We start from the raw sequence: 115,343 nt of genomic DNA on the forward strand, positions 1-115,343 counted from the left end.
CCGGTATGTTCTCGAATTGCTCTGGATTGTTCAGTTCCAGGCCTTTACCTCGAATTCCTTCCACAATCGCTTCAGCCAAAGGATGCTCCGAACTTTGTTCTGCTGCTCCCACCCGCTGAAGCAGATCTGCTTCCGTCCAATGTGGAGCTGTCACTACATCCGTAAGCACGGGCTTCCCTTGGGTAACTGTACCTGTTTTGTCCAGTACAACCGTCTGGATCTGCTGGGCCGATTCCAGATGTTCGCCGCCTTTGAATAACACACCATATTCAGCCGCACGTCCTGATCCAGCCATAATGGACGTTGGCGTTGCAAGGCCAAGCGCACAAGGACAAGCGATCACCAGTACAGCAATCGCCTTCTCCAGCGAACCGGCAAAGTCGCCAGGACTCGCGAACAGATACCAGATCAAGAACGTCACTGCCGCGATTCCTACAACAATCGGAACAAAGATACCGGAGATCACATCGGCAATCCGCTGAATGGGCGCTTTGGAGCCCTGCGCTTGCTCAACCACTTTAATAATCTGCGATAACGCCGTGTCAGAGCCTACTCGGGTCGCACGCAGTCTTAATACTCCATTTTTGTTCAGCGTAGCACCTGTAACGGTATCTCCCGGTTTTTTATCAACGGGCAGGCTCTCTCCGCTTAACATGGATTCATCGACAGAAGACTGTCCTTCCTCCACGACGCCGTCCACCGGAATACTATCTCCGGGTTTCACGAGAACCAGATCACCTACCGCGACATACGCCGACGGTACAACAACCTCCTGACCATCACGAATCACTCTGGCTTCACGTGGAGCAAGTTCGATGAGGCTCTTAATCGCCTGAGAGGAGCGCCCCTTGGCTACGGCCTCAAACCATTTTCCCAATAGGATCAGCGTAATCAGAATCGCACTCGTCTCATAATAAAGCTCTACTGTTGGCATGACTGCTGTAGTCATTCCCGCCCCGCCATGATCCATCATGGTCGAAGCTGTACTGCCACTGGTCAGGGTCAGATACAGACTGTAAAAGAAAGCTGCACTTGTACCCAAAGCAACCAGTACATCCATGTTGGCACTGCCATTACGCAGCGCTTTATAGGCGCCCACATAGAACTGCCAGCCAATTACAAACTGTACCGGAGTTGCCATTACCAGCTGGAACCATGGATTCATGAACAAGTCGGGTACCCATATCCAGGATGTGAACGAGAAATGGCCTACCATCGCCCACAACAGGGGCAAAGATAACAAGGCAGAGATCATCCACTTCCATTTTTTGCGCTGCAACTCACGTTCACGCACCGATTTCGTCTCTTCTTGCGTCTGTTGCAGCTCAGCTCCATAACCAAGTTGCTTGATCTTCGCCGTAATATCGGATGCCTTCAATACTCCGGCAACGTATTCCACATGCCCTTTCTCAAGCGCCAGATTCACATTCGCACGGGTTACACCCGGTAAACGTGAGAGGCCCTTTTCGATTCGAGCAGAACAAGCAGCACAGGTCATCCCTGTAATGTCCAGATCCACCGATTCCGTTACTGTACCGTAGCCAAGCGCCTCCACCTTATCCCGCAATGCATTGATGTTCGTTGTCTTCGGATCATAGGAAACCGTTGCTTGCTCTATGGCGAGGTTAACATTCGCCTGATTGACCCCTTCCATTCGGGACAACCCCTTCTCAATTCGTGTAGAGCAGGCAGCACAGGTCATACCTGTGATTTGCAGTGTTGTCTGTAATCCCGCTGCTTCCGGTGATGGTTCTGAGGCTGATGTGTTTTCCATTGCCGATGACTTATCCATGTTGTTAGCTCCTTTCTTAATAAAATATTTTTACGTGTTCAATACCCCCAAGGGGTATATAAAAGACAAAAAATCAGGCTTAAACAATGAACTCATTTATTGGAAAAGATCTGTTGAGTTCCTTTCCATACAAGGGGAAGTTCAGTTTAAGCCTGCAATGATTAGACTACGTCATACCCTTGATCTTCAATGGCTGCCTTGATCTGATCCACATTGACTTTTTGCTCGTCATATTCAACTGCGACAGTTCCTGCTGCCAGATCAACCTTACCATTCGCTCCCGCATTCTTCACGGCTTCTTCAACCGATTTCACACAGTGATTGCAAGACATTCCTGTAACGTTCAACGTAATATTAGACATGGATAGTTCCTCCTTGGATATATAAATGATGAGTTCATTCAAAAATAATTACTTCATTAACTTCCTTACCGTTACCAACAATTCATCCACGACCTCATGCTCTCCGGCCTGAATGCGCTCAACAATACAGCTCTTCATGTGACCTTCCAGCAACAGCTTGCCTACCGAATTGAGAGCAGACTGAGCCGCAGCGATCTGCGTCAGCACATCATCACAATAGGTATCCTTCTCGATTAATCCCTTGATCCCGCGAATCTGTCCTTCAACGCGGTTCAAACGGGAAATCAGGTTGCCCTTCATCTCCTGGGAGTGATGGCTCTTACGCACATGTTTCCCGTCACTGCCTGCCGTATGACATGAATTGGCTTGCTGATCATCTGTCTGTGAAACTTCGTTCACCTCTGTTACGGATGACTCCAAAGGTTCCTTGGGATGGCTCTGATGTTCCATCACGAACACCCCTTTTCTTTCGTTCTGTTATAAGAGTAACATACCCCATGGGGGTATGCAAGATTATTTCATTATTTTATTCAAAACGGATGCTTACCATGCTTCCTACGATTGAAGTATTGCACCAGACATCCCCATTAGTCTTCGTACAGGCGGACTATAGTATGTATTCCATTCTGCTGCTGCGTACAGCCAGACCCAATTGCTCATAGAAAGCCTGAGCTCCAGTATTGAATGTAGACACCGTCAGTTCAACGCTGTCGACCTGAATTTCTTTGCCAAGTTCGATTAACTCCTGCATCAACCGCTTGCCTGTCCCATGTCCGCGATGTTTGCTGCCAACGATGATTTCATTGATGTACAGCATCTTTCGATCCTTTAACAAATCCACATTCTGAATAACATTCAGCTGTGCACTTGCATATCCAACAATCTCACCTTGATTCAACAATTCCGCAACATAGAGATAACGATGATCCGTCCCCATGAGTTGTTCATATTCCTTTTCGCTCATTCTCGTCTGCAGCTCTCTGTAAACGTCTGGCCTAGCTTCTACATGCAACTGATGAAGCTCATCCATTAATGCAGATACTCCCGTATAATCTCCGATGACAGCCCGTCTAATGTTAATCTCACTCATCTTCGTATTCTCCTCTCACAAACGTTTCCCATAATTATACAATAAAAAGCAGATACCTTAACGGTACCCGCTCTGTTTCAAGCTATATTTGATTCTACTATTCTTTAGATGATTTACCTTCATCAAATGCTACAGGTGACGGTTTGGCAGCCCATTCGTCCGCTTGCGGCTCAATATCTACACCATTCAAAATTTTCTTTTTCTCCATCAAGGAATCCCCGTCTTCATCCAGCTTGTTACGAATTGCCGCCTCATCCTGAGGTTGATTGTTCTGTTGTGTCATGTTGGAGTCCTCCTTCTATTATTTCATCGTTATTATGATGTTCCTATATATAACTTACCCAATTTTTTCATTGTCATTCTGACAAGCAAGTATATCATCTGATTTTTGTATTTTACTTTGATGAAAAGTGAAATTCGCGATGCAAATTGAGTATCTGATTGAGCAGCATATTGAAACCTATGAAAAGGAGAAAGGCGTTATTAATCGAAGTCCACCTGTTTATCCAAAGTGACTTCCTCCAATTTGTGTTCCAACTCTGGTATAGAAGGAATTAAAGAGAATTGAACGTTTTCCAGAGAAAAAGGCAGGGCAGGAACTACTCGGAAACTCAATTGTGTCTCCCCACCTCCTCCACGACTGCCTTGTCTCATAGTCATATGTCTCTGTCCGCTCAACACCTCAAGAGCCAAGTGTGGCACCAACTGTATACGTTCAGACTCATTTCCCTTATATTGAATTTCCACATATACGAGACTTTCGCCTTCATACTGCATCGAATGTGTAATGATGTACTCACACGAATCTTTAATCGTTTTCTTCATGATCGGCACAACACCCGTTAATTGAAGGGGCTCACGTGGAAAGTAATGCCGTTGTGGCATCGGCTGCACACTACGGAGAACATATCGAATATCTTCCTCCTTCATATCCAATAATTTTACCCATTGATCGATGGTATCTTGAGGGGGCTGATATTGGACAGCTCCGGTTATATTCTTTCTTGCCGCAACCAACTTTAGTAGTTGCCCATCAATCTGCTGTACTTCTTCATTGTATTCATTAGGGATTTCACGAAATTCACTCCAGCTCATATTTAATCACCCTCCTAATTTAATGAAATACCATGCAAATACAATTCGCTATGGTACCTGCATCCCCTCTTCTTTTTCTAGGTTTAACCAAAAAACGGTGAACCTTCCCTTTCAGCCACAACAGCCGATTCGAGAAAGTTCACCGCATAGCTTTAGATTTTCGCCACCTTGCTGCCCTTTACTTTAACATTTACAAGCAGGATGCTGGCTATGATCATAACGAGACCTGCGATCAGATTGACCGTCACCGACTCTCCCAGGAACAGTACACTGCAAAACAGGGCAATCAGCGGAATCAGAAATGTGAATGATCCTACTTTGCTGGCTTCGCCAGAGCTGACCAGTTTGAAGAACGCGAGCCAGCCCAACGCAATGACAAACACCGAGATAAACAGCATATCCAGTATAAAAGGAAGCACCCACTGTACATCAGCCCAGCTCTCTGTGACCGTACCCGTTAAGGTCAGTACAACTCCACCAATTAGAATCGGAATGGCTGTCATCCAGATTCCATCGACCTTCATTGAAGTTCGCTTCATATATACGGTCCCGATCGCCCAGCTAATTGCACTAAACAGCCCCAGCATAACCCCTTCAGGTGAGACTTTGCCTGTCATGCCGCCTATACTGATCGTAGCCACCCCCGCAAAACCGAGCACCAATCCGGCGATTTTCATTCCATACATGGACTCTCCCAGCCACAACCAGGCCCCGATTCCAAGCAGCACAGGCTGTAGGAACACGATGGATGAAAATAATCCTGCCGGCACTTCCGTCAGCCCCACGGTCTGAAAGCCGTAGAAGAAGATAATATTAAGCACCGCAGATATGGCATAGATATGCCAAGTTTGTTTCAGTCTCAGCGTTTTGTAGCGGGGAAAAGCATACAGCCCCAGCACCACCCCCCCAATTAACAGGCGCATGCCTGCGAATATAAGCGGCGGTGTAAAATTTAATGCGTATTTGGTCAGGGCCAGTTTACTCCCCACATGAGTACCAGAAAAGCCAGAACCCAGCCTGCTTTTGCACGTGATAAAGCCATATGTCTATTCTCCTATCCGGCACACTTCTACAGGCACAGTTTAATCAATCACACTTTATCCCGCGCTCTCTAGGTGCCTGCAAATCATTTGGAATCCGATCCAGACCCGTTATACATCTGTTCTTTGATCGTTCCGTTTCTCCATGATACAATAATGATTATAATAATTGAAATGCATGTTAATCATAAGGAGCATACCAATTCTGATATGAACAATTCACAGTTGCAGTTATTCGTGAAAATTGCAGAAACGGGAAGTTTCACCCGTGCAGGCCAGGAACTAAATATGACGCAGCCCGCAGTCAGTCGGGCCATTTCTTCGCTGGAGAATGAGCTAGATGTCACTCTAATCATACGGGATCGCAGGAATGGCATCGTGCTTACGGATGTGGGACAGCGGATTTTGGTCATTTTCCGCCGGATTTTACAGCAATTTGATAAGGTGCAGCAGGTCGTTGCCGCTGAAAAAGGTTTGGAGATTGGCACGATTCGCATTGGCTCTTTCCCCATGTCATCAGCCCATCTGCTGCCGAAAATTATCCGCTCCATTCGGGACCGCTATCCTCAGATACAATTTGAGCTGCATGAGGGAAACATCCTTGAAATTCAGGAATGGCTAAGCTCACGGGCTATTGATGTAGCTCTCATTATTGCAACCGACAAAGAGCCCATAGATACGGCTTATGAGACACTCCCGCTGTATAGCGAAGAGATGCTGGCTGTGTTTCGGAACGATGAGCCCTTTGCAAATCAGGAAACCCTGCCCGTACAAATGCTGGACAAGCACCCCATGATCATCTGCAAAGGCGGTTACGAAGTGCCGATTGTGGATCTATTCAATCGAGCAGATGCCGAATTACATTTCGGATTTGTGGTGTATAACGTAAACACTTGTCTGAGCATGATTGAGCAGGGTCTCGGAGCCGCCATGCTGCCTGCCATTTCTCTATCCTGGCTGCCTCCGGGTGTCAAAGCACTCCCGACGGAGCCGAAAGCCTACCGTAATATCGAGATTGCCGTTCCTTCACTTGTCGATGCTTCCCCTGCATCCCGGTTATTTATTGAGACGGCGCAGCAATTGTTTGGACAAGGTTAACGGATCGATTGGCCTTCCAATGTTGAGCCAGTCGCTCCTTGTTCCCAATCAAAAAGGGCGTCCCATCGGTCATGAACATGACCTTATGGGACGCCCTTTTGATATTGTCCACCTTAGATGGACATCATTGAAGTGTTTTTCTTTTACCAGCAGCAGCAGCAGCACAAAATGCCCCGATGATCTCAGCTTTACGCCTGATCCTGGCGAGCGAGTGCAGCCAGCGCACGCAGCGCCGCTTCGATCTCACGCTCAACCGCATCAGCTACCGCATTTGTATGCGGATCATACTCTGCCGCCAAGTCGCTATCTGCAAAACCGTCGATAGCGACAATCGCCCCGGCACGAGCACCGCGCAGTGTGCTTACGATGTAGAGCGCTGCAATCTCCATCTCAGCGGCAAGAGCACCCGCCTGCTTGTACTTGCGGTGAGGAATCTCTTCCACCCCAGTGAAGAAAGCATCCAGCGTAACGGTAATGCCCACGCCAACTTTACCCGCACTCGAAGCATCCGTTCCACTTGCATGCTTACGAGTCGCCTCAATTAACGCTTGTGTAACGCCAAGGTCTGCTACCGCAGGAAAACCATCCGGTACGAGCTGACGTGTCAGCCCGTCCGTACGCACAGCGGCCGTGCTGACGATAACACTGCCCGCTGGATAATCAGCGGTATACGAGCCCGCTGTACCTACACGAATCAGGGTCGTTACCCCTGCACGGATTAGTTCCTCGAAGCAAACAGCCGCTCCGGGTGAACCTACGCCATGACTGACCACGGCCATGGGTACACCTTCGTACAATCCAACAAATGTGCGATACTCCCGGCTGAACGCCAGTTCTTTCGCCTGCTCCAGCTTACGGGAAATCTTCTCCGCACGTGCCGGATCACCACAGACAATGGCGTATGCAGGCATATCTTCGGAATGAATTTGCAAAATAGGCATCAACATCTTAATCAAACTCCTTCTTCGTCCATTCGTCTTCCGGAATCGGAATATCTTCACCCGAGAAGCGCTGCTCCTTGAACGGATCGGCAAAATGATGGAAACCATTAACTTCCCAGAAGCCATTGCGGTCTTCTTTCATGAATTCCAGCCCCCGTATCCACTTCGCGCTCTTCCAGAAGTAGAGTTGCGGAACCACCAAGCGCAATGGATAACCATGCTTTGGTGTAAGCGGCTCACCGTTAAATTTAAAGGCAAGCAGTACATCGTCATGCATCAGTTCTTCGAGCGGAACGTTCGTCTCGTAATCATGATCCGCATGGATCATGACGTATTTCGCTTCGGGTTTAACGCCAAGAAGCTTGATGAAATCCGAGAATCGGATGCCTTCCCACGGTGTATCAAACTTCGACCAGCGAGTTACACAATGAATGTCGCTCACCGTGTTCACTTGAGGCATCGCCTGAAGCTCGGCGAAGGAGAACACCTTCTCCTCTTCAACCTCGCCGAATACTTTCAAATCCCAGGTCGCGAGGTCATATTCAGGCACTTCACCTTCATGCAGAATCGGGAACTTCTCGGTCAGTACCTGCCCCGGCGGCAGCCGGTCTCCGTGCTCAGCACCCGCTTTGGGTGCCGGGCTTTTCGTTTTTTTCAGACGTTCAGCCTTATTATGCAAGTGTGATTCCTCCTTCTTTATATGCTTCCAGCATAACATTCAGGAATTAACGCGAGCTTCCGCCCGCTTTCAGTGCATCCTGTGTGTAGGTACGATCTTTGAAAAAGAACATCGCTACCAGTGTCACAATATACGGCAGCATCATGGTAAAGTGAGTTGGCAGCGCGAAGCCCTGTAGTCGGATACTGAGTGCTTCCATGAACCCGAACAGCACACTGGACCCCATAACGCCAAGCGGATTCGCTTGCCCAGCATAGTCGCTACCAATGCGATGAAACCGCGACCTGCGGTCATGCCTTCGGTAAACATCGTAACCTGACCAAGTGATAGCTGTGCACCCGCCAAGGCGCACAGTACACCACACATCAGGACTGCACCATATTGAATGCCGCGCACCTTGATGCCGATGCTCTGTGCTGCTACCGGATTCTCGCCAACCGAGCGGAGACGGAACCCGGAGACACTTTTGAACAGATAAAATTGCAAGGCAATTACGATAATAATTCCGAGATACACGAGTGGGCTATGCCCTGAGATGACATCACCTACCCATGGAATGTCCTTAATAAGAGGGATATCCCATTTGGGGAGTCCCACCATATCTTTGTCGTAGTACGCACCCTTCACGTCAAAAATCGCCCGTAGCGCAAAAGTCGTCAGTCCTGTCGCCAGAAAATTAAGCGAGATCCCGACTACTATCGCGTTGGCCTTAAGATTAATACTGATAAAGGCAAATAGCGCAGAGAACAACATAACGATCACAATCGAGAATATGACGGCCAGCAGTACATTACCGAACAGATAGTTACCAACAATAGCGGAGAAAGCGCCGATCAGTACGAGTCCTTCCAGACCCACGTTGAACAGACCGACACGAGAGCATAAAGCCCCACCGAGCGCTGCAAGCAGAATCGGCGTCATAATCCGCAGAGTAGAGCCAAACATGGCTGCATCAAACAGTTGTTGCATTGGACTTTTTCTCCTTTCTCCGCTTCAGGAATGAATAACCGATCTGAGCCGATACAAATAACGTCAACACCGCTTGGATGACACTGCCGACTTCCAGCGGCACATCCGTATTCCGTTCCATCCCCATGGCACCTGTCTGCAACGCTGCAAGCAGAATTGCCGCCACAGCTGTTCCTAGCGGATGCGAGCGGGCAAGCAAGGTTGCCATGATGCCGCTCCATGCATAACTTGCAGATGACAACGAGCCATCAAGGAAACGGTACTGTGTACCCAACACTTCGCCTGCACCCGCAAGACCTGCAAGTCCGCCACTAATGATCATGGACAGCATCATCATACGAATGCGGCGCACGCCGCCATAGGTTGCAAAGGAAGGATTACTCCCCAGCATGCGGATCTCATAACCCGTTACCGTCTTGTGTGTGAACCAGTAGATGAGAATAGCCGCTACGATAGCAATGATGAATCCAGCATGCAGTCCCATGCCCTGGAACAGCTTCGGCAGCCAGACACTCTGATCAATCATTGGCGTCTGGGCCATCGCCGCCGATCCGGTGCGGTCTTTGAACGGATAGGATACCATGTATCCTCCAAAATAAATCGCAATATAGTTGAGCAGCAGCGTTGTGATCAACAGATTCATACCGAAGCGAGCATCCAGCCAACCGGCAAACAGCGACCACACTCCACCGGCAATGATCCCCGCCACAATGGCTGCAATACAGACAAACCAGCCTGGACCCGGCAGGTAGAGCGCCGTCAGCGCTGCACTAAGTCCGCCGAGAACCATCTGTCCTTCGGCACCCATGTTGAAAAATCCGGCGCGGAACGCCAGTGCTACGCCCAGTCCCGCGAGAATAATTGGCGTCGAACGCGCTAATGTGTTGGTGAAGAAGTAGAAGTTGCCGAAGGCCCCTTTCCACATCTCCGCATACGTATCCACCACGGACCCGCCTACGACCAGAATGGCTACAGCACCTGCCAGCAAACCGATGAATACGGCAAGCAGCGGCTGTACGAGTCCGCGAAGTGTTTCTTTTACCCGATTCATATCCGCTCTTTCCCTCCTGCCATCAACAAGCTGATCTGTTCTTCTGTTGCTTCATCTGCCTTCAGTTCCCCAGCGATTCCGCCTTCATACATGACAATGATTCGATCGGATAATTGCAAAATCTCGGACAATTCGGATGAAACGAGCAGAATTCCTGCACCTTCATTCCGTTTGCGCAGCAATTCGGCATGAATCGTTTCCATCGCTCCAATATCTACACCCCGTGTAGGTTCAGCCGCAATGAGAAACGGTGTATCCTGGGCAAATTCACGTGCGGCAATCAGCTTCTGCAAGTTACCACCGGAAAGGAACTGTGCCTTCGTTTCCGCAGAACCCGTCTTGATGCTGAACTGCTTGATCCAGTTCTCCACCATGGTCCGTGCTGCCTTTGCTTTAATGATACCGCGTGATTGAAGCCGATGATGATGGCCCATCAAGCCATTCTCACGAACGCTTGCATCCTTCGCCGCTCCCCACATATAACGGTCTTCCGGGATATGGGCAAGTCCAAGTTCCCGAATGCGACGCACCGGCCAGTTTGTCGTATCCTGCCCTGACAGCAGGACGCGGCCGCTATCCGACTTGCGCAGTCCGGCAATGATCTGGATTAGTTCAGACTGACCGTTCCCGGAAATACCCGCGATTCCAACGACCTCACCTTTCCGAACTTCCAAATGAATATCCTTGAGTGCGGAACGGTCCTCAGCCCCTGACAGACTCACTGCTTCCACCTGAAGCACCGCTTCTCCCGGAACGGATGGCTGCTTGTCCATACGTACCAACTCACGTCCAACCATTAAGCGGGATAACTCCTCCACATTCGTATCTTTCGCTTCCAGCGTACCTGTCACCTGACCATCACGAAGAACCGTGATCCGGTCTGCCACATCCATGACTTCCTGCAGCTTGTGCGTAATCAATACAAAGGTTTTGCCCAGCTTGGCGAGAGATTTCATATTCGCGAGCAATTCTTTCACTTCCAGCGGTGTCAGTACCGCTGAAGGTTCATCCAATATAATGATATCTGCGCCCTGATGCAGCACCTTGAGAATTTCAACTCGCTGCTGCATGCCCAGAGGGCATTCATATACTTTTTCCACGGATCAACTGGCATGCCATACGTTCTACCCAGCTCATTCACCTGGGCCGCTGCCTGTTTACGGTCAAATACACCTGCAGCAGACGGTTCACGGCCGATCACGATGTTCTCAGCAACCGTAAAGGAAGGAAACAGCATGAAATGCTGGTGCACCATGCCGATACCGCTTGCCATGGCCTGAGACGGGGTAGCGAAGCTTACCTCACGTCCACGAACTTTGATTGTGCCTGATGTCGGTTGCTCCATTCCATACAACATACGCATCAGGGTTGTTTTACCGGCTCCGTTCTCACCCACGAGGGCATGAATCTCTCCTTCTCGCAAATTAAAACGGATGTCCCGATTAGCGGTGAAGCCGCCGTATTTCTTCGTAATCTGCTCCATCTCCAACAGCATATCTCGCGTTCTCTCCTCTCGGTCTATATACGTTCAACTAAAGCATATTTACACTAGCCACTATGATGACAGAACAACCTTCCGATCGCTTATCCCCAGATTTTTTTATTTTTTTTCCAAAGGGGAAAATCCGGGGATAAAGGCGAACGCTTCGCTTCTCCAGGTTTTTTCTGTCCTCTCCGTTATCGGGTAAATGTTCAGTTGAACATATATAGTTCATTGTAATAGCAGCAAAACCGGCTGCCTGATCGGGCAGCCGGCTGATCAACTCAATTAATCCATCCTATGGAACAAAGATTACTACTGTTGCAATGGATCTTTTACAACGATTTTGCCGGATACGATATCATCCTTGATCGCTTTAACCTTGTCGATTACTTCTTGTCCAACAAAAGCATTCAATGGAGATTCGCTATCACGTGTTACATAAGTCAGGCCTACGCCATCTTCTTTCAAGCCATAATTTACAGCACCCGCTTTGAAGTTTCCTTCTACGAAATCCTTCACGGTCTGATAAGCAACCGTATCGGTCGACTTCAATTGAGACAATACGATATGTTCTGGATCTTCAACAGTACGGTCCGTATCCTGACCGGAAGTATAGAAGCCTTTTTCCTTCGCGGCTTCGAACACACCCAGATCGCCTACAGCAGATGCTCCAGCAATGAAGTCAGCGCCTTTGCCGAATTGTACCAACGCCAGCTCTTTTGCTTTGGCCGGGTCATTGAATCCACCAACATAGTTCACGAGGAATTCCGCATCCGGGTTAACCGATTCCAGACCGGCTCTGAAACCTTCTGTATATTTCTTGATTAATGGAACGTCCATCGCAGCAATCATGCCGACTTTGTCTGTTTTCGTAGACAGTCCAGCAGCTGCACCAAGCAGGTACGCTCCTTCATATTCATGGAAACCAACGCTACGAACGTTAGGCAGGTCAACGGTTGTGTCTACAATGGCAAAGGACTTGTCCGGATTCTCGGCAGCAACCTTTTTCAATGCATCTTCTGCCTGGAAAGTTGCTGTAATAATCAGATCATAGTTCTCAGCTACTGCAGCACGCAGATTTTGCTCAAATGCAGCCGGGTCAGTCGATTCGATCGTTTTGGTATCTACCTTGAATTCCTCGCCAGCTTTTTTGAAACCTTCATCCATCTGTACGAAGAACGGGTTGACCCCAATTTTTTCAGGAAGGACAAGTGCCATGCGTAGTGATTTTTCACTATCGCCACCTTGAGCCGATTGTTCGTCTTTGGAACCAGAATTTCCACAAGCCGCCAGCAAAATAGCCACCATCATGATCGATAAGACGAACGATAAACCTCTTTTCATTTTGAACTTTCCCCTTTTCACAATTCTTTTTTATAATCCTAGCGGATACTGTCGATCCTTGTCAATAAATCTTTGAGCGTATACACTAAACGGAATAAAATAGCTGATTTACATTCTACAAAGCGTCGGAAGGCGCTCTAAACCAAGTTTTTTTCCGTTGACATCCGAAGCTGCCCCATGCTAAAGTCAATCCAATTATTATATTCAGATAGGTTTTGTCAGAATTATAACGCAAGCTTGTTTATTTTCCTATCCTATTTTGAGGAGGCTATTCATTTGAAAAAAATCACCCAGATCACACTGGCCGCTCTGCTCGCCGCTCCGGTTACACTCAGCAGTCTCAGCTTGCCCGCTTCGGCATCCGCAGCATCGGCTACTCCCGCCGGACAAACTACCTCACAGGCGGTTAAAGGACCGGTAGCTCAAGCTCCTTCAGTCTATACCGAGAGTGCAGCCGATTACGCCCAATTCCTGCAGGCCAAATACAATATCCAATTGCCGCAGAAGTTAGCCAAGGGTGACTTCATCAAAGCAATTGCTGCCATTCTTGGAACAGGTCAAGCTGCACCTGCTACAGATGAAGCAAGTGACAGTGAAGTCAAGGCTCCGGCCTTCACTGATCTGAACTCCAATGATTCTGCGTATAAAGCTGCCGTTTCCTTATATAACAACGGTATCCTGTCCGGTACGGAAGTGCGTGCCAATGACAAACTGAGCACTTATGCTGCTGTCTTCATCGCAGTCAAAGCAGCCGGATTCAAAGAGCTGGCCTATACATATCCTGAAGACAAAACAACAAAGGCACTTGCTAAACTGGGCATTAGCCCAGGTCGCATTGAGGGACAAGCGGCGCAGGAGCTGGCCGCTGCCATTGATACCGGTTTGATCCCGGAAAGCCTGTACCCCGCTCTCCGTAAGGGCGGCGAAGCAAGTTCTGATTTTGCCAACATCTTGCTTGGACGGGTATTGACCAGTCAGGGCAAATACAAAAATGAAATTGGTCGTTCTGGCGATACTGACATTTACTCCAAATTGTACGCTGCCTATCGCACCGCTGATCTAATCGAAGCACCGGAACTTCGGACCATTGTGGATCAAGCACTGCGGGATGATCTCGTTACAGGTTACAATCTTAAAGACAGTCGCTTCGATTCCAACTTCATCGATGAACTGACCTTAACTTACGGGCATGATGATATTAAACACGCGGTACAGTTAATTGGATTGTTGCGTAGTGAAGGCATCGATGCGGACGTACAATTCCAGCCGAAGACTTCTGCCTTCATTTATTTGAAGGAATGGGGAGAGCCCAAAGAAACACCGGATTACAAGGTTACCCAGATCGAGAATGGCAATTACATTGCCTATGCCAAAGAATATGACATTCAGTTTGAATTCAATAACACAGCGGACAAAGCCCGCTTCAACGACATTATATTGAAGTATGCCAAAAAGAACAGCGATGACACCTCTGCCTTAATTCATGCTTCTTGGTGGCAGCCGCTGTATTACTCACCAACCACTCAGGCGGAATATCCAGTCATCGCCAACAATAAAATTTCGCTTGGCAACTATTATGCACAATCTTTCTCCCTTAAGGAGAATTCCAAGGCAATTCAAGAAGGATTCCGTAAGCTGGCCCCTGATGCGGACATTTCCAGTTACACCTTCTGGGTGGACCAACCGTTCTTCAATTATCTGAACGGGGAATCAGAATAAACTGAACGTATACCAAGTGAATTAAAACTCGCAATTTGACATAATATAAAGCCGTCTTTACCGAACTTTCCCATGGATTCGACCCATTGGTTCGTAAAGGCGGTTTTTGTTTTATTTTTTTGCAAAATTCTTCTCAAAAAAAATAATTTCATTGCAGGATTTACCAGTAAAAGGTCGAATAACATAGGTACACAAACACGCAATTACATTTACACATATCTGTAAGACAGGAGTTAATCATGGTATACGATGGCATTCTGCTCGGCTTGATCGTTGGACTGTTCCGGGAGGATTTCGGTATGGTCTCCACCAGTTTGCAGCTCTCAAGCTGCGAGGCGGCTGGATATTCCCGGTGCTGCTGCTGGCTCAGTTCTTCATCTTTTACTTGCAGGAAAGACTTGATTGGGTTGCATCCATCAACGGATACCTGTTTGCTGCCGTTTATGTCACAGGCTTAGCATTTTTGTGGCTTAATCGACATTACAAGGGTTTCACGCTGATCTGGATCGGTGTTTTCCTCAATTTCATCGTCATGGCGGTAAATGGGGGGCGTATGCCGGTTTCCGTGGATGCCTCTGCTGTTCTTGGGCCCTATTATGTGGACATGCTGCGCGAAGGCGGAGCGGTATCCAAGCACTATATGATGGATGCTTCCACACATCTTTCGTTTCTGGGCGATATCATCCCGCTGTCCAGTCCTTATCCGAGGACACAGGTGATCAGCATCGGCGATGTGGTCATGAACATTGGCATATTCCTGTTTATCCAGTACATGATGGTGAATCGAACCGGAGAAGCTTTGAAGCCAGTGAATTCCATCAGGCCTGAAGAGATTCGGACAGACTCCAAGGAAGGGAGGTCTTTTCCATGAAAAAATTCGAAGGCATTAAATATTCTCGTCTCGTTATCAACGCAATCATCGTAGCTTCTGTCGTTGTTGCATTGACTTCGGGATACAAGCTGGGCGGCTAGTACATATACTCGCCAACCATGACAAACAGGCTGCCAGCGGCCTGTTTTTTCTTTCTGGATTTTTGGGAGGTAACTTGTTATGTTATACATCAATATAGTACAAGCCGATATATTCACATCAAGAGCAGACTAAACCAAGCAGGAGAATTTTTATGAACTTTATTCGTAACCTTATCCATAAAGCAGATCGGAGCACCATGTATGTTGTGTTGCTTAGCTGCACAGGCATCGGTATTTTTCTGTATATGAACAAGTTGTCTTATCTCCATCTATCCTCTGACGAATGGGTAATGGTATACACGATGCTCGGTGCGGCGCTGATTTTGGATTACTTCACGTTTCAGATTCCGCCCAAAGGCAATCAGCAATCCATGGACTCTTCCGTGTACCTCGCCTGTATCTTCATGTTTGGTGGTGCATTCAGTCTGTCTGTACTGCTACCCGTTTCCCTCATACTGTTAATCAAGGATCGCAAACTCGCCTGGTGGAAGCATATCGTTAATTTCAGCATCTACAGCCTCATGATTGCTGGAGCCGCTTACGTATTCACTTGGACTGGAGGAATTCCGGGAGCACTGGATGGATATAACCTGCTGCCCTATTTTGCGGCACTTGCAGCCTACTTCATCATTAATACGATCACGCTAGGGCTGTTCTTTCATTTCTCGACAAAGGATGCATTACAGCAGATGAAGCGTGTGTTCGTCACCGAATCACTGCTCGTTTATTTATGTACATTGATTTTGGCGCTCGTGTTGACCATTCTCGTTGTGCACAACGGTGTTCTCGGCCTGCTGCTCTACCTCAGTCTTAGCATTCTGCTATCGCATGCGTTCAAACAGCTGTTCGTGATGTATCAGAGTATTGAGGAAAAGGCGAATACGGATCAACGCACAGGTTTGTTCAACCACAGTCATTTTGAAAGTATGCTGGAGAGCGAGCTTGGTAACGCCCGTTCCCAAGGAACCCCGCTTTCGCTGGGACTCATCGATATTGATGATTTCAAAAAGTATAACGACCGCTTCGGTCATCTCCAGGGCGACAGTCTGCTGGCCCTGCTCGGAGATTTCCTCATCCGGAAGACGGAGGGCACTCAGGTCACCGCCTTTCGTTATGGCGGCGAAGAGTTCACCCTGCTTATGCCAGGCATGGATCTGGACGAGGCCTATGCGTTCATGAACAAGTTGCGCAAGCAGCTGAACGACACCCCTTTTGAAGGAGTTGAAGTGTTTCCGCACGGTTGCCTCTCCTTTTCGGCAGGTGTTGCGCGTTATGAGGTTGATATGTACAACAAGTCACAACTCGTGGATCAGGCGGATAAAGCGCTATATTATGCCAAGAAACAAGGCAAAAACAATGTGCATCGCCACGGCAGCAATGACGGCATGGAGCATGAGATTGATCTGGTCCAGGATGTGCGCGATATTGAGCAGCAGCTCAACTTGTTCAGATATAAGGATATGGATACATTCAAACATTCCAAACGCGTATATAAATATGCCCTCGATTTAAGTGAGTTGCTGGAGCTCGATAATGTGGAAAAGCGAAATTTCGTGCTGGGTGCACTGATTCATGATATCGGAAAGCTCGAAATTCCGTGGTCCATCCTGAATAAGAAAGAAAAGCTTACCGCTGAGGAATGGGAAACGATCAAGGGCCATGTCACCTGGGGCAAAAAGATGGCTATGACCAACGAGCGTTTTGCCGATCTCATTCCCTATATCGAATTGCATCATGAACGGTATGACGGGGCAGGCTACCCTTATGGCCTGAAAGGCTCTGAGATTCCACGGTTGTGCCGGATGCTCACAGTAATTGATTCCTTCGATGCAATGACAACGGAGCGACCATATCAGGAAACGAAAAATGTGGATGAAGCAATCAAGGAACTGCAGATGTGCTCCGGTTCACAGTTCGATCCTGAGCTAGCCGAGCTGTTCATCCGATATATTCAGAAACGAACCGTGCAACAGCAACTTTTGTAACGCTCACCGAATATCCCCTTATTAAAGCCAAAAGCGCTACCCCCGGTCTGATCGGGGATAGCGCCATTTTCATGTTCATCATGGAATGAATCATGCACGAGACTACTTTATTCTTGTGCAGATTCTGCGTTATCGAGTGGTATTCATTTCGTGTGAAGTCTGATGCAGCTCTTTAATCATCTGCTGCAAAAACATGTTATCCTGACGACTGATTCCGTGCTGATTGTCTTGAAGAAGCATTTGATGAATGTTCTTCTTGAGCAACTCGCTGCGACGTTCCAATACCTCTTGATTCATGTTGTTGCGTTCACTCCTTAACATCTTTTGTAATGAATTTGTGTTCTATATAAGTATAGAGGACCTCCTCCAATAGGGAAAATGGATACAGCCCCGCTCATCTGTACTCATCAAGGCTCACCCTGCGTGACATAATTTCACCCTATGTTGTTCTTAGATATCCTTCTAAATGCTCCCTTATCCACCGAGGTTCCTTCAAAGAAAGCCAGACTAGGGTCTGAAGCAAGCATGCGTTATAATGGTGCCAACCCTCGAAACGGATACATATAAAAGTGGACCTTATATCAAAGGAGTTCTGTATTCATGTCATACAAACAAATTAAATGGATGATTCTGCTGGTCCCCACATTCACGGTTGGCCTCTGGGAATACATCCGTCATCAATTCCTGATGCCCTACCTTTCCATGGATGCGGGTAACTGGCTTACCCCCTTATCCTTTACCTCATAAGCGTCACCTTGCTAAGTCGCTTATTCAACATGCTGGAAAGTGCCAGGGCTGCTCTGGAACAGGAGCGTGCCTCCAAAGCGGCACTCGAAGCTCGGGATCAACTGGCTCGGGAGCTTCACGACGGCATCTCGCAGTCTCTTTCTCCTGTCGGTAAAAACAGACAAGGCCGAGCGCAGTTTAGCTGGAAGTGGTTACGAGAATGAAATCCAAGACATCCGCAAAACCGTACACGAGGTTAACGCCTATGTACGGCAGGCCATTGCCCAGCTTCGCTATGTCCCTGGACAAGCGGCAGTACCAGAGGGAACTTCCCTGCTGTCACAGGTGGAATTGCTTGTACAAGAGACGGTGCCTTCGGCGCGTCTGGAGTGGGATCTGGACAGCACCTTCTTCTCCCCAAAGGAGCAGGTGGAGCTGCTCGCCTGCATTCGTGAAGCACTGCTCAATGTTCGCAAACATGCCCGGGCTACAGATACTCGGGTGATTGCAGAAGGAACTCCTTTTGTCTGGTCGATCTTCATTCAGGATAACGGTGTTGGTGTGAGCGGAGATCCGCTTCACTTGAAGGATCGGTACGGCCTGCGAATTACGAAGGAACGTGCAGCTCAGATGGGCTGGTCTTTCGCCCTCGATTCAAGGCCAGGCTACACACGAATAACGATTGGAAAGGGGCATGATTAATATGGAACTTGTACGGGTATTGGTCGTCGATGATCACGCGCATGCGCGTGAAGCGATCTGCAGTATTTTATCCGAGGATAGCCTGTTTGAAGTGATTGGGACCGCTTCGAATGGAAAGGAAGCGCTGGAGCTTACCGGGCAATGGATGCCCGATCTTATCCTGATGGATGTACAGATGCCAGATATGGATGGACTCGAAGCCACCCGGCAGATCAAACTGCGCTTTCCGTATGTCATTATCGTCATGGTCACGGTATCGGATGATGTCACGTACCTGTTTGAAGCGTTGAAGCAGGGGGCTCAAGGATATTTGCTCAAAAATCTGGCTCCCTCCACCTGGCTCGAATACCTTCGCGCCATCGTCAGCGATGATGCACCCCTGAGCAAGGAGCTTGCCTATCGAATTCTCCAAGAGTTCCCTGCGCCTCGCACTGAAGATGTACCCGATAATCCGCTGACTACGCGGGAGCTTGAGATTTTGCAATGGGTATCTGCGGGATATACCAATCGTGAGATTGCCGACCAACTTGGCATTTCGGACCAAACGGTGAAGAACCATCTGAAGAATATTTTACAAAAATTGCAGCTCGAAAATCGTGTACAGCTAACCCGCTATGCATTGGAAAGCGGACTGGCGGGTCGTAAGCTTCGGAAATAGAGGAGCATTCATGTTTTTGTCACAATTCTATGGATCATTTCGTTTTTTTATAGCCCAATGTAGTCATACGGTGTTATTTTGGACAAAGTTATAATGGTATAGATTGTGCTTGGTTGACAAAGAATGACTTACAATTCTAGACCTAAGGGTGATGATTTTTTGATTTTGAGTAGATTCACCATGAAATTGGGCAAACGGCACTGGGCACTGATGGTCGCCCTGATGTTATTGTGCTGCCTTGTTATGCCGCAATGGGCATCTGCCCATGCTTATATCGTGCAGGCCTCACCGGGTGAAAATGAACTGGTGGCGACTGCACCAGAACGCCTGACTCTGGAGTTTAACGAGTCTTTGCAAACGGCCTTTTTTGATATTAAAATCACCGCACCGGACGGAACACAGGCAGATGACGGGAATGTGCATGTCGATGAGGATCGTCCTCATATTCTGGAGACCGGTCTGCGGACCGGACTTGGAAACGGAACCTACGCTGTGAATTGGAAGGCCGTATCTGCCGATGGTCACCCAATTCAGGGAGCCTATGTGTTTCACATCGGGGAACCATCCGGCGCTCCTGCCGGTTTCGCGGATTTAGCCTCAGGTTCAGGCCAGGCTGGCGGACCGTTAAAATGGATTTTGTCGCTGACCGACTGGATTCAATATCTTGCGTTGTCTGTGATCCTGGGCACACTTGCTTTCCTGCTGTTCCGAATTGCCCCTCAGTCCATGGCGAGGGAGCCGCTGGAAGTCCCAGGAAGCTACAGGCTGTTATGGATCAGTTATGGCGCCGCTTCTGCTGCCGCTCTGATCAGCCTGCCCCTGAACACATTGTATGAATCAGGCGTTGCCATCGGGGAGTTCAGCTGGGCATTGATGGGCAGTGCACTCAAATTGACGTCATTTGGCCAGATCTGGATGGTACAAATGCTCATTGTGATGCTGCTGGCGGTTACCATCCTTTCCGGCTATGACCGGGATCGCTCACTGCGTACCCGCATCTGGTCCTCCTACGGATCACTCGTCCTCGTTCTTGGCTGGTTGTTCACCCATGCCATGACCGGACATCCGGCTGCGGCAGAACAACGCGCGCTCGCCATCGCAATGGACTTCGTTCATCTGATCGGAGCCGCTTTCTGGATCGGGGCATTAACCGCCATGGCCGTGTGCCTGCCTCCGCTCGCAGATAAACTGCCTTCCACTGTGCGAGGAGAGGTCTATTGGACAGCTATCCGGCGCTTTACAGCCTGGGGCATTGGTGCTGTTGCTGCTCTCGTCGCTACGGGAATATATAGCAGCCTGATTATTTTGCCAGCACCTATACTTACGTCCCTGTTTACAACGGCGTATGGTCTTGTGCTTATCGCCAAAGTTGTCTTGCTTGTTGTGATGCTTGTATTAGCCTGGCGTCATGCCAGAATGGCACGTGCAGGCAGCGGCAACCGACTCGCTGGAAGTCTGAAGGCCGAACTGATTGCCGGAGCCGTCGTCCTTGCGCTTGCTGCCGTGCTGACACATCTGTCACCCGGACAACCGGCAGCCGTAGGGCCTTATAAAGAAGTGCAGACTATGGATGACGGAACTACGATTACGCTTCAGGTAAGTCCCAATCGTACCGGTGAGAACCAGTTCAAGGTTGACGTGAAGAAACCGGACGGCAGTACAGTCAACGATCTGGAACAGATCACACTGTCACTGACCCACCTGGATATGGATATGGGCATTTACGAGATTACGATTCCAAAAAATGATACTGGCGTATATGAGGCAGAAGAATATATCTCCATGCGAGGACGCTGGAACATCAAGGTGCATCTGCTAACTCGAACCCTGGATTCGCTGGATAGCGAATTTGAGATCGACACCGCTAATCCGTAGGTATAAGCCATTCAGATTTGAAACGCGACTCAATCTAAAATCAGTGTCTCAACAAGCTGCAATTGTAGTGAAGGGGACGAAATCGATTCTGGAAAAGTGCAACGTTCGCCTTTATTCCCGGATTTTCACTTATAAAGTGAATCCAAAAAATCTGGGAATAACAGCGATTGAAAGAACGATTCGTAACCGGAACGGTGACTTTGCTGCACATCAGGCACTTATTTTAGAAAATGGGCCGAAACATAAATGATAAGAAATTGAGAGGGGTAAATTATTTTGAAAAAAACATCATGGACTTCCAAACTGACATCCAGCCTTACTGCTGGAGCCGCTGCGCTGATGCTGTTCGCCGGATTCGCCAGTGCACACGTTACCGTTAACCCAACCGTGGCACAGACAGGTGCATGGCAGACGTATAGCATCAAGATTCCATCCGAAAAAGAGCTGCCTACCACCAAAGTTACGCTGAAAGTACCGCAAGGCGTTGCATTCAAGCAATACCAACCACTAGCAGGCTGGAAAATCTCTACCGAAAAAAATGATGCGAATGAAGTAACGTCAATCACTTGGGAAGTGGACGGAGATAACGAAGGAATTCTGGCTGGTCAATTCCAGCAATTCAACTTCGTAGCACAGAATCCGGATACCGAAACAGAAGTAGCTTGGGATGCATTCCAGTATTATAGCGATGGTAGCATCGTGGAGTGGACAGGCGAACCAAGTGACAGCAACCCGCACAGCATCACAGCCATCAGCCAAGATCCTGCGGCTACAGGTAATGCTGCTGCAGGCGGAGGTCATGATAGTGCAGGCACTGCTGGTAATGCGGGTCATGATGATAAAGCAGCAACAGGTGATGATACAAAAGCAAACGACGATACCACTTTGGGTGACGCGTTGAACGACACCGTTACGGGTGAGCCAAACAACACGGATTCAGACCCAGGCACATTGAAGCTGCAACAGGCAACACTGATCGTATCGATCCTGGCGTTGATCATGTCCTTCCTGGGAATCGCTCTGGCAACCCGCCGCAAAAAACGTTAAGAGTTAATTGAGAGTTAACCTGCAGTCTACTATGTAGATAGAAAAGAAAGGAGCCTTTGGCATACGGGTCTATTCCCGATGTGCCAAGGCTCCTTTTTGTTATCTGTATGCTCGCGCAGACTTCAATTCCAAACTCATACTTACCACCACTGGCTAGAATTGCTTCATTTACGCACTTACGGCACCCTTACGACTCTTTCCTTTACCGTTCCTGATCCGTCTGGATCATGATTTCAATATATTGCAGCAAGTTCTTCTTCTGTTGTTCAATGGACTGTATCCGTCCAGACAGACCTGCGAAGAACGCTTCGATCTGCTGCCTTGTATAATCAGCCGATTGGCCCTTCCAGTCGTCGAGACGGTTGTATAGGCTTCTTGCCTCCTGCTCATCAGCCTGGAGACGGGCAAGCAGCTGGGTTAATTCCTTTTCAGCAATTCGGAGATCATTCAACTCAACCAGCAATTGACCGCTCACTCGCGTTCCTCCCTCCCTTATGTAATTTCTACTCGCCATACCCTTTGCGCAAAACTCTATTTAAAACTGACCTGACTCTCATCCGCCTGACGAAATGCTTTGGCCTTCTCTTCAATAAAGTTCAAGAACTGGCTCGTATGCTTCATATGCCATGTGCTCAATTCGTTAATAGATGCATCCAGCTGGGTGACGATAGGTTCGAGCCTGCGGCTTCGGCTGGAATGCAGGTATTGGGCCATCCGACTTCGCACCTTATTCAACTCTGCATTGCACTGCTGTGCATTCTGCTTCCATCGGCCTGCAACACTTTTGAGTTCTTCTGGCGTTACCTGAATCAGGCCAGATCCCCCTGCTGCTGCGCCCATGCTTCTTGCAAGGCTGCCTGCTTGCCCACCCAGATTCCACATGAATGCCGCCAGATCGGACAGGACATTGGACGGCTGACGTGGTGAATAACTGATTTGCTCGCCTGTAACCGGATCATATAGATCGTTGGAAATATAGCCGTTCTCGAACTTGTACTGTTTCAGGCCGTGATACTCTTCGCCACCAAAGGTGTTACTGATTTTATCCCACATGCCCATGTCATCATTCATATCCTTGTAGTTGGAATTAATGTAATACATGGAGCCTACATGACGATCGTATCCACCAAAAAATCCGCTGGTTACAAAATCTCCGGGATGCCCATAGTTGATGATTTGACTATCAAAACCACCCTCTTCAGCCTTTCGTTTCGCCTCTGGCGTGAGACTGGATATCACGGATGGCGCGCTGAACGTCACCGCGGATAGTCCTGTGTAAGCAGCTGCATACTGGGCATTCCCTCCGCCAAGCGAATGTCCTGTCAGCGAAAAATCCAAGTCCTTGTATTTTTTCTGCATATCTCTGGCGTAGTCTTCCGCTTCATACATTTGATTGGGGCCCAGTCCGATGGTCTTATCCAGCTTTTTATCCAGTTCCCCCACAGCATTCTCTACCGTAGTGATCCCGGTAACATCTCTTACCTTCTGGATTCCATGAGCCAGCCAATCTGGCGTCAGGTTTGTACTTTGTTCGATTTTTCGGCCAAGCTCAGGCAAACCAATTTGAGCATCCGCATAATAATCAGGGGTACTGCGATCCAACGACGCACTTCCCTCTGTACCCCGATAAGCGATAACCGCCTGTTTGGTCTCCGGATTATAGAATGTCACCGCATCGAAACCGGATTTTTTGTTTCCGTGTGTATCCTCTAGAACTTGCCATCCGGGAAGATTCTCGAACTCAATACCTGATTTCAGATTCTCGTAAGCTAATTCAGACATCTTGTTGTATGTTTCATCATCAATCTTCGGTGATTTACTCACAACCGCTGCACCTCCAAGAAAATCCATCCTGAATTATGATTTTATTTGTTAAACGGCTCATAGCCCTTAGCGATGATGGCTTCCTTTATTGCTGGACTCATGCCAAAGTTTTTGATTTTTTTGTCCTCATAGTCATACGAGATCGTAAATTCTTGCTCTTCATGAGCAACCACATGTCCTTCCATAGCAATCGAATCAAGCGCCATCTCAGGTAACAACTCTTTGTTCGTGATGACTACATCCAGTTCATATTTATTTTTCAGATATGTTACAGCTTCGGCTTCCGCTTCTTTAAAATAAGCCTGTTTTTCACTTTCCTTCATATTCTGACACCCTCCCAAAATGAAAGTGGATAGTATGGTCAACAAAAATACACATGCGAGTTGTCGCTTCAACCTCATATCAATCACCTTTTCTTTTCTATTCATGAATGTCCATATTGAACTTCTGGTCACATTTCTCGCAGAAGCTTCATCATGATGTAGCCTATGCAATAAGGAGCCAGCGTATATCCACCCTTTTCTTCTGTTATCTGCATCATAGTACAAAATCAACAGGATCACATCGGCTGTTAGCATCGTTTTTGTGTAACTTTGTTCCTAAATGATTCCAATAGGGCATTTCGGTGTACATTACCCATTTCCCTGGATTTTGTATCAGTTCCATGATTTTTTATTTTGCTTATACAAAAAAAGAGCCTGCTCCAGAGAGCGGCCCTAAACTTGCCATTATCCATGCTTTACTCCAATACCATCCGCAGCGCGGTCAGTGCAATCCCGATCACAAAGCCGGTAACGGCCCCGTTAATTCGAATCCATTGCAGGTCCTGTCCTACCTTATCCTCAATTAACGAGATCAATGAGGCATTATCCATTTTGTCGACATTTTCACGCACGAGGTTGCCGATCTTGGAATGGTTTTTCTCCAGCAGCGTCGTTACGCCTTCCACAATCTTCGCATTCAACCCTGCCAACAATGCTTCATCGGAGCGCAGATCAGACAATACTCGCTCAATCGCAGGCAGCGCGTACGTATCCACATACTGACCATCTTCCATCGCAGTAAGCGCCTTATCCCTCAATTCGACCAGTTTGTTCAGCACGGTTTCCTCTGCGTTCCATCCGTCCAGCATGTTGTTTTTCCAGCCGTTGACTCCATCCTGCACATGCTCACTCATCGCTAGCCGGACCACCTGGGTTCGCATTAGATCAAGCACTTTATAACGAAGGGCGCTGCCTTCCCGCTTCATGTCCTCTACCCGATCAAATAGATACCCTTGCAAAATGCTGCCCATACGCTCCTCGTTCAGATAGCCCATGAACGCATTCATCGCAAATTGCATTAATCCATTCATCTGGATTCCGCTGATCGCCTTTAAGCCGCTTTCGCCTAAAAACATGATGGTCTCCGGTTTCACCAGCCACTCCTCTGCCTGTTTCAGACCGTAGTCCAGCGCTTTGGCATCATATCCACGCTCACTCATCTGGATCGAAGCCCGTTCCAGAATCGGACCCAGGTCGAAGGCACCCGCCTGTGATTTGATCTCACCCGCAACCAGTGGAGCGATCTGCTCCAACGGCAGGCCTGCAAGGATACGTTTGCAGAGTGTATCGATCATACTTTTGACTCCATCGTTGTGAAGTTCCCGTTTCATGGTGTCCAGAACGATTTCTGCCGCCTTGAAACCCGCAATTTTCTCGGTGATACTATCCTTGTTCAACAAGTTATTTTCCACTGCGGAAACGAGGCCTTCCGTCAATTTGTCCCGATTTTTGGGCAGCAATGCCGTATGGGGAATCGGAATACCCAGTGGATGACGGAACAACGCTGTTACAGCGAACCAGTCCGCAAGTCCACCTACCAACCCCGCTTCAAATGAGCCTACCAGCAGTTTGCCTACAACACCGCCCTGAAAAGGCAACGACGCGGCAAACCCCGCCCCCATAACGACGAGAGACCAGGCTGCTGCTTTTTTGGTTTGTTTAGGTTTAGCCATTGTATTCTTACTCCTTTATCGTTAATCACACGGGTTCAATGACAGCCTACGCTCCCGTGCTCCTCTGTTCTTTAGGTGATCTCTTCAATAGGAAAGCTTCTGTTTCCATATTTCGTATACTTCATCTTATCACCCGTACGCGTCAAATCCAAACCTCTGGCTGGTGAAAAAGGATAAATGAGGGGTTTTTCCTATCGAAATGGTCGTATTCTTTTCCATTACCAAAAAGGTTTTAGTATAATCAATACAGACGGCCTTCCATTTAAGATTGGCTGGCGATCAGCAGGGTAATTACATAAGGAAATAATGAATGAATCAGAGGAGGAATTTCGGACCATGAAACACGTGCAGGATACAACGACACTTTACAACGGAGTCAAAATGCCTTGGCTGGGTTTTGGCGTATTCAAAGTTAAAGACGGAGAAGAAGTGGTTGAAGCCGTTAAAACGGCCATTCAGGCAGGTTATCGCAGTATCGATACAGCGAAAGCGTATAACAACGAAACGGGTGTAGCTCAAGGTATTCGTGAATCCGGAATCGCCCGTGAGGATCTGTTCATTACCACCAAAGTGTGGAACGGGGACCAAGGTTACGAATCCACACTGGCTGCTTTTGAAGCAAGCATGGAACGTCTCGAACTGGAATATCTGGATCTCTATTTGATCCACTGGCCTGTCAAAGGCAAGTACAAGGATACATGGAGAGCGCTGGAGAAGCTCCATAAGGAAGGACGCATCCGCGCCATTGGGGTGAGTAACTTCCAGATTCACCATCTGGAGGACCTGATGACCGATGCCACCATTAAACCTGCTGTGAATCAGGTGGAACTGCATCCGCTGTTGATCCAAACAGAGCTTCGGGAGTATTGCAGCAAACATCAGATCCAGATTGAAGCCTGGTCTCCACTGGGTCAGGGACATCTGCTGGAGCATCCGCTTTTTCAGGATATTGCTGCCAAGTACAGCAAGTCACCCGCACAAGTCATTCTGCGTTGGGATCTGCAAAATGGCATCGTGACCATACCTAAATCCATCACACCACAGCGCATTCGCGATAATGCGGACTTGTATGATTTCGAGTTGACCACGGAAGAAATGGAACGTATTAGTCAACTGAACGAGAACAAGCGCTTTGGTTCCGATCCGGACAACTTTAACTTTTAACCTATAATCAGGATATCAACCATCTAAAAATCCCGATTCGGATGCACACGCACCTGATCGGGATTTTGCTTGTTCATTCATGGTTATATTAACCCTTGGAAACCAATTTGAAATCATCAAAATGGAAACCTGGCGCTACAACGCACGTTACCAGTACAGGCTCATCACCGAGGGGACGTGCTGTTTGCCATACTCCGGCTGGAACGAGCACCTGCGGTGATTGCCCAGCAGCAATATCCATACCCAGCACGTGTACTTCTTCATTTCCTGGGTTTTCCCCGTTGCCGCCCAATTTCAATTCAATTGGACTGCCGCTATGCCACAACCAGAGTTCGTCGGACAAAACGGTATGCCATTCCGAAACTTCATGTGAGTGCAGCAGGAAGTACGTCGAACTTGCCGAGAAGCGAGGGCCTGAGTATGTATCCGGCAATACGGATTGCGGAATCTGATACGATGCCTTCCATTCTTCCTTATACCAACCACCTTCAACATGTGGCTGCATATTCAGTGCAGCAACGAGTGGCGATAATTCATGTGTCGTCATATTCTGTTTCCTTCCTTCCAAATCAAATTGGAGACACTCCTATCCAGAGTTTAGCCCCACTCCCCCTACTGTAAAACATGAATAGACTTTTGTCACCTTTACAGCATATATAGGCTTGCCCAAAATCATTCCAATAACAATCACAACCAGCTCTATTCATTTAGCCCGGGTGGCCCCTCATCCAAATGATAGCGTTTACAACAAACTGGATTTTCCGTTATGATATGGATATTAACCGTAGATCAGCTGGCGCAGAGGGGAGACGGGTTATGAGTGTTATAGAAGATCGGATTGGACCCAAATATCGGATTGGCGAGAATTCATTCACCATTGAACACATGAGCAGACACGATGGAAACGCTATGCCACAGCCTCACGCGCATCCTTTTTACGAACTGTACTATCTGCTTGAAGGAGAACGGGTTTATTCCATGAATGGTCAGCTTCTTACCGCCCGCAAAGGTGATTTGATCCTGATCAATCCCCATGATGAACATACAACATCCAAAGGAAACATTCCCGGCTTTGAACGAATTCTGATCGGATTCTCGCCTTCATTTGCCACCGGGATGGAGCTCGGAATATGTGGTCTGCTTCCTTTTGATCGTTCAAGGATGCTGCATTTTCCTGATGCGGAACAAGCCGAGATCGAACGAATGCTGTGGCAGATGCTGCAAGAATGCAAGGAGCGCCGACCTCATTACGAAATCGTGGTGAGAAGCCTGCTCACCCAGGTCCTGATCCTCATCCACCGGGTCGAAGAGCATACTCGGCAGTCCTCTCCGGTTTCGCCTCATCCCATGCAGGATAAAATCAGTGAAATCGTTACTTACGTGAACAATCATTATACCGAGCCCCTTACATTGGAAGAGGCCGCAGCACGATTTTACATCAGTCCATCCTATTTGAGCCGGATGTTCAGCCGTTTTACCGGATTTCGCTTCAGCGAATATTTGCGTGTTACACGGGTTCGGGAGGCACAGAGACGTTTACTGTCCACTCAGGAGCGGGTGCAAATGATAGCGGAGAAGGTTGGATTTGAGCATACAGCCCATTTTAATAAAACGTTTAAACAGGTGACCGGGACTACGCCGCTTCGCTATCGTAAAGAACATCGATAGGTCGTTCCAGCGACTGGCGAATCCGGACGTCTGACATATGACAACCTATCATGACACCGCGCGCCAGAAAATGCCCGCGGTGATAGGCTAATCCGAACCCTTTCTACCTGCGAATCAATACACCACTTCTGACTTCAGGACCCACGGAGATCTGGCGCCCCTCTGTATCTGCATCACTTTCCCGGCATACGATTCCTGCCGATTCATGCCCCGTCACCATCAGAAGTCGACTATCTGCGCCCACACCCTCAATCGCCTCCAGCTCCGCACCCTTACACTGATGCAAATGAATCAACGGTCCTTCAGTAATTTGAGCAGTCATTTCGGCGATTCGCAGATGCTTCGCATGAGCGCACTGCACCCGTTACGGGCCGCCACCGTATATCCCTGGATGACCAGACCGTCCAAAGGCATCTCCGGCAGGCCACTCACCAACAACGCCGTCTCCGCCCCTGCACAGACCACATCCGAAATTCGAATATCCCGGAACACCGGGGTCTCTTCGCTGACTTCCTGGGACAGATCGCTACCGCGAGCCGAACCCTCCTGATTGGCATAGAAAAGGAAAACGAGATAGCTTCCATGATGATATTCTTCATATAGATGCGCTCCACCTGAATATCTTCAACGACCCCGCCACGCCCACGTGCGCTTTTGAAGCGAAGCCCAATATCCGTTCCAATAAATGTACAATCCGAGACCCGCACGTGCCGCACGCCACCGGACATCTCACTTCCGATTACAAAGCCGCCATGACCGTGATACACGGTGCAATCCCGAATCGTAATATACTCCGAGGGCAGACTGAGCTCACGGCCTTCAGCATCCTTGCCGGATTTCAGGCAGATCGCATCATCCCCCACATCGAATACACTCTGCTCCACAATGACATGACGGCAGGATTCGATGTCCAGCCCATCCCCATTCTGGGAAAACCATGGATTCCGCACACTCACGTTACGAATTGTAATATGCTCGGATGCCCAAGGATGCAGATTCCATGCCGGCGAATTCTGGAACGTCGGGCCGTCCAATAACACCCGTTTACACTGGCGCAAGCTAACCATGTTGGGACGCAAAAAATCTCTGACTTCTTCATAAGCAGCCAAATCATTCACTTGTTCCAGATGCAGACGATTGGCAATCACATCGCCTTCAAGGGCAGAAGACGAGGGCCACCAAATGGCTTCATCTCCATCAGCATGCTCCACTACACCGCCCGAAGAAACCAGTCGACTCCACTGCGATGCGGTCATCTTGGATCGCTTCACCGGACGCCATGCCTCTCCACCGCCATCCCAAATCCCCTCACCCGTGATCGCAATATCCTCCAGATGCTCACCATCAATGGGCGACTGACACCGCACCGCCTGCCAACCTTCGAAGCTGGACGCAATCAAGGGATATTGGTCGAAATTGCGGCTGAACGTAACCAGAGCACCTGCCTGAACATGAAGCTCAATCCGACTGCGGAGCACAATGGGACCTGTGAGCCAGACGCCCGCCGGGATGACAATCCGACCACCACCCGCTTCTGAACATGCTGCTATAGCCAACCGAAATACCTCCGTATTATCCGTCAAGCCATCCCCTACTGCTCCATAATCCGTAATCTGAAAATCTCGTGTAGGGATGACAGGTAAACTCACTTCATAAGCCTTCATATCGGAACCAATACCTTCTCCTGTACCAAGTGGGGAATAATATGTATTCATCGTTCAGAACATCCTCTCTACCTATAATTGGACCGGACTGTCTTTACTATTGCACGACTTCCTGGTAAGCGCATTCTCGCTCCATCATATCAATGGTGCAGAGCGTAAGGTTGAGCTTTTTTGCCATGTAGGATGAAAAATTTGATGTTATTTGTTTTATAAACAGAGTCATAAAGTAAACATCCCTTTCAGTATACTATATACATCTATTCCAATGGTTGTAAAAGAACTAGGAGAATCGATTCATTTTTCTGTCAGGATTCGTCACAACGACACCAATAATATGACAAATATATAACACAGTTACTGGCTATAGCCCTATAAAACCCATTACTTATGTCATGTTTTATCACAAACCAATTGCCTTTAGCAGGATGAGTATGTATGATTAAATAACTAGTTTCAATTTATTCCTTAATATCCCTTTTCAAACAGACGTTGCAGAAAGGATGGGGTACTCTTGATTGAATTTAGGGGTGTTCAGAAGCATTTCGGTCATTTTCATGTCCTCAAGGATATTCATCTTCACATTGAAGAAGGAGAGGTCGTTGTCATTATCGGCCCTTCCGGCTCAGGCAAAAGCACCTTGCTGCGCTGTATCAACCGTCTGGAAACGATTACCGAAGGTGAACTTGTCGTCAGTGGTGTCCCTTTACATCAGAAAAAGGTGGACATCAACCTCTTCCGCCGTGACATCGGCATGGTATTTCAACACTTCAATCTCTATCCTCACAAAAAAGTCATCGATAACATTACCCTTGCACCCATGAAGGTGCGTAAACAACCCAAAGCACAGGCAGCCTCTACGGCAATGAAGTATCTGACCCGGGTGGGCATTGCCGACAAAGCAGACAGTTATCCTTCCCAGTTGTCCGGTGGACAACAGCAGCGTGTAGCCATTGCAAGAGGTCTCGCCATGGAGCCCAAAATCATGCTTTTTGATGAACCCACCTCTGCGCTGGACCCGAAATGATCGGGGAAGTTCTGGATGTCATGCGATCGCTCGCCCATAACGGAATGACGATGGTTGTCGTTACACATGAGATGGGATTTGCCCGCGAGGTCGCAGACCGGGTCATCTTCATGGATGAAGGCCGGATTGTGGAAGAAGCCGCCGCCGCTGAATTTTTTGACAACCCGAGAGAAGAACGGGCCAAGCAATTCCTGAGCCGTCTGATTCACCACTGAGAATAATCCATTTTGAAAGGGGTCTTTACCAAATGAAAAATGTATTAAAGTGGCCGTCGTTTATGCTTGTTTTGATTCTATCCCTTGTATTGTCCGGTTGTAGTACCGGAGAGGAAAGCAGCAGCGGTGGTTCTGGTGGAAATACGGAAGCTAAAGGCACGATTGAACAGATTAAAGAGCGCGGCAAGCTCATTGCCGGCGTGAAATACGATACCAAATTGTTCGGTTTGAAAGACCCCGCAAGCGGCGAAGTTGAAGGCTTCGATATTGATATTGCCAAAGCCCTTGCCAAACAGATTCTTGGAGACGAAACGAAGGTAGAACTGAAGGAAGTAACGTCCAAAACGCGCATTCCGATGCTGCAAAACGGCGACATTGATATCATCATCGCTACGATGACGATTACGGATGAACGCAAGGAACAAGTGGATTTCAGCGATGTCTATTTTGAGGCCGGGCAATCCCTGCTTGTGAAAAATGACAGCGCAATTACCGGTCTGGAAAGTCTCGGCGGTGTGAAGGTACTTGCCGTCAAAGGCTCTACTTCTGCACAAAATATTCGCGAAAAGGCCCCGGATGCCGAAGTGCTCGAATATGACAATTACCAGGATGCCTTCACAGCCCTCAAAGCAGGTAAAGGCGAAGCACTGACGACCGATAACATTATCCTGATCGGCATGCAGCAGACCGATAACAACTACAAGCTGGTTGGTGGCAATTTCACCAGTGAACCTTACGGCATGGCGATTCGCAAAGGCGACACGGCCTTCGTCGAAGAAGTAAACAGCCTGCTCAAAAGCATGAAGGACAGCGGTGAATATGATACGTTGCACGAGAAATGGCTGGGCAGCAAGCCCGAGTAACCCCGATTAATGATGATTAAGCAGCGACTTCGCCTGTGATATGCGATGCATGGGCAGAGCGCAGTCGCTGTTGCAACATCTGGAGAACGGAGGCTTCGCCTACATGGGCAAATTGGACTTCAGTATACTGATCAAACACTCGGATCGATTTCTGGAAGGTTTCCTCAATACCATCCAGGTGAGCATCATGGCCCTGATTGGCAGCTTTATTCTTGGGCAATTATGGCCATCTTTCGCATCTCGCCCATCAAACCACTCAACTGGATCGGCACGGCCTTTGTGGAGTTCATCCGTAACATCCCCCTGCTGCTCGTCGTGTTTTTCTTCTATCTCGGATTGCCTGCAATGGGCATTTCACTGGATGGATTTATCTCGGGTACACTCGGCCTGACGATCTATACAGCCGCCTTCATTGCCGAAGCAATCCGGGCAGGCATTCAGACGGTCCCTCGCGGGCAGCTGGAAGCCGCAAGATCATCGGGTCTGTCCTACGTACAGGCCATGAACCTGGTCATTCTGCCGCAAGCAATCAAAATTGTACTGCCGTCCATTGGCAATCAATTTATCAATCTGGTCAAAAATTCATCCATCCTTGCGGTCGTGGCTGGTATGGATCTGATGTATTTTGCCGATCTGATCAACTCGGATACATTCCTGCCGCTGAGTGTTTACACCATTGTTGCCCTGTTCTACCTGGTGTTGACCTTACCGCTCAGCTTCCTGGTTCACTATATGGAGCGAAGGTTCGGACAAAGTGATGCTGACGCCAGCCGCACCAAAGGCAAACCGAAAAAGACCAAACCAACGGGTCAGGTCACCTTGTAACACTCAAACTATTTCTCTCTGTGTTCAGCACACCCGTTCAAGCTGTATCTCTACTCTAATATGTTATGCAATCACTGTTCCAAATATTTACATTTTATGTCCGCACACAGAAGGAGGCTGATGAATCATGGACTTTAGCGGGGCCTACGCCTGGCCCAACCTTCGTTTCCTGCTGCACGGATTCCTGATTACCTTGCAAGTGGCAGGGTTGTCGATTGTATTCAGCTTTGTACTCGGCACGGTGCTCGGTACCGTTCGATACACCCGAATTCCGGTCCTGTCACAGATTGTGGCTGTTATCGTGGATACGATCCGGAATCTGCCGCTGCTGCTGATCATTTTCTTCATCCATATCGTACTGCCCCAGCTGGGGATCAAAATGTCCGTCTTCTGGTCCACGGTTGTTGGACTGAGTCTGTTCGAAGGTGCCATGATCGCAGAGATTGTCCGCAGCGGCCTCAAATCGATTGAACGCGGTCAGGTCGAAGCAGCCCGCTCCTCGGGCCTGAGCTATATGCAGACACTCGGCGGCATCATCATGCCCCAGGCTTTGCGGCGCATGTCACCACCGATGGTGAGCCAGTTCATCTCCTTGTTGAAGGATACGTCACTGGCGATCATCATCTCCCTGCCAGAGCTGATGCACAATGTGCAGATTCTCGGAGGTCAGAGCTTCGATTACGTCATCCCTGCCCTGCTGCTCGCAGCCGTATTGTACTTTGTTATTAACTACACGCTGTCCATTGTGGCGCGACGACTTGAAGCACGAATGACTTAATGATCGGAAGAAATAAGGCATGAAGGAATATAAATCATGAAGGAACTTTCGCCTCATCGTTGATTAGATATGAAGGTAATAGACATGAGGAAATAATCAAATTAACGAAAAGAATGAAAGTGTCCAAAAAAACTCCCAATCCAAGTATCAGTGGATTGGGAGTTTTTTTGGACCTACAGTTATGCTCATAAATTCACGAACTTCCCACCCATTTCTAACGAACTGAGGGAAGCTTATCTAGCCATTTTTGAGACCGTTTCTAATCTAACGAATCGTAGACGCTCTATTCCTCCGATTCCCCCGCTATTACCCGCTAATTCAGTGTTTTGAGTAAAATAGCTTCACTGAGATTCGTTACATTTTTTATTTCAGCTTATATCCCCAAATTAGACGTCTCAGGTTCGTTAAAATTTTCGACCCAGCGATTAAATAAACACCCGCACCACTCCCACTACTTCGCCCACAATCAGCTCATCCTTAGATCGCCGCTCCGTTACGGCGTAGTTCCTTTTGTAGCACCGCTATCGGCAGCTCCAACGGATCTAGCTTCATCTGCACAGCTAAAGCAGCGGCTGTTCCGCGGCTTGCCCTGTAGCCATGCAGCTTGGAGTCAGCCTTGTCGTTGCATGAGCTTCGTGTGTGGTGGAAAGGCAGCGCCCTGCCGCCAGCAGATTGCGGATATTGCGGGAGATCAGACAGCGGTACGGAATATCGTATGCTCCATCTCCTTCGATAAAGGCCGCTACGACACCCTGACCCGAGGGATCATGGATATCAATCGGATAGCCGCTTCTGGCAATTACATCGTCAAATTTTCGCCCTGCAACCACATCCGCCTTGGTCAACGCATAATGCCCGATGATTCGTCTGGATTCACGGATACCGATCTGCGGCGCTACCGCTGAGATGGAGGCCCGTTCGAATCCAGGCACATCGCGCTGCAAAAACGCTGCGATCATCAGCACCTGCTTCCTGCCTTCCTGTTCAGCAGAGGTCAGATCCTCTGCATCCGTCGCATCGAGTCCCTGCACCCGGGTACAGTTAATCAATACTTCATCTTCAGCCGGTCCGGTAAAAAACAATACCTGATCACGATTAATTGGCACACCCGCTTTTTTCCATTGGGAATAGAAGCCACTCACCCCGGTTAACGGGATACTGTCCAGCTCAGCGAACGGGGTCTTGGCATAGAAATCTTCGGGGTGCTCCTGCATGTATTGCTTCACTCGTCCAAGGTCCACACCACGCATACGGAACTTCATCGTCATCGGCTGTGACTGGTTGTCCTCATCCCGTCCCTTTGCAACAGCAGCGCCAGCAAGATAAGCCGCATCCGCATCACCGCTGGTATCCACGATTACGTGCGCTTGGAGCTCCATTCGACCGGACTTGTTCGTCAGACGTACCGCCTCCATCCGATCATTCACAACAACCACTTCATCCACGAAGCTGTGCAATAACAACCGGACACCTGCCTCTTGCAGCATATCCGCTGCCACGACTTGATAAATAGCCGGGTGGTAAGGCGTGACGGTATGTACAAACCCAACCGTATCACGCAGATGGCCCGGGGAACCGCCATGCGCCTGCAGCCGATCTACGATCTCCTGGGCGATGCCCCGAATCACCTGTTCACCACTCTCCGTATGAAAGGTCATCCAAGGGTAGACCATGGCGGCGGTCGACATCCCGCCAACGAAACCGTACCGTTCCACTAGCACCGTCCGCACACCCTGCCGTCCAGCAGCAATGGCAGCCGCTATGCCCGCCGGACCCCTCCCACAATAACCACATCCGCATCTTCCTTTTTCAACCTCATCCGTTCACTCAAGTGTTATCACTCCTTCCGTTCTATTGCACGGGTTACTCTTTCAGTCCCGTCATGGCCACTCCCTCAATGAATCGCCGTTGTGCCAGGAAAAAGACAATTAGCAGTGGCAGGGTCGCCATGACGGTGGCGCTCATGAGATATTGCCAGGCGGTACCCACTTCATCCGTGAACAGGGATAACCCAAGCGGCAGCGTCATCAGTTCACGCGAGTTAATGAAAATCAACGGATCAAAAAACTCATTCCAGATCGTCACAAAAGTGAAGATCGTCAGCGTAGCCATACCGGGCTTGGCAATTGGCAGCATAATTCGCGCATAGATCCGGAATCGGTTACAGCCATCAATCATCGCCGCTTCCTCCAGCTCCGTCGGTACTGTAATGAAGAACTGCCGCATCACAAAGATGCCAAACACGCCGCCAGCCCCAAAGATCGGCAGTAAAATCAGCGGAAGATGTGTATCAATCCACCCCAGCTGCCGCATGAACAGAAACATGGGGATTGCCGTCACCTCATGAGGAATCATCATCGCACTCAGCAGGATAAGAAATACCACATTCCGTCCCTTGAACGGAATTTTGGCAAATGCGTACCCGGCGAGAGATGCAAAGAATACCGTACCCACCACAACCACAGCAGCAATATATACACTGTTAAAATAAAAACGATGGAACGGAATCAACCGAAAGACATCGATGTAGTTCTGAAACCGGAACGTATCCGGTATCCACTGCGGTGGATAGGTGAATATGCTATGAGGCTCCTTGAATGACGTCGATATCATCCAGATAAATGGAACAATCATGATCAGCGAGATCAGTGTGAGCAATAAGTACGTACCAAGGGCACTACCTGTCTTGCGAAATGAAGAACTAGGCATCGCCTTCATTGAATACCCACCTCTTTCGAAGCTGCCATTGCAGCAGCGTCAGGATTAGCACGATAAAGAAAAGTACATAAGCAAGCGAAGAGGCGTAGCCGAACTGAAATAACTTGAATGCTTTTTCCCAGATATAATAGACCAATACCTTTGTGCTGTTGCTCGGCCCGCCCTGTGTCATGACGTAGATCTGTCCAAACACCTTGAGCGAGCCAATTACGGTCATCACCATGGTTAGAAACACCGTTGGTGTAATCATGGGCAGCGTGACGTGAAAGAAGGTCCCCCTTCTGCCCGCTCCGTCCAGTGTTGCCGCTTCGTACAGTGAACGCGGTACCTGCTGAATGGCTGCAATGAACAGTACCATATTCAGACCCACATTTTTCAGTACACTCGTCACGATAACGGCAGGCATCGCCAGATCCTGATTGTAGAGCCAGGCCGGGCCTTTGATGCCCATCATCAACAGAAGCTGATTGATTAGTCCCGACTCAGTTGCATACATCAGCTTCCACACGATGGACCATACAATCAGCGAGGTCATGACCGGAACGAAGATGGCTGTGCGGAAAATCCCGATGCCGCGCAAACTTCTGGATAGCAGCAATGCGAGCAGAAGGGCGAGCACAATATTGAGCGGCACAAGCCCAGCCGTGAAATAGACCGTATTGGCAAGCACCTTCCAGAACATGGCGTCTGTCATCACATTCCGGTAATTTTCCAGTCCAATAAAATGATGATCACCCAGCAGCGGCCAGTCGGTCAGGCTCATGTATAGCGCCAAACCCATGGGAAACAGCAGCAGCAGGGTAAACCCGAGCACCATTGGTGATACGAACAGCCACCCCGCGATCTGGGCCTCTCTGGCGAGCGGACCTCTTCCTGTACGCTTGCGTGAATGGGTCACAGTCAGGCCCCCTTTTTATCAAATTTCTTCCCTGAAACTGAACTCAGTGACGATTCTATATAAGTTGACCTATACATATACACAAGAACGTAGAGAACAGAAAAACCTGAAGAAGCGAAGTGTTCGCCTTTATCCCCGGATTTCCCCTTTATAAAAGGATTCAAAAAAATCTGGGGATAACAGCGATCGGAAGGTTGTTCTGGTATCGGAGTGGCAAGTGTAAATATTATTTAGTTCAATTTATATAGTCTGGACGGTTCAGATTGTCCACTGCATTGCGGAAGCCGTTCACAGCCCTTCGCAGCTGTTCCTCCGCTCTGCCTGTTACAACCGCTCCAAGCATGATCGCCTTGACCCCGGTATCGTGTAGCACCCGAACGTCTTCCGGCACCAGCTTACGCTGGGAAGGAACCAATACCGGAATCTGGGCCTGCAAGACCAGACGGCGATACTTGAGCACATCCGCGAAGCTTAGGGGTGTACCATATTCACTCCCGGGCACAATGGATGCCTCCAGGGCGGTGAAGCCGTAATGAGCCGCCGACGTGACGAGGGAAGGTTCAAATTCGTCATTGATCGCAAACGTTGGGTCCAGCCCCAAGTCATCCAGCATGAAGGACGGCAAGTGATGTGCATAGATGGAATAGAAGTCCAAACCCAGCCCCGAAAGGCGCTCCACATCCTCCCGCCTTGCTCCATCAATACTGCCGGACGGTACAACGCCCAGCGGAACGCCAAACTCACTGCGGATCGCCCGGAATACCTCGACATAATTATCCAGTGGACCAAATTGATTTCCGCTGGCGCGATGACCGACATTATAATGCACCTTCAGTGCATCAGCTCCCTCTTCGATTGCTGCACGGGCCAAAGACAGATCGTTCTCGGGCAAGCTGACCACTAGTGACAGCGATTTCCGATCAAGCAATTCCTTGAATTTGCCCATCATCCTCACCCTCCAGTTTCTATAAAAGATTTATTGTTGCAGTACGCTTTGGACCTCTTCCTGCATTTGTTTCAGATTATCCTCGGGTTTCGCTGAACGGGCGAACAGGCGGTCAAATCCCTGCAACACCGCATTGTCGATATCCTGCCAACGGATATGGCCGGGAATCAGGCGCGCTTTTGGCATTTCATCAATTACCGCCTGCACAATATGCTCCTTGCTTGGATTATTCGGCTGATTAATGAACACATCGGAGTTCAGAACAGAGGTCCGTGGAGGCACAAAGTAGGTGGCCGTCGCCTGAATACCCTGCTCACTGGCGAAATACTTCAACAGCTTCTTGGTTTCTTCCGGATGTTTGCTGTCGTTGAACATGGCATATCCAGCCTGCCCAGCATCGGTACACTGCCCTGTGAGCCGGAAGGCATAGGAGCGATACTCCATTCAAAATCCGTAATCTCCCTTGCTTTGGAGACATAGCTGTAGTTATCGAAGAACATGCCCACATTACCAGCATCGAAGCTGACCTGCTCGCCCGCTTTCGGATGCGATTCATCGGTGAACATCATTCGCTCCAGCAGTTCAAAGGTCTGTACGCCATAGGCGTCGTTCCAGGTGAACTTCGTCATGCCTTCGTCGAATGGACCGCTTCCATTAGACCAGGAATAGGAGGAAAGCACCGCCCATGTCTTCCAATCGCGAAAAAAGTTGGCGCCATAGATTCGGTTGGTCGCCTCCTTGCTCGTGATCGCCTTGGCAGACTCCTCAAACTGTTCCCACGTCCATTGTCCTTGAGCGGCTAGTGTATTGGGATTGGTCAGGCCGGCTTTGTCGAACAGCGTTTTATTGTAGAACATGACTACCGGAGGTGTGGAAAAGGCAGCCCCAGCAGCTGATCGCCGTCCCGGAACAAATCCAGTGTACTTGGAATATAATCATCCAGCTTAAACTGTGCATCATCCTTGAATTCGGATACATCGGCCAGAATGTGATTGGATTTGAATTGTGGCACCATCCGCTCCGACACCCAGGCAATATCCGGGAGGGAGCCCCCAGCGGCAAGCACAGATATTTTTTGTTGGTATTCCGCAAATGGCACGGATTCCATCGTTACCTTGATGCCTGGATTTTCCTTCGTGAAGCCATCGATCAGCTTGTTGTATACATCCATATGTGCCTGATTGCCCCACATCATGAACTTCAGCTCAACCTCTCCATCCTCTGAGACTCCATTTTCAGGATCTGTGCCTGAACTGGAGCTTGTGCATCCGATCAAAGTAAAAATCATGAATGCGAGCATAAGCATCAGTGCTGCTTTTTTCATGAAAATCCCCCTTAAGGCTTAGTGGTATAGATGTGCAACCAAAGTATAACGAAGGTATCGACCGCCCATAAATCACGTCAATTACAGAAATGGTATGGTTTTTCAAGACGTTGGAATAAATAGCCTGCGCCCGGCTATTCCTTCTCGTTGCTTTCCCGTCCAGCCATGCTGAATCGGTCACGATATTCGCCTGCTGTCCATCCCACCTGCTGCTTGAATACCAGCATGAAGTGCTTGGGACTCTGATGCCCGGATAACCGCGCTACGTCATAGATTTTGAGTCCCGTGTTGATCAGCAGCCACTTGGCCCGCTCCATGCGGGCCTCGGAGATGTATTCGGAGTAATTGGTTCCTGTTTCATTCTTGAACAGCTGACTTAGATAGGTGGGGTTCAGATTAACAAGTGCTGCTATCGTCTGAAGTCGCAGATCGCCATCGGGGTGCTGCTTGATGTGCTCTTTCACATCTCGGATAATCTTCCGCGTATCTCCGCCAGCGTGCTCCTCTTTGCCAGATGACTCAGTGATTGGAAGGGTTGAAATGCCATACCTGCGATCCAGCAGTAATTGAATTTTTTGGATGCATAATGCCAGTTCATGACGTTCAATCGGCTTCAGCAGATAGTTCAGTACCCCGTACTCCATCGCCCTGCGTGCATATTCAAACTCCCCATAGCCGCTAATGATGATCATCAGCAGTTCAGGGTACATATCTCTCGCTTTGGATACCAATGTCAATCCGTCCATTTCACGCATGCGAATATCCGTGATTAACACATCCGGCACTTCACATCTCAGAAAATCCAGTGCCTCGGCTCCGCTCGAAGCTTCCCCTGTTACCTGAAACTGAGGAGCCGCCTGTACAATCAGCTCTCTCAGTCCCTGACGGATAACCGTCTCATCCTCCACCAGCAATACTTTATACATGCGCTTCATTCCCCTTTCGGTTGAAGTTGAATGGATATCGTGACCGCCAGCCCCTGCCCGGGACTGCCATCGACGCTCAGGCTGCTGCCTTCTCCATACATGAGTCGGAGCCTTTGGGCGATATTGTTAAGCCCCAGCCTGTCCCCGGCATGGCAGCGCAATGCCTCACTGGAAGGCTGTCGAGCAATGGATTCATTTAATTCATCAATCTCTGCTTGAGCCATGCCTTTGCCATTGTCACGCACAATAATCAGCAGCTCATCAGCAAATTTCAATGCAGATACCCAGATCACCCCACCATCCGCCTGCCCTTCAATGCCATGGTAGACCGCGTTCTCCACCAGCGGTTGCACGACCAGCTTGGGAATCATATACTCCGTCACAGCCTCATCGATGTCATAGATTACCTCTAACTTGCCGTCATAACGTACCTGTTGAATGCGTACATACGATTGTACAAAAGCTAATTCTTCCTGAAGCGGAACCCTCCGGTCCACCTTATCAATCGTATAGCGCAGCAGCTTGCCAAGTGCCGTCACCATATCAGACACCTCAGCGTGCTTCTGACGGACCGCCATCATGTTGATGGACTCCAATGTGTTGTATATAAAATGGGGATTGATCTGGCTCTGCAATGCTGACAGCTCCGCCTCCCGCTCTTGAATGCCCAGCAAAAACACCTCGTTGAACAGTCGATTAATCTCTTCCATCATTCGGTTAAAGCCCCGGCTAATCTGCCGAACTCATCATTACTGAAATGTGCTACGCGCTGGCTAAAGTCTCCCTGCTCCACCCGAATCATATTGTGCTTCAGTCGAATCAGGGGCCGAGTTATACGATAGGATAAAAGAACCGCGAGAATCGATACGGCCGCCATACATAGCACAGCGAATCCAAACGTAAACGTAAGCATCTCGCCTGATTCCTTCTGAATAACGGCAATAGGCGTAAGGCTGATCACCGAAAGTCCTGAATAACTGGAATGGTGCTGTACGTAGAGATAGGGCTTCCCATCAAGGACAACCTTCTGGTTTCCTGCGTAGCCTTGAAGCTGTCCAAGCGTTAACAGTTGGTCGTATGCGGACAGACCTCCGGCTGAGGTGCGTTCGAACAGAAGACGCTGCTTGCTGTCGACAATCATCAGACTCGCATTTTGCTCAAAGTTCAGATTGGATAAGAGCTGGCCGAAGGCTTCCAGCCGGATGTCGATTAGAATGTAGCCCAGTCGCTGGAGTGTACCCGGATCACGAATCTCACGGGCAACCGATATATACGGCTCTTCCTGACTGCCTGTGTAATAGCTGGGTTCGTGCGGAGGAAGCAGACGCCATTCCCCTTCCGAGCCGTCAAGCTCTGCAAACCAATGATCTGGTCTACTGTCCCATACTGGCTTGACCACTAACGAATCGAGATTAGAGAACAGAATGCCGCTGTTGCTGATTAGATGGATGCCACGAATTTCCGGTCGATCATAAGCTTGACCGGACGTGTAAAGCTTCATTTTCAAATAATCATCGGACCTCGCCCATGTACCCGATCCCATCGGAGCATTGTATTTGCCCAGAATGCCGAGCACCATCTGATCGTAGAGCGGCAAGAGCGACAACCTCTCGAAGTCCTTGACCAGCCGATTCAGATTGGTATTAATCTGGCGAACGATATCAATGGTGAACTGCTCCGTCTTGCGGTCAATCGTCTGCGAGAAATGCAGGTAATTCACCACTCCCTGCAAGCTTAGTGGCAGCAAGGTTAGCGCCAGGAACAACAGGAGCAGCTTGGTGCGCAGATTGATGCTTCCTCCCAAATAACCCTGTACCTTGTCCATCATTTCCGTTTATCCCTCCCTCTCCCGATCATTGTATGAGCTCCCCTCACCGATCAATCTGGATATAACTGGGGTTTATCATATCCAGTTTCAGTGATCGTTGGCTATCCTGCCAACCATGGGTTTGGTACGAAATTTCAAGATTGAAGCACAGGTTTCGGGAAACGCAAAAAAGCCGACTGCATCTCTGCAGTCGACTAATCATCTTTTGCATAAAAAAACCGATTGCATTAGGCAATCGGCTGTCTTTTCATAAAGTGTTTCTTATATTTGAAGCGATTATATTCATTAATAAGTTCGTCCAATACCATGGACTGTTGAAGGACTTTGTAGTCTTGCATGCCATGATGTTCCGCCAAACGACTTAACACTTGCCTGTTCTGTTCGATCTGGTCTCTGATCTGTTTTGGTTCTCTCACAGCATGCACCCCCTCTTTTTAAAACATTTTAGGATACATTGCCAAAAAATTCATATTTTATTCCTTTGCAAAATAAAATGTTTGTTTACATAACAATACTTTCATAAAATAGCATTTTGCATTAATCCGTGAAAACTGTCACAGCCACAACATGTAGGTATATATTTAAATATCCGTCTACATATCGGGTTTACATGAAATTGAAGTTATATTATAGAATGAAGAAATTAAAATCTATTATAAATTTTGCTCCATCGGCTGCTGTATCTTGCTCGTTCTGGAGCCCGTCATACGCTGTTCCCCCTGTAATTTGCTTGATTTAATGTTATAAGCATAGCAGGGAGAACACCGCTCTAGCGTCCACAACCAGGTGGATTATAGACAAGGAGACGAACCTTACTTCTCCAAAGATTCAATTTATATTACCTTTCGTTTTAAGTTGAATATATTTATTAATCAGTTCATCCAGTACCATAGACTGCCTGAGGACTTTATCACTATGCATGCCATGCTTCTCCGCCAACCGACGCAAGTTTTGCCTATTCTGCTCGATCTGGTCTTTAATCTGTTGGATTTCTCTCACAGCATGCACCCCTTTTTCAAACTATTTTAGGGTACATTTATCTAAAAATTCATAATGGAATGCTTTGCAAAATTTTGTATTAGATCTTTTAGAAAAGCTGGTATTTCAAACACACTAGCTCTCATTGGTTATACATTTTTAATTTTACTCCCAAAATTTTGTGAGCTCAGGCCCTCCATTAACCTAGTGTACTGCTCGTCCTGCTGGTTCGTTACATGTCTTCTGAATTTCCCATACAAATCAATAGATTTAATAGACATTAGGTCATCGTTGCTTAAAGATGATAGTTCCAGGCTCATGAGCAAAGTTTCAATCCCAGTTGCGTATCTTTGTTGATTAAGTCTGTACTTCGCTAATTCATAATAAAAGCGAATATATCTATGATTCAACATTTGCCTATTGTACGTCCCTTTTAAATGCATATCCGTGTTGAATTGTTTAATATAAGGATCAAACCTATCCAATGCAGAATCAATATCCAGGGAGTGCTGGTTAGCAGCCTGAACTATATTCACGAATGCTGTTAAAACCTCATGAGGATTAGCGTCAAGGTAATTCAGATAAGGCTCAATAACCTCATGGTTTCCATTCATCAAATGGTATAAATACCGATTCCCCTCTGCCCATCCTTTGAAACGTTCTATTAATTCTTGCTCTTCTTCCGTTGGATTAGAGATTTCAATAATATTCACGTAAACATCTGTATACTCCAGAGCTTTTTCATATTCTTTACGCACTTCACATACACTTGCCTTCAATAGATTCGCATATGCTTTGTATGTAAATATGGGATAAAAGGCAAATCTTTTTTTATTTTTGCGCCTTCGAGATTGAAGTTCAAGTTGAAAGTCAACTTTTCTTTCCAGTTCCTCTGCCAAATCATAAACCTTATCCCAGAGATGTATTGTACTATAAACATTCGCCAAATCCTTAATAGCATCCAATTGGATTTCTTCATCTAATTTCTCAATATAGGGCTCCAATTGAACCGCTGCTGCTAAATTATCGAATTTGCTCATTGTTTTATGAAGCAAAAAAATGCGGTACTGGCATAACGCCAACCGTTCCGAGTGCTGATATTTCTCACCTGCGGCTACGCATTCATATAAAATAAGCGCCGCTTCATTCATTTCTCTGGAATACAGATTCTCTGCCATTTCAAATAGTTCTGAAATATAGGAACGATCATCTGTAACCTGATAAACCACCGTTTTAATACAGCCTAGCTTGTTAAGTTCAGCACAGCGATACAGGAAAGGTTCCAAACGCCTCCAATGAGGCGCGGCTTCCACAAAACATTCCACACTGTACATTTCGTAGAAGTATCCCTTCTCCAAACCCATACCAGATGTGATCTGATCCAACTGGTTCATAGCTAGAGGCCTGCTGCCCTTAAGGATGGCACTTAAAGTGCCAACGTTGACACCCGTGATATCTGAGAATTGCTGTAGTTTATATCCTCGTTCTCTTATGTGATTCTCTATATATGTGCGTATCGTAGGTGCAAGTTTCAATTCTCCCACCCCCATCAACCAAACTAACTTAAGGATTCATCAGCTCTTATTAAATGTAATTTTAATCCTGAATTTTACAATGGTCAATCTGCGCAAAAAGGCTTATTTCCGATCTCGGAAATAAACCTTGTTTTTAAATATGGCTTTTTATAAGTTCATTGTGATTAATCTTACAACGTTCCATCACCATGAGATGATGGACCAAAGGATTGTATTGGTATGTCGATTGGATATTGATGTATGACAGAGAAAAAAATAATACTAAACAAAAGTATTGTTATAATTTTTTTTAATTTCATAGTTATATGCCTCCTTAATTATAGATCCGTACAAGTTTTGTATCTCCTGAGATGCAAAAGACCTGTATCTTTCAAAGAGAGCAACGCATTGTATAATATCTCTATAATTGTTAATATTGATTGCTGAATTCAAACAATTAATCAGCTTTTGCATTCCTTCAGCATATCGTTCCTGGCGAAAATAATAAATGGCCAATTCAGCCAAAAATTTAGTATACCTGTCATTTATAATCTGCTTATTGTATCTTTTATTTAACATAATATCTCTTGAAATAGTATTAATTTTACTATCAAATTTTAAAAGGACATGATTGATGTTCATATCATAAGTATTTGCTGCCTCCATAATTTTGACAAGAGCAGTAAGGAATTCTTCTTCATTTTGTTCAATCCATGACACATATGCTGGGAGCACTTCTTCATTTCCCATCATCAGATTATACAGATAGGTGTTTACTTCAGTCCAGCCACTGAACATATTGATATATAATTGGTCCTCTTCACTAGGGTTTGCAATATTAATTATCTCAGCATATTCTTGGGTATAGTCTAAAGCTTCCCTATATTTCCCACTCCACTCACAAGCTGAAGCCTTGAGGAGATTTGAATATGCTCTGTACACAAAAAGGGGATATGCAGTTACCCTGTTTACTTTATCGACTTTTTTCTTAGTAAATGATTGTATAAATTCAGCTTTACGCCCCAATTCATCTGCCAATGAAAACAGCTTGTCCCAATAACGTAGAGCTGAGTATGTATTCGCCAGATCCTTGATCGCATCCAGCTGCCGCTCTTCATCCAGCCGATTAATATATGGCTCAAAATGAACTGCCGCCCTGAGATTTTCATGCTGATCCTGACCCAGAGATAGTGTGAAAATACGATATTGGCACAACGCGAGACGTTCCGAGTGTTGGTACTTCTCACACTCCGCGACGCATTCATATAACATGCGGGCCGCATTCTTTTGTCCTCGCTCAATCATGCCCTCGGCCATCTCGAACAATTCGGAGATATAGGATCGGTCATCCGTCACTTGCTGGATTACCCTCTGAATACATTCGAGCTTGTCCAGCTCGGCGCAACGTTGCAGAAAAGGCTCTAGTCTTCTCCAATGCGGTGCAGATTCCACAAAACACTCAGCGCCGTATATTTCGTAGAAATGACCCTCCTCCAGCTTCATGCCTTGGGTAATCAGATCCAGTTGAGCCATGGCGATTGGCCGCGTCCCTTTGATGATCGCACTTAACGTTCCAGCGTTCACACCCGATATATCGGCAAAGTATTGCAGGGTATAGCCCTGTTTCCTGATGTAGTCCTCAATAAAGGAGCGTATCGTAGTTGTAGGTTCCATGTCTCCCACCTCCACAATCAAAATCCATAAATTTGAATTTATATGATATGCACAATTTTAATCCTAAATTTTACAGCGGTCAATAAAAATCGTGGCAACTTCCTGCCCATATGTTCAGGGGTTGAGAGGCTTTAATCCGCCTTATAGAAAAAATCCATTAGAAGAATACATGGCAACATGGTAAAGTTAGTTTCAGTTTAAATATCCTACTATTTCCATAGGATTAGACAACCCAGGTGCTTTTCCAATCCAATCCAAGGGGATGGTTAGATGAAATTTGCCTTATTTAGTCTCATGATGAATCTTCCAAATGCCGTAACCGGTGAATCACTAACGACACAACAGAAGTTCCACAATATTTTGGAACAAGCCAAACTGGCCGAACGACTGGGATTCAATGCATATGGGATCGGTGAGCGGCATGGTGCACCTTTTCTGTCTTCCTCACCTCCCGTCGTACTGACCGCCGTAGCTGCTGCGACTTCACGTATTCGGTTGTTAACAACGGTTACTGTTCTCAGTATACTTGATCCGGTACGGGTTGCCGAGGATTATGCCACGCTGGATCAATTATCGGGCGGACGGCTGGAAATGATCATCGGGAAAGGCAATGACCCTCGGCACTATCCCCTGTTTGGCATTAGTGAAGAGGAACAATGGGATTCACTCGGTGAGCGCTACGAACTGCTGAAACGGCTGTGGACTGAAGAGAATGTAACCTGGCAGGGAACGTATCGCCCTCCCCTTCAAGAGGTTACCACTCAGCCGAGACCGCTTCAGCAATCCATTCCGATCTGGCATGGCAGCGCATCGAGCACCCGTTCTACCGAGCTTGCAGCTAAGTATGGCGAACCAATATTTAGCTCGAACTCCTTCCACCCTCAGGAAAAATATAAGGCGTTAATTGACCATTACCGGGAACGGCTCGATTACTATGGTCATGATGCGAACCGGGCGGTGGTCGGCTCCGGGGCAGGCAGCCTGTATCTCGCGAATACTCGTGAAGAGGCCATCCTTCGTTATACGCCTTATTATGAGGCGTTTCATGCTACGGCCGCTGCGCAGCACAACCAGTCACCCTTTAAGGACCTGGAGGATAACATTGCGCATGGGCCTGTACTGATTGGTAGTCCGGAGCAGGTCATTGAGAAGATCCTGAATTACCATGCAGCATATGGACACCAGGTGCTGAGCATTAGCGTGGATGGACTCAGCCATACGGAGCAGCTGGAGCAGGTAGAACGCTTTGCCCAGGATGTAGCGCCTGTGTTACGACGCGAAATCCCCAGTTTCATATGGAACGAACCCCCGCTCTTGAACCACTCACTTCCCTTTTCCTCTTCCACTTCACATTCTTCCGATTCATGGCCCCCAGCCATCTCACCGATCTTCCAGGTATAGTTCTCAGTTCCTCACGGACTCCCCATTCACCCACAAGTTTTTGCATCCAGGGTGATTCTTGCGAATCGCCCTATCCCTCCCCCAAGAACCTTTCACTATGATTAAGACTTAATGCCTTCAAACAAGGAAATCAACGCACGCAGCACGAATTCAGTATCTAACGGTTCGCCAGTCACCAGCATGCGATAGAACATCGCTCCATAGACGAGGTCTATGCACAGTCCGATGTCACAATCCTTTTTCAACTCTCCCCGTTCTACACCTTTTTCAAAAATTCCCCACGCTTCGCGCCGACGAGGCTGAATGTATCTGGTTCGGTATTCTTCTGCAAGCCCTGGATCAGACTGTCCCTCTCCGACAATCTGTGTGATCACTTTCCCTTCCCGGCTGATCAAAAAATCAACCAGATTGCTCGCATGAATGCGCACATCCTCAAATACCGATCCTGTATCCGGTACAGGCAATCTTGCCGTTGCCGCAGACATGTACCCATCCATAATGACAGCACCTTTGTTAGGCCACCATTTATATATTGTTGCTTTGCTCACCTTAGCACGTTCAGCAATTTTTTCGATTGTAACCGCTCCGAAGCCGTGTTCTAGTAATAATTCATAGGAAGCTGCAAGAATCGCATTCTGGGTTTCCACATTGCGGGGACGCCCTCTTTTGGCAGTCATCATAAGCCCTCCTTGGCATAACAAAACCATTTGTATTTCATAAAAACGATACGTTCATTATACTAAATCACCGATAAATTAAACAATTTCAAGCTCACTTTACTTCGATAATACAAAAAAAATGTCTGCGCCTATTTACAATACTGAACGTCTAGTATATTATATGTTTGTGATTAGTAAACGCATCGTTTAGTAATTAACATTTTGAATATACGTATACATTAATGAAAATGAATTTAAGAACATGTGGAGGTTGATGATTATGCATATGCCAAACGAAGTGAAGGCTAAGTCCGTCCCAAGCTGGTTGATTTTACTTTTGGCTGCCGCGTGCGGGCTAGTTGCTGCAAACCTGTATTATGCTCAGACCGTCGTAGGACCAATCAGCGTTACAACAGGGCTTTCCTCTGCTGCTGCTGGATTGATTGTGACGTTAACACAGATCGGTTATGTCATTGGGCTGCTGTTTATCGTACCGCTTAGTGATATTGTGGAGAATAAACGACTGGTCACTTTTTTCCTCATCATATTGGTCGTTGGGTTGATCGCCGCCGCCTTCTCTTCCCATGCCGTATTATTCCTGATTGCTTCTCTCGTTATCGGTATCAGCTCAGTCGTTGCACAAATTCTGGTCCCTTATGCCACCTACCTCACTTCGGAGGAGCAGCGCGGACGGGTCGTCGGGAATGTGATGAGTGGTCTGCTGTTGGGCATCATGCTGGCTCGACCTGTCGCAAGTTTTATTACGAGCCTGCTCGGGTGGCAAGCGGTCTTTGTCTTCTCCGCAATCATTATCGTTTTGCTGACACTGCTTCTGTCCCGTGCACTTCCTACACGTCAGCCACAACCTGCGATGAAGTACGGACAATTAATCCTGTCATTAGGTACCCTGCTCAAAACATTTCCATTGCTCCGCCGCCGAGCCCTCTATCAGGCCAGTTTGTTTGGCGCCTTCAGCCTGTTCTGGACTACAGTTCCCTTACAGCTCGCCAATGAATATGGCATGTCCCAACAGGGAATTGCCTGGTTTGCACTGGCTGGTGTTGGGGGTGCTATCGCAGCACCGATTGCCGGAAGATGGGCGGATAAAGGGTTAACCCGCATATTAACCGGAGTCGCCATGATCATCGCGGTTGCATCTTTTGGGCTTGCCTATCTGTTCCAGGGCCACTCTACCGCTACCCTAATTCTGCTTGTGATCGTTGCCATCACGCTGGATATGGCAGTCTCGGGCAATCTGGTGCTGGGACAGCGCATCATTTATTCGTTGAGTGAAGCAAGAGGACGGGTAAACGGGATCTTCATGTCGATCTTTTTTGTAGGGGGAGCGATTGGATCATCTCTTGGCAGCTGGTCGTATGCACACGGGGGTTGGAGTCTCACCACATTGATTGGTCTGATCATGCCTCTGCTGGCACTCGGATATTATTTAACGGAAAAGAAAACTGCCGTCGTCAGCAAGGCTTAATTGGACTTCATATGTAAGCAAAGGGCAGACTGATCTCAACAATCAGCTCTGCCCTTTTTCTTTTATTTCATAACACTGAATTTCTTAGTCGCGGTTCGAACTACATCATCCGCTCCCCAGACAATAACGCCGACCACTTTGGTGGCTTCCAAGTCCATGGACGCAATCTCACCTGCATACTGTTCAAAGGCATTGTTGAGCGATTGTCCCGTCTGCGAGAAAACAACATAGTTTAGTCCTTCGTTCTCAGTTGAACAGGATTTGGTTAAATTGATGAGTTGGTTCTCGCCAGCCTTCAGGATGACCGTACTAAACCGGATACCCGCATGCTGATTACCGCTCTGATCCAGTACAGGGGCATCCGAATATAATCCGGGCTCCCTTAGGGCTGCTTGTCCCATTAATAATGCGGCAACATTCGCTGCTGCACCAATTTCGAGATTTTTCTCCAGTATGATAGCTATTCTCTTCATATGAGTGCGTTCACCCTCTGCATACTTTTTGTAAAACATACCCACGGCATGTTGATTCCCTCTCGCAATACTTTGTAGGTCACTAACCCGTAATGGTCGGCACAGAGCTGATTCGTAAGTGCAATGGAACCCTCCGCATTGTGCATGACCTTTCTGCAAGCTTCAGGGTTGGACGATACGGTGCTGTTCTCTCTATAGGTCGTGCTGATCTCTGTTAACAAGTATGTAGTTGCCGGATGATGGAATATAATATCAATCTGATCGGGACATACCGCATGGGAACCGCATAGCACCAGTGCCGGAATCTGCTCTACAAAACTCTCCGACACCACCAATTCGGAATCCATGATGAAGCTGTTTAGCTTTGGATAAGCCCCGGGAACCAACAAGCAGGAAATTGCTCCTGATTTCAAGTCTTCCGCTGCGGCTTCAAATTGCGGATATGGCTTGATTAGATCAGAGTTGTTGAGTTTCTTGGCGATATGCATGCTGCAAGTCAGAAATCCTTCGTCGTCTCCCAGTGTTCCCAGTATGGCATATTTGTTTTCGGTCATCTCCATTTTTTTCTATTTCCTCCCTTTTATTCAAATCCGGTAAGATCGTATACCAAAAAATATCTGTTGTCAATTAACACTTTAACGCAACAAAAATATGTTCTATCATGCATATATTTTACAAAAAACGGTATTGAAAATGGAAAATATTGAGCTATAATGTTATGAAATGTATTTTTTCAATATTACTTTTTCCTTGAGGGAGGATTTATGAAAACCATCGTATACATATCTGATTTCAGGCTTCCATTTAGCTTAAACTTTGTGAAACCTTTGAAGGAATTAGCTAATTACAAGAAAATTTTGATCATCGAGCGATACAATCTGCATAACGAGGATGTACTCAAAGACTTCTTCGACGAAATCAGATATATCGACCACCTGGAATCCGTGGACTTCATCAGGGACCATATCATTGATATTCGAAAGTCCCATTCCATTGCTGCCTTGTTAACTCCTGGCGAGAATGCCATCGAGATTGGCGGCCAAATCCGATCCGAGTTTGGCATCCCCGGCATGCAGCGCAATCAGGCCGAAGCCGTTCGTAACAAATGGATTATGAAACAAATGCTTCATCAACGCGGGATTCGGACTTCGGATATTGCAATTGCCCTGAATGAAGAGGACTACCTCCAATTCACCGATAAACATGGGTTCCCGATTATTGTAAAGCCGCTCAGCGGATATGGGAGTATTAATACGTTTAAACTTTCCAGCATGGAAGAATTGTTCCATTATCTCCGGCACTCAAGACAAGAGCAGCAAAAGGACTTACTGGAAGAATTCATCAGCGGTAAGGAATTTCACTGTGATTCCATTGTCTCCAAGGGCGAAGTTGTGTTCTCATCCGTCTCCCAGTACCTGTATAACTGTCTGGACATTGCCACGAACCAGAAGCCACCCGCCAGTATTACGTTTCCGGAAGGTTCCAGTGAGGACTTCATTCAACGGATCAAAGAGGTTAACCAACAAGTGATTGCTGCACTCGGAATCAATCATTCCGTAACACATGCCGAATTGTTCCTGACTCCTCAAGGAGAAGTGGTATTTGGCGAGATCGGTGCGAGAATCGGGGGTTCACAGGTTATGCCGCCTTGTATCAAGAACACACACGGCGTTGATTTCTTCAAGGCAGTCACTGAATTGGAAGTTGGCATATATGAATTCAGCAAACAAGAGACGAGTAACAAGTATACAGGCATGATTTGTTTTCCTTCACGTACAGGAATCATTCGGAATATTTCCGGAATAGAGGATTATGAGGATATCTCCGGGATTATTGAGTTCCATGTAGCTTACCAGGTGGGACAACGTGCCGGAGACGTGAGTGATACGATGACCCGATCAGGCTTTGCGATTGTGGAAGGTGATTCGTTTGAGGAATTGCGTCATACATTGCTGGATATGTACGATCGTTTCAACATAGAAGTTAATGTTGCCGAAATCGTATAGGCTGTCTGGGAAGAACGGATAAGCCTATAGCTGGATTGACCGTTTCTGGGGAGGTTTGGATGTATTGTCTTTATTCAAAACATACGCGGGGTTAAGCCGCGAAATATATTATCTTTGTTTGGCCCGAACGATTAACAGCACAGGGGATTTCGTATTTTCCCTCATTACCCTGGTTCTGACTTTGCAGATGGGGATGAACGTTGTCAATGCAGGCATATTTGTTTCAATGGCAGCCTTGATCAGCGGGCCAGGCGTACTCCTTGGGGGGTATTTGAGTGATGTCATGGGCAAAAAAACCATTATCGTTACCGGACAATCGCTTGCCGCCATCATAATCATCTGCTGCTCGTTCTGGTCGGGCACTATTACGGTTGGATATTTGCTAATTGCAGTTATGTTCTTCATCAGCATTACCCGGCCTGCCTATAACGCGTTGATCATTCAGCTGTCTCCACAGGAAACAGGGCGAAAATCCGCTTTCTCTCTGATGTATTTGGGAGCCAATCTGGGTATAGCCATCGGGCCGTTGGTGGCCGGCTTTTTCATCAAGGATTATATCAACATGGTCTTTATAAGTATTGGCTCCGTGTTTCTGTTATCCACCTTCATCATCATCAACCGGGTAAAGGTGGGTACACCCAAGGAATTGGACTCAACAGGCAGCCAACATGCTGTCCAACAACAACCAAGCCAATCGCCTTCTCCATTATTCAGACTGTTGCTGAAAAATCCGCTCGTCGCCTTCTTTATCATGGTGTCATTCCTTAATTATTTTATCTATATGCAATACTCGTTTAGCCTTCCGCTCCAAATGAATTATTCGTTCGGAGAGAACGGCGCGGCATATTACGGCTCTGTCATGACTATTAATGCCATCAGCGTCATCGTTCTGACCACCTTAATCCTGTCCGTTACACGCAAATTAACCGCGCTAAACTCCATTGCCATAGGGGCACTCTTCTATGGAATCGGATTTGGTGCGTTGAGCTTGATGAGTTACTTTCCCTATTTCACCCTTGTGGCCATCTCTACGGTGCTGTGGACCATTGGAGAGATTTTGGTGCAGACCAATATCAATCTGTATATTGCTTCGCGAGTACCGGACACGCATCAGGGGCGGTTTAACGGCCTGCTGCTGTTCGTAGGCTGTCTGGGCTATACACTCAGTCCGTATTTGACCGGGATTTTTATCAAAAGCATGGATATGGGGAGCGTATGGATCATTATTCTGGCCTTCAGCTTGTTCTATGCGTTGTGCATGATAATCCTGTGGTATATCGAAAAAAGCTCAACCAAAAAAAGTGAAATTGAACCGTTGGATTTATCACAAAGTGTTTGAGTATCGAAGCTGATCCCAGGATCAGCTTTTGTCCTTTATCATCATTTTTACACCAATTTATGATGTAAAAACCCTTTTTAATAAGGTCGTAGAAGTCTCAAATACCCGATGAACTATAAAGGGGAATTTTTCTTGCTTTTCACTAAAATAAACAGAAGAGATAGGAAAAACAGAAACTCTGAAATACTGACCAACAGCCTCGTGCCTTCCCCTAAATCCTTTAATCCAAATAGAATATGGATCAGCGAAATTTTTCCCGTAATTACAGCGACCACTACAGCCAGAACCAGCATGCATTAATCCCCTCAAAATTTATTTTAAATTCGACAATACCAAACTATTCCTTTAAATTACAAATAATGATAGATTAAGAGTAGTGTGATATGGATATACATTCCAAAGGAGGATATTAATATTGAGTAAATCTATTGTTCTACGTTGTGTCTTAACCTGTCTGTTATTTCTGAGTTCATTATCTGCCCTGTCCACCCCAGCCAATGCAGAAGCTTCAGCGGCTGCCAGTGGGCGCAATCCGATTGTTCTTGTACACGGTATTGGAGGCGCGGGATTTAACTTTGCCAGCATCGAAAGAGCGCTAATAAACGAAGGCTATTCCCGAAGTGACCTGTACGCCATCGATTTTCTGGACAAGTCGGGAAACAATGTCACCAATTCACGTCAGTTATCCGCCTATATTGATGATGTCCTGCGGAAGACCGGCGCCAGCCAGGTCGATATCATTGCCCATAGCATGGGCGGAGCCAACACCCTGTATTATATCAACAACCTCGGTGGTGGTAAAAATATAGGCAAAGTCGTTACGCTCGGTTCTCCCAATCGGCTTGTAGCCCGTTCCGCTCCAAACGGTATTGATTATACCTCCATCTACAGTACGTCGGACTTTATTGTAAATAATACGTTATCCCCTCTGAACGGGGCGAACAATATTCGCATTTTCGGGGTAACCCATATCGGCCTGTTGACTGACCGTGGAGTTCAAAGCCATATCATGAACGCTTTAAAGTAAAACCAAAATATAAAGAAGGCGGGTATCCATATGGAAACCCGCCTTCTATTTGTACTTTCACTTTATCTGCGCTTTATTCGGAGCATTCGGGCAGAGCGGTTCAGGAGACGTTAGCATTTTTTCTAAGGAACACAGAACGTCTTATTTGGTCCCCAAGCCCTCTTTTTCAAACGTAAGGAACACCAGACGCGTTATTTCCTAGAATCCCCCTAAAAAGATGCTAAAAACAGCTTCAAAATTCGATAAAATTTACCCGCGCAGTCTCCGGGAACTTAGGGCGTGATGACCATTTTGCAGGAACGTGCTGCGTGTATTCTTCATCAGTTCAATCCGGCGTTCAGCCAGACGATCTGCGGCAATATACGTTGCGATGCCTTCGGTCCGTGACGTATCGAAGATTTTCTCCAGATTATTGTAGATCTCCCCAACCTTGCTCCAAGCACGGTCCGCATTATAGCCGTTCAACTCGTCCGCAATATTGATTACGCCGCCTGCATTAATCACGTAGTCTGGTGCGTATACAATCCCCATCTCATGCAGCTTGTCACCATGACGCGGCTCCAGCAGCTGATTGTTGGCACAGCCTGCCACAACCTTGGCCTTGAGCTGTTTCAGCGTATCATCATTAATTGTCCCGCCCAAGGCACACGGCGCATAAATATCACAATCCACTCCAGTAATGTCGGAGGGGTCTACCGCCTTAGCACCGAATTGATCCACAGCCTGCTTCACGGAATCCTTACGGATATCGGTCACAATCAGATGCGCACCTTCTTCGTACAAATGTTTGCACAGACGCATCGCCACGTTGCCCACACCTTGTACAGCCACGGTTTTGCCTTCCAGCAGATCTGTGCCGAAGGCTTCCTTCGCCGCGGCCTTCATGCCCTGATATACCCCCATGCTGTTGCCGGGGAAGGATTACCGGAGGAGCCGTAGCTTGGCGATATGCCTGTAACATAGTCGGTCTCCTGATAGATCAGATTCATATCTTCCTCAGTTGTTCCCACATCCTCTGCGGTGACATAACGTCCGTTCAGTCCCTGAATGTATCGGCCAAAGGCCCGGAACATCGCTTCATTTTTGTCACGGCGCGGATCTCCGATTATTACGGCTTTGCCTCCGCCCAGATTCAGTCCGGATACCGCATGTTTATATGTCATTCCCCGCGCAAGGCGCAAGGCATCTTCAATGGCAGCTTCCTCCGAAGCATAGGTCCACATCCGTGTGCCTCCCAGCGCAGGACCGAGTGTTGTATCGTGAATAGCAATAATTGCTTTTAATCCAGAGGCTCTATCCTGGCACAGTACCAGTTCCTCATAATCGTGATGTTCCATTGCTTCAAACCAGTTCATGTGTTAACCGTCTCCTCCAACCATTTTTGCGATCCATTCGCCTTCTTCAGTTCGTCTTCCACCTCTATTGTACCCATGAATATCAAGTTTGTGCAAAATCACATCTGGATGTAACAAAAAGACCTTTCTCCCTCCACAGGGAAAAAGGTTCATATAATCCAGCCCAGCATGGAGTTTGTAAAAAGGCGGTATCAACATGTAATCATGACAAGGTTTCAACCACGTTAATGGGATGTAAATCCCCACTCACGGCGAATGACGCTTGCCCGGTCTCTTCCGAGACCACCAGTACAACCGCATCCGTCAGTTCACTCAATCCGAGAGCAGCCCTGTGCCTTGTGCCAATCTTTCGTTCACGCGCAATCGCCTGTGACAAAGGCAGTACATTACCCGCAGATACAATCTGATTGCCTCGAATCAGTACAGCCCCATCATGCAGAGGCGCACCCGGTATAAATAAAGACTCCAGCAATGCATGAGTAACCCGGGCATCGACTGCAACTCCTGAATGGATAATCGGTTCAAGCGGCACTTCCCGTTCAATCACAATGAGAGCACCATATCTGCGATCAGACAAATGCTGTATACTGGCAGTCAGTTCGGCAAATTTCTCTGTGAAGGGTGACAGATAACAATCCAGATAAAAGGAAGACGCAAGCACCTCGATCTGCTTGATCTCGGCCCGAATCTCCGCAAATTGGCCCAGCAAACACACACTGTCATTATCAAAGGTGGATAAAGTTAGGTTCATTCGCTCTGCCACACGATGAAGATCTCCTTTGAGTTTCTGCCTCATGGACGAGCTGTCACAGTCTGCTTGCCGATTCATCATGGTCTTCCTCCTCACCTTGTCATCTATCTCGCTCATCATTCATAAGTACTCATACGTTTCCCTCAGCTCCGGGCATTTATGCAAAATAAAGCCTGTCCGCAATGATTGCGGACAGGCCGATTATCCGTATATTTACGTTACTGCTTATCTTATTGCGCTTTACCGTACGAACCTGCCTTGAACGTTGTAGGATCATACCATTTGTATCCGGCAGCCGGTACAGCCCATGGCTCCGTTTGCGGCTCGGTGGATGAAGCTGGAGCTTCAATCGCAAGCAGACTGGTCGGTGTATCCAATGTCAGTCCAGACACCTGAGCCAGACTCGTATAGCTTTCTTTTACAGCAAGCCATTTCACGGTATTCACAAGGAATACACCATCGTTCACTTCCTTGAAGCCGTTGTACGTTGTTTTGGCAGCGCCTGTTTCTTCACGAAGATATTTGGGAGTGGCATCTTCAACAGGTGAGGAGTCACCAATAAATGCCGCTTTACCTGCTCCTACCTTGGCAATCGCTGCGTAGGCTCCTTCAGCCCGTCCGCCGCCATTGTATACGCCCTGATCGACCGCGTTGCCCCATTTGGAGACACCGCTAGGCACATATACCAGGCCTTTAGCTTTGTTTGGATCAATAATGGCAAGGGTAGAACCTGCATGCATGGCTACAGCGCTCACTCCGGTTGTAATGCCGAACGACTGCGAAGGTGCAACGATATCCGTTGCATTCACGTCACCCAGTGCATTGTAGCGGAAGCGAATGCCGAAGTTGGATGCCAACCAGTCGGAGCTGGTCACGCCTTGCATGGCTGGAGATTCGGCTTCTGCCGACGACATGCCTTTGGCCGGATTCAGGAATGCACCACGGCGATAGCCGTTGAACACTTCGGAGGAATCCCAACGGTTTTTGTTCCGGTCTGCATTATAATGATCGGCAATGAAGAAGACACTGCCACCATTCTGCACATACTGCAGCAGTGCTGCCTGCTCAGTAGCTTTGAACGGCACGTTCGCTTCGCCGATAACGAAGACATCATAATCTTTCAATTTATTAAAGGTGATGGCTTGCTCACCGAAGGTATACGGGATGCTGCGTTCCAGCTGATCCACGGTAAAGCCTGCGTTTCGCAAACCATTCGCAAAGTCCGAAAATGCCCCGTCAATAACCCAGTCCGCAGCTCCAGCTGTCTGAGCATGCGCGTTGTCGAACAATACTTTCTTCCCTGTACCATCCGGCAGCGTTGTGCCTGGATCAGGATTAGGATTCGTTGTTCCAGAGGAGAGCGCGATTGAGGTCGGATTCTTCAACCCGGCATAGCTGTTATACGCACCCAGTGTTCCGGTTACGATTACCTTCTGCCCTACAAGATTCGGGTTGGAGGCCAGTCCATATTGCGAACGGTACGACGCTGGAATTTGCACGTCGAGCAGCTTCGCGTTAGTCTTCTCTGTCGCTGAATCTGCAATCAGGAAGTTGAAATCATTGGCGTATGGAGATGTAAATTTGGCTGTAAGCGATCCGGTAGCATGTCCAACAATATATCCTTCCACCGTTGCTGTTGCTCCGCCACTCTGGGCAGCGATGGCTTGCGATACCGTAATTGGTGCTGCTGCCGCCTGAACAGGACCTTGCGAACCAGGTTGAAGCAGTGCTGTTGCCATCATAATAAAGATCAGGAATGCTCCGATCCAATGCTGCCATACCGCTTTCTTCATACTTGCCTTCTCCTCCTCATAATTACCTGATAATGGGTTATCCACCTTTAATTTAATCGTTCATATGCTGAATTCCTCTTTCTTTTTGTAAAATCTTTGAAAAAACTTTTGGAAATCATGACCATTGCCCATACTGATTAACAAAAGTACGCCAAAGGAGATTTCGTATAATGAAGCTTCTATTCCTTCTGCTTCTGCTGATTGTTCCGCTTATTATGGCTTTTGTTGCGCTTCGATCCCGGACGGTGACCCGTATTTTTCACGTACTTGCCCTGCTCTGCTTTTATAGTGCGGCCACTGTCATTGCTGGCGATGTGTACGCTACAAATGCCCATATGACAACATTCACCACGGAAATCCATCATTTTCTGTTGAATGGATGGTTTCTTTATCCGTCCGCATACCTAGGTGTGTACATTCCATATTTGCTGTGGATGAGCCTTTTTTCGAAAAAAAATTGAGGAAATTCAAGCTTGGCATTGCATTTTGCCAACGTTCATTGCATAATGATAATATAACTGTGATAATGATTATCATTCTTGAGCTTGTCTCAACTCTTCTGCCTACTGTACATGACTTAACGATTTTATAGATAAAGGGGAACGAACATCGAATGAACACAACTCTGCAAAAAACGGATCTGCAGCTCGACGATTATTTGGATCTTCTGAACCTGGCAACCAATCTGGGTGATACCAAATGGCAAAAGGAAATTATTCGTAAGCTGGCTTACACTTATCCCGCAGTCGAATGTAAACAACCACAATAGCATTTCTACATTTACATAGCTCATAACCCCTCCTTTACACGGATCGGTTATTGGGCTATTTTTGTTTTACTAGGAGGGGACAGCGATGCAATTGGAAACCGAACGACTTATCATCCGGGATATTCTGGAGACTGACTGGGAAAGCATACATAGCTATACATCCATGACAGAGGTTACTCAGCATACGGCATGGGGACCGCATACGGAAGAAGATACGCGGGCTTATGTGGAGTTTGTACTAAATTTACAGCAAACAGAACCACGAGAGGGCTTCGAACTGGCGATATGCTTGAAAAATGAGGGCATCCTAATCGGCGGTGTTGGCCTTCACATCGAAAAGACGAACGCAGAGATCGGTTATGTCCTCAATCCCGTTTATCAGGGGAAAGGGTATGCTGCCGAAGCAGCCCGAGCCATACTTGGCTTTGGCTTCAATACACTTGGCATACACCGGATATATGCGAAATGCCGCCCGAACAACAAGGCTTCAGAGAACGTTATGCAGAAGATTGGCATGCAGCGTGAAGGTCTGATGCGGGAGCATTGGTTCTACAAAGGGAAATATCATGATTCGTGTCTATATTCGATTCTAGTAAAGGAATATGCGGGCGCGAATGTTGGACGCTAATCTTGCATGATTTCTTCTAATATTTTTTTACCTGTAAAGTCTATCATCATTCCTTGAGAAGGTTCTTTTTTAGTAATCCATTTTTTTAATTGAGCAACATAATTATCTATAAGAGAATTTGAGAAAAAAGAATAATTGGATAGCAATACAACTCCTACACGGAGTTCCTTGTTGAAAGCTAGATAACTATTAAAACCAGCTGAACCCCCGTTATGCCAAAGGATGCCTTTATCTAGAAGTTGATCCTCACCCCAGCCAAAATAACGGTTTGAATCCCCGATCCATATAGGGAGATGACTTTTTTGTAGAGTAGCGGCTATCGGACTATCATCATTTAGATTGGCTTGGACAAATAAACTCAAATCCCTAACCGATGACTTAATACCCCCAGCACCTTCATGTATAGCAAGATCCCAATGAGGGACTCTTTTCCCAGTTGAAGCATGTCCATTCAAAAACCTGCCATTCTGTTCTGAATCAAGCATAACAGCTGTCTCATTCATCCTTAATGGGCTTGTGATATATTTTTTTAACAAGTCGTCATACGTACTTCCTGACACCTTACATAATATGTATCCTAATAAACCCACACCTATATTGGAATATGCAAACGAACCCATGCTATCCGTGTAATCAGCATTCGATAAAAAAGCAGTTAAATCCTGCTGGGTATACATTGAATAAGGATTCGATCTTTTTTTTGCCAAATTGTGGTTGGTTGCCAATATCGGTAATCCAGAGGTATGAGTAGCAAGGCTTCTCAAGGTAATCTTATTCAAATAATCGTTTTCAACGTTTTGCATGAACTTACCAACCACGTCATCCGAGGAAAGCAGTTTTTCTTTTTCCATTTCTAATAAAAGTATGGATGTAAAAACTTTGGTTATGGAGCCGATTTCAAACATCATATGTTCATGAGGGATCAAACTTTTCTTTTTATTATTATTAAATGAGAAGTATTCAATATCTCCCTCCCTAACAACCCCGATAACAAGCTGTAAATGTTTCTTATCTTTTGTGTAATCTGAAACATAACTTTGTAAATCCATCATAGTAAAATTTACTCCTTTTTTATGATTCTTTCATTACTCGAATGCTGGAATTACGTTGATCAATCTATTTTCGGCAACCAAACTATGTATTCGTTTCCAATTCCTGATTTTCCTGCCCCGTTAGCTGAACAAGATTACTTTATTAATGGTAACCACGCCAAAAAAGCTGAACCGAGTAAATCGGACATCAGCTTTTTTCATCTCTCCGTAACGACCCCAATCGCCATCGAAAGTACAACCTTATTCAACTTGTTTCCATTACAATCGGCACAGCTCTACTGGGCAGCTTGGAAATGTGGGACATCCGCACATGCAGCGCAAGGCTGCCAGGTCCCGAATCATCAACTTTCCATCCATGGTGTCCAACGTCCCCTGTTCTTTCCAGGCTCCCAACATACGTGTTACACTCTCCCGCGTTGCACCAATCATCTCCGACAACTCGGTATGATTCAGCTTCATGTCGAGCACGATGCCATCAGGCGTAACTCTGCCATACGAGTTGCTGGCACGAATCAGCGTCGATGCAAGCGCACCTGCCTTGCCATAGAGCAGCAGGTCCCGGAAACGCGATTGGGTGATGCGCTGAGCGAGCGCCATCCATTGCAGGAATTTCAAGGCAAGATCGCCATGTTTGCTAAGCACACTTTCCAAGTCACTGAGCGATACGATCCCCAGCTCTCCTTTGCCTGTCATCTCTGCACTGTAGCTATGAGTCAATCCGCCGATACCGCCAAACTCTCCAATCAGATCCCCAGTTTGCTGAATCGATAAAATGATTTCTTTCCCATCCTCAGTCGACTTGGTCAGCTTCACTCTTCCCGAGCGAATGTAGTACAGGTATCCGGCTTCATCGCCTTCCAGAAAGAGACTATACCCCGACTTTACCCGTTTTGGCTGCATCTTCGCTTCGATCAAGCCCCATTGTTCAGCTGTCACGAACGAAAGGATTCCACCTTTCTCCCGTGTCATCTTGCTCGCCTCCGTCTGTTCATGTTGTGTCGCCTGGGTTGTTCTTTCTTTAAATACCGTACCCATTCCCATCGTCCCCCTCGGTGTTTCCTTATGTATCCATCATACCGCGAATTTAGCGTGGGGGTTATCGGGGATTACCTGAACCTCACCGGGAAACTCCCTGAATTTGCTGTGAGATAAATCACACTAATGAGGCACCTTTACGACTCCACAATCGAAAAAAACCTTGCCCTACATGGCCTGGATGCCGGTCCATACACAGGATCAGCAAATTACAGAATGGAAATAGGGGTTTTCCCTGAATTACATTACGGAAGAAAGGGGCTACAATAGAAGCAGTGGCGAAATACCCTTATTTTAAGATGTTCCCTGACTACAGGTTAACGATATTGATAATGATTACACCGTAACGTACGGTATGATTCCAAAAAAGGAAGTGTCCTCTCATGCATGATGAACTGCCATCCGGCATTCAGGAGATGATCGACGGCCTGCGCCTGAATACCTCCAGCGATTTTTGCGGACTGGCCTGCCTGTCCGGGACGATGCTGCGCTGGAAGTATACATCCGGCGCCAGCAACGAACGGGTAAAACGCATGGAGATGCGTCCCGGACAAGACCTGGTTGGCACAGCGCTTCGGACTGGACGCACTGCTCTATCTGATGCACAATCCACCGGGGAGCATACACCCGGTCGTTGCCCATTAATGCTTGCGGAGCGGTTGGTCTGTGCCATAGCAGTCCCTGTATTCCAGCAAGGAACCGTACCTGGTGCTGTGCTGCTCGTTGGCAGCAGACTGCCTTGCGCGTTCTCCCCGGAGATCGTCCGTCAGACCGAACAGGTCGCTATACAGTTGCAGCCAAAAGTATTTGGATAAATACAGCTGTCAGTAATACGCTAAGAAGTCTTATTATTTCCTTATGGGAGAAGTAGGCGGATAGAGAATCGAAGCTATTCAGAGGTTAACCTCTGAATGGCTTTCTTTTTTGGTATGATAAAGAAAGAACCGTGGAACCGGACAGGAGGAAAATGATGTGATTCAATTATTAGTGGTCGACGATCATGTAGTTGTACGCTCCGGGCTGATTGCCCTGCTCGAAGGAAAGAATGATATACATATTGTTGGAGATGCGGCCGATGGTGATGAAGCTATTGCCAAGGCACAAGAACTGAAGCCGGATGTGGTCTTGATGGATTTCAGCATGCCTCCAGGCAAAGATGGTCTGACCGCTACCGCTGAATTGAAGAAATTGATGCCGGATATCTCCATTCTGATACTGACCATGCATGACGATGAAGAATATCTGTTCCGCGCCATCCACGCCGGAGCCTCCGGATATATTCTCAAAAGTGCCCCGCATGAAGAATTGCTCGCCGCTATTCGTTCCGTAGCAGAGGGTAGCGCCTATCTCTACCCAAGTGCAACCAAGCGGCTGATGAGTGAATATCTGGACAAAGCGAAGCAGGAGAACGCGGGACCGTATGACACGTTATCCGAACGGGAGAAAGAGATTTTATCCTGGATTGCCAAAGGTTATGCCAACAAGGAAATCGCTGAACTTCTGGTGATCAGTGTCAAAACGGTCGAATCCCACAAAAGCAATCTGATGGAGAAGCTCGGTCTTCGAACCAGACCGGAACTGGTGAAGTTTGCGATGAAAAAGGGGTTGCTGAACTTTGAGTAGCACACGTGAAAACAGACTTAGCGGTTTTGCCGATCAGCCTGTGCGTCAATTATTGGAGGAAATCGACAGTCACATTACAGATACGGAATTCCGCAGCAGATTGAAAGGTTCTCTGCATCAGCTCAGTGATCTGAAGTTTGCCCTGGATGAATCGTCCATTGTAGCCCTCACAGACCGCAAAGGAAAGATCCAGTATGTGAACGATAAATTTTGCGAAATCTCACAATATGATCGGGAAGAATTGATCGGTCAGGATCATCGGATCATTAATTCGGGTTATCACGGTAAAAATTTTATGAAGAACCTGTGGGAAACCATATCTTCCGGACGAGTGTGGAACGGAGAAATCCGCAACCGTGCCCAGGATGGCAGCCATTATTGGGTGAATACAACTATCGTGCCTTTTCTCGATAATGATGGTGAGCCCTATCAATATTTGGCCGTACGTAGTGAGGTCACCAAGCTGAAGCGGGTCGAAGCCGAGCTACAGACGATGATGACCCAAGTCATGAATATTCAGGAAGAAGAACGACGTCGCATCTCCCGCGAGCTGCATGACGGCATTGGACAGAGTCTCTTCTCTCGTCATTCAGATGGATCGACTGCTTGCGGATCAGCCCCAATCTGGTGTGGAAGCACTGCGGAAACAGGTCACGGGTATTATGGAGGACGTACGCGGTATGGCATGGGAGCTGAGACCGTCTGTACTGGATGACCTCGGCGTCGTTCCGGCCATTCGCACGTATATCGAGAACTATACCCGGCACTACGGAATTGAAGTGGAATTGGAATGCAATCTGCGAAAAAGGCTGGAGATGAACCGGGAGATCGCGATGTATCGTATTATCCAGGAGGCTTTAACCAATGTGGCCAAATACGCCGATGTGTCAGAAGCTCATGTGACGGTGAAAGATTCGGAAGAGGGCACTCTTGTGAAAATTGAGGACAGAGGCGCAGGGTTCAACGGTACGACAGCTGGCAACGGCGTTGGTCTGTTTAGCATGGAAGAGCGAGCCCGCGGAGCCGGAGGTACACTAACGATATCTTCGGAGCCTGGGGAAGGAACTGTAGTTACCCTTTGCCTACCCAAAACCGTTCATTAACTCGATCCAACCTGCACTTTATATAGAAGACTGTTTACGGATGAGCTCCGTGAACAGTCTCTTTTCGCTTTATGATTACATACCGCTCCCCTTTCATCATCTTCCGATTGGTAAAAATGACAAAATGAAAGCTCTGAATCGGATAAATTCAATATTTACAATAAATATATTGACTCCAATTACGATTCGTCATTAAAATATGAATGCTACATACACATTGTACGTAGATCCTATTATAATTTTTTATTCTATATAGTTAAAAAAAGGATGGTCAATCATGTCAGAGAAACGCTCCTCCAAAGGGGGAGAAATCCCGCAACTGCACAATCTGGATGCAATCGATCGTAAAATCATTGCCGCTCTTCATCAAAATAGCCGGATATCCTACACCGATCTGGGTGCACATATCGGTTTGTCCCGTGTGGCCGTTCAGGCCCGCATTAATGCTTTATCCGAAAAGGGAATCATTGAACGCTTCACCGTGGTCATCAATCCGGGCAAAGTTGGACTTCAGGTCTCTGCCTTTTTCAATGTCGATGTAGAACCGCAATTTCTGGATGAAGTAGCCGCGAAATTGGACGAAGAACCCGCAGTAACCAGCCTCTATCATATGACAGGCCCGAGTACCCTGCACATGCATGGTATTTTTGCAGATATGGAAGAGATGGAGCAGTTTCTGCTGGAGAAGCTCTACAAGATGCCGGGCATCGTCAAGGTAGAGTCACAGCTGTTGTTAAAACGATATAAAAGCCGAATGGGCATGAGACTCTAGGAGGAAATCAGCATGAGTTGGAAAGATTACAACGGTCTCGTCATAGGGATGGTACGAACCGGAATTTTGGGATATGGCGGTGGCCCTTCGGTTATTCCGCTGATCCGTTATGAAGCCGTTACCCGCTATAAGTGGGTAAGCGATGATGAATTCGGCGAGATTTTGGCCATTGCCAACGCCCTGCCGGGTCCCATTGCCACCAAGATGGCCGCATATCTCGGGTATAAAACGAAGGGCGTGCTGGGCGCCATTGTGTCGGTTCTGGCCCACATTTTGCCGACGAGCATCGCTATCATTGCGCTTCTTGGTTCCATGTACGCGCTGCGCGAATCAAAAATCGTAGCAGGCATGGTGGCAGCTGTTCGCCCGGTTATTTTTGTCATGCTCGGCATGATGGCTTACGAATTCGCCAAGAAAGCATGGAAGGGACTCGGCACAACCTTTGCCGCCCTGTTCGGTGTTCTTGCATTTGTACTGCTGCAGCTGCTCGATATTCACCCCGGTATTGTCATTGCCGTCTTCCTCGGATATGGTGTCTTTCATCTGGATGTGGTCCAGCGTTTCAAATCCAAGGGCAACAGTTCCGACAAGGGGGTGTCCTAAGCGATGCTTCAGACATGGTGGGAATTGTTTTGGGGATTTTTTGTAGCCAATATATTGGGATACGGGGGCGGACCTGCCTCCATTCCGTTAATGCAGGAAGAAGTGGTCAATCACTATAAGTGGATGACCACGGAACAATTCGGGGATGTACTCGCCATCGGCAATGCACTTCCCGGTCCGATCGCGACCAAAATCGCCGCATTTGTCGGTTATCAGGTGGCTGGCTGGTTTGGTGCATTTATCGCCAGTTTTGCCACCGTTGTGCCTTCGGCTGTTGCGTTAATTTTGCTGCTCCGCCTGCTGAACAAGCATCGTACTTCGCCAAAGGTGAAAGGTATGACCTTGCTCGTACAGCCAGTTATCGCTGTGCTCATGATCTTGCTTACATGGGAATTCGGTCAGGTATCCACCAATTCTATCGGCATTTGGCAGACGCTGATCATTGCAGGTATCTCGCTCTGGGTCATGACCAAGACCAAGCTGCATCCAGCCATTCTGATTGTCATTGCTTTTGCATACGGTGCGCTGGTTCTGTCTCATACGATGTAATTCATTCATAAACATACTAAAGGAACGTTCTGGAACAAAGGATGCACTTTCATTGTGAGGTGCATACAAAGGTTCCGGGATGTTCCTTTTTCTTATTTCCTTTTTTAAGCGGCACCATCGCATTTCAATGTCGTTTACTATAAAAAAATGGTGATAACAGCATTTAAGCTGTCATCACCATATAGGGGATTGCTTGTTTTACCTTCGTACTTGATACAGTTATTATTTTGCCTCAACAACTACTGCCACTTTGGTTTTCACACCTGCATAAGTCACCGTAATGGTTGCTTTACCTTTACCATTAGCCTGAATGACGCCATCCTTCACCGATGCTGTCGCAATACGGGATGATTTCCAAAGCGCTGGTTTGGATACGTTCGCTTCGCTGCCATCCGCATACGTTGCTGTAGCAACCAGGGTCACCTTGTCACCTGGCTTCATGGTCAGGGTGACCTTATCGGTTTGCAAATATTTCAGTGTATCCACTTCGACTGCAACCGTTACCGTCTTGCTGCCGTACTTCGCTGTAATTTTTGCTTTACCTGAACCTGTTGCTTTTACTTTACCTTTAGTTACCTGTGCTACTTTGTAGCTGTTGGTTTTCCATTCCGCTTTGTCCGTGACATCACGCTCACTGCCATCGCTCAGATATGCAGTAACTGTAAGATCAGCGGAATCACCGGTTTTCAGGGAAAGAGCCGGTTCGGATGCTTCAATACGTGAAATAACGTCCACTTCAACCTGAATGGTCACTTTGTTGGAACCATATTCAGCCGTGATATTGGCTTTACCGCTGCTGTTCGCAGTGATAACCCCTTTTTTCACGTCGGCTACGCGGGAATTGCTTGATTTCCAAGTTGCATCGGAGGACACGTCCTTAGACAAGCCATCTTCATCCGTTGCTGTGAGTACAATTTGCTGTGTTTCCTTGGAGGACAACACCACAAAATTCACATCTGCCTCCAGCCCGCTAGCCATACCTACTTCAACAGGCAGCGTCAACGTTTTGCCTTCAATCTTGGCTGTGATGGTTACTTTACCTGTTGCAATACCCGTCACGACACCTTTGCTGTCCACTTCAGCGAGTTTTTCACTGCTGCTGCTCCAATCCGCATCTTCGGACACGTCTTTGGATGTATCACCGTATACGGCCAATACTTTCACAGACAATGTGCCACCAACGGCTACAGAACCTTTTTTCTTGTCCATTTCATACTTGTCTGGAACATCTACATTTACGGTGAATTTAACGGTTTTGCCGCCGTATGCCGCAGTGATGGTCGCTGTTCCTGATTTATAGGCGATCAAGTCGCCGCCAGATACATATACAACATCCGCATTGCTGGATGTCCAAGTTGCTTTGGAAGTTACGTTCTCTGTACTTGCATCAATATATTCTGCATTGGCTACCAGTTTCTTGGTTTTGTTATCCCCTGTAACGCTCATAGCCAATTTATCTTCGACACCCGCAATATCCAGATATCTTGCCGTATCCACGTCAACCGTGATTTCCACCGTTTTGCCGCTATACGTTGCCTTGATTGTCGTAGAACCCGCACCAATTGCTGTAACCTGTCCCTTGAATACCGTCGCAACCTTCTCGTTGCTGGATGTCCATGTTGCCTGATCCGTTACATTTACATCAGCACTATTCGGGTAAGAGGCAGTCAATACGACATTTGCTGTTTTATTGGACTCACTCAAACGGAAGAAAATGCTCTGTTTCTCCACACTCAGTTTGCTTGTCAAATCCACATCCACATCGACCGATACGGATTTTGTTCCGTATTTGGCAGTAATTTTGGCAGAACCCGCCGAATAACCTGTGATTTCACCTTTTAATACGTCTGCTACTTTTTCATTGCTTGACGTCCACTCGGCCAGATCCGTTACATCTTTGGTTGTGCCATCTGGGTAGGTGGCTGTCAGTTTTACAGTTTCACTTTTGTTCAACAGCAGATTGACCTGCTTCTTGTCCACATCTACACGTTTAACAACCTCAACGTTAACCTCCACAGTCACACTTTGACTGCCCACTTTACCTGTGATAACGGCTGTACCGGCGCTTTGTCCAGTAACTTTACCATTCACAACCGTTGCCACTTTCTCATCATCGGATGACCACTCAGCAACTTTGGATGCTTCTGCATTCGTCGTGTTATCACTGTAGGTTGCCGTCAAAATAATGTCTTTGCTATCTCCTGTGCGCAAGTCCAGCGACTGCACGTTTTTGGAAAGGGCTTTGACCTTTTTGGTTACATTCACCTGAACCGTCTGACTCTGACTCTGATACGATGTTGTAATGGTCGCCGTACCTTCCTTTTTGGCAGTAATGGCACCATTATATACAGTCGCTATCGAAGTATCACTGCTACTCCAGGATGAACTAATTGTCACGTTAGCCGATGTATTATCGCTATATACTCCTGTCACCGTAACCGAACTGGAATCACCCACTTCGAGCGACAGCTCATTTTTGGAAACTACAATTTTGGACAGTTCTTTATCTGCCGCAGCGGCCAAGCCTACGTTGGAAATACTCAGCAGCAATACCAGCATCATCACCATGTACTTGGTCAATCTTGGCTTTAACATCATTTCCCCCGATTCTTATCATTTTGTTCCTTAAGGTTTAATGTCGGCAAGTTCTTTCCAGATGTTTAGACTTTCAGGGAATTTTAAGGGGAATTCGCGGGAATTCATCCTTCCGACCTATCGAATTCCAAAGGATTCATACCCGCAAATATTACGCATAACCTATGTATAGTTACTGAAATTTGGACTTTATTTCATAGGATGGGGGAGAAACATGAGTCAGTCTTTTGATTACAAAGGATATTGGGAACAAACGTATAGCTCAGGTGAAACATCGGGAAGAGGTTCTTATGGTGTACTGGCTGAATTCAAGGCAGAGGTAGTAAACGGACTGATTCAGCGTGAGGGTATCTCCAGCGTCATTGAATTTGGTTGCGGGGATGGAAATCAACTGCAGTATATGAATTATGAGACGTATCTGGGTGTCGATGTGGCAGGTTCGTCGGTACGACTCTGCGTCTCCAAGTTTGCCAGCGATACCTCCAAGAGCTTCATGTTATACACGCCAGGTCTGTGGATTAACCGCGGTTTCCTTCAAGCGGATCTTACCGTCTGTCTGGATGCACTCTACCACATTACGAATGAAACGGATTTCCGCAACACCCTTTACGACATCCTGCACGCTTCGTCAGAGTGGGTCGTGCTGTACACTCGATTGAAAGAAAACGGGAATCCAGGGGTTAGCACCATTCAGGACCGAAATATTTTTGATTATCTGTTCGACTATCCCGAGTTTAAAGTGCAGGAGATTATTCCTCAACGATATCCTGATCAGTCCTCGGCCGACTTTGTCATCTTAAGACGCACACCTGAAATCAAAAATCAAAAATAAATCTGTGTGATCTAACATGTGAACCGGAGCCATTGAATCTCTACCAGGTCATTTCTAATAGAAACAAAGAATTAGCCCGGTGGCCTATCTATAGATCCCTTCCATTACAGCTTCTACTTAGGTGTGCTCCGCCTCCAAGACAGAAATACCTTTTCCCCTGGGAGGCAGGCACACTCGAGCAGTTGTATGGCGGGACACATATTCATCCCCTCACGCATACTCGCTGCTCGACATGTGATGTTCTTAAATTTTGTTTTTCTAAAATAAACCCGGACGGCCACGCAGCTTCGCCAGCGCCTCCATATAGTAATAATCGCCGTATATAATCGGCACATTCAAGCCACGACCCTCCGGATAATGCACGGTTCCCTGCATGATCAGACCTTCTTCCGCTGCTGTCTCACCAGAGCTGTAGTTCTCATGCAGCCCGTGAAGGATACGCTCTGCCGCGGCTCTGTATTCCTCACCGCGCGGCGACAGCTTCGCCAGCTCCAACAGACCGCTTGCGGCAATCGCCGAAGCGGACGAGTCCCACGCCACCTGATGCTCGGCAGGTGCGCGGAAATCCCACAGCGGCACGATGTCTTCGCCAAGCATGGCGAGGAAGAAATCGGCCGCTTGCTCCGCTGTCTCCAGATAGCGGGCTTCGCCCGTATACCGGAAAGACAGCGCAAACCCGTGCAGCGCCCAGGCGGTGCCCCGCGCCCAGGCGGAACCTGGAGCATGGCCCTGCCCACCATGCTCCTGCACCTTCTGCCCCGTGAGTGGATCGAACTCCACCACGTGGCAGATGGACCCGTCAGCGCGGACGAACTCGCGCGCCACGGTGTCCGCATGCGCTTCCGCCAGCCAGCGGAAGCGCGGGTCGCCGCTCTGCTCGGATGCCCAGTAGAGCAGCGGCAGGTTCATCATGCTGTCAATGATGGCTACGCCGCTAGTATCCATCATTGACGAGCTGAAGTTCCAGGCGCGGATATATTGACCGCGCACGTTGAAGCGGGCAGCGAGCAGATTGGCGGCGAGCATTCCCCGCCGCCGACCGTCCGCGCTGCCTGTCTGGCGGTAGTTGGCTACGCCACTGAAGCAGCCAGATGAACCCCAGATCGTGATCCACCGATTCGGGATCACGCAGACAACCCTCCAATTGCCGCTCACAGCTTTCGGCATAACAGTATAATGGAGCGACAGCTTCGCTCTCTGGCGACTCGCCATAGACAAGCCATAACAGCCCCGGCCAGAAGCCGGCGGTCCACCATTCAGGATCATTCCGGTCATACATGCCCTGCGGGGCGGTGTGCGGAAATGTATCCTTGATGCGCTGCGCATTGCGAATCGTTTTGGCCGCTCCTTGACGCCATGCTTCCTTCAGCCATGTCACGGATGTGGATGTATTCATACAGTTATCCCTCCTCTAATCAATTCCCAATCTGATCGTAAACGTAATACTTCGCCCGCTGATTACTTCCATCCGTGCTTCCTTCAGCAATCCGTTGCGGGACGCCATCGGCTGTTCTTTGAGATGAATGGTAGCTCCTTCGTCCAACACGGTTGATTCCACATAAGCTCCACGATACTCGCTGCGCACAGCCTGACTGGAAAGTGTAATGACAGCCTGTTCACGGCCATCACTGAACATTAATGGAATGAGTGCTCCGACAACCTCAAGTTCACCTTCGAATTCATATGTCACGGTCAGCAAATCCGTCTGCTGTACATAACGGGTGCGCAGTGAATCGATCCCGGTTAACGGGCCGAGCCATGTCACTGTAAACGCATTGACCTGATCCTGACGTTTTCCGTCATCTCCCTCTGGAGAGCCTGAATTATCTTTCACCTCTTGCTCTACCGTTTCAAGCAAAATCGAACCCCCACCATCAGCAGGATTAATCCCGGCATCCCGGTCATAGTCAACACCTGACGGGATGCCCCTGGCAAGACTGTGCCATTTCCCATCTGCCGTTTTCCAGGCAGGACAGTAGCTCAGCGGACCAACTTTCCCTTCAGCAAACTCCGTGAAACCGGATTGCACATGTCCAGCAGCGGAGGGCCCGATCAGCCCCGGTAATCCCGCCTGTTGTATCCGCGCAAGACCGGGAACCGTGTATGGATCATTCATGGCCGTATGCAGGATCATTTGTTGACCTGGTACAGAGGCAATGATCGTTTCAAACCATCCATCGGCCTGCAACACCCTGCTGCCTACCTCGGAAGGAAGGAGTATGCCCGTTACATCTTCACCAGGATTGCTGAGACAGGCATGGGCCAGTGCCGCTGCCGTCCACAGGTTGTAGGCGGTATGATTCGTATAGATTTCGTATCCGTGGCGTACCTCGGGCGGGTACTCGTTGCGAACAATTTTCAGACGCCCATCATCCATCTTCCAGCGCTCCACAGATTCGAAGCACCGATTGGCAGCTCGGGTGAACGCTCCTGCCATCACCCGATCTCCAGCCTGTAAGGCCTGAGTTGCATGAACAGAACATACGTAGGCTGCTGCCGCTTCATTCCATTGATGTTGGGAGCTGCGTCCACGCGGAGGAATCTCTCCCAGCGGCGACAATGTAAGCAGCGTACTGAATGCACCATGACGTAATTGTTCCTTCAGCTCACCAGCACATGAACCGTCATATCCCGCTTCAAGCATGACATCCAGATGATAGCGCGTCGCAATATCATAGGAAAATGGACAATTTGGTCGGTCCAGCGGTCCGTCCTGATACAGTCCAAGCGCCGTAAATCGTGGCAGATGATACTGATCCAGATAACGATCCATCCACGCCGTATCATCACTGGCAAGCTGCTCTCTCCAGCGCAGATACTCCCCAGAGATCATAATCGCGTTCCAGTTGATCATGCGATTTGGATTGTTCATTTTGCTCATTGTAAAGACATAATCTTCTTCAGGCTGGATCTTCTTAAGGGCATCTGCCCAGACTTTGCCTGCTCAGGCATATACGGCTTCAACAGGATGTATGCTCTCATCATCAACACGGGGAAAAAGTCCGGGTGATGATCCGGCGCACATCCCTTCACGACAACATCGATGCTGTGTGACAGGGCCAATGCCGCTGAAGGAAGCAGATCCGTTAGGCCCGCTTGAACAAGAACCGATGCAGCCATTGCATAAGCTGGCGTGGAATAATATCGCTCCGCCTTCGAAAATGGATCAATAATGGCGCCTTCACTGTCCTGGTAAGGTGTATAAGCCCGAACAACACTCTCCACAAGGGACAATTTGCGAGCCTGATTCCAACCATCTGAAGGAGCAGGCCCCGCCTGTTCCGCTAGTGTACGGTAATCTTCGAGTGCATCTCTCCATGGATATGTTGATGCGGACGTATACTTACTCACGTATGCTCACCTCCATCTTTCACTTGGGTCCAACCGTGAACTTCAGCTCACACACCGTTTCCAGCGGATTAACTTCATCACTTCCACTTCTTACTTTTCGGTTATCAGGCTGGTCTCGCCATTCAAGGGAGGTCCGATAGAATGTAACTGGCATATTATCATGATCCACTGTATTAATGATCTCTATATCAGCCTGCCATTGGATTGCATCATACGTCATCCCTACCGTCGCATGTTCACCCTGCCATTGAATCTTTCCCTCATGTACCCTTTCAGGTACCTTTCTGCTCATAAACCGCTCCGTCACACTCGGCCGTTGCTGTTCTCCCACCGAAAATAACGTGCTTGATGAAGACGCCGCTCTGTTTTTCCATTGAAATCGATCTTTCAGACGCAGTTCTGCTACGGTCCCGATATCTTTAGCAGAACCGCTCCAATGCAACTGACGTGTATAGCAGGCGAGTGAAGCCGCTTCAGGATAAGCTGCTGTCAGTTCCAAACAGGCATCCAGTGTACAGTCATCGTCCGAAACCTTCGCCTCAAGAACCAGTGCTTGCGCCTGACGTCCCGAGCTTTGCTCCTTCCCTTCTATGCGAGGAACGTTATGCCCGGACGAGCTAATGTGGAACAACTGCTCTCTGCCCGGAGCAAAATAAGCTTGTGTGTACAGCCCCGCTCCCGGATCACAAAGAATGTTTTCGCCACCACAATGGAGTATAAATTGCCCAAGATCATTATGGTTATGGGGTTCATCGTTATGCCCGGCCTTGACGGAAAAAGCAGTAGTGAGAGGTTCATCTCTGGTAACATCTGCGCTCGCAGATTCAATCACTCCTTTCGCAATCATCCAGCCCAAATCATCCAAAATGATCCCTCGTTCCGCTGGAACAGCCCCCGCTTCTTGAAGGACCATTGCCGAACTGCTCCACAGCACGTTGCGCAGCAGGTGACCCCAACGATGACAGGGATCATCAGTAAACAAAGGGATATGAAACGGCAAATCCACCTTTATAGCGAAACGGGATGCCAGAAGTGAAAGCAAGCCCGAAGGAATCTCTTGCTGCTCCGCACTATCCGAATAATTCACGAAGGTCCCTCCCGACAGATGAACCCGCAGTGGGAAGGCTGCGATCGCCGCTATTTTCGGACCATTCAGCAAATCCATCTCACCTTCACTGTATTCGCGCAGCATGTCGGCATAATAGACGAAATAGCCGAACCCATATACCCAGTAACCAATGCCTTCTGCACAACCACCATCCATGCCATATCCACTCAGAAATGCCTGCATGGATCGAATCGTCTGAACAACCGATTCTGTCAGAACTGCTTCTTCCTCCAGCAGTAATAGTCCAGCCATGCCACAGCATCCGCTGCATACAGCAGACCAGTTATGATCTGCACCTTGCCAGTGATAGGCACGTTTCTCCCGATAGAGCGGAGTGAAAATGCGTCGCTCGGCCTCAGCCCTAATCCGTTGGATGATGCGTGTATCCAGTCGATCCGCGTGAATCGTCACGATTTCGGCCAGCATATGTACCGTCTCCGCGGCAAACAGATCAATATTGCCGTTGACCTGTTCCACTCCCCCCGTACCCAAATGTGCAGGCAAACACCATGTATACTCGCCACATACATCCCACAACATATCTTCCAATGTCTCTATCCATCCCGCGCCATTTGAATCCACAGCGAGCAGCGCTATTGCCGCAAGACGTCCCCTGCGTTCAAAGTACGCATCCTCATACAACTTTCGTTCCCCTATGTCCCCAAACTTCCGATAAAGACCAAATGATAGCGAAGGCAAGCTTTCGTTCAGGGCACGTTCCCCATACGCTTTCAGATCGATATAAAAAGAAGCCAGCTCCGGTTGGAGTAACGCCTGTTCGATGCTATCCGTAGAGCAGACTGAAGCTCGTATTGGTGCAGGCTGGATATGCTGATCCCCCTGTCCCCGCTCGTTATCCGATGTACCACCCGTTGAATGACCGAAGTATCCGGCATCGGGATGGAACTTTCCTTACTTTGATTGGTGTTTTCCATTGAATTCACCCTAATCTATATGGAATACAAAACCTTCATTATATGTAACCGATTTCATTTTACCGGATAATGCTTTACATTTGAAGAGTTATCCATCATATCCAACCAAATTAACCACAGAATCCCTATTTCGAGATATGAAAAAGAAGAACCCGACCGGGTTCCTCGTTACATCAAGCTTTTTAGTGCGTACTTGATAATCCAATTCAATCCAATGTCTATTAACCAATCGCAAGCGGAGAATTCTGTACAACAGACAACCATTGACGCGCGATAAGCTCATGACCGGCTGCCGTTGGATGCACACCATCCCACAACCAGTAGGTAGCGTCAGCCTTTTCAGTGGCCTGATTAAACACATCCTGCAATGGAACCAGCACAGCACCGAATTCTGTGGCAAGTTCAGCAACAAGGCGCTGATACTGCCCGATACGCTCCTGCCAAGTGTCCCAACGCTCCACTGTAGCTCCGGTTTTAAGAATAAACGGTTCCATTAAAACCAGCCCAGTATTCGGCATCACTTCGCGTGTTTCCTCCAGCAAATGACGATATGCACGTCCAAGACGATCCGTCACTCCACTGGGTTCGCCATTCACGGTACGCCATGCATCATTAACGCCGATGAGAATGCTGATCAGATCCGGCTTCAGACTAAAGGTATCCTCGTTCCAGCGTGCATACAGATCGGAAGCACGATCCCCGCTAATTCCTCTGTTATAGAACGTCGGCTGCTTGGCGGCCAGTTCCACGCCCAGTTTGCTTGAGATCAGATACGCATAGCCATGCCCGAGAAAATGATTCGGATCATCATTGCGCGATCTTCCCCCGTCTGTAATGGAGTCTCCCTGAAAAAGTATAACGGATGAATGTGTACTCATGATCAATAACCGTTCCTTCCTGTATGTAAAATGAAAACCTCAACCCTTCAGTCTCCATTTTATCCCTTTCGGACGCAATAGAAAATAGCGTTTTCAGAACGGTACTTTTCAGCCTTTCGGGTCTTTCGCCACATATCCTCCACCCTGATATTTCGTCTCGTCTTGCTTATCCGGCGTTCCCTTGCGTTTAGCTTCGTCCCACAACTCTGCCGCATCATCCTCCGGGCGGTACCCAATCATCTGCTCCAGATATCCAATATCATAATAATTGTCCGTATTCGCTGAAGTGCCATATAAATTAACATATTTCATGCTCGAATCCGCCTCAATGCAGCACTCGGCAAGCTGCACCATATCTCTGGGCGAGATCCAGATGTGTGCCGAACGCTCAGAATGCGGATACGCATCGCCCGAGAAATTGCCAATTCGAATGTTGAATGACGATAGGCCATGCTTATCCACGTAATATCGTCCCAGCAGTTCGATATAACATTTGCTAAGTCCATAGAAACTGTCTGGCCGATATGGATCATGCACTTCAATATCCTCTCCTGTTGGATAGAACCCTGTCGCATGATTTGAACTTGCAAAAATAACCCGCTGTATACCGTTCAACCTTGCAGCTTCATACACATGGTATGCCCCTGTTACGTTGATCGGCAGAACTTTGCCCAGAAAATCCTCTTCGTCCTTGGCCCAAGCAATGTGAAGCACTGTCTGAATACCCTGCATGAGCTCGTTCAGTCGTTCTCCATCTGTCACATCCATTGCTACAATGCCTGATTGAGGATCATCATGAAGGTCGGCAGCCACGATATCATACTTGCCCTTTTCCCTCAGTCCCTCCAGCAAACTGCGACCAACGACTCCCGCCGCTCCCGTAATCAATAGTCTGTGCTTCGTTTTACTCATGGATCTAACTCCCTTCGCCCTATTTGCTATGATCTTATAGGACATTATTAACCGTAAGGGCGAAGGATTTACCTGCTCCAATAAAGACCCCGTATATTAACCCATCAAGTACCGCAAAATCATCATTGCCACCATACCGACAAGTACCGTTCCGAGCAGACTCCGGGTCCAGATTGCCACGGCAATGGTAGGTAATGCTGCCCAGAGGGCAGCATTTTGCGTAATCGGCACCAACTGGTTGTCCGCCATAAACAATTCCTGACCGATCAGTGCCGCCATCACCGCTACGGGTACATATTCAAGCCAGCGTAACAGCCACATCGGAATCTGTATCTTGCTGAACAGCATGAGTGGCAATACACGCGGAATGAACGTTAACAAAGCCGATCCCATAATAATCCAAAATACATCCCATCTTACTTCCATCGTTCCATCACTACTCCCATCGTTGCCGCAATGACCGCAGCCACAATGACACTCATGCTGCCAAGCGAAGCCATGCTGGCGAAGATTACACAGACAACAGCGATGATCGCCACATTGATGTGTAATTTTTTATTTTTGCGCTGCATCAGCTGAAGTACGACCAGACCGATAAACATCGCAGGCAAGGCAAAATCCAGCCCAAGCCGATCCGGATTGATTATCCAGCGACCAAAATAAGCCCCCGCCATATTCGCCACAAACCAGTTCAGATATGCTGTAATGTTCAGACCGTGCATCCAGCGCTCACTCAGCGTTTTCCTACCAATCGCACGCGTCATCGCCACGCCAAAGGACTCGTCGGTGAGCAGCGAGCCGATCCACATATTTTTAAGCGGCGTCAGATGACGGAAGTACGGCGATACGGCTGCACTCAGCAGCAAATGACGCAGATTCACGAAAAATATGGTGAAAATAATGGCCGTCGCTGAACCATTCGATGCCAGCATGCCTGCGGCAATAAACTGGGCCGATCCCGCATACAGAATCAGACTGAGCAGAGCCGTTTCCGCCAGGCTAAGACCTGCCGTCATTTCAATGACACCCGCTGCAAAGCCAATACTCAAATAACCAAGCAGGGTTGGAATACAATCCTTGACTCCTTGCATAAATCTAGCATCATCCTGCACCTCTTCGGTATTTGCGGGCCCGGATGTCAGTGGTATTGATTTGTCCAAATCCGGTGCATCCCCTTTCCATTTCAATCCACATCCTGCGGATTACTTTTAATTTAGAAATATACCACAGGATGAGACGTTCCGGGAGAGACAGATCCCCTTTTACAGAACAGATCCGCTACGAATCTTCATAATTCGATGATTAACGAAGTACACCAACAAGAAAAAGACTGCGGGGTTATACCCCACAGTCTTCTTCGAGAATGGCTATTAAACTATAACTTGAATCGTTCAATCATGCTTTGCAGATCTTCAGCCATACGGGACAACGCCGCCGAGGACGCCGCAACCTCTTCCATTGTAGCCAGCTGCTCCTGTGCAGCAGCTGAGCCATCTTCCGTTCCTGAGGCAATCTGATTGGATAATTCAATCGTCTCATTGACTTCTTTGGTCACATAAATCATGCCTCCATCAATCTGACGGGAAGCTGCCGACACTTCTCCAGCTTGAGCAGCAACCAATTGCACGGCACTACGGATATTTTGAAAAGCCTCTCCCGCTTCCGTAATCATTTGGGAACCCTTGATCATGCCTTCTCCCGTACGGGCAAAGGTAGATTGTACCGCATTCGTTTTCTCATGCATCTCACGCATCAGTTCATTAATGCGCTCGGCCGCACTGCCCGAATTGTTGGCCAGCAACTTCACTTCATTGGCAACCACGGCGAAGCCCCGGCCCTGTTCACCTGCTCTGGACGCTTCAATGGATGCGTTCAAGGCAAGAATATTGGTCTGCTTCGCAATAGCAGTAATTTCGGCTACAATCTCAATGATCTCTTCATTTTTCGCTCGAAGATCCTGAATGACCGCAGCCATGGCTTCACTCTCATCATTCACCTTCTGAATATGAGCAACCGCCTCTTCCACCGTAACCATACCCGCTTCGGACTTGGTAGATGCTTCAACAGCGATGCGAGCGGCCTCTTCGGCACTCGATGAGATTTCTTTGACCCCAATAGACATTTCACCCACAAGTTGCCCCGTTGCGGCGAGACTGGCGTTTTGTTTGTTCGTTCCTGACGCTGCATCCTGCATCAGTTCAGCAACCTGTTCGGTTGCCCTGGATGTCTGTTCAGAACTCGCCATCAGCTCCTCAGAGGATGCCGCCAGCTGGCTCGATGTATCATGTACTTCGCCTAGAACGTTGCGCAGCGAGGAGGTCATAGTATCGAAGCTTGCCCCGAGTTGTCCGAACTCATCGCGACGCTGCAAGCCCACCCGAACTGTCAGATCCCCTGCGCTCACTTTCGATGCTGCCTGTGTTAGCTGCAACAATGGACGGTGTATGCTTCGAATAATGAACACAAGCAGAATAATACCAATGATCAGTGATGTTCCAACAAGAGTGTATGCACGGATCAAGATCGGTCTTACGGCATCGGCTGCTTCGGAAGGAACGATCTCACCAACAATTTTCCAACCCGTCGCGGGATTCGTAAAGAACACAGCTTCCAGCTCTTGTCCATCATACGTGTACTTTACAGTTCCTTGGTCTTTCGTATACATCTCATTAATGTAGCTCTCATTGGACTGCACGCCGGATTCGATATTGTAATGGAACAGAAACTTTCCGCCGTTGTCCAGCATATACAGTTTTCCTTTTTCACCAATATGTATCTTATCAACAGATTCTTTTAAGTGGTTGAGACTTACATTGGCTCCGAATACTCCTTTGCCATCGGACAGTTTGGCAGCTGCGGTGACGACCCATTCTCCCGTGGTTACCGATTGGAACGTATCTGAGATAATCGGTTCATCTTGAGACATCGCCATTGTATACCAGCTGCGTTCCCGTGGATCATAGATCTGCTGTCCGGGGTCAGGAGATTTCATCCAGCTGCCATCTTCGGCACCTGCTGTGAGCACACCCAGTTCTTTGTGGTTCTTGGACATCCCGTCCATCTGCCTTTGAAGAGCAGGGGATTTATTAATAATATCTGCTGAAGTAATACCGGCGGCGAACTGCGCTGCGTTATCCTTCTCCATATCCAACATCTGACTAATCTGCAGACTGAGCATTTCCGTTTTGGCCTGTGCAGAATGAATGATTTCTTCCCTGACCTGGTCTGCTGCTTTTAAATAAGACAACCATCCCACGCTTATGCTCGGTACAATCAGGAACAGAAGCAGTGCAGCGATCAGACGTTTCTTTACCGTTAATGTAAACCAATTGCGAATCCTTTTCTTCATTTAAATATCCCCCATCATCATCTTCACCCTTTTTTATCGGACAAACGTAGTGAAAATATTATGTATGAATATTAAAATCAATCGAAATTACATTATTTTTGTTAGGATAATAGAAAATGATGCTCCTTCCTCGTTTTGACCCTCACTACGAGATCGTTTACAATGCTCATAAGCTGGTTATCTATGAAACGATTGGAAGGAGAGGATTCGAATCTTACGCAATTCACATGTGCAACAACCTGTATCCAGATTATATTCATCCATGTTCCGTATTCTGTTCGCCCTCATTCTTTGTGCAGGACCTGTTCTAGGACAAACCAGTTTCACAGCAGCCGCAGCACAAGAGGCGCAAACAGTTCACATTGAAGTGAATGGTCAAGAGCAATCGTGGAAAAACGCCCCCCTTGTATTGAAAGGTACAACGTATGTTCCACTGCGAGATGTTGTTACCTCTGTAAATGGCACCTTGAAGTGGGAACCTCGTACCAAAACGGCTACCATTACCGTTGGTCAAGACAAGCTGGTTCACCAGGCGGGCAGTGACTTCATCCAGGTTAACCATGTTCGGCTGTCCTCCGGTGTCGAATCTCGCACGATTAACGGCACCCTGATGTTACCTGTCCGCGCACTTGCCAATGCACTCAAGGCAGATATTAAAGTACAACGTACAGCCTCTGGTCAGATGAGTGTTAATATTGAGACAGACAAAGTAAGCCTATTAAACAGTCAAGTCGCCAGTGTAGACCGCTATTTGCGCGAAATCGATTTTCCAGGCATGGCTCTGATTGCCCGCAATGGAGAAGTCCTTCTTCGCCAAGGCTATGGACTGGCGGATGAACAGACGCTCAATCGTCCAGATCAGAAGACCAGAATCGCCTCTCTGAGCAAATCCTTCACTGCAGCCTCCATTCTCAGCTTGGTGGAAAAAGGAAAGCTAAATGTGCAAGATCCGATCTCCAAGTATATCACCGGTATACCCAAGGGAGACCAGATCACACTCCATATGCTGTTATCCCAGACTTCGGGTCTTCCATCCGCCTTCGGACGGGGTGAAGGCACTTCATTGGAAGAAACGGTAGAAGAAATTCGGCACAAAACATTAAAATTCGAACCCGGTAGTGCCTATTTGTACAGTAATAGTGGTTATGTTCTGCTGGCCTATGTTATTGAACAGGTGTCCGGCATGAGTTATGCCGACTATGTGCAGCAGACTATTTTGAAGCCGCTCGGCATGAAGAACTCTGGAGAAGCTTCCCGTAAGGTCCATACGAATAGCGGATTCGTTGCGAAGAATAAACAGTGGGTGCCTGCGCCTTATTATGTTTCACAATCAGGTTCAGGAACGATCTACTCCACCGTAGACGATCTCCTGAAGTGGGATCGGGCGCTGTACACGGACAAAATTTTGAGTCAGGATACGATTGAACAGATGTATGAGCCGTATTCGGATAAAAATTATGGCTACGCCTGGATTCTCAAGGAAAACGATCAGAATCGTACCGTCTTCCACAACGGCAGCGGTGGTGGTTTTGCCACAGCCTTCTCACGTAATTTAACAGATGATATTACGATTATTCTTCTCGGTAATCATGCGGGTATGGATATGACTTCACTTATGGATGAGGTGGAGGCTAAGACAGCTCAGGCACTGAATCTGCAATAATATCCTTTTTACTCATTAGATAATAGCAGAAGGGACGGTCCATTATTGGATCGTCCCTTCTGCTATCTATGTCTTCAAATTCAGAATCATACTTTCGCTTCGCTCGTCATTTAACGTCTGTCTATTTTATGGATACTGGAAGCTTTCCGGCAAAAGGAATATGTCCCATCAGCGCCCGAGCGACGCTATCCATGGCAAGCGGGCGGCTCTCGTACGCAGCCACATAGACCTGCACCTCCGGGATCGCCAGCAGATCATAGGGGCTGCGAAGTGCCACAACAGCCAGCGGCTTGCCCAATTGCTGCAGCCAGCCGATCAGCCTGCATTGCGGATCACCAGAGGCACTGCCTGCGTTATATGTTCCCACTATGATCTGGCGAATGTCATCCTCTTCCGCAGCTTGAAGCAGACGGGCAGAACGAATGGCAACTTCCTCTGGCGTGACGGTTACATCAACCACATCCAGACCGCAATGCGACAAAGCCGAGCCTAGGGTAACCACCTGAGTCAGCTGTTCGTCGGCAATCGTCGTTACTGCTGTAGCAACCGTTATGACCAGCGTACGTTGCGGCTTCAAAGGCAGCATGTTCAATTGGTCACGAACCAGCGTGATGCTGTTCTCACTGATTCGTCGGGCCACCTCCTGGTGTAACGAATGGTTACGCTCTTGGCGCCTAAATGAAGCTGGATCCGTTGATGCCTCAGGGAGGAGCGAAGTCGCTACCTCATCATGCACTTCATCATTACCTGTGCCCATTCCATTCTCCAGCAGACCTCGTTTCGCCTTGTACTTCAGCAACCGAGTTACAGATTCGTCGATGCGAGCCTCACTGATTCGCCCGCTCTGGACGGCTGCCAGCAGCGCTTCAAATGCCCCTGCCTGAAGATGAGCAGTGTGGCTGATCAACACCAGATCCGCGCCGGCCTCTACCGCCATCACAGCTGCATCAACCGTACCATAGTTGGCGGCAATCGCGTCCATCTCCATGCAGTCCGTCACAATCATACCTTCATAACCCAGTTCCTGACGAAGCAACCCACTTAAGACGGCTCGCGATAGCGTTACAGGCAGACGCTCCGGCTCAAGGGCCGGAAAATAAATATGGGCTGACATCATCGCATCGACACCTGCCGCTATGGCAGCCCGGAACGGAATCAGTTCCACACGCTCTACCCGTTCCCGAGTATGGGTGATGACCGGAAGATCCAGATGTGAATCCATATCGGTATCCCCGTGCCCCGGGAAATGTTTGGCTGTCGCGGAAATGCCAGCATCCTGTACTCCTGCAATGCTCCTTGCTCCATACGCTGCGACGGACTGCGGTGATTCCCCAAATGAACGCACACCAATTACCGGATTGGCAGCATTATTGTTTACATCCAGAACCGGAGCAAAGTTCATATTTATGCCCATGGATCTTAGCTCCACACCACTGATGTAGCTTGCCTGATATGCATCCTCGATGGAGCCTGCTGCGGCAATTGCCATCTGTCCCGGCATCAGGGCGATCCCATCGGTGATCCGGGCTACCATGCCGCCCTCCTGATCAATGGATATCCAGAGCGGCACATTACCGCTATCGACAGCAATCCGTTGCAGGCCCGACGATAGCCGCTCCACCTGCTCCGGTGACTCCACGTTACGCGCAAAATAAATCACACCTCCGATGGGATACTTTCGGAGAAAGTCATCTACATCACCAGCAGCTTCAGTGCCATGAAAGCCGCAAAGCAGCATTTGACCGATTTTCTCACGCAGGGTCATCTGTTCCAGCTTCAATGGGTATAGCTCGTTTTGCCCACTCATTCCATGCCCCCTCCCAATGACAAGCATCCATGATTCATTACAAGATATCCTTCCCATGGACCCTACTTTTACGGATATAGCAAAAACGGCTTCCGCCGCTCCTTCCATTCCTCTGCTTGAACTCTCCACGATTTAATTAAGCCAATTACTTTCTCCCGGTCATGAATGATTTCCCTAACTTCCCTGCCTCCGGTCAGCAAATCAATAAAATAGCGCGAACCTGACTGTGGTGGCTCCAACCATTGAAATTGCTCTGGATAAAGCGAAGCCAGTTCATGCAAAAGGATCAATCCTGTATCTACTGGTCGGAATACGCTGCTGTCCGTTACGAATATCCTTACACCCCCGCACAACTCTCCTGCATGTTTGGAAAAGGTCGGCGACATGTACACGGGGTGCACATGCACTCCCTCCAAATGGTAATCACGAAAACGTTCCGCCAGTCGTTCACCATCTACCCACGGTGCTCCAATCCACTCGAATGGGCGGGTCGTACCTCTGCCCTCCGAGACATTGGTACCTTCAAACAGACATGTACCCGCATACACCCGCACACTGTCCAGTGTGGGCATATTGGGAGAAGGCAGCATCCAGGGCAAATCACAGTCCGTAAACTCCATAGAGCGCTGCCAGCCTGCCATCATAATTACATCCAGTTCGCAGGGCACCTCCATCTCACTGTTCACCAGCAGGGCCAACTCACCGACCGTCAATCCGGTGCGGACGGGGACACGCCAAGCGCCAACGAGCGATTCATAGCCCGTGCTCAGCACGCCGCCTTCCACCGCATCCCCGCCCAACGGATTGGGACGGTCCAACACGAGCAGTCGTTTGCCCGTTTCAGCACAGGCCTGCATCATGTGAAACAAGGTCGATTCATAGGTGTAATACCGGACACCCACATCCTGGATGTCATACAATACGGTATCCACCCCAGCCAGCATTGCAGGCGTGGGTTTCTTATGCTCCCCATAAAGGCTGAACACCGGAATACCTAACTTTGAATGCATCGTATCCCCAAATCGGACACCAGCCTGAAGTTCACCATCCAGTCCATGCTCACAAGCATAGAGCGCCGTAAGTTGGGTATTTGCCAACCCGGCACAAACATCCACCGTAGAGATAAAATCCGCGGTAATTCCGGTCGGATTCGTTATCAGGCCAATACGTGCATCCGTTAACCATGGGTGAGAGAGCCCTCCCGACAGAAGATCAACTCCAGTTCTGACGACCATTACACATTCCCCTGGCTGATCCACCCTGTATGCTGGTGGTCATTGCCGCCAGATGAAGCTGGTTCCTCTTCGGGTTCCAGTACATTAAGGGCGACCTTATACTGATAGATGGCAAACATGCCCGCGAACAGTGCACCGTATCCAACAACCGTCAGCATCAGCAGAGCCGTCAGACACAGCGCCTGAAAACAGGCTCCCATCGTGTACCCCGGATGACGGAAGAATAACTTCACACTTTCCCCCATCGCCTGAATGATGCCCATGTTCTTTTGCAAAACGAGCTGCCAGGTATAGAACTGCGACATTAGCGCCATAAGGACGAAGAACGTTTGGAACATACTCACCGCTGTACCTGTAACCCCGCCCTGTCCGCCGTAATACCACCAGGTTGACCACAGAATGAAGCCAAGCACCGCGAAAAGCACACCTACTGCCCCTCCCGGGATGAATCCCTTCTTAGTTCCGTTCCAGATATCCTTGAGCCCATTGCGGCGTTCCTTGCGTTCCAGCCTGTGATGCACGGCATAACTGACGCCGAATAGGATTGGCATATAAATCACGGCCAAAAGCAGCACCGCGATCGGTAGGGAGCAAACATCAGAATGGGCACCATTATGATGGAGCTAACAACACTGTACAGGGCCACCGGAATAATATCCCGATAGATTTCCGCCCCAGACTTGACCAACACTTCACTCAGCTTACGCATTTTTATTCTCCCTTCTATATAAACTGGACTAAACATTTACACGATAACGGAGAAGGCAGAACCATTCCGGAGAAGCGAAACATTCAGCTGATATAGCTTATTCCCGTCCAATTGCCAGTTCCGTTTCCGGGTCAAAAAAGTGCGCCTTACGCAGGTCCAGTACAAAATTTTTGTCCATTCCTACATAAGCATGTGTTTCCGGGTGAACCTTGGCTGTAACGGTACGGGCACCGGAATGGAAATATACCAGATTCTCGGAGCCCAGATGCTCCACGACTTGAACCCGCGCCTGCAGCATATGGTCTGTCGGAATATTCGGAGCAACATCGTCACCAAAAATATGCTCTGGACGCAGACCCATAATCACCGGCTTCCCCTGATAGCTCTGAAGACGAGCGAGTACTTCCTCTGGCAAGGTGAATGATGCCCCATCCACGACAACCTGCGTGCCTTCAATTCGGGCATCAATGAAGTTCATCGCCGGGGAACCGATGAATCCGGCAACAAACATATTACGCGGACTCGCATATAATTCTTTCGGTGAAGCCACCTGCTGAATATCTCCATGATTCATGACCACAATGCGCTCCCCCAGTGTCATGGCCTCCACCTGATCATGCGTGACGTATACAATTGTGGCACCGAGCCGCTTATGCAGCTCGCCCAATTCTACCCGCATCTGCACCCGCAGCTTGGCATCCAGATTGGAGAGCGGTTCGTCGAACAGGAATACCTGCGGATCACGGACGATCGCCCGACCCACCGCCACACGCTGTCGCTGACCACCGGACAGCTCGCGCGGTTTGCGCTCCAGCATCGCTTCCAGCCCCAGAATGGAGGCCGCGTTCTGTACCTGTTCATCAATATAGGATTTTGGCTTTTTGAGGTTTTTCAGGCCAAAAGACAGATTTTCGCGGATCGTCATATGTGGATACAGCGCATAATCCTGAAATACCATCGCGATATCGCGATCCTTCGGATGCAGATCGTTCACAACCCGTTCCCCGATGACAATGTCTCCACTCGTCTGCTTTTCCAGTCCCGCAATCATCCGCAGTGACGTTGTCTTGCCACAGCCTGAAGGACCCACAAAAACCACGAATTCCTTATCTTCTATAACAAAGTCCAAACCGGCCACAGCCGTGAACGTTCCTTTATGATCGTCTTTGAATTCTTTGCGCACTTGGCGAAACTCCACGCGTGCCATAGGTAGATCCCCCTTTACGTTGTCGCTTGTCCTGAACTAAACGTTCACCTTAACCTTTAACTGCACCGATGGTAATACCCTGTAAGAAGTAGCGTTGCAGCGAGAAAAACAGAATAATCATCGGCAGCGCGCCAATCGTTGCCCCTGCCATCATTGCGCCGAAGTCCGTTGATTCGGCAAATACGAACGAGGCTAGCCCTACCTGAACGGTCCGCATCTCGTTGGAATTGGTAATCAGGAATGGCCAGAAAAATTCGTTCCATGAAGCGACAAACGTGAAAATCGCCAGTACCGCGATCCCCGGCTTTGCCATTGGCAGAATCACTTTCCAGAAGATGCCGAACTCGCTGCATGCATCAATACGTGCCGCATGAATCAGCGATGTAGGCAGCGTTGACATGAACTGTTTCATCAAGAAGATATTGCCCACGCTGACGGCAGCAGGCAGAATAATGGCCGTATACGTATCCCCAGGTCAAACACGTTGACCATCAGAATGTACAAAGGAATCAGCGTTACCTGTGCAGGAATCATCATCGTACCCAGCAGAGTCCAGAATACCGCCTGGCTCCCCGGAAACTTCAATTTGGCGAACGCATATCCCGCCAGGGAGGCGAAGAACACATTCGTCACGGTCAGAATGACTGCGATCAGCAGCGAGTTATATAGCCAGCGCCAGGCATCGGTTTTGGCAAAAAAACGCTCATATGGTGATAACGACAACTGCTCCGGAATCATCTGCGGTCTAAATGAAGCCGACATCGCGCTATCCTGCACCGAGCCAACGAGCATCCAGTACATCGGAATGACCGTCACCAGCGCCCAGGCCACCAGCAGAATGGATGCAACGACAAGCAGTGTCTTTTTCTGTGTTGATTTCATGGATTTCATTCACCCCCGGATGCTTAATGCAACGTGCTTAAAGCTTAGTACTCAATATCGCTGGAGAAATATTTGAACTGAATGACGGAGATGACAATGATGATGATCGCCAATACGAACGACTGTGCAGAAGCCAATCCGAATTCATAAAATTTGAATGCCGTCTCATATATCAGATAAGCAATCGTCGTTGTCGCAAAGTTCGGTCCACCCTGTGTCATCAGATATACCGAGATGAACACCTGGAAGGACGTAATCACACCCGTCACAAGCAGATACAGCGTCGTTGGTTTGAGCAGCGGCCATGTAATCTTGCTGAACTGGGTCCAGCCGCTGGCATGATCAATATCCGCCGCTTCGTACAGTGATTTCGGAATACCGCCCATGGCTGCCAGATACAGAATGATACCCGCGCCGTGCGATCCGAGCCAGTTCATCAGAATGAGTGAAAAGAGTGCCGTACCTGACTGACCCAGCCAGATTACCGGATCAAGGCCGAACAGGCCGAGGAAGCGGTTTAGCAGTCCCGAATCCGTCGGGTCAAAGATCGCCAGCCATACGATGGAGATGGTTACCCCGGATGCTACTGCAGGCAAGTACAACGTTGCTTTGAAAAAAGTCTGCCACTTGCTTTTCATCTGGAAGATGAAGTAGGACAGCACAAATGTAATAAGAATGTTGACCGGTACCGTACCCACAGTAAAGATAAGTGTGTTTTTAATCGACTTCCAGAACGTCTCATCCTTCACCAGTCGCTCGTAGTTGTCCAATCCAACCCACGTCGAATTCATGATGTTGTATTTCTGGAAGCTCATCACGAGAGCCGTCAGAACAGGATACAGTGTGAAAATGAGAAACAGCAGGACAGGCGCCAAAATGAACAAATACGCCCACCCGTAGTCTCGCCAAAACCGGGCAACCCGGGAAGTCCGGGGTACAGATGGTTTTGGCGCAAGGGCGGTCTGCATGGCGAATCCTCCTCTCCTAATCAGTGTGATTTTACGTTATGTTATATGGTCAGAGTTATTGTCCGAACATCTGCTGGCCTTTGTTCTTGAAGTCTTCTGCGATCTGCTCCGGTGTTTTCTCACCCGAGAACAGCGCCTGAATGTTAGGCTTCACAACCTGTTCCTTGAATTGTTTTTGCTGTGATGCTTTGTCGATATCCAGTTCCAGTACAACCGGCATAGCGATATTCTCTGCCATTACTTTCGCAGCAGCCAGATTATCCGGTTGACCAAGCTCTTTTCCTTTAAACAGATCCGCCTGGGATTGTCTTACGAATGGGAGCGCCAGTTCATTGGCCGAGTTTCCTGCTTTGGCACCACTAAGTGCCTCCATCACGAGGAATGTATTTTTGGCATGCTGTTCGCCTTTATCCTTCTTCTGCTTGAAAGCTACGTACCCTTCGCCGCCCATCGTTGCTGCCGCAGGTTGATCGTCGTTATGCGGTACAGGCAGCAGGACAAAATCAATTTTCTCCCCTTGTACCTTTCCGTCATCAATGTCCTTGTTGCGGTTCTGAATCATGACATCATAATAAGGAATCGCTTTGGAGATGATTGCCGTTTCACCCGCGTAGAACATATCCGTCCGTTTTGCTGGAGCAAGAGCTGCCGTTTCCTTCGGCATATAACCTTGATCCATCAGGTTTTTGATAAAAGAGAGCGTATCCAGAATGCGTCCATCATTCCATTGGAACGTGCCGTCTTTGTCGAGAACGTCAATCATGCCGTTGTTTCGGGACAGCATTTCAATGAAATCAAGCGAGGTTCCGTCGGTCACCAGTGCATACTGTTTAGCCCCGCCATCCAGCGTTTTCGTCAGCTTGGCTGCGGTAGCGTTGAATTCGGACCAGGTCCAGCCATTTTGCTGAATGGATTTCCAGTCAATACCCGCTTCCTCCAGAATGCGTTTGTTGCCACCCCATGCCCATTGGAATTGATACAACGGCAGTCCGTACTGCTTCCCTTGGATCTGGCCCAATTCAAGCGTACCCGGCAGATAGTCATCCTTGATCTCAGGTGTCAGGTAGCTATCCAACTCAAGCGCCAACCCCGTATTTACATATGTGCCGTCTACACTATGAAAGTAAAGATCCGGCGGGTTGCCCGCGTTCAGAGCGACATCGAATTTTTTGGGCCCTTCCGCCCAGGAGAGCATTTCCGTCTTCACGGTAATGTTCGGGTGTTCTTTATTGAAATCAACGATCAGATCCTTCAGTTCATCTTCATACGTCCCATGCACCGGATAAGTCCATACCGTCACGGTATCTTCCGCATTGGGATCATCTGAAGCAGCACCACCGCTATTCCCGCAGGCAGTAACCCAGACCATCATCAACAACATTGCCCATACCAGACCCTTCTTTTTCATCCCTTCATCTCCTTCGCGTGTCGTCTCCCAATTATTGCATTGCCTAACCATGCTACCCCTTTTGAAATCATCCATCCTTAAACGGCATAACTGACTAATGAGCGTGGCAGTAAGGAAAATGCACCTCCCTTATGGATTAGACCTGAACGTACACAGGATTAATCTCTTAAATGCAATATTAACGTCAACTTAGTTGACATCAACCGTATTAATTCCTTCCAAAATTGTAGATTGAATTCATTATATGAGCTATGAAATAAAAATTCAACATTATTTTTTATTCTAAAATTTAATTTTACTTTTTCTTTTTATGCCTCTATACTATGTAAAAAGAAAACTCAAGCAAGCGAGGTGAGCCACTTTGCGAGTATATGTTGGCGTAGATGGAGGCGGTACCAATACTGATGCAGCAATCATTTCTGAATCTGGAGAAATTCTTGCCCGGCTCAGCGGCGGTCCCACGAACCCTCACAGCGTACCACCTGAACAGGCCCTTTCTGAATTGCAACGAGTGCTGGAACAGCTATTTAATCTAGTAAGTGATTTATCGACAAATTGTGAAGGTATATGCCTTGGAATGTCAGGTATTGATACGATCCAAGAACGGCAACTTATAGCCGACGCAGTAAATAATTATATGAAGAACAGTAATCGACACAAATCAGATGCCTGCCCAGTCTGGGTTGTATCCGAAGGAGAGATCGCCCTGATGGCCTCTCTCGGACATACTCACGGTGTATTGTGCATCTCTGGAACAGGGTCTATCGTGTACGGTTTCACGCTGGAAGGAGAACGATACCGGGCAGGAGGCTGGGTCATCTGCTCGGAGATGAGGGGAGTGGCTATCGCATTGGACAACGTGCACTGCAAGTAATCATGCAGAGCTATGACGGCGTTCTTCCTCCAACCGGTTTAACTCCGCTTCTTATAAAGAAGCTGAACCTTCAGGATATATCAAAACTTAAGGCACGGGTGTATCAGTCGGACTGGGGCAAAACCGAGACCGCGTCCATCGCCCGTCTTGCTATAGAAGCTGCTGAATCCGGGGATGAGGCTGCCCGGGCGCTGATCATCGATGAAGCCGGACAATTGGCAATTACGGCAAAAGCACTGATTGCCCGTCATCCCGAATTTGCAACCACTCAGATTGTCTTGTCCGGATCACTGTTCCGATACGCTGCGCTTTTCCGAAATACATTTATCCAGAAGCTGTCAGGATATTATGAAGAATTGGACTTTGTATATCGTGAAGATGCCCCTGCTCCAGCGGTAGGTGCAGCACAACTGGCAAGAAGACGCTGTTCCTTGAAAGAATCATTTTAAAAGAGAGAAGGAGGCCATACGGATGAACCACATGCTGAACTCATTATTAACGGAACAACCCAATCCACTAACGGATCATATAGATGAATTGCCCTCAGCAGAAATTATGGAACTGATTAATAAGGAAGATCAACGGATTGCGGAGCTGATTCAGCCCCTGATCCCGGTCATTGCCCAAGCGGCGGACCGAATCTTGGAGGCATTTCAGTCCGGCGGCAGGCTGTTCTATGTAGGTGCAGGCACCAGTGGACGATTGGGAATACTTGACGCTTCGGAGTGCCCGCCTACCTACGGAACCCCTCCCTCCATGGTACAGGGTATTATTGCAGGGGGATTTCGGGCGGTGAAGGACCCGGTGGAAGGTGCTGAGGATAGCGAGGAATTGGGGGCTGCAGACCTGGATGAGCATGGAATAGACGAAAACGATGTCGTGGTTGGTATCGCAGCCAGTGGGCGAACGCCATATGTGCTTGGTGCGATGAGACACGCCAAGGAGATCGGAGCTACTGTGATCAGCCTGAGTAACAACGCAGGTACACCAATGACCCTTTTGGCTGATGTAAGCATTGAGGCTGTTGTCGGCCCGGAGGTTGTCATGGGGTCAACACGCATGAAGGCAGGCAGCGCCCAGAAGATGATTCTGAACATGCTGACCACTACCGCCATGATTCGTCTGGGCAAGGTATATCGTAATTTCATGGTCGATCTGAACCCTTCCAACCAAAAGCTTGTCCATCGGGCCAAACGCATGATCCATCTGGCAACCGGAGCGAACGAAGCGGACATTGAACAGGCCTTTGCCGGCGCAGACGGTCATGTGAAAACGGCAATCGTTATGCTGATGGCAGGCGTGGACGCCGTGGAAGCTCAGCGCAGACTGGATCTGGCTGACGGATTCGTCCGCACCGCCATTATGGGGCCTTCCTGAACCATGCAGGGCAAATAGCCTTTGAAGTTGAAAGAGCCCGATATAGGTGTCCGGGCTCTCTTTTTGATTTTTTCATACTACAAGCGGATATCATCCGTCAAAAAAACCCCTCCTGTATAAACAGAAAGGGATTCAAATCGTTCAAATTCACTTATGCTCCAGAATAGCCTGCCGGCTCTTCTCCAAATATTCCACCGACTGGTTGTAGTCGCGGCTGGCAATCGCCAGATACAAAATGTCGATCACGTTCAGCTGTGCGATGCGTGACGAAGTTGCTCCGCTCCGGATATCGCTTTCGGTGGAAGTAATCATCAGGGGTACATCCGCCAGACTGCTGAGCTTATTACTCCCCACTTGGTAATGCTAATCGTTGCAGCGCCGCCTTCACGAGCATGCTTCAGACAGGAGATCACGTTCGAAGTCTCCCCTGAATACGAGATACATACCACCGCATCATCTTCGCGAAGCGTCGTTGCGGACGAAATCTGCATATGCGGATCGGCGAACGAAAAGCTTGTACGATTGATTCGCATGAACTTGTAGTGTGCATCCAGCGCAATCAGGTTGGAGGCCCCCACCCCATAGAAAAAGATCCGTTTCGCCCGATGAAGCACATCCACTGCCTTTTCCATCAGACGTGGATCCAAAATATGAACCGTATCCTTCACCGATTGAATATTGTTTGCGGACACATGCTGAATAATGCTCTCCATGGAGTCCTGGGGACGAATCTCCGTATATTGATATTGTTCACCTGTCTGCAAATCTCCGGCAATCTTCAGCTTCAGCTCCTGAAAACCCGTTACACCCAGTGATTTGCAGAGACGGATAATGGCAGCCGGGCTGCCACCGCTCCGTTCAGACAGCTGTGCCACCGAGGACTGAACCGTTTCTTGGGGATGATCGAGAATGTAGGCTCCGATCTTCCGTTCCGACGGAGTCAAGTCATCCATTAATGCGCGTAAACGTACAAGTCCACCCTTCATGCCTTCCATCCGCTCCTCCTTTCCGTACTGCCTTCATGTACAAGCATTTTATCCTATAATTGCAATGGAGTCTAATCGGTTAAACGCTCTTGCATAGCCAAATCATTCAAAAACCAGGACTCACTACAGTGTCAGATTGCCCGATATTACTGCGTGTTTCGCGCCGGTTACTGCTGGGAGTGTGTTGGTTCTGCCCATAAGTGCCTCATGGCCAAGGAGGGCAAAACCGATCGCTTCGCGGGCATCATCCGGTATGCCATAATCCGCGGTACGTTCCAAACGAATGCCTCCCGGTAGTCGCTGACGGATCATCTCCATTAACGTGGCATTGGAAGTGCCACCTCCGCAGGCGAGCATGGCCGATATTTGCACCTTCGGCAGGATAAAATCCTCCACTGCCCGCACGATCGTCTCCGCAGTTAGACAGGTGGCGGTAGCCAGCGTATCTTCCAGGGATAAGGAACGCGCAGCAGCCATCTCCATTAGGCGCGCTGCATATGCCGCACCGTACACTTCACGTCCCGTGCTCTTGGGAGGGAGCCTTTTGAAATAATCATCGTCCATACACAGATCCACCAGACCCTGATCAAACGTCCCTTGAGCGGCCATGCTTCCATTCGGATCATAATGCTGCCGCCCACCTGTCGCCTGGCGTACAATCGCGTCCATCACCATATTCCCGGGTCCCGTATCAAAAGCCGAGATACCTTCGGCAGATGACGCTGCCGGGAGCACCGTGACGTTGCCAATGCCGCCGATATTTTGTACCAGCCGCCCTTCCGTTGGGCTACGAAACATTAACGCATCGGCGTAAGGTGTGAGAGGCGCTCCTTCCCCGCCAGCCGCCATATCCCGTGCCCGCAGATTACCGATCACTGGCAGGCCCGTTCGTTCACGTACAACGGCGCATTCGCCAATCTGGAGCGTGGACACCACGGGAAGGCTCCCGCCAGTTGGCCCCGGAAAATCCGAAGCAACAGGTGCGTGCCATACGGTCTGCCCGTGCATGCTGATCGCATCCACCTGCCCGGATGAGATTCCTGAGGATCGAATAAGCGCTGTGACACTGTGTGCATACCACTCCGATACGCCAAAATGTGCAGCTGTCAGCTCATCCACGCGTGCCGTCTCCGGTGAGCATAGTCGAATCAGCACTTCTCTCAATTCATTGGAGTACGGTACGCAGACGAAGTCAACCAGATCGATCTTTTGCAATGCCCCGCTGTCATCTGTCAGAATCCGCATCAATGCTGCATCCGTCCCGTCGAGGGACGTGCCTGACATCAATCCAATGATATAATGCTCCCGTTTCAAGCGATATTGCTCCCACATCGGATAGCTGCCTGTATCCATCCATTCACAACCTCCCGCCAGACCCGATGAACACGTCATCCTGCCATAATTCCACCCAGTATATGATATAAAATTTCACAAGTCAAATATTTTATGAAATTAAATTACATCCTTCCAACCATAGCTAGTCTTTGTCTGAACTGGAATCCTCACGACATGCTTTCAATAAATAAAAATAGATAAATAACGATCAAAAAAGAAACATTTTTACAATTTTACCGTTTATATAATGGAGGTATATTTTGGAATAGAAATATAGAACGAAAATAGTAGAGGTGCATAATGAAAAAAACGATTTTACTCCTGTTTTTGAGCCTGTTTTTTCTAGCTTTACTCCCTAGCCAGGGAAACGCCGCTGCAAGCACGTCGAAAATCTTCTTGGACGGCGAGGAATTAATCCTCCCAAGTGACGTTCAGGTGACCATTGTAAATAAGAATGTGATGATTCCGATTCGTGTCGTTGCCGAAAACTTGAAATTCAAAGTGGATTGGAATCAAAATGTACGTAATGTAAAGATTCAGCAAAATGACAAGACGATTTCTTTAACCGTTGATCAAAAGCAAGCCATGGTTGCGGACAAGCAAGTCACCCTGAACACAGCCCCACTCATTTTGAATAACACCATGGTGGTACCCATTCGATTTGTCAGTGAACAAATGGGACTCAATGTGAAATGGAACAACAAGGAAAAGATTGTATACTTAATCAACACCGACACCAGCAAGCAGCCCACAGATGAACCGGGTAACGCTTCAGGAAACGGCAGCCCAACATCGCTAACCCATGTTACGGATATCCAATTTGCTAACAATCAGCTCGTCGTGTCTATGGATGGTCAATCCAAACCCGTGATGACAACTTTGAAGAACCCCGATCGTCTGGTCGTGGATCTGCCCGGAGCAGTGTTCGGTGATCTATCACAACCTTTGAATCAAAACATGAATGGCAAATTGGATGTGGACGCATACCCCAATATAACGGAAGTTAGATATTCTCTTTTTAAACAAGACCCTGGTCAAGTCCGAATTGTCGTAGAATTGAATCATGTGAAGGATGTCCAATACAGCCAGAACCTGATTGCCGATAAACTGATTATTGATCTGAATGTTTCGGGCGATAACGTCACACCTGTTCCTGTCATTCCTGGAGGAGATTCAGGACGCAAGGTCGTTGTCATCGACCCAGGCCATGGTGGTAAAGATCCAGGAGCAACCAGCATCACCAACAAACCCGAGAAAGAATATAATTTGGCATTGGCTCTCAAAGTACAAGCACTGCTTCTCAATGAGCCGGATATCGAATTGGTGATGACTCGTGACGGTGATACTTATCCTACCCGCCCGGAGCGTGTTCAGCTCGCCAATCAATTAAACGCGGATGTATTTGTATCTATCCATGGCAATAATGTGGAGTCCTCACCCCAGGCGACAGGTACGGAGACGTTCTACTACCAACGCAGTAGCAGCAAAGAATTAGCCAATATCATTCACCAGCGTTTGGTTAAAGCCATGGGGCTCAAAGACCGTGGTGTGAAAAATGGTAACTTGGAAGTGATCAGAGACACGACCATGCCTGCAGTACTTTTGGAAGTGGGATTCCTGAGTAATGTTCTGGATGAAGAACTAATGTCATCCGATGTCGTTCAGATGAAAGCCGCTCAAGCGATAGCAGATGGGATTAAGGAATACCTGGGTATAAATTAAAGGATAGAACATAATGTAAATACGCTAGAGGATGTGATCCATTGAAAACGAAATTGGGATGTGCACTCGTCTTATCCTTCTTCATGATTGTTGGCATTGGTTGTGCTCAGAAGCCAGTCAGTGAATCCGGATCGGCTGAACCTGCTGTTCAGGGGGGACAGTCACCAAACCCATCCGAAACCAAGGTGGACCTGGGCACAATGAACACACAAGCGGTTGATGTGTATTTCGCAGATTCACAGGTACTGGAACTGGAGAAAAAAGAGCAGGAAATTGAATATAAGGACGATTCCGAGAAATACAAAAAAACATTTGAAGCTTTACAAAACAATACTGATTCGGAGCTTGTATCCCTCTGGGAGAAGGTCGAATTGCTCTCCATACAGTACGGCGAGGGCAAAGTCACTCTGGATGTTCATATCCCGGATGAGGCCAAATTGGGAACCAGTGGCGAACTGCTTGCATTGGATGCACTGACCCAGACGATGTTTCAATATGATGAAGTAGAAAGTATTGATATCCTGGTGGACGGTGAAGCCCTGGACAGCTTGATGGGCCATTCAGAGCTGGAGCACCCTATTCAGCGCCAATCCTAATTTTAAAAAAGACACCGGATGATTCTCTCCTTGAATCATCTCCCTTGCATGATGAGAAGCATAATTTCTCATCATGCATTTTTATTTTTATAAAAATCAACATTCAAAAAGGCGTCTCCAGGGACGCCCTACATAGATCCAATCCTTATAAAATTCCTATCTACAGATACAGCTCATCTCCGGGAGATAGCGAATGCAGTATTTCCTTCCCCGAGACCCATTTTTCGCTGAGTAAGCCTTCTCTCAGTTTATCCGTCTCTGCCCGATCCGCATGCACAAGCACCGTATGCCTTGCAGGAACCTGGTGCAGCATCGTCTCAACATCCTTCCAGCCCTGGTGTACTTTATAACGTATTTTACGTACTTCGCACGCGCCATACTTTGCAGGATTATGAAAAAGCCTGTGAGCGTATGTGCCAGCAGAGACATGTCCGGTGAGCAGCACCAGATTATTTCCACCGTCGGCAAACTGGCTATAGTACCAGCGAGCAAGAGAGGACTGCATCATCCCGTCTGGAATGAACCACAAAGAAGCAGCATGGTGATTCAGTAGCCGCTCTCGTTCTTCCTTTGTCACAGGCAGCTCCCAACCTTGACCACTCAGAAAACGCCCAATCGCATCCTTCACAGAACCCGGTATGTGTTCTTCCTCTTCCTTTAACCAGTATGGAGCACGTAAAAGCTGCTTTAGTCCATCCACCAAGCCTTGTTCCACTACAATCGGAACGTCCAAGAACTGCTGCTGTGCCCACAGCATGATTTCCTGACCACGACCCACCGAAGGCATAGGCATCAGCACCTTTCCACCCGGGCAATCGCCTCACGGATGACATGCTCCAGTTGCTCCAGCTTGTTGCCCTGTGTATCGCGATCTGTACCGTATGCGGCATCCACAATCGCCAAATCCAGCAGGCTGATTGGAGTTGCTTTGGTCACTTCTGCTTCCTTCGATGTGGAATTGCCAAGCCGTTGCTCTACAAACCTTCCTGCTGATACCGATGATCGCAACACCCCTTCGGATGAAGCAGAGGCCAAGGTATGCGATGCGGATGGCTTTCCTGCCACAACATGCCCACCATTCACGGCGGTTAGTGTACCCAGCTTCCAACGTGTATCAACTGGAGCATCAAGACCCCGCTTGTTACGTGGTAACCTTGCCTGCCAGAACGCATCGGCTGGACAATCCTCCTGCAAAAGCATGGACTCCGACGTGTAGTCGCCGGAATAAAATATCCGCTTATCTTCCATTTCCAGCCCGAACCATACCGATCCGGCAAGGTGTCCACTGCGCCCCCAGACCGCCGAGACGCCAGGGAAAAGTTCAAACCAGGTTCCACCCTCGGCTTCATCCTCCAGAAACCGATACCGAATCAATTGTTCATCGCCTTCTTCGTAAGGCAGGGCATGCCCTGCTCGCTCCATATTCCTGCGCCAAGCTCTGAAATAGGTGTCCAGCTGCTCCCTGGTTTCCCGCGTCGTCCATACTTCGCCCTGATATCCCAGCCTATAGAGCAAGGGAATAGCGACAGAATGATCCTCATGGGCGTGAGACAACAGCACTACATCCAGCTTCTTGACAATTTCCGGTTCGATCAGCGGGTACTCGCCAGCTCCTTCTTTTTCACGCCACAATCCAGTAAAAGCTGAACCCGGCTCCCACTCAGCAGATAGGCGGAACGTCCATGTTCCCCAGCACCGCCCCATACCTTCAGTTTGATCATGATGCATTCCACTTTCTCTTCGAATTCAGAACTTCAATACCAAGCAGCATCAGTACCGTCATGCCGACAGTAACCACGGCCATCGCCATCCCCAATGAGACCTGACCTTGTTCAAACTGTGCAAAAATATACGTAGCCGAGGTCTGCATCGATGGAGGTAAAATCAACAGCGACCCTACCAGTTCCCGAGTGGCAATCGTGAATGTCATCATCCACCCGGCCAGCATGCCAGGAATGATCAGTGGTAGAAGAATGCGCCGCAGAATATACAGCGGCTTTCCGCCAAAGACCTGACCCGCTTGGAATAACGTTCCGTCAATCTGGGTGAAGCTTGATTTGACATACTGCACCGTGTACGGCAAGAAGAGCACCACATACGTCAGAACAACCATTCCGTACGAGTTGTACAACATGAACGGCATCCATGGTGAATTCCAGAAGAGGATCAGACCCACCACCATGACAATGCCTGGTACCGTATTCGGCAGCAGACTGAACAGATCAATGACACGCTGCATAAAGGAAGATGACTTACCAATCGTCAGTGCAAAACCTGTACCGATAATAACCGCAACCGTCGAAGCTGCCAGTGACAGTCCCAGACTGTTCCCGATTGCTTTCATACTGACCGATCCCCAGGACAGTAATTCCCGGTAATGATCCAGCGTCAGATTATCGAAGGATAATCCCGCCCACGCAGCTTCATCGTCGACGCCGCAATGATCGAGAAATACGGAATGCCCACTGACAGAATTAGCAGCAACGCGAGATACAACCCGCACAACCAGCCCGCTCCGCCTCGTAGGGAGTACCGTTTGGAACGCTGCCCTTTGCCCCTACCAGACGGTATGTGAACTTGCGACTCATGGCAGACTGCATGTACCACATCACCAGACAGACCGACAGCAGCACGGAAGCGAGCGAAGTCGCCTTGCCAAAATCAATCGGCCAACTGGAGATATACTTGTGGATTTCAGAGGTCATGACATAGTAGCCAATCTTGCGTCCAAAGGTTGCTGGCGTTCCGAATTCTGCAATCGTTTTAACAAAGACGAGCATGATCCCCATGCCATAGGAAGACAACAGCAGTGGTAAAATAATGCGTCTGAATCGGTATCCCGCACGTCCCCCGTGCACCGCTCCCGCTTCTTCCAGATTGCCTCCAATACGAATGATTGCATCCCGAAGCAACAAGTACAGGAAGGGGAACAGGTGCAGACTCATAATGAGCACCATGCCCCAGAAGCTGAAGAACAGCTCACTCCAGCTTGCAGCGGAGGGCACCCATTGCTGCAGGTATCCCCCTTTTGCATAAACAGAATCCAGCCCATAGAGCCGATATATGGCGGAGTCATGAACGGAATCATGAGGATTACGTCCACCCAGCGATGCTGTCCCATGCGGGTCTTCGCCATCATCCAGGCCAGTGGCAATGCCAGCAGCGTTGTTACAGCTACTACGCAGATCCCCAGCCAGACGGAATTCAGCAGCACCCCGGATAAATGCTGTCCGGTAATGGTCCGAATCGGAGCCATCCAATCCCATTGCCCGTCCGGATACACACTTTGCCAGAAAATCAGCAAGAGCGGTACACCAATGCTTATCATTAGCAGAAAGAGGGCCAGAATCACGCCCACTCTCCGAAAAATACGGTTGTTGTCTACTACAACAGGTTTCACTACGATTTCACCTCACATGACTTCCACAAGACAATCGTCTCTTCACTCTAGTTGCTCAATTTGCTCGTCATTCTAATCTGCTTATTTAAAAGTCTCGGAGAAACGTGCCGCTGTCTCATCTCCGTGTTCACTCATCCAGTTCCAATCCACTTTAAGCTGTGGGATGTCTTTCAGATTCGCCCGGTTAGTCGCCTCGATGTCTTCACGTCCAGGAATCAGATAAGCATCTGCAACGAGCTTTTGTGCTTCATCGGACAACAGGTAGTCGATAAACGCCTTGGCATTCTCTACATTCTTACTTGATTTCAGGATCGCTGCTGGTCTCGGACTGATTACAGTCCCTTCCTCTGGATATACGATGTCCAGTGGTTCACCTTTGGCTTTGGAGGAATACGCCATGTAATCCACGCCAGCTGCTACGATGCTTTTCGCTCCGGTAATAACCGGATCAAGCGCTTCCTGATTCGCTCCTGCCATCGCTACACCATTTGCTTTGTAGCTTTCCAGCAAGTCCCAGCCCTTATCTCCGTTCGCACTCAGGTATCCTGTAATGAAATCAAGCGCCGAACCAGACAGCGTAGGATCCGGGATGTTGACTAGGTCCTTCCAGGCAGGTGTTGCAAGTTCAGCCCAACTGGTTGGTGGCGTGGACACCAGCTTGGTGTTGTAGACAATTCCGAGTGCAGAAGCACTGGAGCTAAAATAGTTACCTTCAGCATCCGACCAATCTTTGTTCAGCTTGTCTGCATTCTCGGCATCTGCATACGGGAGTGTCAGACCATCCGCTTTCAGTGCTTGTGCCGAAGGCAGGGAGGCCAGGATAACGACGTCCGCTACCGGATTGGATTTCTCAGCTTCCATGCGAGCCAGAATTTTACCTGTTGTACCCTGGAACATCTCCACTTCAATGCCCGTCTTGGCTGTAAATCCGCTGATGATGTTATCCGCCAGCTTCTGTGGTCCTGCACTGTACAAAACCAGCTTGCCGCCGGCTGGTTTTGTTGTTTCCGCCGATGCAGTAGCCGCACTGCCTTCCCCTGCAGCTTGCCCCGCATTCCCGGTGGTTGAATTACCTGTGCTGCATCCGAACAAACTGATACTCATTACCGCTGATAATAACAGCATCGCGCTTCTTTTCCGTGTTTTCATACCCAACATTTCATTCCATCTCCCTTGGTTTCTGATTATATTTTTATTCAAGTTTCTGCAAAATCACGCTGTCTACGCTGTTTACACTATGGTTGCTATGGTGGTTATGTTTGTTTGCTATCGACACCAACACATGCCTCTCTTTATGAGACTGAACGGTGATATGATCTCAGGAAGGTACGTTTCCTTCATAATTCACTTTCTAAAAGTTACACTTCCTTGGTAATCTGTTTCATTACTTAATGATTTGATCCTCTTCATGGCCCATTTCCTGATCCGTGACCTTTATACTCATCATGATCAGTTGGCTGCTGCGATGAACTCTCTCGGCTTCACTTTAGGAGTGTCTTCCCCATTCATTCGGCAGATCCGCTCCGGGGATACATAGAGCTGAATCTTCTCCCTACACGCACTCTTTGATCCAGATAGGCTGTCCATACCCCCAGCCCTTCCATCTGCACCCGAATTTCATAACGTTCTCCTACATAACTGACGCTGAGCACCACGGCCTGATAACACAGATCATCATGACCTGTTTTGTTCCAGGAGACATGTTCCGGTCTCACCATGGACTGATTGGGCGTAAGCCAGTTGGACTTTCCGATAAACGAAGCAACAAAGGGATCACTTGGCGATCCGTAGATCGTTTCCGGGGTTCCTTTTTGCAATATCCGCCCCTTCTCCATCACCACAATCTCATCCGACATCGACATCGCCTCAACCTGATCATGGGTGACATACAGCGCTGTCAGTCCCATATCCCGCACCAATGACATCATCTCAATCCGCATCTCTTCCCGCAGCACGGCATCCAGTGCACTTAGCGGCTCATCGAACAGGATAATCCCCGGTCTCACCGCTACCGCTCTGGCAAAAGCAACCCGCTGCTGCTGTCCTCCCGACAGCTGATGAGGATAGCGATCCTCCATGCCTTGCAGGCGAACCATGCCAAGTGCTTCGGTCACCTTCTGACGCAGATCCGATTTTTGCTTTCCGGCCTTCAGGCCGAACGCCACATTTTCGTACACCGTCATATGCGGCCATAATGCAAAATCCTGAAACACCATGCCCAGATTACGCTTATGTGTCGGTACATCTATCCGCTTCGTCGCTGAGTAGAAACTCTTGCCATCCGCGACGATTTCTCCCGCATCCGGCTGCTCCAGCCCGGCCAGCATGCGCAGCAGTGTCGTTTTGCCGCAGCCGGATGGGCCGAGCAGCGTCGTAAACTGTCCATGCTGAAGCGTTAAATCCGTGGGCAGCAGTGCGGGAGTGCGATTGAATGATTTTTGAATTCCCGTAATTTCCATTTTCATAAGCATCCCTGCCTGTCTTCTTGTACTGTTCTCAGTCTAACGTCCGCTTTCGCGAGTTGTATGTTAGAAATGTAAAATTGGAATTAACTTTTTAGATGAATTCTGTTGATGTTCATAGATTAAATCTATATAAGGTGATTCAAAGTTACCTGAGAGGAGTGTTGAGTTCGTTGAACCTGATTAAACTGCAAATTGTTGAACTCATTGATAAGCATCATCATATGACCAGTGTGGCCGAGGTTCTCGGCATCAAGCAGCCTACTGTTACCTTTCATATGAAGTCTCTGGAGGAAGAGATGGGGGTACGATTATTCGAATCGCGTAGTGGAAAGACGTTTCTGACCGAGGCTGGACAAGCCCTTTTACATTATTCCGTCAAAATCAATGCCCTGACCCAGGAAGCACGCAGAGTGGTACAGGAATATGACAGCCTGTATCGGGGCACCCTGCACATTGGAGCGAGCTATGTACCTGCAACATATCTGCTGCCACCTATTTTGAACACATTTTCTCAGGAATTCCCCGGTATTCGAATTATGTTATCGGTCAAGCCTTCACCCGTTATCCGCGAAATGTTGATCCGCCACCAGATTGATCTAGGTGTGATTTCTTCCGAACCATTTGTGGGTCCGGTATTGCAAGCAGAAACGCTGTGTGAAGACGATCTGGTATTAATCTGCTCACCACAGCATGTCTTGGCCCAGAGGGATGTACTGAAACCCGAGCATATGGCACAGGTTCCTTTTGCGCTCCATGGGAATGAATCCAGCACTCGCCGTTTAACCAACCAATGGCTGGAGCAACATGATATTCGTCTGCGGAGCACTGTGGAGATGGATTCTCTGGAAGCAATCAAGCAGCTGGTTTTACTCGGCGGTCATATCTCGTTCATGTCACGAATGGCTGTACAGTGGGAAGAACAGCATGGGCTCATCAAGGTGCTACCCATTCCGGGAGAGCAGGCTCCACGGCACATTTACACCGTTCACAACAAGGATCGTCATCCTTCAGTTCAAGTTAACCGCTTCAAAGAAGTGTTGCGGGACAAGAGCCATAGCTTCTCTCTTTTCAATTCATAATCCTGCTATCCCATATAAACTATCGCTTGGCATTCATCAAATCTATGCAGGGTTAACGCAACGAGTCCCTCCATTTAATCGCTTTCATATACTCGGACGATAAAGTGGGTCTGTACGTTAATCCAGCCTAGGGAGTGATTGGTTTTGAAAAAATGGAAAAAGGTAACCGCCTCATTCATGTTGAGTATCGTGACATTGGGAAGTGGACTGACGTTTCTGGAAGCACCACAGGCTTCAGCAGCAGCTAATGCTGTTCCTGCCTATGAAGTGAAGTTCCTGGCTAAGCCGGAGCTGGTATTGAACACAGATGGGACACCACGCAGTGAAGTCATTCAGACGCTTGGCTTAAGTTCCACAGCAAAAAACATTAGCGCAGAGTATTTCGACACCAACGCGTTGAATCTTGATCAACAGGGATGGAACGTCCGTTTTCGGAAGAAAGATGACAAGAACAATTATGAACTGACTTATAAAAAGCGCTATCCTGTTATCAATGGTGATGTTAATGCGGCTTTGACTCTGGCTAACCAAGAGGGATTTGATGCGTCAGACGATAATTATGAGGCCGAAATTGACTGGGGATATGGCAAACAAACATTGAGCTTCTCCAACACCAAAAAGGTGGATACCAAAGCTACAGGCGTACAACTTCCATCACAGCAAGAAGCATTGACCATGTTATTGGACAAGCTGCCTGGCAAATTAAAAAATTGGTCCTCCTCCAACTGGGGTAAACAACAACTCTCACAATCCCGTGCCTACGGCCCAGTAACGTTCCAACGTTATGAAGGCACATGGAATGGACAAGAACTTACCCTTGAAGTATGGCCTATTCGTAATGCAGCAGGTACAGGAGTAGAGAATATTGTCGAGATTTCGTTTAAAACAACAGATACTTCAGCTGTTTCCGGACTGCGTTCCCAACTGATGCAAGTGCTTCAGAACAAAAACTGGCTCATTCCTGCCGATGGTCTGAAAACTCAGCTGATCCTGGAAAGATACTAATTGGTAGTTGTTGTCTATACCTTGTCTACGTAACTGCCTCTAGCGGCTTAAAGGGCAACGGGGAAAATGGGCATGGCTACGTTCTTAATGAAGAGAAACAGACATGGCCGTTACCCTTCTCTTACCGTATCGCTTAAACATACAAAAATATGCTTGGTTTATCTGCCCATTAGAGCTAAATCCCATTTCATCCAAAACAAAAGGAGATCAGTAGGAACATTCTGCTGATCTCCTTTGTATTTATTATCTTTACAGTTAGTATATTTTAAAGGTTTGGGCGGTTTCGATCCCAAGTGCACTCTGGATAAACGTATTGGCGACCCGCTCCACAGGCACCGGATTAAATCCGATAAACACACCCTTATATTTCTCTGCGGATTCAACAAAAAGGTTAGGACTAACGGAATTTAAACGTATACCTCGAGGAAGCTCATACGCTGCTGCTTTGGCAAACGAATCAATTGCACCATTGACCATAGCACTGGATGCACCTTTCAAAATGGGATGGTCCTGTATAATGCCACTGACCAGCGTAAAGCTTCCCTTATCGTTGATGTAGTGCTGTCCAATCAAGACGATATTCACCTGACCGAGTAATTTGCCCTGCACACTAATCATGTTGTTCTCCGGGGTCAGTTCTTCCAACTTCGCATAATGAGTCTGGCCTGCTGCAACAATGACGTAATCAATATTAGTCACCGTTTCAAAGAGGGCTGTAATACTTTCTGTCGAGGTCATATCCACCTGGTAATCGCCGGATTGCCTGCCTGCTGTAATTACCTCAACGGAATATTCCTGAAGCTTCGCAACAACCGCCTTGCCTAATGTGCCATTTCCTCCAATAACCAGAGCCCTTTTCATACTACGCCTCCTTTACATCAGTAAAAGCATGAAATTGTACATTCATTGATCTCTTCATTTAAACAAAGTTCATTCACATAATCAAACTCACTTCACAATTAAGCCTAATAATCCAACAAAGGAGGCTGCCTGAACATCTGAGATGATGCATCCGTCCAGATCCTCAATATCTACATGTAACCTTTCAAAGCTACAATCACTAAGGTCCACTCCCTTAAGCTTTACACCTGACAAAAGAGCTTGGTCTATATTGCATTCAGAGAACTCCAGTTTTTGAGGTGCAGCTTGAAAGAAATCGCCACTCACCAGAGAGCATTTGGTGTACTTCACCTGTTTAAACTTGGAGAAACGGAATAAAGAAAGGTCAGCGACACAACCCTGAAAGCTTACATTCTGGAGCCTGCTATTTGCAAAATTGGTACCAAGCAACTTACAGTTTCTAAATTCCGTCCGGTGGAGGAAAGAGCCGTTTAAGTCCATATTGGACAAATCACATTTATCAAAAATCACATCGGTAAGCTCGACTTCCAGTAATGAGGACTCACTAAAGATCACGTTCTCAAAAACCACTTTATCGAATGATACCCTGCTGGCGCTCTGATTCTCAATAGCCATATTACTGAATCGCCCATGCTTGATTTCTTCTTTACTCTCCCATGCTTCTAAAGCCAACGATAAGTCTTCAAGCTCCAGAGGAATCTTTGGCGTTTCCATTTTAGTTTTCATAAGTCCTCCTACTATTTTCTTATATAAATTACTATATCAAAAAGAGCCCTTGCAGTAAGCAAGAGCTCTCTTTGATGTTACCATGAAGCGGGTGATGGGAATCGAACCCACGCTATTAGCTTGGAAGGCTAAAGTTCTACCATTGAACTACACCCGCATATAAAAATCGGGATGACACGATTTGAACATGCGACCCCCTGGTCCCAAACCAGGTGCTCTACCAAGCTGAGCTACATCCCGATACTTATGAAAATAATGGCGCGCCCTGAGAGATTCGAACTCCCGGCCTTTTGATTCGTAGTCAAACGCTCTATCCAGCTGAGCTAAGGGCGCAAATATTGGAGCGGACGACGGGAATCGAACCCGCGACCCTCGCCTTGGCAAGGCGATGCTCTACCGCTGAGCCACGTCCGCAAAATATATGGTGCGGTCGAGAGGACTCGAACCTCCACGGGGGTTAGCCCACACGGACCTGAACCGTGCGCGTCTGCCAATTCCGCCACGACCGCAAAATATAATGGTGAGTCATGAAGGGCTCGAACCTTCGACACCCTGATTAAAAGTCAGGTGCTCTACCAGCTGAGCTAATGACTCAAACTAAAATGGCTGGGGATATAGGATTTGAACCTATGCATGACGGAGTCAAAGTCCGTTGCCTTACCGCTTGGCTAATCCCCATTAAGAAAACATGGGGCGATCGAGGGGAATTGAACCCCCGAATGCCGGATCCACAAACCGGTGCGTTAACCACTTCGCCACGATCGCCATAAGCTATCCCTTACATTCGCTGAGAGTATCTCAGTATTCCCATCTGTACCTATAATATACATTCTATTATAAATTCAGAGGTAAATGCAATAAATGGTGCCGGCGAGAGGACTTGAACCCCCAACCTACTGATTACAAGTCAGTTGCTCTACCAGTTGAGCTACACCGGCACGGTGTAAATGTAATACTTGAGTAAAAATGGCGGAACCGACGGGATTCGAACCCGCGATCTCCTGCGTGACAGGCAGGCATGTTAGGCCAACTACACCACGGTTCCAGATCACTTTCTTAAAAGAAAGTATAATTGCGGGGCAGGATTTGAACCTGCGGCCTTCGGGTTATGAGCCCGACGAGCTACCGGGCTGCTCCACCCCGCGTCGTTATTCAGAAAACTATATGGTGGAGGCTGAGGGGATCGAACCCCCGACCCTCTGCTTGTAAGGCAGATGCTCTCCCAGCTGAGCTAAGCCTCCATATTATGACCCGTAGGGGATTCGAACCCCTGTTACCTCCGTGAAAGGGAGGTGTCTTAACCCCTTGACCAACGGGCCACACTAACAAAAATTTATCTGGCGGAGAGAGAGGGATTCGAACCCTCGAGACGCTTTTGGCGCCTACACGATTTCCAATCGTGCTCCTTCGACCAACTCGGACACCTCTCCTGAATGGCTCCCCGAACAGGGCTCGAACCTGTGACAACTCGATTAACAGTCGAGTGCTCTACCAACTGAGCTATCAGGGAATGGTGGAGCCAAGCGGGATCGAACCGCTGACCTCCTGCTTGCAAGGCAGGCGCTCTCCCAGCTGAGCTATGGCCCCATACACTGTGGTTTAAAACTTATATGGTGGGCCCTGGTGGACTCGAACCACCGGCCTCACCCTTATCAGAGGTGCGCTCTAACCAACTGAGCTAAGGGCCCCAATATATTTCCCTTTTCCTTACGAGGGGGGCAAAAAAAATACCCCAAAGGGAATTCGCTTGGCGGCGTCCTACTCTCCCAGGACCCTGCGGTCCAAGTACCATCGGCGCTAGAGGGCTTAACGGTCGTGTTCGGGATGGGTACGTGTGGAACCCCTCCGCCATCGCCACCAAACGAGCATTTGTGTAACAAATGCGTTTGCGTTCCATTCGGTCCAACACGGCTGTGTGGATGAATGGTTCAGCGGTTATTCAGAGATCATTCTCTGAAAACTAGATCCGAAACGAAATTCGCGATGTACAACCTGCATATCTTGGATAAGCCCTCGACCGATTAGTACTGGTCAGCTCCATGCATTACTGCACTTCCACCCCCAGCCTATCTACCTCGTCGTCTTCAAGGGGTCTTACATACTGGGAAATCTCATCTTGAGGGGGGCTTCACGCTTAGATGCTTTCAGCGCTTATCCCTTCCGTACATAGCTACCCAGCGGTGCTCCTGGCGGAACAACTGGTACACCAGCGGTACGTCCATCCCGGTCCTCTCGTACTAAGGACAGCTCCTCTCAAATTTCCTACGCCCACGACAGATAGGGACCGAACTGTCTCACGACGTTCTGAACCCAGCTCGCGTACCGCTTTAATGGGCGAACAGCCCAACCCTTGGGACCTACTTCAGCCCCAGGATGCGATGAGCCGACATCGAGGTGCCAAACCTCCCCGTCGATGTGGACTCTTGGGGGAGATAAGCCTGTTATCCCCAGGGTAGCTTTTATCCGTTGAGCGATGGCCCTTCCATGCGGTACCACCGGATCACTAAGCCCGACTTTCGTCCCTGCTCGACTTGTAGGTCTCGCAGTCAAGCTCCCTTATGCCTTTGCACTCTTCGAATGATTTCCAACCATTCTGAGGGAACCTTTGGGCGCCTCCGTTACTCTTTAGGAGGCGACCGCCCCAGTCAAACTGCCCACCTGACACTGTCCCCGCACCGGATTACGGTACCAGGTTAGAACCTAGATACGATCAGGGTGGTATCCCAACGGTGCCTCCACGCAAGCTGGCGCTCACGTTTCAAAGGCTCCCACCTATCCTGTACAGATCGTACCCAAATTCAATATCAAGCTGCAGTAAAGCTCCATGGGGTCTTTCCGTCTTGTCGCGGGTAACCTGCATCTTCACAGGTATTAAAATTTCACCGGATCTCTCGTTGAGACAGCGCCCAAGTCGTTACGCCATTCGTGCGGGTCAGAATTTACCTGACAAGGAATTTCGCTACCTTAGGACCGTTATAGTTACGGCCGCCGTTTACTGGGGCTTCGGTTCACAGCTTCGGATTGCTCCTAACCGCTCCCCTTAACCTTCCAGCACCGGGCAGGCGTCAGCCCGTATACTTCGCCTTACGGCTTCGCACAGACCTGTGTTTTTGCTAAACAGTCGCTTGGGCCTTTTCACTGCGGCCCCTCGTGCTATTCACACTACCGGGGCACCCCTTCTCCCGAAGTTACGGGGTCATTTTGCCGAGTTCCTTAACGAGAGTTCTTCCGCGCGCCTTAGAATTCTCTTCTCGCCTACCTGTGTCGGTTTGCGGTACGGGCACCATCACCTGGCTAGAGGCTTTTCTTGGCAGTGTGAGATCATGACCTTCGCTACTATAATTTTCGCTCCCCATCACAGTCCAGCCTTACGATGTGCGGATTTGCCTACACATCAGCCTCACTGCTTAGACGGACATCCATCAGTCCGCGTCACTACCCTGCTGCGTCCCCCCATTGCTCATAACGGCTTACGGTGGTACAGGAATTTCGACCTGTTGTCCTTCGACTACGCCTTTCGGCCTCGCCTTAGGTCCCGACTTACCCTGAGCGGACGAGCCTTCCTCAGGAACCCTTAGGCTTTCGGCGGATCAGATTCTCACTGATCTTTTCGTTACTCATACCGGCATTCTCACTTGTATAATGTCCAGCGCTCCTTACGGTACACCTTCAACCCTTATACAACGCTCCCCTACCCCTGATGCAATGCATCAAGCCATAGCTTCGGTGGTGTGTTTAGCCCCGTTACATTTTCGGCGCAGAGTCACTCGACCAGTGAGCTATTACGCACTCTTTCAATGGTGGCTGCTTCTAAGCCAACATCCTGGTTGTCTGTGCAACTCCACATCCTTTCCCACTTAACACACACTTGGGGACCTTAGCTGATGGTCTGGGCTGTTTCCCTTTTGACAATGGATCTTAGCACTCACTGTCTGACTCCCGGAAGTAAGTCTATGGCATTCGGAGTTTGACTGAGCTTGGTAACCCTTGCGGGCCCCGCACCCAATCAGTGCTCTACCTCCACGACTCTGTTTTCCGAGGCTAGCCCTAAAGCTATTTCGGGAGAACCAGCTATCTCCGAGTTCGATTGGAATTTCTCCGCTACCCCCACCTCATCCCCGCATTTTTCAACATGCGTGGGTTCGGGCCTCCAGTGCGTGTTACCGCACCTTCACCCTGGACAGGGGTAGATCACCCGGTTTCGGGTCTACGTCCACGTACTAAGTCGCCCTATTCAGACTCGCTTTCGCTGCGGCTCCGGCTCTTCACCTTAACCTTGCACGGGAACGTAACTCGCCGGTTCATTCTACAAAAGGCACGCCATCACCCCTAAAACGGGCTCTGACTTTTTGTAAGCACACGGTTTCAGGTTCTATTTCACTCCCCTTCCGGGGTGCTTTTCACCTTTCCCTCACGGTACTGCTTCACTATCGGTCGCTAGGAAGTATTTAGCCTTGGCAGATGGTCCTGCCGGATTCATACGGGGTTTCACGTGCCCCGCACTACTCGGGATCCGTCTCGGAGGGAACAGACTTTCAACTACAGGGCTTTTACCTTCTTTGGCGGGCCTTTCCAGACCTCTTCACTTAACCGGTTCCTTTGTAACTCCATGTGAGACGTCCCACAACCCCAGAGAGCAAGCTCTCTGGTTTGGGCTTCTCCGCGTTCGCTCGCCGCTACTGACGGAATCACTATTGTTTTCTCTTCCTCAAGGTACTTAGATGTTTCAGTTCCCTTGGTATGCCTCTACATAACCTATGTATTCAGTTATGAGTAACTGGAAATTACCCCAGCTGGGTTTCCCCATTCGGACACCCCCGGATCAAAGCTTGCTTACAGCTCCCCGAGGCAGTTTCGTTGTTCGCCACGTCCTTCATCGGCTCCTAGCGCCTAGGCATCCTCCGTGTGCTCTTAGTAGCTTAACCAACTCGCTCGTGTTCGAGCTGTCGCTCCGCTTGTTTTGGACTACGTCCAAAGCCAAAAGTCGCTCCATTTCGATCATTCGCTCATGCAGTTTTCACTATTTATTGAAACTTGTTATACACAAGTTCAGCTAGGATGATTGTTGATCGGATACTTGAACCGAACAAGCATTCATCCCTAAAAGGAATGTTCTAAATCGCAAAATTTCGTTTCGATATCTAGTTTTCAAAGAACAAGCTCCATGCAAAAGCAAGCTGTTTGAGAGTTTGAACTCTCAAAACTGAGCAACGAGTGAGTAAGTTTGCAGCTAAGCTGCGTATTTGAATGTTTCCGTTACAGGAAACGATTCTCCATAGAAAGGAGGTGATCCAGCCGCACCTTCCGATACGGCTACCTTGTTACGACTTCACCCCAATCATCTATCCCACCTTCGGCGGCTGGCTCCTTGCGGTTACCCCACCGACTTCGGGTGTTATAAACTCTCGTGGTGTGACGGGCGGTGTGTACAAGACCCGGGAACGTATTCACCGCGGCATGCTGATCCGCGATTACTAGCAATTCCGACTTCATGCAGGCGAGTTGCAGCCTGCAATCCGAACTGAGACCGGCTTTTTAGGATTCGTTCCACCTCGCGGTTTCACTGCCCGTTGTACCGGCCATTGTAGTACGTGTGTAGCCCAGGTCATAAGGGGCATGATGATTTGACGTCATCCCCACCTTCCTCCGGTTTGTCACCGGCAGTCACCTTAGAGTGCCCACCCGAAGTGCTGGCAACTAAGATCAAGGGTTGCGCTCGTTGCGGGACTTAACCCAACATCTCACGACACGAGCTGACGACAACCATGCACCACCTGTCTCCTCTGTCCCGAAGGAAAGGTACATCTCTGTACCGGTCAGAGGGATGTCAAGACCTGGTAAGGTTCTTCGCGTTGCTTCGAATTAAACCACATACTCCACTGCTTGTGCGGGTCCCCGTCAATTCCTTTGAGTTTCAGTCTTGCGACCGTACTCCCCAGGCGGAGTGCTTAATGTGTTAACTTCGGCACCAAGGGTATCGAAACCCCTAACACCTAGCACTCATCGTTTACGGCGTGGACTACCAGGGTATCTAATCCTGTTTGCTCCCCACGCTTTCGCGCCTCAGCGTCAGTTACAGCCCAGAGAGTCGCCTTCGCCACTGGTGTTCCTCCACATATCTACGCATTTCACCGCTACACGTGGAATTCCACTCTCCTCTTCTGCACTCAAGTCACCCAGTTTCCAGTGCGATCCGGGGTTGAGCCCCGGGATTAAACACCAGACTTAAATGACCGCCTGCGCGCGCTTTACGCCCAATAATTCCGGACAACGCTTGCCCCTACGTATTACCGCGGCTGCTGGCACGTAGTTAGCCGGGGCTTTCTTCTCAGGTACCGTCACCTTGAGAGCAGTTACTCTCCCAAGCGTTCTTCCCTGGCAACAGAGCTTTACGATCCGAAAACCTTCATCACTCACGCGGCATTGCTCCGTCAGGCTTTCGCCCATTGCGGAAGATTCCCTACTGCTGCCTCCCGTAGGAGTCTGGGCCGTGTCTCAGTCCCAGTGTGGCCGATCACCCTCTCAGGTCGGCTACGCATCGTCGCCTTGGTGAGCCGTTACCCCACCAACTAGCTAATGCGCCGCAGGCCCATCCCCAAGTGACAGATTGCTCCGTCTTTCCAGTTTTCTTCAGGAGAAGAAAACAACTATTCGGTATTAGCTACCGTTTCCGGTAGTTGTCCCAAGCTTGAGGGCAGGTTGCCTACGTGTTACTCACCCGTCCGCCGCTAACCATCGGAGAAGCAAGCTTCTCTTCAAGTCCGCTCGACTTGCATGTATTAGGCATGCCGCCAGCGTTCGTCCTGAGCCAGGATCAAACTCTCCAATAAAGTATTGAAAAGAGCGATATGCTCATTTTGAAACTGACGAGATTAAAAATCTCATTTGTGCTTTGAAATCATACGGTCCGAAGACATATACCGATTTCTCAGCGTCGATCTTGCAAGCAAGATCGTTACTCACTCGTTGTTCAGTTTTCAAAGATCAAACTTGTTTCGCTACTAAGTTTCGTTCAACTCAGCAACTTTTATATCTTATCACATCCGAACCAACTTTGCAAGCTCTTTTTTTAAGTTTCTTTCGAAACTTATTTTTCATTCGCTTGCCGCACCGTGTTTCTTGTGTTTTCTTGGCCGGAATTAGAATATACCATGTACAGATTCGGAACGCAAGCTTTAATTTCAAAAAAGATTTGAATC

Annotated in this window: 94 protein-coding genes, 17 tRNA genes, 3 rRNA genes and 14 pseudogenes (1 of these 128 only partly in view); 37 read left to right on the top strand and 91 right to left on the bottom strand. The window is 48.4% G+C overall.

Features of this window, described 5'->3' with window-relative positions; translation table 11 throughout:
• From ACTWJ7_RS33415 to ACTWJ7_RS33445, 7 genes and pseudogenes are all read right to left on the bottom strand, one after another.
• Positions 1–1,774 carry the 5' portion of a heavy metal translocating P-type ATPase gene (locus ACTWJ7_RS33415; RefSeq protein WP_301882116.1) on the bottom strand. 731 nt of this gene lie to the left of the window's left edge, so 1,774 of the gene's 2,505 nt are visible here — the first part of the coding sequence; it begins with the start codon at positions 1,772–1,774; the stop codon falls past the left edge of the window.
• Between the two features lie 179 nt (positions 1,775–1,953).
• Entirely contained in the window at positions 1,954–2,154 is a 201-nt protein-coding gene (locus ACTWJ7_RS33420; protein ID WP_079348675.1) for a copper ion binding protein, read from the bottom strand.
• A 48-nt stretch (positions 2,155–2,202) separates the two neighbouring features.
• Positions 2,203–2,604 (bottom strand): metal-sensitive transcriptional regulator, encoded by a 402-nt coding sequence (locus tag ACTWJ7_RS33425; RefSeq protein WP_301247329.1) that lies wholly within the window; start codon positions 2,602–2,604, stop codon positions 2,203–2,205.
• Positions 2,605–2,761: 157 nt separating this feature from the next.
• Positions 2,762–3,244, bottom strand: coding sequence for a GNAT family N-acetyltransferase (locus ACTWJ7_RS33430; protein WP_301881995.1), 483 nt, complete (start codon positions 3,242–3,244; stop codon positions 2,762–2,764).
• A 97-nt stretch (positions 3,245–3,341) separates the two neighbouring features.
• Positions 3,342–3,527 (bottom strand): hypothetical protein, encoded by a 186-nt coding sequence (locus tag ACTWJ7_RS33435; protein WP_301881997.1) that lies wholly within the window; start codon positions 3,525–3,527, stop codon positions 3,342–3,344.
• Positions 3,528–3,727: 200 nt separating this feature from the next.
• Positions 3,728–4,339 (bottom strand): hypothetical protein, encoded by a 612-nt coding sequence (locus ACTWJ7_RS33440; RefSeq protein WP_301881999.1) that lies wholly within the window; start codon positions 4,337–4,339, stop codon positions 3,728–3,730.
• A 152-nt stretch (positions 4,340–4,491) separates the two neighbouring features.
• A pseudogene (locus tag ACTWJ7_RS33445) lies at positions 4,492–5,381 on the bottom strand (DMT family transporter).
• A 208-nt stretch (positions 5,382–5,589) separates the two neighbouring features.
• Here ACTWJ7_RS33445 and ACTWJ7_RS33450 point away from each other — a divergent pair.
• Complete coding sequence (locus ACTWJ7_RS33450; RefSeq protein ID WP_301882003.1) at positions 5,590–6,477, top strand: LysR family transcriptional regulator; 888 nt, start codon at positions 5,590–5,592, stop codon at positions 6,475–6,477.
• A 188-nt stretch (positions 6,478–6,665) separates the two neighbouring features.
• Here the strand turns inward: ACTWJ7_RS33450 and ACTWJ7_RS33455 are convergent, their stop codons facing one another.
• The 6 genes and pseudogenes from ACTWJ7_RS33455 to ACTWJ7_RS33480 all read right to left on the bottom strand — a co-directional run bounded on the left by ACTWJ7_RS33455 (position 6,666) and on the right by ACTWJ7_RS33480 (position 12,944).
• Positions 6,666–7,424 (bottom strand): nucleoside phosphorylase, encoded by a 759-nt coding sequence (locus ACTWJ7_RS33455; RefSeq protein ID WP_301882005.1) that lies wholly within the window; start codon positions 7,422–7,424, stop codon positions 6,666–6,668.
• A 1-nt stretch (position 7,425) separates the two neighbouring features.
• Positions 7,426–8,097, bottom strand: coding sequence for a sulfite oxidase-like oxidoreductase (locus ACTWJ7_RS33460; protein WP_079348664.1), 672 nt, complete (start codon positions 8,095–8,097; stop codon positions 7,426–7,428).
• Positions 8,098–8,143: 46 nt separating this feature from the next.
• Positions 8,144–9,066: pseudogene (locus tag ACTWJ7_RS33465) on the bottom strand (ABC transporter permease).
• Positions 9,050–10,117: an ABC transporter permease gene (locus ACTWJ7_RS33470; protein WP_024632283.1), complete on the bottom strand. Its 1,068-nt coding sequence runs from the start codon at positions 10,115–10,117 to the stop codon at positions 9,050–9,052. The pseudogene ACTWJ7_RS33465 and the gene ACTWJ7_RS33470 overlap by 17 nt, the downstream one beginning before the upstream one ends.
• Positions 10,114–11,612 (bottom strand): annotated as a pseudogene (locus ACTWJ7_RS33475) (ABC transporter ATP-binding protein). Before ACTWJ7_RS33475 ends, ACTWJ7_RS33470 begins: the two are co-directional and overlap by 4 nt.
• A gap of 300 nt (positions 11,613–11,912) precedes the next feature.
• Positions 11,913–12,944: a BMP family lipoprotein gene (locus ACTWJ7_RS33480; protein WP_024632286.1), complete on the bottom strand. Its 1,032-nt coding sequence runs from the start codon at positions 12,942–12,944 to the stop codon at positions 11,913–11,915.
• Positions 12,945–13,220: 276 nt separating this feature from the next.
• Between ACTWJ7_RS33480 and ACTWJ7_RS33485 the strand changes: the two genes are divergently transcribed.
• The 3 genes and pseudogenes from ACTWJ7_RS33485 to ACTWJ7_RS33495 all read left to right on the top strand — a co-directional run bounded on the left by ACTWJ7_RS33485 (position 13,221) and on the right by ACTWJ7_RS33495 (position 17,620).
• Complete coding sequence (locus ACTWJ7_RS33485; protein WP_301882012.1) at positions 13,221–14,663, top strand: hypothetical protein; 1,443 nt, start codon at positions 13,221–13,223, stop codon at positions 14,661–14,663.
• A gap of 239 nt (positions 14,664–14,902) precedes the next feature.
• Positions 14,903–15,534 (top strand): annotated as a pseudogene (locus tag ACTWJ7_RS33490) (DUF5317 domain-containing protein).
• 253 nt (positions 15,535–15,787) lie between these two features.
• Positions 15,788–17,620 carry a bifunctional diguanylate cyclase/phosphohydrolase gene (locus ACTWJ7_RS33495; protein ID WP_285078996.1) on the top strand — a complete coding sequence of 611 codons (1,833 nt, stop codon included), beginning with the start codon at positions 15,788–15,790 and terminating at the stop codon, positions 17,618–17,620.
• Positions 17,621–17,749: 129 nt separating this feature from the next.
• Here ACTWJ7_RS33495 and ACTWJ7_RS33500 read toward each other — a convergent pair whose 3' ends face one another.
• Complete coding sequence (locus tag ACTWJ7_RS33500; protein WP_162842449.1) at positions 17,750–17,917, bottom strand: hypothetical protein; 168 nt, start codon at positions 17,915–17,917, stop codon at positions 17,750–17,752.
• A gap of 303 nt (positions 17,918–18,220) precedes the next feature.
• Between ACTWJ7_RS33500 and ACTWJ7_RS33505 the strand changes: the two genes are divergently transcribed.
• From ACTWJ7_RS33505 to ACTWJ7_RS33525, 5 genes are all read left to right on the top strand, one after another.
• Positions 18,221–18,367: a hypothetical protein gene (locus ACTWJ7_RS33505; RefSeq protein ID WP_443146288.1), complete on the top strand. Its 147-nt coding sequence runs from the start codon at positions 18,221–18,223 to the stop codon at positions 18,365–18,367.
• A 66-nt stretch (positions 18,368–18,433) separates the two neighbouring features.
• A complete protein-coding gene (locus ACTWJ7_RS33510; protein ID WP_443146289.1) occupies positions 18,434–19,048 on the top strand; it encodes a sensor histidine kinase in 615 nt (204 codons plus the stop codon).
• Position 19,049: 1 nt separating this feature from the next.
• On the top strand, positions 19,050–19,706 hold the full coding sequence (locus ACTWJ7_RS33515) for a response regulator (protein WP_301882018.1): 657 nt from the start codon (positions 19,050–19,052) through the stop codon (positions 19,704–19,706).
• 159 nt (positions 19,707–19,865) lie between these two features.
• Positions 19,866–21,581, top strand: coding sequence for a copper resistance CopC/CopD family protein (locus ACTWJ7_RS33520; RefSeq protein WP_301882019.1), 1,716 nt, complete (start codon positions 19,866–19,868; stop codon positions 21,579–21,581).
• A gap of 276 nt (positions 21,582–21,857) precedes the next feature.
• The gene (locus tag ACTWJ7_RS33525; protein ID WP_301882020.1) at positions 21,858–22,628 is read left to right on the top strand and encodes a YcnI family copper-binding membrane protein; all 771 of its coding nucleotides are present in this window, start codon (positions 21,858–21,860) and stop codon (positions 22,626–22,628) included.
• A 202-nt stretch (positions 22,629–22,830) separates the two neighbouring features.
• On the opposite strand, the gene ACTWJ7_RS33530 is transcribed toward ACTWJ7_RS33525, so the two are convergent.
• From ACTWJ7_RS33530 to ACTWJ7_RS33545, 4 genes are all read right to left on the bottom strand, one after another.
• Positions 22,831–23,103: a hypothetical protein gene (locus tag ACTWJ7_RS33530; RefSeq protein WP_024632294.1), complete on the bottom strand. Its 273-nt coding sequence runs from the start codon at positions 23,101–23,103 to the stop codon at positions 22,831–22,833.
• Between the two features lie 56 nt (positions 23,104–23,159).
• Positions 23,160–24,410, bottom strand: a complete 1,251-nt coding sequence (locus tag ACTWJ7_RS33535; RefSeq protein ID WP_443146452.1) for a lipase family protein — start codon at positions 24,408–24,410, stop codon at positions 23,160–23,162.
• 83 nt (positions 24,411–24,493) lie between these two features.
• Positions 24,494–24,775, bottom strand: a complete 282-nt coding sequence (locus tag ACTWJ7_RS33540) for a hypothetical protein (RefSeq protein WP_301882023.1) — start codon at positions 24,773–24,775, stop codon at positions 24,494–24,496.
• 416 nt (positions 24,776–25,191) lie between these two features.
• On the bottom strand, positions 25,192–26,448 hold the full coding sequence (locus ACTWJ7_RS33545; protein WP_079348649.1) for a DUF445 domain-containing protein: 1,257 nt from the start codon (positions 26,446–26,448) through the stop codon (positions 25,192–25,194).
• 336 nt (positions 26,449–26,784) lie between these two features.
• Between ACTWJ7_RS33545 and ACTWJ7_RS33550 the strand changes: the two genes are divergently transcribed.
• Positions 26,785–27,612 (top strand): aldo/keto reductase, encoded by an 828-nt coding sequence (locus tag ACTWJ7_RS33550; protein ID WP_301882025.1) that lies wholly within the window; start codon positions 26,785–26,787, stop codon positions 27,610–27,612.
• An 88-nt stretch (positions 27,613–27,700) separates the two neighbouring features.
• Here ACTWJ7_RS33550 and ACTWJ7_RS33555 read toward each other — a convergent pair whose 3' ends face one another.
• Complete coding sequence (locus tag ACTWJ7_RS33555) at positions 27,701–28,159, bottom strand: cupin domain-containing protein (protein WP_301882027.1); 459 nt, start codon at positions 28,157–28,159, stop codon at positions 27,701–27,703.
• Between the two features lie 269 nt (positions 28,160–28,428).
• On the opposite strand from ACTWJ7_RS33555, the gene ACTWJ7_RS33560 reads away from it, so the two are divergent.
• The gene (locus ACTWJ7_RS33560) at positions 28,429–29,280 is read left to right on the top strand and encodes a helix-turn-helix transcriptional regulator (protein WP_301882029.1); all 852 of its coding nucleotides are present in this window, start codon (positions 28,429–28,431) and stop codon (positions 29,278–29,280) included.
• Positions 29,281–29,383: 103 nt separating this feature from the next.
• On the opposite strand, the gene ACTWJ7_RS33565 is transcribed toward ACTWJ7_RS33560, so the two are convergent.
• Positions 29,384–29,641: a hypothetical protein gene (locus tag ACTWJ7_RS33565; protein ID WP_443146290.1), complete on the bottom strand. Its 258-nt coding sequence runs from the start codon at positions 29,639–29,641 to the stop codon at positions 29,384–29,386.
• 67 nt (positions 29,642–29,708) lie between these two features.
• Positions 29,709–30,995, bottom strand: a complete 1,287-nt coding sequence (locus tag ACTWJ7_RS33570; protein WP_443146291.1) for a glycoside hydrolase family 28 protein — start codon at positions 30,993–30,995, stop codon at positions 29,709–29,711.
• Between the two features lie 460 nt (positions 30,996–31,455).
• Here ACTWJ7_RS33570 and ACTWJ7_RS33575 point away from each other — a divergent pair.
• From ACTWJ7_RS33575 to ACTWJ7_RS33590, 4 genes and pseudogenes are all read left to right on the top strand, one after another.
• A pseudogene (locus tag ACTWJ7_RS33575) lies at positions 31,456–32,183 on the top strand (amino acid ABC transporter ATP-binding protein).
• A 32-nt stretch (positions 32,184–32,215) separates the two neighbouring features.
• The gene (locus ACTWJ7_RS33580) at positions 32,216–33,046 is read left to right on the top strand and encodes a transporter substrate-binding domain-containing protein (protein WP_301882033.1); all 831 of its coding nucleotides are present in this window, start codon (positions 32,216–32,218) and stop codon (positions 33,044–33,046) included.
• Between the two features lie 103 nt (positions 33,047–33,149).
• Positions 33,150–33,871 (top strand): annotated as a pseudogene (locus tag ACTWJ7_RS33585) (amino acid ABC transporter permease).
• A 127-nt stretch (positions 33,872–33,998) separates the two neighbouring features.
• Positions 33,999–34,649: an amino acid ABC transporter permease gene (locus tag ACTWJ7_RS33590; protein ID WP_063566273.1), complete on the top strand. Its 651-nt coding sequence runs from the start codon at positions 33,999–34,001 to the stop codon at positions 34,647–34,649.
• Between the two features lie 560 nt (positions 34,650–35,209).
• Here the strand turns inward: ACTWJ7_RS33590 and ACTWJ7_RS33595 are convergent.
• The 13 genes and pseudogenes from ACTWJ7_RS33595 to ACTWJ7_RS33655 form a co-directional block, all read right to left on the bottom strand.
• Positions 35,210–36,379 (bottom strand): FAD-dependent oxidoreductase, encoded by a 1,170-nt coding sequence (locus ACTWJ7_RS33595; protein ID WP_443146292.1) that lies wholly within the window; start codon positions 36,377–36,379, stop codon positions 35,210–35,212.
• Between the two features lie 133 nt (positions 36,380–36,512).
• Entirely contained in the window at positions 36,513–37,358 is an 846-nt protein-coding gene (locus ACTWJ7_RS33600) for a carbohydrate ABC transporter permease (protein ID WP_079348902.1), read from the bottom strand.
• Positions 37,351–38,265 (bottom strand): carbohydrate ABC transporter permease, encoded by a 915-nt coding sequence (locus tag ACTWJ7_RS33605; protein WP_079348631.1) that lies wholly within the window; start codon positions 38,263–38,265, stop codon positions 37,351–37,353. The genes ACTWJ7_RS33600 and ACTWJ7_RS33605 overlap by 8 nt, the downstream gene beginning before the upstream one ends.
• A gap of 235 nt (positions 38,266–38,500) precedes the next feature.
• Positions 38,501–39,214, bottom strand: coding sequence for a hypothetical protein (locus tag ACTWJ7_RS33610; RefSeq protein ID WP_079348629.1), 714 nt, complete (start codon positions 39,212–39,214; stop codon positions 38,501–38,503).
• A gap of 27 nt (positions 39,215–39,241) precedes the next feature.
• Positions 39,242–39,586 carry a hypothetical protein gene (locus ACTWJ7_RS33615; protein ID WP_443146293.1) on the bottom strand — a complete coding sequence of 115 codons (345 nt, stop codon included), beginning with the start codon at positions 39,584–39,586 and terminating at the stop codon, positions 39,242–39,244.
• Positions 39,541–40,316, bottom strand: a pseudogene (locus tag ACTWJ7_RS33620) (extracellular solute-binding protein); the annotation flags it as partial. The gene ACTWJ7_RS33615 and the pseudogene ACTWJ7_RS33620, both read right to left, overlap by 46 nt.
• A gap of 353 nt (positions 40,317–40,669) precedes the next feature.
• The gene (locus ACTWJ7_RS33625; RefSeq protein WP_079348623.1) at positions 40,670–41,461 is read right to left on the bottom strand and encodes a response regulator transcription factor; all 792 of its coding nucleotides are present in this window, start codon (positions 41,459–41,461) and stop codon (positions 40,670–40,672) included.
• A 5-nt stretch (positions 41,462–41,466) separates the two neighbouring features.
• Entirely contained in the window at positions 41,467–42,174 is a 708-nt protein-coding gene (locus ACTWJ7_RS33630; RefSeq protein ID WP_443146294.1) for a sensor histidine kinase, read from the bottom strand.
• Complete coding sequence (locus ACTWJ7_RS33635) at positions 42,171–43,289, bottom strand: cache domain-containing protein (protein ID WP_443146295.1); 1,119 nt, start codon at positions 43,287–43,289, stop codon at positions 42,171–42,173. Before ACTWJ7_RS33635 ends, ACTWJ7_RS33630 begins: the two co-directional genes overlap by 4 nt.
• Positions 43,290–43,516: 227 nt before the next feature.
• Positions 43,517–43,705 (bottom strand): aspartyl-phosphate phosphatase Spo0E family protein, encoded by a 189-nt coding sequence (locus ACTWJ7_RS33640; protein ID WP_024632314.1) that lies wholly within the window; start codon positions 43,703–43,705, stop codon positions 43,517–43,519.
• Between the two features lie 412 nt (positions 43,706–44,117).
• Positions 44,118–44,297 carry an aspartyl-phosphate phosphatase Spo0E family protein gene (locus tag ACTWJ7_RS33645; RefSeq protein ID WP_079348619.1) on the bottom strand — a complete coding sequence of 60 codons (180 nt, stop codon included), beginning with the start codon at positions 44,295–44,297 and terminating at the stop codon, positions 44,118–44,120.
• Positions 44,298–44,416: 119 nt separating this feature from the next.
• Positions 44,417–45,661: a hypothetical protein gene (locus ACTWJ7_RS33650; protein ID WP_443146296.1), complete on the bottom strand. Its 1,245-nt coding sequence runs from the start codon at positions 45,659–45,661 to the stop codon at positions 44,417–44,419.
• A gap of 402 nt (positions 45,662–46,063) precedes the next feature.
• Entirely contained in the window at positions 46,064–47,314 is a 1,251-nt protein-coding gene (locus tag ACTWJ7_RS33655; RefSeq protein ID WP_443146297.1) for a transcriptional regulator, read from the bottom strand.
• A 411-nt stretch (positions 47,315–47,725) separates the two neighbouring features.
• On the opposite strand from ACTWJ7_RS33655, the gene ACTWJ7_RS33660 reads away from it, so the two are divergent.
• Positions 47,726–48,856: an LLM class flavin-dependent oxidoreductase gene (locus tag ACTWJ7_RS33660; RefSeq protein ID WP_301882044.1), complete on the top strand. Its 1,131-nt coding sequence runs from the start codon at positions 47,726–47,728 to the stop codon at positions 48,854–48,856.
• A 101-nt stretch (positions 48,857–48,957) separates the two neighbouring features.
• On the opposite strand, the gene ACTWJ7_RS33665 is transcribed toward ACTWJ7_RS33660, so the two are convergent.
• Positions 48,958–49,533 carry a TetR/AcrR family transcriptional regulator gene (locus ACTWJ7_RS33665; protein WP_301882119.1) on the bottom strand — a complete coding sequence of 192 codons (576 nt, stop codon included), beginning with the start codon at positions 49,531–49,533 and terminating at the stop codon, positions 48,958–48,960.
• Between the two features lie 262 nt (positions 49,534–49,795).
• Here ACTWJ7_RS33665 and ACTWJ7_RS33670 point away from each other — a divergent pair, with 262 nt between their 5' ends.
• On the top strand, positions 49,796–51,001 hold the full coding sequence (locus ACTWJ7_RS33670; protein WP_301882045.1) for an MFS transporter: 1,206 nt from the start codon (positions 49,796–49,798) through the stop codon (positions 50,999–51,001).
• Between the two features lie 62 nt (positions 51,002–51,063).
• Here ACTWJ7_RS33670 and ACTWJ7_RS33675 read toward each other — a convergent pair whose 3' ends face one another.
• Entirely contained in the window at positions 51,064–51,474 is a 411-nt protein-coding gene (locus ACTWJ7_RS33675; RefSeq protein WP_079348608.1) for a DUF2000 family protein, read from the bottom strand.
• A complete protein-coding gene (locus tag ACTWJ7_RS33680) occupies positions 51,471–52,034 on the bottom strand; it encodes a hypothetical protein (protein WP_301882047.1) in 564 nt (187 codons plus the stop codon). Before ACTWJ7_RS33680 ends, ACTWJ7_RS33675 begins: the two co-directional genes overlap by 4 nt.
• A 204-nt stretch (positions 52,035–52,238) precedes the next feature.
• On the opposite strand from ACTWJ7_RS33680, the gene ACTWJ7_RS33685 reads away from it, so the two are divergent.
• Together ACTWJ7_RS33685 and ACTWJ7_RS33690 are read left to right on the top strand one after the other, a co-directional pair.
• Positions 52,239–53,480, top strand: a complete 1,242-nt coding sequence (locus ACTWJ7_RS33685) for an ATP-grasp domain-containing protein (RefSeq protein ID WP_301882048.1) — start codon at positions 52,239–52,241, stop codon at positions 53,478–53,480.
• 64 nt (positions 53,481–53,544) lie between these two features.
• Positions 53,545–54,819 (top strand): MFS transporter, encoded by a 1,275-nt coding sequence (locus tag ACTWJ7_RS33690; protein WP_301882050.1) that lies wholly within the window; start codon positions 53,545–53,547, stop codon positions 54,817–54,819.
• Positions 54,820–54,932: 113 nt separating this feature from the next.
• Here ACTWJ7_RS33690 and ACTWJ7_RS33695 read toward each other — a convergent pair whose 3' ends face one another.
• A complete protein-coding gene (locus ACTWJ7_RS33695) occupies positions 54,933–55,112 on the bottom strand; it encodes a hypothetical protein (RefSeq protein WP_079348600.1) in 180 nt (59 codons plus the stop codon).
• A 122-nt stretch (positions 55,113–55,234) separates the two neighbouring features.
• Here ACTWJ7_RS33695 and ACTWJ7_RS33700 point away from each other — a divergent pair, with 122 nt between their 5' ends.
• On the top strand, positions 55,235–55,846 hold the full coding sequence (locus ACTWJ7_RS33700; RefSeq protein WP_079348598.1) for an esterase/lipase family protein: 612 nt from the start codon (positions 55,235–55,237) through the stop codon (positions 55,844–55,846).
• Positions 55,847–56,095: 249 nt separating this feature from the next.
• Here ACTWJ7_RS33700 and ACTWJ7_RS33705 read toward each other — a convergent pair.
• The 3 genes and pseudogenes from ACTWJ7_RS33705 to ACTWJ7_RS33715 form a co-directional block, all read right to left on the bottom strand.
• Positions 56,096–57,201, bottom strand: a pseudogene (locus tag ACTWJ7_RS33705) (Leu/Phe/Val dehydrogenase).
• A gap of 202 nt (positions 57,202–57,403) precedes the next feature.
• Positions 57,404–58,033, bottom strand: coding sequence for a sporulation-specific diadenylate cyclase CdaS (cdaS, locus tag ACTWJ7_RS33710; protein ID WP_301882054.1), 630 nt, complete (start codon positions 58,031–58,033; stop codon positions 57,404–57,406).
• A gap of 149 nt (positions 58,034–58,182) precedes the next feature.
• Positions 58,183–59,694, bottom strand: coding sequence for a DUF6359 domain-containing protein (locus tag ACTWJ7_RS33715; protein ID WP_301882122.1), 1,512 nt, complete (start codon positions 59,692–59,694; stop codon positions 58,183–58,185).
• 221 nt (positions 59,695–59,915) lie between these two features.
• On the opposite strand from ACTWJ7_RS33715, the gene ACTWJ7_RS33720 reads away from it, so the two are divergent.
• The 3 genes from ACTWJ7_RS33720 (at position 59,916) to ACTWJ7_RS33730 (ending at position 61,142) form a co-directional block, all read left to right on the top strand.
• A complete protein-coding gene (locus ACTWJ7_RS33720) occupies positions 59,916–60,206 on the top strand; it encodes a hypothetical protein (protein ID WP_079348592.1) in 291 nt (96 codons plus the stop codon).
• 152 nt (positions 60,207–60,358) lie between these two features.
• The gene (locus ACTWJ7_RS33725; protein ID WP_179132754.1) at positions 60,359–60,514 is read left to right on the top strand and encodes a hypothetical protein; all 156 of its coding nucleotides are present in this window, start codon (positions 60,359–60,361) and stop codon (positions 60,512–60,514) included.
• Between the two features lie 85 nt (positions 60,515–60,599).
• The gene (locus ACTWJ7_RS33730) at positions 60,600–61,142 is read left to right on the top strand and encodes a GNAT family N-acetyltransferase (RefSeq protein WP_301882057.1); all 543 of its coding nucleotides are present in this window, start codon (positions 60,600–60,602) and stop codon (positions 61,140–61,142) included.
• On the opposite strand, the gene ACTWJ7_RS33735 is transcribed toward ACTWJ7_RS33730, so the two are convergent.
• The gene (locus ACTWJ7_RS33735; RefSeq protein ID WP_301882059.1) at positions 61,139–62,194 is read right to left on the bottom strand and encodes a serine hydrolase domain-containing protein; all 1,056 of its coding nucleotides are present in this window, start codon (positions 62,192–62,194) and stop codon (positions 61,139–61,141) included. The two genes, ACTWJ7_RS33730 and ACTWJ7_RS33735, sit on opposite strands and share 4 nt — an antisense overlap.
• Before the next feature lie 258 nt (positions 62,195–62,452).
• A complete protein-coding gene (locus ACTWJ7_RS33740) occupies positions 62,453–63,229 on the bottom strand; it encodes a Crp/Fnr family transcriptional regulator (protein WP_301882061.1) in 777 nt (258 codons plus the stop codon).
• 383 nt (positions 63,230–63,612) lie between these two features.
• On the opposite strand from ACTWJ7_RS33740, the gene ACTWJ7_RS33745 reads away from it, so the two are divergent.
• From ACTWJ7_RS33745 to ACTWJ7_RS33770, 6 genes and pseudogenes are all read left to right on the top strand, one after another.
• Positions 63,613–64,044, top strand: a complete 432-nt coding sequence (locus tag ACTWJ7_RS33745; protein ID WP_301882063.1) for a GAF domain-containing protein — start codon at positions 63,613–63,615, stop codon at positions 64,042–64,044.
• A 157-nt stretch (positions 64,045–64,201) separates the two neighbouring features.
• On the top strand, positions 64,202–64,852 hold the full coding sequence (locus tag ACTWJ7_RS33750) for a response regulator (RefSeq protein ID WP_079348584.1): 651 nt from the start codon (positions 64,202–64,204) through the stop codon (positions 64,850–64,852).
• Positions 64,845–65,955 (top strand): annotated as a pseudogene (locus tag ACTWJ7_RS33755) (PAS domain-containing sensor histidine kinase). Before ACTWJ7_RS33750 ends, ACTWJ7_RS33755 begins: the two are co-directional and overlap by 8 nt.
• Positions 65,956–66,232: 277 nt before the next feature.
• Positions 66,233–66,727 carry an Lrp/AsnC family transcriptional regulator gene (locus ACTWJ7_RS33760; RefSeq protein ID WP_301882066.1) on the top strand — a complete coding sequence of 165 codons (495 nt, stop codon included), beginning with the start codon at positions 66,233–66,235 and terminating at the stop codon, positions 66,725–66,727.
• 12 nt (positions 66,728–66,739) lie between these two features.
• Positions 66,740–67,330, top strand: a complete 591-nt coding sequence (locus ACTWJ7_RS33765; RefSeq protein WP_301882067.1) for a chromate transporter — start codon at positions 66,740–66,742, stop codon at positions 67,328–67,330.
• A 3-nt stretch (positions 67,331–67,333) separates the two neighbouring features.
• Complete coding sequence (locus tag ACTWJ7_RS33770; protein ID WP_053780063.1) at positions 67,334–67,879, top strand: chromate transporter; 546 nt, start codon at positions 67,334–67,336, stop codon at positions 67,877–67,879.
• 222 nt (positions 67,880–68,101) lie between these two features.
• On the opposite strand, the gene ACTWJ7_RS33775 is transcribed toward ACTWJ7_RS33770, so the two are convergent.
• Positions 68,102–70,477: an Ig-like domain-containing protein gene (locus tag ACTWJ7_RS33775; protein ID WP_301882072.1), complete on the bottom strand. Its 2,376-nt coding sequence runs from the start codon at positions 70,475–70,477 to the stop codon at positions 68,102–68,104.
• 211 nt (positions 70,478–70,688) lie between these two features.
• Here ACTWJ7_RS33775 and ACTWJ7_RS33780 point away from each other — a divergent pair, with 211 nt between their 5' ends.
• Complete coding sequence (locus ACTWJ7_RS33780) at positions 70,689–71,306, top strand: hypothetical protein (RefSeq protein WP_301882073.1); 618 nt, start codon at positions 70,689–70,691, stop codon at positions 71,304–71,306.
• A 258-nt stretch (positions 71,307–71,564) separates the two neighbouring features.
• Here ACTWJ7_RS33780 and ACTWJ7_RS33785 read toward each other — a convergent pair.
• From ACTWJ7_RS33785 to ACTWJ7_RS33830, 10 genes and pseudogenes are all read right to left on the bottom strand, one after another.
• Positions 71,565–72,702: pseudogene (locus tag ACTWJ7_RS33785) on the bottom strand (glycoside hydrolase family 88 protein).
• Positions 72,703–72,717: 15 nt separating this feature from the next.
• The gene (locus ACTWJ7_RS33790) at positions 72,718–74,187 is read right to left on the bottom strand and encodes a glycosyl hydrolase (protein ID WP_443146298.1); all 1,470 of its coding nucleotides are present in this window, start codon (positions 74,185–74,187) and stop codon (positions 72,718–72,720) included.
• Positions 74,184–74,657 carry a hypothetical protein gene (locus ACTWJ7_RS33795; RefSeq protein ID WP_443146299.1) on the bottom strand — a complete coding sequence of 158 codons (474 nt, stop codon included), beginning with the start codon at positions 74,655–74,657 and terminating at the stop codon, positions 74,184–74,186. Before ACTWJ7_RS33795 ends, ACTWJ7_RS33790 begins: the two co-directional genes overlap by 4 nt.
• A gap of 19 nt (positions 74,658–74,676) precedes the next feature.
• Positions 74,677–76,407, bottom strand: coding sequence for a heparinase II/III domain-containing protein (locus ACTWJ7_RS33800; protein WP_443146300.1), 1,731 nt, complete (start codon positions 76,405–76,407; stop codon positions 74,677–74,679).
• Between the two features lie 89 nt (positions 76,408–76,496).
• The gene (locus ACTWJ7_RS33805) at positions 76,497–76,700 is read right to left on the bottom strand and encodes a hypothetical protein (protein WP_443146301.1); all 204 of its coding nucleotides are present in this window, start codon (positions 76,698–76,700) and stop codon (positions 76,497–76,499) included.
• A gap of 221 nt (positions 76,701–76,921) precedes the next feature.
• Positions 76,922–77,578 carry an SGNH/GDSL hydrolase family protein gene (locus ACTWJ7_RS33810; RefSeq protein WP_301882077.1) on the bottom strand — a complete coding sequence of 219 codons (657 nt, stop codon included), beginning with the start codon at positions 77,576–77,578 and terminating at the stop codon, positions 76,922–76,924.
• Between the two features lie 108 nt (positions 77,579–77,686).
• A complete protein-coding gene (locus ACTWJ7_RS33815; RefSeq protein ID WP_079348569.1) occupies positions 77,687–78,490 on the bottom strand; it encodes an NAD-dependent epimerase/dehydratase family protein in 804 nt (267 codons plus the stop codon).
• 96 nt (positions 78,491–78,586) lie between these two features.
• A complete protein-coding gene (locus tag ACTWJ7_RS33820; protein WP_024632343.1) occupies positions 78,587–78,916 on the bottom strand; it encodes an AzlD domain-containing protein in 330 nt (109 codons plus the stop codon).
• On the bottom strand, positions 78,907–79,581 hold the full coding sequence (locus ACTWJ7_RS33825; protein WP_301882123.1) for an AzlC family ABC transporter permease: 675 nt from the start codon (positions 79,579–79,581) through the stop codon (positions 78,907–78,909). Before ACTWJ7_RS33825 ends, ACTWJ7_RS33820 begins: the two co-directional genes overlap by 10 nt.
• Before the next feature lie 284 nt (positions 79,582–79,865).
• Positions 79,866–81,839, bottom strand: coding sequence for a methyl-accepting chemotaxis protein (locus ACTWJ7_RS33830; RefSeq protein ID WP_079348567.1), 1,974 nt, complete (start codon positions 81,837–81,839; stop codon positions 79,866–79,868).
• A gap of 262 nt (positions 81,840–82,101) precedes the next feature.
• Between ACTWJ7_RS33830 and ACTWJ7_RS33835 the strand changes: the two genes are divergently transcribed.
• Complete coding sequence (locus tag ACTWJ7_RS33835; RefSeq protein ID WP_301882083.1) at positions 82,102–83,502, top strand: serine hydrolase; 1,401 nt, start codon at positions 82,102–82,104, stop codon at positions 83,500–83,502.
• A gap of 121 nt (positions 83,503–83,623) precedes the next feature.
• Here the strand turns inward: ACTWJ7_RS33835 and nagZ are convergent, their stop codons facing one another.
• The 8 genes and pseudogenes from nagZ to ACTWJ7_RS33875 form a co-directional block, all read right to left on the bottom strand.
• On the bottom strand, positions 83,624–85,309 hold the full coding sequence (gene nagZ, locus ACTWJ7_RS33840) for a beta-N-acetylhexosaminidase (RefSeq protein WP_079348563.1): 1,686 nt from the start codon (positions 85,307–85,309) through the stop codon (positions 83,624–83,626).
• 68 nt (positions 85,310–85,377) lie between these two features.
• The gene (locus ACTWJ7_RS33845; protein ID WP_301882086.1) at positions 85,378–86,544 is read right to left on the bottom strand and encodes an exo-beta-N-acetylmuramidase NamZ family protein; all 1,167 of its coding nucleotides are present in this window, start codon (positions 86,542–86,544) and stop codon (positions 85,378–85,380) included.
• Complete coding sequence (locus tag ACTWJ7_RS33850) at positions 86,544–87,095, bottom strand: hypothetical protein (RefSeq protein WP_443146302.1); 552 nt, start codon at positions 87,093–87,095, stop codon at positions 86,544–86,546. The genes ACTWJ7_RS33845 and ACTWJ7_RS33850 overlap by 1 nt, the downstream gene beginning before the upstream one ends.
• Positions 87,096–87,100: 5 nt before the next feature.
• Positions 87,101–87,253, bottom strand: coding sequence for a hypothetical protein (locus ACTWJ7_RS33855; protein ID WP_443146303.1), 153 nt, complete (start codon positions 87,251–87,253; stop codon positions 87,101–87,103).
• A gap of 97 nt (positions 87,254–87,350) precedes the next feature.
• Positions 87,351–88,460, bottom strand: coding sequence for an ABC transporter ATP-binding protein (locus tag ACTWJ7_RS33860; protein WP_443146304.1), 1,110 nt, complete (start codon positions 88,458–88,460; stop codon positions 87,351–87,353).
• A 49-nt stretch (positions 88,461–88,509) separates the two neighbouring features.
• Positions 88,510–89,342: pseudogene (locus ACTWJ7_RS33865) on the bottom strand (carbohydrate ABC transporter permease).
• Between the two features lie 44 nt (positions 89,343–89,386).
• Positions 89,387–90,310, bottom strand: a complete 924-nt coding sequence (locus ACTWJ7_RS33870) for a carbohydrate ABC transporter permease (protein ID WP_079348555.1) — start codon at positions 90,308–90,310, stop codon at positions 89,387–89,389.
• Positions 90,311–90,365: 55 nt separating this feature from the next.
• Entirely contained in the window at positions 90,366–91,718 is a 1,353-nt protein-coding gene (locus ACTWJ7_RS33875; protein ID WP_301882088.1) for an ABC transporter substrate-binding protein, read from the bottom strand.
• 361 nt (positions 91,719–92,079) lie between these two features.
• Here ACTWJ7_RS33875 and ACTWJ7_RS33880 point away from each other — a divergent pair.
• A pseudogene (locus ACTWJ7_RS33880) lies at positions 92,080–93,041 on the top strand (N-acetylglucosamine kinase).
• 22 nt (positions 93,042–93,063) lie between these two features.
• Positions 93,064–93,969 (top strand): N-acetylmuramic acid 6-phosphate etherase, encoded by a 906-nt coding sequence (gene murQ, locus ACTWJ7_RS33885; protein WP_301882092.1) that lies wholly within the window; start codon positions 93,064–93,066, stop codon positions 93,967–93,969.
• 147 nt (positions 93,970–94,116) lie between these two features.
• Here the strand turns inward: murQ and ACTWJ7_RS33890 are convergent.
• Both ACTWJ7_RS33890 and ACTWJ7_RS33895 read right to left on the bottom strand, forming a co-directional pair.
• Positions 94,117–94,955 (bottom strand): annotated as a pseudogene (locus tag ACTWJ7_RS33890) (MurR/RpiR family transcriptional regulator).
• Positions 94,956–95,078: 123 nt separating this feature from the next.
• Positions 95,079–96,308 (bottom strand): anhydro-N-acetylmuramic acid kinase, encoded by a 1,230-nt coding sequence (locus tag ACTWJ7_RS33895; protein ID WP_301882093.1) that lies wholly within the window; start codon positions 96,306–96,308, stop codon positions 95,079–95,081.
• 282 nt (positions 96,309–96,590) lie between these two features.
• Here ACTWJ7_RS33895 and ACTWJ7_RS33900 point away from each other — a divergent pair, with 282 nt between their 5' ends.
• The gene (locus ACTWJ7_RS33900) at positions 96,591–98,012 is read left to right on the top strand and encodes an N-acetylmuramoyl-L-alanine amidase family protein (protein WP_301882095.1); all 1,422 of its coding nucleotides are present in this window, start codon (positions 96,591–96,593) and stop codon (positions 98,010–98,012) included.
• A gap of 41 nt (positions 98,013–98,053) precedes the next feature.
• Entirely contained in the window at positions 98,054–98,608 is a 555-nt protein-coding gene (locus ACTWJ7_RS33905; protein ID WP_024632360.1) for a GerMN domain-containing protein, read from the top strand.
• 160 nt (positions 98,609–98,768) lie between these two features.
• On the opposite strand, the gene ACTWJ7_RS33910 is transcribed toward ACTWJ7_RS33905, so the two are convergent.
• The 5 genes and pseudogenes from ACTWJ7_RS33910 to ACTWJ7_RS33930 form a co-directional block, all read right to left on the bottom strand.
• Positions 98,769–99,401: a hypothetical protein gene (locus ACTWJ7_RS33910; protein ID WP_443146305.1), complete on the bottom strand. Its 633-nt coding sequence runs from the start codon at positions 99,399–99,401 to the stop codon at positions 98,769–98,771.
• Positions 99,401–100,336, bottom strand: a complete 936-nt coding sequence (locus ACTWJ7_RS33915) for an MBL fold metallo-hydrolase (protein WP_443146306.1) — start codon at positions 100,334–100,336, stop codon at positions 99,401–99,403. Before ACTWJ7_RS33915 ends, ACTWJ7_RS33910 begins: the two co-directional genes overlap by 1 nt.
• A pseudogene (locus ACTWJ7_RS33920) lies at positions 100,326–101,936 on the bottom strand (ABC transporter permease). The gene ACTWJ7_RS33915 and the pseudogene ACTWJ7_RS33920 overlap by 11 nt, the downstream one beginning before the upstream one ends.
• Before the next feature lie 153 nt (positions 101,937–102,089).
• The gene (locus ACTWJ7_RS33925; RefSeq protein ID WP_301882100.1) at positions 102,090–103,166 is read right to left on the bottom strand and encodes an ABC transporter substrate-binding protein; all 1,077 of its coding nucleotides are present in this window, start codon (positions 103,164–103,166) and stop codon (positions 102,090–102,092) included.
• Positions 103,167–103,513: 347 nt separating this feature from the next.
• Positions 103,514–104,473: an ABC transporter ATP-binding protein gene (locus ACTWJ7_RS33930; RefSeq protein ID WP_443146307.1), complete on the bottom strand. Its 960-nt coding sequence runs from the start codon at positions 104,471–104,473 to the stop codon at positions 103,514–103,516.
• 170 nt (positions 104,474–104,643) lie between these two features.
• Between ACTWJ7_RS33930 and ACTWJ7_RS33935 the strand changes: the two genes are divergently transcribed.
• Together ACTWJ7_RS33935 and ACTWJ7_RS33940 are read left to right on the top strand one after the other, a co-directional pair.
• A complete protein-coding gene (locus ACTWJ7_RS33935; protein ID WP_029881557.1) occupies positions 104,644–105,552 on the top strand; it encodes a LysR family transcriptional regulator in 909 nt (302 codons plus the stop codon).
• A gap of 144 nt (positions 105,553–105,696) precedes the next feature.
• A complete protein-coding gene (locus ACTWJ7_RS33940) occupies positions 105,697–106,557 on the top strand; it encodes a CYTH domain-containing protein (protein ID WP_301882103.1) in 861 nt (286 codons plus the stop codon).
• Positions 106,558–106,812: 255 nt separating this feature from the next.
• On the opposite strand, the gene ACTWJ7_RS33945 is transcribed toward ACTWJ7_RS33940, so the two are convergent.
• The 22 genes from ACTWJ7_RS33945 to ACTWJ7_RS34050 all read right to left on the bottom strand — a co-directional run bounded on the left by ACTWJ7_RS33945 (position 106,813) and on the right by ACTWJ7_RS34050 (position 114,974).
• Positions 106,813–107,418 (bottom strand): short chain dehydrogenase, encoded by a 606-nt coding sequence (locus ACTWJ7_RS33945; protein WP_024632367.1) that lies wholly within the window; start codon positions 107,416–107,418, stop codon positions 106,813–106,815.
• Between the two features lie 87 nt (positions 107,419–107,505).
• Complete coding sequence (locus ACTWJ7_RS33950) at positions 107,506–108,144, bottom strand: pentapeptide repeat-containing protein (protein ID WP_301882106.1); 639 nt, start codon at positions 108,142–108,144, stop codon at positions 107,506–107,508.
• An 86-nt stretch (positions 108,145–108,230) separates the two neighbouring features.
• A tRNA-Gly gene (locus ACTWJ7_RS33955) sits at positions 108,231–108,301 on the bottom strand.
• A 9-nt stretch (positions 108,302–108,310) separates the two neighbouring features.
• A tRNA-Pro gene (locus tag ACTWJ7_RS33960) sits at positions 108,311–108,384 on the bottom strand.
• Between the two features lie 16 nt (positions 108,385–108,400).
• Positions 108,401–108,477: transfer RNA gene (locus tag ACTWJ7_RS33965), tRNA-Arg, on the bottom strand.
• A gap of 6 nt (positions 108,478–108,483) precedes the next feature.
• Positions 108,484–108,558, bottom strand: a tRNA-Gly gene (locus ACTWJ7_RS33970).
• A gap of 8 nt (positions 108,559–108,566) precedes the next feature.
• Positions 108,567–108,653: transfer RNA gene (locus tag ACTWJ7_RS33975), tRNA-Leu, on the bottom strand.
• 9 nt (positions 108,654–108,662) lie between these two features.
• Positions 108,663–108,738: transfer RNA gene (locus tag ACTWJ7_RS33980), tRNA-Lys, on the bottom strand.
• Between the two features lie 9 nt (positions 108,739–108,747).
• Positions 108,748–108,822: transfer RNA gene (locus tag ACTWJ7_RS33985), tRNA-Gln, on the bottom strand.
• An 11-nt stretch (positions 108,823–108,833) separates the two neighbouring features.
• Positions 108,834–108,909: transfer RNA gene (locus ACTWJ7_RS33990), tRNA-His, on the bottom strand.
• A 97-nt stretch (positions 108,910–109,006) separates the two neighbouring features.
• Positions 109,007–109,082: transfer RNA gene (locus tag ACTWJ7_RS33995), tRNA-Thr, on the bottom strand.
• Between the two features lie 29 nt (positions 109,083–109,111).
• A tRNA-Asp gene (locus ACTWJ7_RS34000) sits at positions 109,112–109,189 on the bottom strand.
• A gap of 27 nt (positions 109,190–109,216) precedes the next feature.
• A tRNA-Met gene (locus ACTWJ7_RS34005) sits at positions 109,217–109,289 on the bottom strand.
• A gap of 20 nt (positions 109,290–109,309) precedes the next feature.
• Positions 109,310–109,385, bottom strand: a tRNA-Val gene (locus ACTWJ7_RS34010).
• 6 nt (positions 109,386–109,391) lie between these two features.
• A tRNA-Glu gene (locus tag ACTWJ7_RS34015) sits at positions 109,392–109,463 on the bottom strand.
• Between the two features lie 19 nt (positions 109,464–109,482).
• Positions 109,483–109,574, bottom strand: a tRNA-Ser gene (locus ACTWJ7_RS34020).
• 4 nt (positions 109,575–109,578) lie between these two features.
• Positions 109,579–109,654: transfer RNA gene (locus tag ACTWJ7_RS34025), tRNA-Asn, on the bottom strand.
• Between the two features lies 1 nt (position 109,655).
• Positions 109,656–109,731, bottom strand: a tRNA-Ala gene (locus ACTWJ7_RS34030).
• Positions 109,732–109,755: 24 nt separating this feature from the next.
• A tRNA-Ile gene (locus tag ACTWJ7_RS34035) sits at positions 109,756–109,832 on the bottom strand.
• 57 nt (positions 109,833–109,889) lie between these two features.
• Positions 109,890–110,006, bottom strand: a 5S ribosomal RNA gene (rrf, locus tag ACTWJ7_RS34040).
• Positions 110,007–110,145: 139 nt separating this feature from the next.
• Positions 110,146–113,069, bottom strand: a 23S ribosomal RNA gene (locus ACTWJ7_RS34045).
• A gap of 354 nt (positions 113,070–113,423) precedes the next feature.
• Positions 113,424–114,974 (bottom strand): 16S ribosomal RNA (locus ACTWJ7_RS34050).
• Together the 16S, 23S and 5S rRNA genes with 17 tRNA genes alongside form the textbook arrangement of a ribosomal RNA operon.
• Positions 114,975–115,343 lie beyond the last annotated feature (369 nt).

Origin of the sequence: Paenibacillus sp. 1A_MP2, assembly GCF_052244825.1 — a bacterium.
GTDB lineage: Bacteria > Bacillota > Bacilli > Paenibacillales > Paenibacillaceae > Paenibacillus > Paenibacillus vandeheii.

Coding starts and splice junctions, on each gene's coding strand:
- ACTWJ7_RS33730 (WP_301882057.1), top strand. CDS start 60,600: ATGCAATTGGAAACCGAACGACTTATCATCCGGGATATTCTGGAGACT.
- ACTWJ7_RS33810 (WP_301882077.1), bottom strand. CDS start 77,578: ATGAGTACACATTCATCCGTTATACTTTTTCAGGGAGACTCCATTACA.
- ACTWJ7_RS33420 (WP_079348675.1), bottom strand. CDS start 2,154: ATGTCTAATATTACGTTGAACGTTACAGGAATGTCTTGCAATCACTGT.
- ACTWJ7_RS33650 (WP_443146296.1), bottom strand. CDS start 45,661: ATGAACCAGTTGGATCAGATCACATCTGGTATGGGTTTGGAGAAGGGA.
- ACTWJ7_RS33625 (WP_079348623.1), bottom strand. CDS start 41,461: ATGTATAAAGTATTGCTGGTGGAGGATGAGACGGTTATCCGTCAGGGA.
- ACTWJ7_RS33930 (WP_443146307.1), bottom strand. CDS start 104,473: ATGAAAATGGAAATTACGGGAATTCAAAAATCATTCAATCGCACTCCC.
- ACTWJ7_RS33760 (WP_301882066.1), top strand. CDS start 66,233: ATGTCAGAGAAACGCTCCTCCAAAGGGGGAGAAATCCCGCAACTGCAC.
- ACTWJ7_RS33815 (WP_079348569.1), bottom strand. CDS start 78,490: ATGAGTAAAACGAAGCACAGACTATTGATTACGGGAGCGGCGGGAGTC.
- ACTWJ7_RS33590 (WP_063566273.1), top strand. CDS start 33,999: ATGGACTTTAGCGGGGCCTACGCCTGGCCCAACCTTCGTTTCCTGCTG.
- ACTWJ7_RS33630 (WP_443146294.1), bottom strand. CDS start 42,174: ATGATGGAAGAGATTAATCGACTGTTCAACGAGGTGTTTTTGCTGGGC.
- ACTWJ7_RS33725 (WP_179132754.1), top strand. CDS start 60,359: ATGAACACAACTCTGCAAAAAACGGATCTGCAGCTCGACGATTATTTG.
- ACTWJ7_RS33835 (WP_301882083.1), top strand. CDS start 82,102: ATGTTCCGTATTCTGTTCGCCCTCATTCTTTGTGCAGGACCTGTTCTA.
- ACTWJ7_RS33860 (WP_443146304.1), bottom strand. CDS start 88,460: ATGGCACGCGTGGAGTTTCGCCAAGTGCGCAAAGAATTCAAAGACGAT.
- ACTWJ7_RS33535 (WP_443146452.1), bottom strand. CDS start 24,410: ATGTCTGAATTAGCTTACGAGAATCTGAAATCAGGTATTGAGTTCGAG.
- ACTWJ7_RS33545 (WP_079348649.1), bottom strand. CDS start 26,448: ATGGCTAAACCTAAACAAACCAAAAAAGCAGCAGCCTGGTCTCTCGTC.
- ACTWJ7_RS33610 (WP_079348629.1), bottom strand. CDS start 39,214: ATGATGGGCAAATTCAAGGAATTGCTTGATCGGAAATCGCTGTCACTA.
- ACTWJ7_RS33925 (WP_301882100.1), bottom strand. CDS start 103,166: ATGTTGGGTATGAAAACACGGAAAAGAAGCGCGATGCTGTTATTATCA.
- ACTWJ7_RS33450 (WP_301882003.1), top strand. CDS start 5,590: ATGAACAATTCACAGTTGCAGTTATTCGTGAAAATTGCAGAAACGGGA.
- ACTWJ7_RS33720 (WP_079348592.1), top strand. CDS start 59,916: ATGAAGCTTCTATTCCTTCTGCTTCTGCTGATTGTTCCGCTTATTATG.
- ACTWJ7_RS33540 (WP_301882023.1), bottom strand. CDS start 24,775: ATGAAGGAAAGTGAAAAACAGGCTTATTTTAAAGAAGCGGAAGCCGAA.
- ACTWJ7_RS33685 (WP_301882048.1), top strand. CDS start 52,239: ATGAAAACCATCGTATACATATCTGATTTCAGGCTTCCATTTAGCTTA.
- ACTWJ7_RS33600 (WP_079348902.1), bottom strand. CDS start 37,358: ATGCCTAGTTCTTCATTTCGCAAGACAGGTAGTGCCCTTGGTACGTAC.
- ACTWJ7_RS33910 (WP_443146305.1), bottom strand. CDS start 99,401: ATGCCTATGCCTTCGGTGGGTCGTGGTCAGGAAATCATGCTGTGGGCA.
- ACTWJ7_RS33900 (WP_301882095.1), top strand. CDS start 96,591: ATGAAAAAAACGATTTTACTCCTGTTTTTGAGCCTGTTTTTTCTAGCT.
- ACTWJ7_RS33950 (WP_301882106.1), bottom strand. CDS start 108,144: ATGAAAACTAAAATGGAAACGCCAAAGATTCCTCTGGAGCTTGAAGAC.
- ACTWJ7_RS33455 (WP_301882005.1), bottom strand. CDS start 7,424: ATGTTGATGCCTATTTTGCAAATTCATTCCGAAGATATGCCTGCATAC.
- ACTWJ7_RS33780 (WP_301882073.1), top strand. CDS start 70,689: ATGAGTCAGTCTTTTGATTACAAAGGATATTGGGAACAAACGTATAGC.
- ACTWJ7_RS33790 (WP_443146298.1), bottom strand. CDS start 74,187: ATGAGCAAAATGAACAATCCAAATCGCATGATCAACTGGAACGCGATT.
- ACTWJ7_RS33580 (WP_301882033.1), top strand. CDS start 32,216: ATGAAAAATGTATTAAAGTGGCCGTCGTTTATGCTTGTTTTGATTCTA.
- ACTWJ7_RS33560 (WP_301882029.1), top strand. CDS start 28,429: ATGAGTGTTATAGAAGATCGGATTGGACCCAAATATCGGATTGGCGAG.
- ACTWJ7_RS33855 (WP_443146303.1), bottom strand. CDS start 87,253: ATGCGTAAGCTGAGTGAAGTGTTGGTCAAGTCTGGGGCGGAAATCTAT.
- ACTWJ7_RS33550 (WP_301882025.1), top strand. CDS start 26,785: ATGAAACACGTGCAGGATACAACGACACTTTACAACGGAGTCAAAATG.
- ACTWJ7_RS33770 (WP_053780063.1), top strand. CDS start 67,334: ATGCTTCAGACATGGTGGGAATTGTTTTGGGGATTTTTTGTAGCCAAT.
- ACTWJ7_RS33500 (WP_162842449.1), bottom strand. CDS start 17,917: ATGAATCAAGAGGTATTGGAACGTCGCAGCGAGTTGCTCAAGAAGAAC.
- ACTWJ7_RS33825 (WP_301882123.1), bottom strand. CDS start 79,581: ATGCAAGGAGTCAAGGATTGTATTCCAACCCTGCTTGGTTATTTGAGT.
- ACTWJ7_RS33430 (WP_301881995.1), bottom strand. CDS start 3,244: ATGAGTGAGATTAACATTAGACGGGCTGTCATCGGAGATTATACGGGA.
- ACTWJ7_RS33665 (WP_301882119.1), bottom strand. CDS start 49,533: ATGACTGCCAAAAGAGGGCGTCCCCGCAATGTGGAAACCCAGAATGCG.
- ACTWJ7_RS33765 (WP_301882067.1), top strand. CDS start 66,740: ATGAGTTGGAAAGATTACAACGGTCTCGTCATAGGGATGGTACGAACC.
- ACTWJ7_RS33715 (WP_301882122.1), bottom strand. CDS start 59,694: ATGATGGCAACAGCACTGCTTCAACCTGGTTCGCAAGGTCCTGTTCAG.
- ACTWJ7_RS33740 (WP_301882061.1), bottom strand. CDS start 63,229: ATGGGTACGGTATTTAAAGAAAGAACAACCCAGGCGACACAACATGAA.
- ACTWJ7_RS33555 (WP_301882027.1), bottom strand. CDS start 28,159: ATGACGACACATGAATTATCGCCACTCGTTGCTGCACTGAATATGCAG.
- murQ (WP_301882092.1), top strand. CDS start 93,064: ATGAACCACATGCTGAACTCATTATTAACGGAACAACCCAATCCACTA.
- ACTWJ7_RS33655 (WP_443146297.1), bottom strand. CDS start 47,314: ATGGCTCAACTGGATCTGATTACCCAAGGCATGAAGCTGGAGGAGGGT.
- ACTWJ7_RS33870 (WP_079348555.1), bottom strand. CDS start 90,310: ATGCAGACCGCCCTTGCGCCAAAACCATCTGTACCCCGGACTTCCCGG.
- ACTWJ7_RS33470 (WP_024632283.1), bottom strand. CDS start 10,117: ATGAATCGGGTAAAAGAAACACTTCGCGGACTCGTACAGCCGCTGCTT.
- ACTWJ7_RS33820 (WP_024632343.1), bottom strand. CDS start 78,916: ATGGAAGTAAGATGGGATGTATTTTGGATTATTATGGGATCGGCTTTG.
- nagZ (WP_079348563.1), bottom strand. CDS start 85,309: ATGAGTGGGCAAAACGAGCTATACCCATTGAAGCTGGAACAGATGACC.
- ACTWJ7_RS33735 (WP_301882059.1), bottom strand. CDS start 62,194: ATGATGGATTTACAAAGTTATGTTTCAGATTACACAAAAGATAAGAAA.
- ACTWJ7_RS33895 (WP_301882093.1), bottom strand. CDS start 96,308: ATGGATACAGGCAGCTATCCGATGTGGGAGCAATATCGCTTGAAACGG.
- ACTWJ7_RS33695 (WP_079348600.1), bottom strand. CDS start 55,112: ATGCTGGTTCTGGCTGTAGTGGTCGCTGTAATTACGGGAAAAATTTCG.
- ACTWJ7_RS33945 (WP_024632367.1), bottom strand. CDS start 107,418: ATGAAAAGGGCTCTGGTTATTGGAGGAAATGGCACATTAGGCAAGGCG.
- ACTWJ7_RS33440 (WP_301881999.1), bottom strand. CDS start 4,339: ATGAGCTGGAGTGAATTTCGTGAAATCCCTAATGAATACAATGAAGAA.
- ACTWJ7_RS33875 (WP_301882088.1), bottom strand. CDS start 91,718: ATGAAAAAGAAGGGTCTGGTATGGGCAATGTTGTTGATGATGGTCTGG.
- ACTWJ7_RS33505 (WP_443146288.1), top strand. CDS start 18,221: ATGTCATACAAACAAATTAAATGGATGATTCTGCTGGTCCCCACATTC.
- ACTWJ7_RS33805 (WP_443146301.1), bottom strand. CDS start 76,700: ATGGAAAACACCAATCAAAGTAAGGAAAGTTCCATCCCGATGCCGGAT.
- ACTWJ7_RS33675 (WP_079348608.1), bottom strand. CDS start 51,474: ATGAAGAGAATAGCTATCATACTGGAGAAAAATCTCGAAATTGGTGCA.
- ACTWJ7_RS33480 (WP_024632286.1), bottom strand. CDS start 12,944: ATGAAAAGAGGTTTATCGTTCGTCTTATCGATCATGATGGTGGCTATT.
- ACTWJ7_RS33745 (WP_301882063.1), top strand. CDS start 63,613: ATGCATGATGAACTGCCATCCGGCATTCAGGAGATGATCGACGGCCTG.
- ACTWJ7_RS33615 (WP_443146293.1), bottom strand. CDS start 39,586: ATGTTCAACGACAGCAAACATCCGGAAGAAACCAAGAAGCTGTTGAAG.
- ACTWJ7_RS33670 (WP_301882045.1), top strand. CDS start 49,796: ATGCATATGCCAAACGAAGTGAAGGCTAAGTCCGTCCCAAGCTGGTTG.
- ACTWJ7_RS33915 (WP_443146306.1), bottom strand. CDS start 100,336: ATGCATCATGATCAAACTGAAGGTATGGGGCGGTGCTGGGGAACATGG.
- ACTWJ7_RS33775 (WP_301882072.1), bottom strand. CDS start 70,477: ATGATGTTAAAGCCAAGATTGACCAAGTACATGGTGATGATGCTGGTA.
- ACTWJ7_RS33660 (WP_301882044.1), top strand. CDS start 47,726: ATGAAATTTGCCTTATTTAGTCTCATGATGAATCTTCCAAATGCCGTA.
- ACTWJ7_RS33425 (WP_301247329.1), bottom strand. CDS start 2,604: ATGGAACATCAGAGCCATCCCAAGGAACCTTTGGAGTCATCCGTAACA.
- ACTWJ7_RS33680 (WP_301882047.1), bottom strand. CDS start 52,034: ATGGAGATGACCGAAAACAAATATGCCATACTGGGAACACTGGGAGAC.
- ACTWJ7_RS33495 (WP_285078996.1), top strand. CDS start 15,788: ATGAACTTTATTCGTAACCTTATCCATAAAGCAGATCGGAGCACCATG.
- ACTWJ7_RS33570 (WP_443146291.1), bottom strand. CDS start 30,995: ATGAATACATATTATTCCCCACTTGGTACAGGAGAAGGTATTGGTTCC.
- ACTWJ7_RS33845 (WP_301882086.1), bottom strand. CDS start 86,544: ATGGTCGTCAGAACTGGAGTTGATCTTCTGTCGGGAGGGCTCTCTCAC.
- ACTWJ7_RS33850 (WP_443146302.1), bottom strand. CDS start 87,095: ATGCCAATCCTATTCGGCGTCAGTTATGCCGTGCATCACAGGCTGGAA.
- ACTWJ7_RS33435 (WP_301881997.1), bottom strand. CDS start 3,527: ATGACACAACAGAACAATCAACCTCAGGATGAGGCGGCAATTCGTAAC.
- cdaS (WP_301882054.1), bottom strand. CDS start 58,033: ATGATGAATCGGCAAGCAGACTGTGACAGCTCGTCCATGAGGCAGAAA.
- ACTWJ7_RS33515 (WP_301882018.1), top strand. CDS start 19,050: ATGGAACTTGTACGGGTATTGGTCGTCGATGATCACGCGCATGCGCGT.
- ACTWJ7_RS33830 (WP_079348567.1), bottom strand. CDS start 81,839: ATGAAGAAAAGGATTCGCAATTGGTTTACATTAACGGTAAAGAAACGT.
- ACTWJ7_RS33635 (WP_443146295.1), bottom strand. CDS start 43,289: ATGATGGACAAGGTACAGGGTTATTTGGGAGGAAGCATCAATCTGCGC.